Source organism: Erwinia tasmaniensis Et1/99 (assembly GCF_000026185.1).
Classification (GTDB): Bacteria; Pseudomonadota; Gammaproteobacteria; order Enterobacterales; family Enterobacteriaceae; genus Erwinia; species Erwinia tasmaniensis.
The window spans coordinates 575,959-688,591 of sequence record NC_010694.1 but is presented as its reverse complement, the minus strand read 5'-3'; the positions used below and the strand labels follow the sequence as shown (position 1 = coordinate 688,591).

At 54.7% G+C, this 112,633-nt stretch carries 119 protein-coding genes, 4 tRNA genes and 2 pseudogenes (2 of these 125 running past the window's edge); 34 read left to right on the top strand and 91 right to left on the bottom strand.

From position 1 onward, the window contains the following. The 22 genes from tagH to ETA_RS04140 form a co-directional block, all read right to left on the bottom strand. Positions 1-1,610, bottom strand: partial view of a type VI secretion system-associated FHA domain protein TagH gene (gene tagH, locus ETA_RS04235; RefSeq protein ID WP_012440375.1) — the 5' portion only. Its footprint begins 220 nt before the window's first position; the window shows 1,610 of its 1,830 coding nt (coding positions 1-1,610); the start codon lies at positions 1,608-1,610; its stop codon lies off the left edge, out of view. A gap of 147 nt (positions 1,611-1,757) precedes the next feature. Continuing rightward, positions 1,758-2,165, bottom strand: a complete 408-nt coding sequence (locus ETA_RS04230) for a putative T6SS immunity periplasmic lipoprotein (RefSeq protein ID WP_012440374.1) — start codon at positions 2,163-2,165, stop codon at positions 1,758-1,760. After that, complete coding sequence (locus tag ETA_RS04225; RefSeq protein WP_012440373.1) at positions 2,162-2,701, bottom strand: hypothetical protein; 540 nt, start codon at positions 2,699-2,701, stop codon at positions 2,162-2,164. The genes ETA_RS04230 and ETA_RS04225 overlap by 4 nt, the downstream gene beginning before the upstream one ends. Positions 2,702-3,011: 310 nt before the next feature. Next, a complete protein-coding gene (locus tag ETA_RS04220; RefSeq protein ID WP_042959254.1) occupies positions 3,012-3,344 on the bottom strand; it encodes a T6SS amidase immunity protein Tai4 family protein in 333 nt (110 codons plus the stop codon). 67 nt (positions 3,345-3,411) lie between these two features. Then, positions 3,412-3,684, bottom strand: a complete 273-nt coding sequence (locus ETA_RS20305) for a lysozyme inhibitor LprI family protein (RefSeq protein ID WP_331421874.1) — start codon at positions 3,682-3,684, stop codon at positions 3,412-3,414. Then, positions 3,681-3,812 (bottom strand): hypothetical protein, encoded by a 132-nt coding sequence (locus ETA_RS20535; protein ID WP_269446403.1) that lies wholly within the window; start codon positions 3,810-3,812, stop codon positions 3,681-3,683. The genes ETA_RS20305 and ETA_RS20535 overlap by 4 nt, the downstream gene beginning before the upstream one ends. Positions 3,813-3,960: 148 nt before the next feature. Continuing rightward, positions 3,961-4,329, bottom strand: coding sequence for a T6SS amidase immunity protein Tai4 family protein (locus tag ETA_RS04215; protein ID WP_012440371.1), 369 nt, complete (start codon positions 4,327-4,329; stop codon positions 3,961-3,963). Then, complete coding sequence (locus tag ETA_RS04210) at positions 4,314-4,793, bottom strand: type VI secretion system amidase effector protein Tae4 (RefSeq protein WP_012440370.1); 480 nt, start codon at positions 4,791-4,793, stop codon at positions 4,314-4,316. Before ETA_RS04210 ends, ETA_RS04215 begins: the two co-directional genes overlap by 16 nt. A 79-nt stretch (positions 4,794-4,872) precedes the next feature. Then, positions 4,873-5,355, bottom strand: coding sequence for an Hcp family type VI secretion system effector (locus ETA_RS04205; RefSeq protein ID WP_012440369.1), 483 nt, complete (start codon positions 5,353-5,355; stop codon positions 4,873-4,875). Positions 5,356-5,627: 272 nt separating this feature from the next. Further along, complete coding sequence (locus tag ETA_RS04200) at positions 5,628-5,837, bottom strand: hypothetical protein (protein ID WP_231853299.1); 210 nt, start codon at positions 5,835-5,837, stop codon at positions 5,628-5,630. A 62-nt stretch (positions 5,838-5,899) separates the two neighbouring features. Continuing rightward, positions 5,900-7,402: a type VI secretion system contractile sheath large subunit gene (tssC, locus tag ETA_RS04195; RefSeq protein ID WP_012440367.1), complete on the bottom strand. Its 1,503-nt coding sequence runs from the start codon at positions 7,400-7,402 to the stop codon at positions 5,900-5,902. A gap of 3 nt (positions 7,403-7,405) precedes the next feature. Continuing rightward, a complete protein-coding gene (tssB, locus tag ETA_RS04190; protein ID WP_012440366.1) occupies positions 7,406-7,942 on the bottom strand; it encodes a type VI secretion system contractile sheath small subunit in 537 nt (178 codons plus the stop codon). Positions 7,943-8,004: 62 nt separating this feature from the next. Beyond that, a complete protein-coding gene (gene tssA, locus ETA_RS04185) occupies positions 8,005-9,024 on the bottom strand; it encodes a type VI secretion system protein TssA (protein WP_012440365.1) in 1,020 nt (339 codons plus the stop codon). A 17-nt stretch (positions 9,025-9,041) separates the two neighbouring features. Then, the gene (gene tagF / locus ETA_RS04180) at positions 9,042-9,752 is read right to left on the bottom strand and encodes a type VI secretion system-associated protein TagF (RefSeq protein WP_042958634.1); all 711 of its coding nucleotides are present in this window, start codon (positions 9,750-9,752) and stop codon (positions 9,042-9,044) included. Positions 9,753-9,768: 16 nt separating this feature from the next. Beyond that, positions 9,769-13,398 (bottom strand): type VI secretion system membrane subunit TssM, encoded by a 3,630-nt coding sequence (gene tssM / locus ETA_RS04175; RefSeq protein WP_012440363.1) that lies wholly within the window; start codon positions 13,396-13,398, stop codon positions 9,769-9,771. 3 nt (positions 13,399-13,401) lie between these two features. Further along, the gene (locus ETA_RS04170) at positions 13,402-14,643 is read right to left on the bottom strand and encodes a DotU family type VI secretion system protein (protein WP_012440362.1); all 1,242 of its coding nucleotides are present in this window, start codon (positions 14,641-14,643) and stop codon (positions 13,402-13,404) included. 17 nt (positions 14,644-14,660) lie between these two features. Further along, positions 14,661-16,004 carry a type VI secretion system baseplate subunit TssK gene (gene tssK, locus ETA_RS04165; RefSeq protein WP_012440361.1) on the bottom strand — a complete coding sequence of 448 codons (1,344 nt, stop codon included), beginning with the start codon at positions 16,002-16,004 and terminating at the stop codon, positions 14,661-14,663. Positions 16,005-16,023: 19 nt separating this feature from the next. Next, entirely contained in the window at positions 16,024-16,536 is a 513-nt protein-coding gene (gene tssJ / locus ETA_RS04160; protein WP_042958632.1) for a type VI secretion system lipoprotein TssJ, read from the bottom strand. Positions 16,537-16,560: 24 nt separating this feature from the next. Beyond that, complete coding sequence (locus ETA_RS04155; RefSeq protein ID WP_042959253.1) at positions 16,561-17,061, bottom strand: SH3 domain-containing protein; 501 nt, start codon at positions 17,059-17,061, stop codon at positions 16,561-16,563. Between the two features lie 991 nt (positions 17,062-18,052). Continuing rightward, positions 18,053-18,733, bottom strand: coding sequence for a pyrimidine 5'-nucleotidase (gene yjjG / locus ETA_RS04150; RefSeq protein ID WP_012440358.1), 681 nt, complete (start codon positions 18,731-18,733; stop codon positions 18,053-18,055). A gap of 14 nt (positions 18,734-18,747) precedes the next feature. Further along, a complete protein-coding gene (gene rimI, locus ETA_RS04145; protein ID WP_012440357.1) occupies positions 18,748-19,188 on the bottom strand; it encodes a ribosomal protein S18-alanine N-acetyltransferase in 441 nt (146 codons plus the stop codon). Then, on the bottom strand, positions 19,151-19,570 hold the full coding sequence (locus ETA_RS04140) for a DNA polymerase III subunit psi (RefSeq protein ID WP_012440356.1): 420 nt from the start codon (positions 19,568-19,570) through the stop codon (positions 19,151-19,153). Before ETA_RS04140 ends, rimI begins: the two co-directional genes overlap by 38 nt. Positions 19,571-19,745: 175 nt before the next feature. Between ETA_RS04140 and rsmC the strand changes: the two genes are divergently transcribed. The 4 genes from rsmC (at position 19,746) to ETA_RS04120 (ending at position 21,271) form a co-directional block, all read left to right on the top strand. After that, positions 19,746-20,774 carry a 16S rRNA (guanine(1207)-N(2))-methyltransferase RsmC gene (rsmC, locus tag ETA_RS04135; protein ID WP_012440355.1) on the top strand — a complete coding sequence of 343 codons (1,029 nt, stop codon included), beginning with the start codon at positions 19,746-19,748 and terminating at the stop codon, positions 20,772-20,774. 173 nt (positions 20,775-20,947) lie between these two features. Further along, a tRNA-Leu gene (locus tag ETA_RS04130) sits at positions 20,948-21,034 on the top strand. A 33-nt stretch (positions 21,035-21,067) separates the two neighbouring features. Then, positions 21,068-21,154 (top strand) — tRNA-Leu (locus tag ETA_RS04125). Positions 21,155-21,184: 30 nt separating this feature from the next. Further along, positions 21,185-21,271, top strand: a tRNA-Leu gene (locus ETA_RS04120). 93 nt (positions 21,272-21,364) lie between these two features. On the opposite strand, the gene ETA_RS04115 is transcribed toward ETA_RS04120, so the two are convergent. Next, positions 21,365-21,601: a DUF1435 domain-containing protein gene (locus ETA_RS04115; RefSeq protein WP_049778741.1), complete on the bottom strand. Its 237-nt coding sequence runs from the start codon at positions 21,599-21,601 to the stop codon at positions 21,365-21,367. A 245-nt stretch (positions 21,602-21,846) separates the two neighbouring features. Here ETA_RS04115 and ETA_RS04110 point away from each other — a divergent pair, with 245 nt between their 5' ends. After that, positions 21,847-22,944 (top strand): GGDEF domain-containing protein, encoded by a 1,098-nt coding sequence (locus ETA_RS04110; protein WP_012440353.1) that lies wholly within the window; start codon positions 21,847-21,849, stop codon positions 22,942-22,944. 137 nt (positions 22,945-23,081) lie between these two features. On the opposite strand, the gene ETA_RS04105 is transcribed toward ETA_RS04110, so the two are convergent. Further along, on the bottom strand, positions 23,082-24,287 hold the full coding sequence (locus ETA_RS04105; protein ID WP_012440352.1) for an MFS transporter: 1,206 nt from the start codon (positions 24,285-24,287) through the stop codon (positions 23,082-23,084). A 298-nt stretch (positions 24,288-24,585) separates the two neighbouring features. On the opposite strand from ETA_RS04105, the gene ETA_RS04100 reads away from it, so the two are divergent. Beyond that, positions 24,586-25,020, top strand: a complete 435-nt coding sequence (locus ETA_RS04100; protein WP_012440351.1) for a DUF2946 domain-containing protein — start codon at positions 24,586-24,588, stop codon at positions 25,018-25,020. A 62-nt stretch (positions 25,021-25,082) separates the two neighbouring features. Further along, positions 25,083-26,501 (top strand): PepSY-associated TM helix domain-containing protein, encoded by a 1,419-nt coding sequence (locus tag ETA_RS04095; RefSeq protein ID WP_042958626.1) that lies wholly within the window; start codon positions 25,083-25,085, stop codon positions 26,499-26,501. A 50-nt stretch (positions 26,502-26,551) separates the two neighbouring features. Here ETA_RS04095 and ETA_RS04090 read toward each other — a convergent pair whose 3' ends face one another. The 3 genes from ETA_RS04090 to ETA_RS04080 all read right to left on the bottom strand — a co-directional run bounded on the left by ETA_RS04090 (position 26,552) and on the right by ETA_RS04080 (position 30,048). Beyond that, a complete protein-coding gene (locus tag ETA_RS04090) occupies positions 26,552-27,538 on the bottom strand; it encodes a nucleoside hydrolase (RefSeq protein WP_012440349.1) in 987 nt (328 codons plus the stop codon). Positions 27,539-27,558: 20 nt separating this feature from the next. After that, a complete protein-coding gene (locus ETA_RS04085) occupies positions 27,559-28,572 on the bottom strand; it encodes a LacI family DNA-binding transcriptional regulator (RefSeq protein ID WP_012440348.1) in 1,014 nt (337 codons plus the stop codon). Between the two features lie 81 nt (positions 28,573-28,653). Next, positions 28,654-30,048, bottom strand: coding sequence for an MFS transporter (locus ETA_RS04080; protein WP_012440347.1), 1,395 nt, complete (start codon positions 30,046-30,048; stop codon positions 28,654-28,656). Between the two features lie 554 nt (positions 30,049-30,602). On the opposite strand from ETA_RS04080, the gene ETA_RS04075 reads away from it, so the two are divergent. From ETA_RS04075 to ETA_RS04065, 3 genes are all read left to right on the top strand, one after another. Then, on the top strand, positions 30,603-31,199 hold the full coding sequence (locus ETA_RS04075; RefSeq protein WP_012440346.1) for a histidine phosphatase family protein: 597 nt from the start codon (positions 30,603-30,605) through the stop codon (positions 31,197-31,199). 163 nt (positions 31,200-31,362) lie between these two features. Further along, positions 31,363-31,439 (top strand) — tRNA-Ile (locus ETA_RS04070). Between the two features lie 126 nt (positions 31,440-31,565). After that, on the top strand, positions 31,566-31,940 hold the full coding sequence (locus ETA_RS04065; RefSeq protein ID WP_012440345.1) for a hypothetical protein: 375 nt from the start codon (positions 31,566-31,568) through the stop codon (positions 31,938-31,940). A 15-nt stretch (positions 31,941-31,955) separates the two neighbouring features. Here ETA_RS04065 and ETA_RS19095 read toward each other — a convergent pair whose 3' ends face one another. The 26 genes from ETA_RS19095 to ETA_RS03950 form a co-directional block, all read right to left on the bottom strand. Beyond that, positions 31,956-32,174, bottom strand: coding sequence for an ogr/Delta-like zinc finger family protein (locus tag ETA_RS19095; protein WP_012440344.1), 219 nt, complete (start codon positions 32,172-32,174; stop codon positions 31,956-31,958). Between the two features lie 49 nt (positions 32,175-32,223). Further along, the gene (locus ETA_RS04060; protein WP_012440343.1) at positions 32,224-33,324 is read right to left on the bottom strand and encodes a phage late control D family protein; all 1,101 of its coding nucleotides are present in this window, start codon (positions 33,322-33,324) and stop codon (positions 32,224-32,226) included. Beyond that, positions 33,321-33,806: a phage tail protein gene (locus ETA_RS04055; protein ID WP_012440342.1), complete on the bottom strand. Its 486-nt coding sequence runs from the start codon at positions 33,804-33,806 to the stop codon at positions 33,321-33,323. Before ETA_RS04055 ends, ETA_RS04060 begins: the two co-directional genes overlap by 4 nt. Further along, on the bottom strand, positions 33,803-36,580 hold the full coding sequence (locus ETA_RS04050; RefSeq protein WP_012440341.1) for a phage tail tape measure protein: 2,778 nt from the start codon (positions 36,578-36,580) through the stop codon (positions 33,803-33,805). Before ETA_RS04050 ends, ETA_RS04055 begins: the two co-directional genes overlap by 4 nt. Next, complete coding sequence (locus tag ETA_RS19090) at positions 36,573-36,692, bottom strand: GpE family phage tail protein (protein ID WP_012440340.1); 120 nt, start codon at positions 36,690-36,692, stop codon at positions 36,573-36,575. Before ETA_RS19090 ends, ETA_RS04050 begins: the two co-directional genes overlap by 8 nt. A gap of 14 nt (positions 36,693-36,706) precedes the next feature. Beyond that, positions 36,707-37,009, bottom strand: a complete 303-nt coding sequence (locus ETA_RS04045; RefSeq protein ID WP_012440339.1) for a phage tail assembly protein — start codon at positions 37,007-37,009, stop codon at positions 36,707-36,709. Positions 37,010-37,059: 50 nt separating this feature from the next. Next, on the bottom strand, positions 37,060-37,575 hold the full coding sequence (locus ETA_RS04040; protein ID WP_012440338.1) for a phage major tail tube protein: 516 nt from the start codon (positions 37,573-37,575) through the stop codon (positions 37,060-37,062). A gap of 9 nt (positions 37,576-37,584) precedes the next feature. Then, positions 37,585-38,757 carry a phage tail sheath protein gene (locus ETA_RS04035; RefSeq protein ID WP_012440337.1) on the bottom strand — a complete coding sequence of 391 codons (1,173 nt, stop codon included), beginning with the start codon at positions 38,755-38,757 and terminating at the stop codon, positions 37,585-37,587. Between the two features lie 131 nt (positions 38,758-38,888). Then, a complete protein-coding gene (locus ETA_RS04030; RefSeq protein WP_231853298.1) occupies positions 38,889-39,398 on the bottom strand; it encodes a tail fiber assembly protein in 510 nt (169 codons plus the stop codon). An 86-nt stretch (positions 39,399-39,484) separates the two neighbouring features. Then, a complete protein-coding gene (locus tag ETA_RS04025) occupies positions 39,485-40,825 on the bottom strand; it encodes a phage tail protein (protein WP_012440335.1) in 1,341 nt (446 codons plus the stop codon). Beyond that, positions 40,822-41,427, bottom strand: coding sequence for a phage tail protein I (locus tag ETA_RS04020; protein ID WP_012440334.1), 606 nt, complete (start codon positions 41,425-41,427; stop codon positions 40,822-40,824). The genes ETA_RS04025 and ETA_RS04020 overlap by 4 nt, the downstream gene beginning before the upstream one ends. Further along, positions 41,420-42,328: a baseplate assembly protein gene (locus ETA_RS04015; RefSeq protein ID WP_012440333.1), complete on the bottom strand. Its 909-nt coding sequence runs from the start codon at positions 42,326-42,328 to the stop codon at positions 41,420-41,422. The genes ETA_RS04020 and ETA_RS04015 overlap by 8 nt, the downstream gene beginning before the upstream one ends. Further along, a complete protein-coding gene (locus ETA_RS04010; RefSeq protein ID WP_012440332.1) occupies positions 42,315-42,674 on the bottom strand; it encodes a GPW/gp25 family protein in 360 nt (119 codons plus the stop codon). The genes ETA_RS04015 and ETA_RS04010 overlap by 14 nt, the downstream gene beginning before the upstream one ends. Beyond that, entirely contained in the window at positions 42,671-43,249 is a 579-nt protein-coding gene (locus ETA_RS04005) for a phage baseplate assembly protein V (RefSeq protein ID WP_012440331.1), read from the bottom strand. Before ETA_RS04005 ends, ETA_RS04010 begins: the two co-directional genes overlap by 4 nt. Positions 43,250-43,317: 68 nt before the next feature. Beyond that, entirely contained in the window at positions 43,318-43,764 is a 447-nt protein-coding gene (locus ETA_RS04000; RefSeq protein WP_012440330.1) for a phage virion morphogenesis protein, read from the bottom strand. After that, positions 43,757-44,188, bottom strand: a complete 432-nt coding sequence (locus tag ETA_RS03995; RefSeq protein WP_012440329.1) for a phage tail protein — start codon at positions 44,186-44,188, stop codon at positions 43,757-43,759. The genes ETA_RS04000 and ETA_RS03995 overlap by 8 nt, the downstream gene beginning before the upstream one ends. Continuing rightward, positions 44,151-44,396 (bottom strand): Rz1-like lysis system protein LysC, encoded by a 246-nt coding sequence (gene lysC, locus ETA_RS20300; RefSeq protein WP_231853312.1) that lies wholly within the window; start codon positions 44,394-44,396, stop codon positions 44,151-44,153. Before lysC (ETA_RS20300) ends, ETA_RS03995 begins: the two co-directional genes overlap by 38 nt. Further along, positions 44,284-44,712, bottom strand: coding sequence for an Rz-like lysis system protein LysB (lysB, locus tag ETA_RS03990; RefSeq protein WP_012440328.1), 429 nt, complete (start codon positions 44,710-44,712; stop codon positions 44,284-44,286). The genes lysC (ETA_RS20300) and lysB overlap by 113 nt, the downstream gene beginning before the upstream one ends. Next, positions 44,709-45,077 carry a DNZ54_00345 family protein gene (locus ETA_RS03985; protein WP_012440327.1) on the bottom strand — a complete coding sequence of 123 codons (369 nt, stop codon included), beginning with the start codon at positions 45,075-45,077 and terminating at the stop codon, positions 44,709-44,711. Before ETA_RS03985 ends, lysB begins: the two co-directional genes overlap by 4 nt. A 9-nt stretch (positions 45,078-45,086) precedes the next feature. Beyond that, positions 45,087-45,596, bottom strand: coding sequence for a lysozyme (locus ETA_RS03980; protein ID WP_012440326.1), 510 nt, complete (start codon positions 45,594-45,596; stop codon positions 45,087-45,089). After that, entirely contained in the window at positions 45,577-45,792 is a 216-nt protein-coding gene (locus ETA_RS03975; protein WP_000171565.1) for an HP1 family phage holin, read from the bottom strand. Before ETA_RS03975 ends, ETA_RS03980 begins: the two co-directional genes overlap by 20 nt. A gap of 3 nt (positions 45,793-45,795) precedes the next feature. Next, positions 45,796-45,999 carry a tail protein X gene (locus tag ETA_RS03970; RefSeq protein ID WP_012440325.1) on the bottom strand — a complete coding sequence of 68 codons (204 nt, stop codon included), beginning with the start codon at positions 45,997-45,999 and terminating at the stop codon, positions 45,796-45,798. Next, the gene (locus ETA_RS03965) at positions 45,999-46,463 is read right to left on the bottom strand and encodes a head completion/stabilization protein (protein ID WP_042958622.1); all 465 of its coding nucleotides are present in this window, start codon (positions 46,461-46,463) and stop codon (positions 45,999-46,001) included. Before ETA_RS03965 ends, ETA_RS03970 begins: the two co-directional genes overlap by 1 nt. Positions 46,464-46,560: 97 nt before the next feature. Next, entirely contained in the window at positions 46,561-47,202 is a 642-nt protein-coding gene (gpM, locus tag ETA_RS03960; RefSeq protein ID WP_012440323.1) for a phage terminase small subunit, read from the bottom strand. A 3-nt stretch (positions 47,203-47,205) separates the two neighbouring features. Next, a complete protein-coding gene (locus ETA_RS03955; RefSeq protein ID WP_012440322.1) occupies positions 47,206-48,375 on the bottom strand; it encodes a phage major capsid protein, P2 family in 1,170 nt (389 codons plus the stop codon). Between the two features lie 43 nt (positions 48,376-48,418). After that, complete coding sequence (locus tag ETA_RS03950; protein WP_012440321.1) at positions 48,419-49,282, bottom strand: GPO family capsid scaffolding protein; 864 nt, start codon at positions 49,280-49,282, stop codon at positions 48,419-48,421. A gap of 144 nt (positions 49,283-49,426) precedes the next feature. Here ETA_RS03950 and ETA_RS03945 point away from each other — a divergent pair, with 144 nt between their 5' ends. After that, positions 49,427-51,193 (top strand): terminase ATPase subunit family protein, encoded by a 1,767-nt coding sequence (locus ETA_RS03945; RefSeq protein ID WP_012440320.1) that lies wholly within the window; start codon positions 49,427-49,429, stop codon positions 51,191-51,193. Further along, positions 51,193-52,248: a phage portal protein gene (locus ETA_RS03940; RefSeq protein WP_012440319.1), complete on the top strand. Its 1,056-nt coding sequence runs from the start codon at positions 51,193-51,195 to the stop codon at positions 52,246-52,248. Before ETA_RS03945 ends, ETA_RS03940 begins: the two co-directional genes overlap by 1 nt. Before the next feature lie 36 nt (positions 52,249-52,284). Here ETA_RS03940 and ETA_RS03935 read toward each other — a convergent pair whose 3' ends face one another. The 12 genes and pseudogenes from ETA_RS03935 to ETA_RS03885 all read right to left on the bottom strand — a co-directional run bounded on the left by ETA_RS03935 (position 52,285) and on the right by ETA_RS03885 (position 58,593). Further along, the gene (locus ETA_RS03935; protein ID WP_042958620.1) at positions 52,285-52,584 is read right to left on the bottom strand and encodes a DUF1493 family protein; all 300 of its coding nucleotides are present in this window, start codon (positions 52,582-52,584) and stop codon (positions 52,285-52,287) included. Then, a complete protein-coding gene (locus ETA_RS03930) occupies positions 52,578-53,039 on the bottom strand; it encodes an STM2901 family protein (protein ID WP_012440317.1) in 462 nt (153 codons plus the stop codon). The genes ETA_RS03935 and ETA_RS03930 overlap by 7 nt, the downstream gene beginning before the upstream one ends. A 420-nt stretch (positions 53,040-53,459) precedes the next feature. Then, positions 53,460-53,693 (bottom strand): annotated as a pseudogene (locus ETA_RS03925) (DinI-like family protein). A 12-nt stretch (positions 53,694-53,705) separates the two neighbouring features. After that, the gene (locus ETA_RS03920) at positions 53,706-53,894 is read right to left on the bottom strand and encodes a hypothetical protein (protein WP_012440314.1); all 189 of its coding nucleotides are present in this window, start codon (positions 53,892-53,894) and stop codon (positions 53,706-53,708) included. 147 nt (positions 53,895-54,041) lie between these two features. Then, positions 54,042-56,456, bottom strand: a complete 2,415-nt coding sequence (locus ETA_RS03915; protein ID WP_012440313.1) for a replication endonuclease — start codon at positions 56,454-56,456, stop codon at positions 54,042-54,044. Beyond that, entirely contained in the window at positions 56,453-56,689 is a 237-nt protein-coding gene (locus ETA_RS20665; RefSeq protein ID WP_042958617.1) for a hypothetical protein, read from the bottom strand. Before ETA_RS20665 ends, ETA_RS03915 begins: the two co-directional genes overlap by 4 nt. After that, positions 56,686-56,982, bottom strand: coding sequence for a TraR/DksA C4-type zinc finger protein (locus ETA_RS03905; protein ID WP_012440312.1), 297 nt, complete (start codon positions 56,980-56,982; stop codon positions 56,686-56,688). Before ETA_RS03905 ends, ETA_RS20665 begins: the two co-directional genes overlap by 4 nt. Next, a complete protein-coding gene (locus tag ETA_RS03900; RefSeq protein ID WP_012440311.1) occupies positions 56,982-57,209 on the bottom strand; it encodes a DUF2732 domain-containing protein in 228 nt (75 codons plus the stop codon). Before ETA_RS03900 ends, ETA_RS03905 begins: the two co-directional genes overlap by 1 nt. A gap of 67 nt (positions 57,210-57,276) precedes the next feature. Continuing rightward, entirely contained in the window at positions 57,277-57,618 is a 342-nt protein-coding gene (locus ETA_RS03895) for a DUF5347 domain-containing protein (RefSeq protein WP_012440310.1), read from the bottom strand. Further along, on the bottom strand, positions 57,582-57,782 hold the full coding sequence (locus tag ETA_RS19085; protein WP_012440309.1) for a phage filamentation protein Fil family protein: 201 nt from the start codon (positions 57,780-57,782) through the stop codon (positions 57,582-57,584). The genes ETA_RS03895 and ETA_RS19085 overlap by 37 nt, the downstream gene beginning before the upstream one ends. Before the next feature lie 7 nt (positions 57,783-57,789). Further along, positions 57,790-58,299 carry a phage regulatory CII family protein gene (locus ETA_RS03890; RefSeq protein WP_012440308.1) on the bottom strand — a complete coding sequence of 170 codons (510 nt, stop codon included), beginning with the start codon at positions 58,297-58,299 and terminating at the stop codon, positions 57,790-57,792. A gap of 30 nt (positions 58,300-58,329) precedes the next feature. After that, positions 58,330-58,593: a hypothetical protein gene (locus tag ETA_RS03885; protein ID WP_012440307.1), complete on the bottom strand. Its 264-nt coding sequence runs from the start codon at positions 58,591-58,593 to the stop codon at positions 58,330-58,332. Positions 58,594-58,722: 129 nt separating this feature from the next. On the opposite strand from ETA_RS03885, the gene ETA_RS03880 reads away from it, so the two are divergent. The 3 genes from ETA_RS03880 to ETA_RS03870 are packed head-to-tail and all read left to right on the top strand — an operon-like array spanning position 58,723 to position 61,666. Beyond that, positions 58,723-59,301 (top strand): phage repressor protein CI, encoded by a 579-nt coding sequence (locus ETA_RS03880; RefSeq protein WP_012440306.1) that lies wholly within the window; start codon positions 58,723-58,725, stop codon positions 59,299-59,301. Continuing rightward, entirely contained in the window at positions 59,301-60,329 is a 1,029-nt protein-coding gene (locus ETA_RS03875; RefSeq protein WP_012440305.1) for a phage integrase, read from the top strand. Before ETA_RS03880 ends, ETA_RS03875 begins: the two co-directional genes overlap by 1 nt. A 14-nt stretch (positions 60,330-60,343) precedes the next feature. Next, a complete protein-coding gene (locus tag ETA_RS03870; RefSeq protein WP_012440304.1) occupies positions 60,344-61,666 on the top strand; it encodes an ApeA N-terminal domain 1-containing protein in 1,323 nt (440 codons plus the stop codon). 106 nt (positions 61,667-61,772) lie between these two features. On the opposite strand, the gene ETA_RS03865 is transcribed toward ETA_RS03870, so the two are convergent. From ETA_RS03865 to ETA_RS19845, 3 genes and pseudogenes are all read right to left on the bottom strand, one after another. Beyond that, a complete protein-coding gene (locus ETA_RS03865) occupies positions 61,773-61,967 on the bottom strand; it encodes a hypothetical protein (protein ID WP_042958615.1) in 195 nt (64 codons plus the stop codon). Positions 61,968-62,533: 566 nt separating this feature from the next. Next, positions 62,534-63,265 (bottom strand): hypothetical protein, encoded by a 732-nt coding sequence (locus tag ETA_RS03860; RefSeq protein ID WP_012440303.1) that lies wholly within the window; start codon positions 63,263-63,265, stop codon positions 62,534-62,536. Positions 63,266-63,416: 151 nt separating this feature from the next. Next, positions 63,417-64,512, bottom strand: a pseudogene (locus tag ETA_RS19845) (IS3 family transposase). A 668-nt stretch (positions 64,513-65,180) separates the two neighbouring features. On the opposite strand from ETA_RS19845, the gene ETA_RS03845 reads away from it, so the two are divergent. From ETA_RS03845 to ETA_RS03835, 3 genes are all read left to right on the top strand, one after another. Further along, positions 65,181-68,570, top strand: a complete 3,390-nt coding sequence (locus tag ETA_RS03845; protein WP_012440302.1) for an Ig-like domain-containing protein — start codon at positions 65,181-65,183, stop codon at positions 68,568-68,570. 99 nt (positions 68,571-68,669) lie between these two features. Continuing rightward, positions 68,670-73,607, top strand: coding sequence for an RHS repeat-associated core domain-containing protein (locus ETA_RS03840; protein ID WP_157861779.1), 4,938 nt, complete (start codon positions 68,670-68,672; stop codon positions 73,605-73,607). A gap of 343 nt (positions 73,608-73,950) precedes the next feature. Further along, entirely contained in the window at positions 73,951-76,188 is a 2,238-nt protein-coding gene (locus ETA_RS03835) for an Ig-like domain-containing protein (protein WP_012440300.1), read from the top strand. A gap of 252 nt (positions 76,189-76,440) precedes the next feature. Here ETA_RS03835 and lysC (ETA_RS20290) read toward each other — a convergent pair whose 3' ends face one another. From lysC (ETA_RS20290) to ETA_RS03810, 5 genes are all read right to left on the bottom strand, one after another. Continuing rightward, positions 76,441-76,656: an Rz1-like lysis system protein LysC gene (lysC, locus tag ETA_RS20290; RefSeq protein ID WP_231853311.1), complete on the bottom strand. Its 216-nt coding sequence runs from the start codon at positions 76,654-76,656 to the stop codon at positions 76,441-76,443. Then, positions 76,604-76,969, bottom strand: coding sequence for a DUF2570 family protein (locus ETA_RS03825; RefSeq protein WP_012440299.1), 366 nt, complete (start codon positions 76,967-76,969; stop codon positions 76,604-76,606). The genes lysC (ETA_RS20290) and ETA_RS03825 overlap by 53 nt, the downstream gene beginning before the upstream one ends. A 779-nt stretch (positions 76,970-77,748) precedes the next feature. Continuing rightward, on the bottom strand, positions 77,749-78,549 hold the full coding sequence (locus ETA_RS03820; protein ID WP_012440298.1) for a LysR family transcriptional regulator: 801 nt from the start codon (positions 78,547-78,549) through the stop codon (positions 77,749-77,751). A gap of 659 nt (positions 78,550-79,208) precedes the next feature. Beyond that, complete coding sequence (locus tag ETA_RS03815; protein ID WP_012440297.1) at positions 79,209-79,628, bottom strand: type III secretion system chaperone; 420 nt, start codon at positions 79,626-79,628, stop codon at positions 79,209-79,211. Positions 79,629-79,686: 58 nt separating this feature from the next. Next, the gene (locus ETA_RS03810) at positions 79,687-85,122 is read right to left on the bottom strand and encodes an AvrE-family type 3 secretion system effector (RefSeq protein WP_012440296.1); all 5,436 of its coding nucleotides are present in this window, start codon (positions 85,120-85,122) and stop codon (positions 79,687-79,689) included. Positions 85,123-85,320: 198 nt separating this feature from the next. Here ETA_RS03810 and ETA_RS03805 point away from each other — a divergent pair, with 198 nt between their 5' ends. After that, positions 85,321-86,664, top strand: a complete 1,344-nt coding sequence (locus ETA_RS03805; RefSeq protein ID WP_012440295.1) for a pectate lyase — start codon at positions 85,321-85,323, stop codon at positions 86,662-86,664. Further along, positions 86,661-86,987 (top strand): DNA-binding protein, encoded by a 327-nt coding sequence (locus ETA_RS03800; protein ID WP_012440294.1) that lies wholly within the window; start codon positions 86,661-86,663, stop codon positions 86,985-86,987. The genes ETA_RS03805 and ETA_RS03800 overlap by 4 nt, the downstream gene beginning before the upstream one ends. Before the next feature lie 108 nt (positions 86,988-87,095). Here the strand turns inward: ETA_RS03800 and ETA_RS03795 are convergent, their stop codons facing one another. The 17 genes from ETA_RS03795 to ETA_RS03715 all read right to left on the bottom strand — a co-directional run bounded on the left by ETA_RS03795 (position 87,096) and on the right by ETA_RS03715 (position 100,493). Continuing rightward, positions 87,096-88,286 carry a YopJ family acetyltransferase gene (locus ETA_RS03795; RefSeq protein ID WP_012440293.1) on the bottom strand — a complete coding sequence of 397 codons (1,191 nt, stop codon included), beginning with the start codon at positions 88,284-88,286 and terminating at the stop codon, positions 87,096-87,098. Next, positions 88,283-88,750 carry a type III secretion system chaperone gene (locus ETA_RS03790; protein ID WP_012440292.1) on the bottom strand — a complete coding sequence of 156 codons (468 nt, stop codon included), beginning with the start codon at positions 88,748-88,750 and terminating at the stop codon, positions 88,283-88,285. Before ETA_RS03790 ends, ETA_RS03795 begins: the two co-directional genes overlap by 4 nt. Positions 88,751-88,866: 116 nt before the next feature. Then, positions 88,867-90,144: a harpin HrpZ family protein gene (locus ETA_RS03785; RefSeq protein ID WP_012440291.1), complete on the bottom strand. Its 1,278-nt coding sequence runs from the start codon at positions 90,142-90,144 to the stop codon at positions 88,867-88,869. A 162-nt stretch (positions 90,145-90,306) separates the two neighbouring features. Next, on the bottom strand, positions 90,307-90,657 hold the full coding sequence (gene hrpV / locus ETA_RS03780; RefSeq protein WP_012440290.1) for an HrpV family type III secretion system protein: 351 nt from the start codon (positions 90,655-90,657) through the stop codon (positions 90,307-90,309). Continuing rightward, positions 90,650-90,844 (bottom strand): HrpT family type III secretion system protein, encoded by a 195-nt coding sequence (gene hrpT / locus ETA_RS03775; RefSeq protein WP_012440289.1) that lies wholly within the window; start codon positions 90,842-90,844, stop codon positions 90,650-90,652. Before hrpT ends, hrpV begins: the two co-directional genes overlap by 8 nt. A gap of 13 nt (positions 90,845-90,857) precedes the next feature. Beyond that, positions 90,858-92,888, bottom strand: a complete 2,031-nt coding sequence (gene sctC / locus ETA_RS03770; RefSeq protein WP_012440288.1) for a type III secretion system outer membrane ring subunit SctC — start codon at positions 92,886-92,888, stop codon at positions 90,858-90,860. Continuing rightward, positions 92,881-93,312 carry a type III secretion system chaperone HrpG gene (gene hrpG, locus ETA_RS03765; RefSeq protein ID WP_012440287.1) on the bottom strand — a complete coding sequence of 144 codons (432 nt, stop codon included), beginning with the start codon at positions 93,310-93,312 and terminating at the stop codon, positions 92,881-92,883. Before hrpG ends, sctC begins: the two co-directional genes overlap by 8 nt. Beyond that, positions 93,299-93,523, bottom strand: a complete 225-nt coding sequence (locus tag ETA_RS03760; RefSeq protein ID WP_012440286.1) for an HPr kinase — start codon at positions 93,521-93,523, stop codon at positions 93,299-93,301. The genes hrpG and ETA_RS03760 overlap by 14 nt, the downstream gene beginning before the upstream one ends. A gap of 89 nt (positions 93,524-93,612) precedes the next feature. Further along, the gene (gene sctL, locus ETA_RS03755) at positions 93,613-94,203 is read right to left on the bottom strand and encodes a type III secretion system stator protein SctL (protein WP_012440285.1); all 591 of its coding nucleotides are present in this window, start codon (positions 94,201-94,203) and stop codon (positions 93,613-93,615) included. Continuing rightward, the gene (locus tag ETA_RS03750; protein WP_042958611.1) at positions 94,197-94,787 is read right to left on the bottom strand and encodes a hypothetical protein; all 591 of its coding nucleotides are present in this window, start codon (positions 94,785-94,787) and stop codon (positions 94,197-94,199) included. Before ETA_RS03750 ends, sctL begins: the two co-directional genes overlap by 7 nt. Beyond that, entirely contained in the window at positions 94,780-95,553 is a 774-nt protein-coding gene (sctJ, locus tag ETA_RS03745; protein ID WP_012440283.1) for a type III secretion system inner membrane ring lipoprotein SctJ, read from the bottom strand. The genes ETA_RS03750 and sctJ overlap by 8 nt, the downstream gene beginning before the upstream one ends. A gap of 7 nt (positions 95,554-95,560) precedes the next feature. Next, on the bottom strand, positions 95,561-95,923 hold the full coding sequence (locus ETA_RS03740; protein WP_012440282.1) for an EscI/YscI/HrpB family type III secretion system inner rod protein: 363 nt from the start codon (positions 95,921-95,923) through the stop codon (positions 95,561-95,563). Between the two features lie 63 nt (positions 95,924-95,986). Continuing rightward, positions 95,987-96,214 carry a hypothetical protein gene (locus ETA_RS03735; RefSeq protein WP_012440281.1) on the bottom strand — a complete coding sequence of 76 codons (228 nt, stop codon included), beginning with the start codon at positions 96,212-96,214 and terminating at the stop codon, positions 95,987-95,989. Between the two features lie 126 nt (positions 96,215-96,340). After that, the gene (locus tag ETA_RS03730) at positions 96,341-97,315 is read right to left on the bottom strand and encodes a sigma 54-interacting transcriptional regulator (protein WP_012440280.1); all 975 of its coding nucleotides are present in this window, start codon (positions 97,313-97,315) and stop codon (positions 96,341-96,343) included. 358 nt (positions 97,316-97,673) lie between these two features. Next, the gene (locus ETA_RS03725; protein WP_012440279.1) at positions 97,674-98,315 is read right to left on the bottom strand and encodes a response regulator; all 642 of its coding nucleotides are present in this window, start codon (positions 98,313-98,315) and stop codon (positions 97,674-97,676) included. A 3-nt stretch (positions 98,316-98,318) separates the two neighbouring features. Continuing rightward, positions 98,319-99,803 carry a PAS domain-containing sensor histidine kinase gene (locus tag ETA_RS03720; RefSeq protein WP_012440278.1) on the bottom strand — a complete coding sequence of 495 codons (1,485 nt, stop codon included), beginning with the start codon at positions 99,801-99,803 and terminating at the stop codon, positions 98,319-98,321. 141 nt (positions 99,804-99,944) lie between these two features. Continuing rightward, a complete protein-coding gene (locus tag ETA_RS03715) occupies positions 99,945-100,493 on the bottom strand; it encodes an RNA polymerase sigma factor (RefSeq protein WP_012440277.1) in 549 nt (182 codons plus the stop codon). Positions 100,494-100,772: 279 nt separating this feature from the next. Between ETA_RS03715 and sctW the strand changes: the two genes are divergently transcribed. The 14 genes from sctW to ivy all read left to right on the top strand — a co-directional run bounded on the left by sctW (position 100,773) and on the right by ivy (position 112,582). Continuing rightward, positions 100,773-101,939 (top strand): type III secretion system gatekeeper subunit SctW, encoded by a 1,167-nt coding sequence (sctW, locus tag ETA_RS03710; protein ID WP_012440276.1) that lies wholly within the window; start codon positions 100,773-100,775, stop codon positions 101,937-101,939. Then, positions 101,940-104,087 (top strand): type III secretion system export apparatus subunit SctV, encoded by a 2,148-nt coding sequence (sctV, locus tag ETA_RS03705; RefSeq protein ID WP_012440275.1) that lies wholly within the window; start codon positions 101,940-101,942, stop codon positions 104,085-104,087. Further along, positions 104,066-104,998 (top strand): type III secretion system inner membrane ring subunit SctD, encoded by a 933-nt coding sequence (gene sctD, locus ETA_RS03700; RefSeq protein ID WP_012440274.1) that lies wholly within the window; start codon positions 104,066-104,068, stop codon positions 104,996-104,998. Before sctV ends, sctD begins: the two co-directional genes overlap by 22 nt. Continuing rightward, a complete protein-coding gene (gene sctN / locus ETA_RS03695; protein WP_012440273.1) occupies positions 104,992-106,356 on the top strand; it encodes a type III secretion system ATPase SctN in 1,365 nt (454 codons plus the stop codon). The genes sctD and sctN overlap by 7 nt, the downstream gene beginning before the upstream one ends. Then, positions 106,343-106,789, top strand: a complete 447-nt coding sequence (locus ETA_RS03690; RefSeq protein WP_012440272.1) for a hypothetical protein — start codon at positions 106,343-106,345, stop codon at positions 106,787-106,789. The genes sctN and ETA_RS03690 overlap by 14 nt, the downstream gene beginning before the upstream one ends. Continuing rightward, a complete protein-coding gene (locus tag ETA_RS03685) occupies positions 106,789-107,265 on the top strand; it encodes a type III secretion system HrpP C-terminal domain-containing protein (RefSeq protein ID WP_012440271.1) in 477 nt (158 codons plus the stop codon). The genes ETA_RS03690 and ETA_RS03685 overlap by 1 nt, the downstream gene beginning before the upstream one ends. Further along, complete coding sequence (locus tag ETA_RS03680) at positions 107,262-108,278, top strand: FliM/FliN family flagellar motor switch protein (protein WP_012440270.1); 1,017 nt, start codon at positions 107,262-107,264, stop codon at positions 108,276-108,278. The genes ETA_RS03685 and ETA_RS03680 overlap by 4 nt, the downstream gene beginning before the upstream one ends. After that, entirely contained in the window at positions 108,275-108,928 is a 654-nt protein-coding gene (gene sctR / locus ETA_RS03675; protein WP_012440269.1) for a type III secretion system export apparatus subunit SctR, read from the top strand. The genes ETA_RS03680 and sctR overlap by 4 nt, the downstream gene beginning before the upstream one ends. Before the next feature lie 7 nt (positions 108,929-108,935). Continuing rightward, positions 108,936-109,196 (top strand): type III secretion system export apparatus subunit SctS, encoded by a 261-nt coding sequence (gene sctS, locus ETA_RS03670; RefSeq protein ID WP_012440268.1) that lies wholly within the window; start codon positions 108,936-108,938, stop codon positions 109,194-109,196. 1 nt (position 109,197) lies between these two features. After that, complete coding sequence (gene sctT, locus ETA_RS03665) at positions 109,198-109,995, top strand: type III secretion system export apparatus subunit SctT (RefSeq protein WP_012440267.1); 798 nt, start codon at positions 109,198-109,200, stop codon at positions 109,993-109,995. A 1-nt stretch (position 109,996) separates the two neighbouring features. Next, on the top strand, positions 109,997-111,079 hold the full coding sequence (gene sctU / locus ETA_RS03660) for a type III secretion system export apparatus subunit SctU (RefSeq protein WP_012440266.1): 1,083 nt from the start codon (positions 109,997-109,999) through the stop codon (positions 111,077-111,079). 61 nt (positions 111,080-111,140) lie between these two features. Then, entirely contained in the window at positions 111,141-111,563 is a 423-nt protein-coding gene (locus ETA_RS03655) for a GNAT family N-acetyltransferase (protein ID WP_012440265.1), read from the top strand. Positions 111,564-111,618: 55 nt separating this feature from the next. After that, a complete protein-coding gene (locus ETA_RS03650; protein ID WP_012440264.1) occupies positions 111,619-112,002 on the top strand; it encodes an acyl-CoA thioesterase in 384 nt (127 codons plus the stop codon). Between the two features lie 133 nt (positions 112,003-112,135). Next, positions 112,136-112,582, top strand: a complete 447-nt coding sequence (gene ivy, locus ETA_RS03645; protein ID WP_042958609.1) for an Ivy family C-type lysozyme inhibitor — start codon at positions 112,136-112,138, stop codon at positions 112,580-112,582. 43 nt (positions 112,583-112,625) lie between these two features. Here ivy and ampC read toward each other — a convergent pair whose 3' ends face one another. Further along, positions 112,626-112,633: the 3' end of a class C beta-lactamase gene (gene ampC, locus ETA_RS03640; protein ID WP_012440262.1), read on the bottom strand. Its footprint extends 1,168 nt past the window's final position; only the last 8 of its 1,176 coding nucleotides appear in the window; the start codon falls outside the window, past its right edge; the stop codon is at positions 112,626-112,628.

The window sequence follows — 112,633 nt, the reverse complement described above, 5'->3', positions numbered from 1 at the left end:
TGCGGGTTAAACGATTGCAGCATCGAGGCGATCAGCGCCCGGATACCGGCGATCATCCCCAGCTGGTGCGCCTGTAAATCGACCAGCGCATCGCGCACCGACTGCTTGGGCGGCATAAAGCCCGGCATGCGGCTGCCAAACATCTGCATCAGCACCGATTTGCCGGACGGCAGCAGCTTGAACGGGTTGTTGGCCTCGTCGAGGATCACCGTCATTTCCGCTTTGACGCCGCGCTTGAGGATCGATCGTGAAGAGAGCAGCGCTACGGTGCCCTGTGAGAACATGCTGAGCATCTGCCCCAGCTCCTGCATCGCATGCTGATCGAAGCGCGGGGTAGGTTGCAGATCCTGTAGCCCCATCCCGCCGATCAGCGCCGCCATCAGATCGCCGTCCAGCATTTCACCACCGCCGTCGCTGCTGTGCGCGGCGCTGTTCGCCACCGGATCGATACTGAGCCGCCCTTTCGGTGGCGGAGTGCTGCTGCGCGCACGCGCCTGCGGGGTCGGCAGGGTAATACCGCCGTAGTCAGCGCTGGAGGAGGACGCCGTGGGCTGGGCCGCAGCCGCTGGCGGCACGTCAAACAGCGGCGAGCTGGCTTCACCGGACTGCGGCGTTTTGTCGTCGCCAAACAGGCTGAAATCACTGTCCGGCTGCGGCAGATCTTCCTGTTCGGAGGAGGCTTTTTTCCCGCCGGCAGGCGGCACGGGTTCTGGCGCTGGCGTGCTAACCGGCGGCTGCGATCCCGGCTGCGGCTTATCCTCTGGCGGCGTCAACGGCACCGCGCTGCCCATCATCAGGCCAAGCGGATCGTCACGATCGACCTGTGCCGCCGCGCCTGCGCCGAACAGCGCCAGCGGATCCTGCTCATCCCCTCGTGCGTCATGCGTGACGCTGCTTTTGGCTCCCGGCGGCTGGAACAGCGTGCTGGGGGTACTGTCATCAAAAATACTGTCCTGTTTAAACAGCGGATCCTGATTAAACAGGCTGTCGGGAGTTCGATCGCGGCGATCGAGGTTTAACGGATCGCTGTTCTGCTTCAGCTGTGCCAGCGGATCGGCAGGGTTGCGCTCGGCGGCGGCCGGAGCGGTCAGCGGGTTATCCTGGCCTGGCGGTTTGGCTTTGCTGCGGCTGGAGAGGTTATCGGAAATCGAGAACTCCTGCGCCAGGCTGTCCCAGATCTCGCTGGGGATCGCTGCGGGTGCAGCAGCTGCCGCCGGAGCGACCGGCGCGGCGACCGGCTGCGGGCGCGTCACTGCGGGCGCGGACACCGGCTGACTGAGCGGCAGCGCGGCGGCGCTCAGTTCGCTGACCTGTAGGCGATAGTCATCAATACCGATGATATCGCCATCCTGGAGCTCGACCTGGCGACCGCGCTCCAGCGGAATATCATTCAGGTGGACGCGCGTCACGTTGCCACGATTGGTGATGTGGCACTCGCCCGTCGCGCTGATATGTACGATAGCCTGAAGGCGTGAAATGGTGCGGTCGTCATCCGGCAGCACCAGGTTGTTATCGGCTCCACGGCCAATAGTGCCGCCGGGCGGCAGAAAGTCGCAGCTGCTCTGCGGCGGCTGCTGGCCCGGTTTGCTCGTTATAATCGTAAATCGCATAACGTTTTCCTGCGTTTAGGTAGTGACCCGTCTGCATGGGTGATGCAGGGTAATACGGCGGTTAAACTGCGCCGCTCTGGGGGAAAGCGGCGGAGTTTACGCGCTGGATTTGGGGCTGAAATGAGGTGAAGGCGGATGGTCTGAATATTACTGCGAACCGAGAGAAAGTTCTCCTTGTTGATTTCTTAGCAGAGAAAAATCAGCGCGATAGCGGATAATGTCTCCAGAAGCGCGGTCATTGACGCGCATGAAAACGTTGTAGCTGCCGGGATCCCAGTTGATACCAGGCCATTGAGTACATTCTCCGGCGTTGACGGCGCGATCTTCTGCTGTCACCGATGACGGAGAAATTACCTGCCACTGCTGCTGATCAAACCAGGAAACCATCGGGCCATTGCTGGTCAGTGCCGCGTGACGATCGGCCGCATTCTGCGGGATAATAAAGCACGGCTGGTTGTGGTTAACCCTGACCTGCATCCGTTCGAACTGCGGTTTTTCAAGCTGACAAGCCGTGAGAAGTAGCGCCACAATCGGGATAATCACTGGTTTTTTCATAAGAAAGCGCTCCGGCTGCGTGGGTTTGTTAGGAAAACTCGCAGTGTGTTTTGATATTTTAGCTTTAAATCCGGCCCCACAATCCCCCTAAAGCCAGAAAGTCGGTCAAAGTTATTTAATCCGAAACTCTTCACGTAATAATAGTCAGATATTATTGATGCCTGCTGTTCCATACCAAAATCAGATAATAACTTATCGGGAGGGAGTGAATATTCATAGCTGGCCGCCCAACTGAAAGTTCCTCTGAGCCTGACATTCATACCTATTTGATGCTGAAGAACATGAACCATCTCATGAATAAACCAGTGTTTGTCTCCAGCTGGAGCAATAGAGAAGTCATCCTTGTAATAAGGTTCCCTGAAGTAGATTTCCCCATTAGGCGTCATAGCCACCCGGTTTGACTGTAAGTTAAATGGCAAATAACTATCGTTATGAACTTTTACAAAAGCATAATTTATTGCATTGCCAAACACCGAAATTGCCATGCTAATTTCACCTGATGTCAGTCCCCTCACATCACCCACGGTTAATTTCATTTCAATACTCCTTCATCTTCCCTGACCGAAGAATCGTCGATACATTCTCAATTCGGCTATTTAATTGAATATTTGTGTCACTATTCCTGTGGTATAAATACTCTTGTCGAAGAATTTCATTATTCATAAAACACAGATTTATTTTTTGCAATACGCGTTTTATACAACCTTACAATACGGCTGTTGCTCGTTCGGGCATGGGGCTAACTCTCTTCTTCATGCCAGTACCGTCTCCATACTGCATGGCATTCACAGCAGTTCAGCCAATTATGTTGAGTAATCAGTAGCGTCGGGAAAAACGATCACAGTATTAGTCATCCCTTTTATCTTTAAACTCTTTCACCAGCTTATCCAGCTGCTGGCTGTGATAAAAATCAATGTACTTCGCCAGCGTCATCGGTGCGCCTGACTGACTGCCATACTGCTTATCCAGAAACGTCTTACCCAGCTCTCTTGCCGCAGTATGTGCTGCCAGGGAATAATCACCAAATTCCAGATAGCCACGGGCAGCGGCGGCGGCATCCTCTTTTATCTCTTTGTTTTGATAGCCCTGAGACAGACAGGTGCTTAATGCGTAGTTTTTCAGATTCGTTTGTGGGCTATATTTATTGTCTGCCTCTGCGCTGAGGATCAGGAAGAACATCGTTAAAAGAGAGAAAAACACGCTTTTAGCAAATATAGCCAGTCTGCGGCAGAGGTAAATAAATAGATTACCCATAAGGGATCTCTTTCAGTTTTTTTATTCTTTCAAGATTAGCATCGGTGATACACATATTAATAAAGGCGATTCTAACGTTTGTTCCTTCATCTGCTGCGAAACCTGCCAGCTTGCAATCATTTTCACGGTATTTAAGCCAGGTTCTCTGCGCTGCCAGCAGGGTATCAAGATATTGTTTCTTTTCGGCCGGGTCACTATCATAAGTTGACTCAACGCGTTTTTTAGCCGCAATATACTCTTTGTTTAAATCAGCTTCAGCCTCTATTCTGTTTTTTTCTGCGCAGGCATTAACTTCAGCATCAATCCTGTGCCCTTAGAACAATCTTCGATGGCATAAGCTGTGCTCGCCTGTAGTGCAAAGGTCAAAAGAGAAAGTGATAATAGCTTGTTCATATCTATCTCCACTTGGGCTTATTTATGCTGTTATACATGCTTTCTTGAATGACTATTCATATTTATACCCTTGGTGCATTCAATATATATCATCATTCGCCAATAGCGGTGGTGATACATTCCAGATGATGGAGAATAAGACGGCGATTCAATCGTCCTGCTTACCTTTAAACTGCTTCACCAGCTTATCCAACTGCTCGCTATGATAGAAATCAATGCATTTTGCCAGCGTCATCGGCTGACCAGATTGACTGGTATATTCCTTAGCCAGAAACGCCTTACCCAGATTTCTAACCGCCGTGTGTGCTGCGAGGGAATAGTCGCCAAATTCCAGATAGCCTCGAGCGGCAGCAGCGGCATCCTCTTTTACCTCTTTACTCTGATACCCCTGAGAAATACAGGTACTTAGCGCATAGTTTTTTAAATACTGACTTGGGGTATAGGCTGCCTTAGCGCCAGCTTGGATAGAAAATAATAATGCAGCAGCCAGTAAAACCCATCCTATTTTAATAACCATATTGACCCCTCATTCGAAATCGGGAAATAACAGTGATCGGAACAAACCGACCCATTCCACAACGTTGCATGCCCGCTTGCATCACTCCAGCCATTGACTGCAAAAACCAATATCCCTTTCAGATTTTGAAAATCACCGGGCTTTGGATTTTTTACTATCTTGTCAGGTTTACCGTATTTTTTATGCATATACGTCAACAGGTCTTTCACCCGGTATATGTACCAATTTTTATCATCTCCTGAAACCGTTTTCCAGACGCCCCTTTCGACCTTAGCCCCAGAGTAGTTTAACGTGTAACTCATTCTTATCGCGCAGGCATTGGTAAATCCCTGTGCGGGGTCCTGTTCGCCTAGAGTGATATTTGCACCGACATTTCCACCTATCTTTTTTCCAACAGATGAAACATCGATATTTATCTCACTGAAGCGCTGCCATGCCTGTAAAAAAGCGGGTCTTATTACCATAAACTTTCCTTATGCGACTAAAAGCACTGAAGAAATGAGCTTGCCCATTCAGTCATGAATGGGCAATTGGGATGAATAATTAAGCTTCTTTATTCTCTTTAATATTCCAGCCAGCGCTGCTTTCTGCGCCTTTACCGCCGGAGGTGCTCTGCTCCCAGTACTGCTGTTTCACTTTGGCAGCCTGGAATGCGTAGGTTACGCCCAGAGTATCGTCACCGTCGGAACCGACGAACTGCACGTTGGTGACCAGCACGTCTTCCAGAGTAATACGGGTGTACTCAATCTGAGTGCCGCCCGCTTTACATACGGAGACCTCGACTTTGCCTACGTGCTTACCGCTGGCGCAGTTTTTCAGCAGCGCGGTAACCGCCTTATCGATTTTTGCATTGATGTGCAGATCGTTAAAGTTCACTTTACCGGCACCGCCGCCGCCGCCTACGGACATGTTGCCCGGCTGGGTAGCGCCCCAGGAGAAAGAAGTCACATCGATCCAGCCGGTGTGGTTAGAATCTTTAGATTCACCGGTTATACCGTCAACTTTCAAATACATATCAATAGCCATGGTTATCTACTCTCATTAGTTAAGTTATTGCTTTTACCCTGCTTCCTTCAGGAAACCTTTGGGCTTAGATAAAGCACTGATATAGCATACAGATAAATATAAAAATAAATATTCTATATTTACCTCTGCCCTGCTTCCGAATATCGCCAAGCGGGAGATATTCAGAAAGATATAGCGATCAATTATATTTCCACTATTCATCGCTAAACCTGATGACGCTTAGCCTGCTTTATTTACCAGCAGGCCAGGCGCTGGTTATTTTCTGTGGGCCGTTAAGCTGACCTGAGTTTTTCTGCAATACCATAAATGCCAATCAAGGCAGCTATAGCAACGATCATCAGGGCAATATGCAATGCGGTAGCAGTCGCGGAAATATGCCAGTCGAATATCAAAACATAATAGCCAGCACAGGCAATAAAACCGAGGAAAGCCAGATACGTCAGCGCTATACGCGATAACCCGCGCAGCGATTTTCTCAACACCCGCTTTCCTCCCGCTAAAGAGGCGGTATCACCGCCCCTTTCTGTCACCCCACCCCGCTTTATCACGCGTCGTTCGATTTCAGCGACGGCAGTTTAGACACCAGACGCAGCGACACGGTCAGACCTTCCAGCTGGTAGTGCGGGCGCAGGAAGAACTTGGCGGCGTAGTAGCCCGGGTTGTCTTCGATCTCCTGCACCTGCACCTCGGCAGAAGCCAGCGGCTTGCGTGACTTGGTTTCCTGCGAGGAGTTAGCCGGGTCACCGTCAACGTAGTTCATCACCCAGTCGTTCAGCCAGCGCTCCATCTCGTCACGCTCGCGGAAGGAGCCAATCTTGTCGCGCACGATGCACTTCAGGTAGTGAGCAAAACGGCAGCAGGCGAAGAGATACGGCAGGCGCGCCGCCAGTCGGGCGTTGGCGGTGGCGTCGGCGTCGTGGTATTCCGCCGGTTTTTGCAGCGACTGTGCGCCAATAAAGGCGGCAAAGTCGGAGTTCTTGCGGTGTACCAGCGGCATAAAGCCGTTTTTCGCCAGCTCGGCTTCGCGACGATCGCTGATGGCGATTTCGGTCGGACATTTCATATCCACGCCGCCGTCGTCGCTCGGGAAGGTGTGGCACGGCAGGTTTTCCACCGCCCCGCCGGACTCGACGCCACGGATCGAGGTACACCAGCCAAAGTCTTTGAACGAGCGGTTGATATTGGCGGCCATCGCGTAGGCGGCGTTGGTCCAGGTGTAGTTACCGTGGTTAGCGCCGTCGGTCTGCTCTTCAAAGTCGAAGCTGTCCACCGGGTTGGTGCGGATGCCATAAGGCAGGCGCGACAGGAAGCGCGGCATCACCAGGCCGAGGTAGCGCGCATCTTCCGATTCACGCAGGCTGCGCCAGGCGGCGTATTCGGTGTTCTGGAAGATTTTGGTCAGGTCACGCGGATTGGCCAGCTCCTGCCAGGACTCCATCTGCATGACGCCCGGCGCGGTGCCGGTGATAAACGGACAGTGCGCGGCGGAGCCGATACGCGCCATTTCGCTCAGCAGCTCGACGTCCTGCGGGCCGTGATCGAAGTAGTAGTCGCCCACCAGGCAGCCAAAAGGTTCGCCGCCGAACTGGCCGTACTCTTCCTCATAGATCTTCTTAAAGATCGGGCTTTGATCCCAGCTGACGCCTTTGTAGCGCTTCAGGGTACGGCCCAGCTCCTGTTTCGAGATGCTCATAAAGCGGATTTTCAGCATCTCGTCGGTTTCGGTGTTGTTGACCAGGTAGCTCAGACCGCGCCACGCGCCTTCCAGCTGCTGGAAGTCTTCATGGTGGATAATCTGGTTGATTTGCAGCGAGAGCTTCTCGTCGATCTCGGCGATCAGTGCCTGGATAGTGCGGTAGGCATCGTTGGAGACGGTAACGGTATTTTCCAGCGCCTGCTGCGCCAGGGTCTTCACCGCGCTCTCCACCGCCGCGCGCGCCTGGTCGCTTTTCGGGCGAAACTCTTTATTCAGCAGCGCGCTGAACGCGTCCTCGCTGTAACCCTGTTGCTGCTGCAAATCGCCTGACTGTTGGGATTGATTGCTCATCGCTTACTCCTTGTTGCCGTGGTCGTCGGCTGGCGCATCGTCAGCTTTCGGCAGATGGCTGAGTGATTTCAGCAGCGTTGGATCCTGGAGGATTTTGCCAATCAGCTCTTCCGCGCCGTTCTTGCCGTCCATATAGGTCAGCAGGTTAGCCAGCTGGGTGCGGGCATCCAGCAGCTGGTTAAGCGGCTCGACGTTGCGTGCCACCGCATCCGGCGAGAAGTCTTCCATGCTGTTGAAGGTCAGATCGATGTTGAGACGCCCTTCGCCGGTCAGGGTGTTTTCTGCCTGGAACGCCACGCGGGGCTTCAGCGCCTTCATGCGTTCGTCGAAGTTGTCGACGTCGATGTCAAGAAACTTACGTTCATCGACGCCCGGCTGCGCCTCCAGCGGTTTGCCGACCAGGTCGGACATCACGCCCATCACGAAGGGCAGCTGGATTTTGCGTTCCGCACCATAGATTTCCACGTCGTACTCAATCTGCACGCGTGGTGCGCGGTTACGGGCAATGAATTTTTGCCCACTGGATTTACTGACTGCCATGGTTTGCTCCATTGTGTGTGCGCGTTATAAATTGTGACGCGGTTAAGGCCTGGCGATGCAGGCTATGAGTGGTCGCGACGCCCGAAAATCGTTTCCAGCTGGTGTACGCCGTCCGGGGCGAGATCGCGGATAATGTCCATAAAGTCCAGCTCTATCATGCGTTGTACGCGCTCGATCATCAGCGGGGCGGGATGGCTTGGCTCGTGCTGGCTAAAATACTGTTTCACTTTTTCCAGCATCAGCTGCGCATCGCTGCGCGAGCTAAGCTGTACGCTGCGCCAGTCGGCGTGCTGCTGTGCGCCAGGCGCGGCGGCTGGCGCAGACGTGGCGCTGCTGGCGGCAGTTTCAACCGCTGGGATCAGGGTACTGAGGTCGGTGGCCTGACAGGCGGCAGCCACGCTATTTATGGTTTTCAGCAGCTGATCCATTTCCGGCAACGCCCCCGCGCCCAGCCGTTCAGTCAAAGTTTCGCGAATAGTCAGTAACCGCTCACTTATCTTGACGACCGCCTCAATGCCGGGCTGCCCTCCCCGCGCCAGTTCATCCTGTAAGCGGGCGCGGCCGCCGGGATAGCCGGGGCATTCGGTTTTACTGCCGTCGAGCAGCCCACTGGCATCGCGCAGGCTGATTTCATCGGTGGCATAGCGTAGCAACGAAGCCTGGCGCAGCGCGGCGGTCAGCGCCGATTTATCACCCAGCGCCGCCAGCGCGTTGAGGCGGTAAAATGGGTCCTCTATACCGTCCTCTTCCAGTGACGGCCACAGCGGCTGCCAGTAAAGCAGCAGCGCCTGCTGGATCAGATGCAGGCCGTCGGCGTAGCCGCTCAACCCTTTGAGCTGGGTCCAGGCGCGGGTCAGCGCCAGCATCACGCGCAGATCTTTGCTGCGCCCCAGCAGATCCAGCGCCAGCCGCTCGACTTTGTTCCAGTCCGCCGGTTCCGCCGGAATGATGGTATCGCCAAACTGCTGTTCGGCTTTACCGGCGCTGGCCTGGTCCATCGCCATGTAGTCGGCGTCATATTCAAGGTTATCGCCACAGGGGCGGTCAGGCGTGATCGGGGCCAGCAGCGCTTCAAGATCCATCGCGGTTCCTTACTCGGTTACTCAAACATCGGAGGATAAAGCCCGTTGCGGCCGGGCTTCGCGCCCTCCGCCGGGTCGAACAGCATGCTAAACAGCTGGCTGGTAAAGTTGCCGCTGTGCAGATGCGTATAGAGCGGGTAGCCATCGGTGCGGTTGGTCCACCAGAAGCTGGTGTACTGCTGCGGGCTGAAGCAGTCCGCCGCCTGCCGCCAGCCCAGCGTATCCTGCCGATCGTCGTAGCCAATCGCCTCGAGAATGCCGGAGGCGTCACCGTGCTCCGGTTCCGGTGGGGCGGGGATCGCCAGCAGCGCCTCGTCGAGCCGTTCAGCCGAACAGCCGTTGCGTACGCCCTGTAGCAGGGTGCGCCCCAGCTGCTGATACCATTCACCCGCCCGCGCCAGGCGCTGGGGTGACCACTGCGTCAGGTTATAGCTAAGCAGCGCGCAGACCGGATACTGCCGCCCCACGCTGTCGCGCGCCGGCAGCAGACAGCCCATTTGCACCAGACGACTGCCGAGCAGCGGGGGAACAACGAAGTTCCATACCGGGGCGTTGCCGAACTGGCGGCCGCCGTCCGGGCGCTGTTCTTCGCTTTGCTTCCAGTCCAGCAGCCCCAGCTGGAACCAGTGGCTCCATGAGTTAAACAGCGCCTCCGGGAAGCGGCGTTTTAAAAAATCACCGGCACTGGGCAATTTGCCGTACCAGCCGATCGCGGGCGTCTCGCTCATCATCATTTCCTTGCGGCTACGGGCATGCGAACCCGGAAAGCTGAAACGGATTGCGGATGCTGTTTGGAGTGAACTCCAGCGTCACGCGGTGGCCGTCTACGTTAAAGGTGGCCTGGCGGCTCAGGCTGCTGCTGCCCGGCGCCAGCTGCGCCCGGTCAAAGAAGCGATTCAGCGCCCAGACGCCGTTGGTCACCAGCGTCGAGGTGGTGCCGTTCGCCAGTCCAAGCTGCATGCGCACCTGGCTGGTGCCGCCGCTGCCCGGCCAGTTCATCAGCTGTACCGCCTGCGGCCCGTGGCTGTAGCGCAGCAGCTGGCCGTCGACGTCCAGCGTCAGGTTAAGAATATCGTTATCCATGCGCAGCGTGCGTACCGTCACGCGAAACGCCGGGGTGGTGGCACCGTTGGCAAAGAACGCATCACGCACGCTTTGCGCCTGCTGGAACGGGCGCAGAATGTCTTCGCCGCCGATGCCCTTGCCGTCAATGCCCGGCGTAAAGCGCCAGGCCGACTGCGTGGTATCGACTTTGTTGGCAAGATTATCGCGGAAGAAGCTGTCCATCAGGCCGCTGCCGGGGGCAAACATGCGCGCCAGGTCATCCGGGGTCACTTCGCTGCGCGCCGAGCGCACCAGCGGGTAGCGTCCGGCAATCGCCTGACGGCAGAAGCCGCCGACCTCGCTGCTGATGCGTTTGCGCACGTTTTCCAGTTCGCGGCGCTGGGCGTCACTGCTGGCACCGACCGCGAGCGTGGAGAACATGGTTTGCAGCGAACCGGGTAAGCGTCCGGCGCTGGCCTGCAGGTGGCTGATGGCATCACCCGCTGGCGGCGGCATGCCGCTGTTGGCGGCATCCTGCACCGCCGTCAGATAGCGATACAGGTCATCTATCTGGCGAAGAAAGTCATCAAAGGCGATGGTTTTACCGCCCTGCTCCAGCGGCTGCGCCAGTTCGATAACCGGCGCAAAGTGGTTGGCCACCGCCTGTTCAGGTGCCTGCTCTGCCGCCGCCGCCGTGCTGTTCTGCCGTGAGCGGAACAGCGCCTGTAGGGTGCGGGTGGCGCTGTTATCGGCCTCTGCGTCCTTCTCTTTGCCCGGCGGCTTCTCATCCGTGGGCAGCTTTTCCAGCACCAGGTAGCGACTGAGGTTAATCACCAGCCTGCGCAGCGGCGAGTTATTGCTGGAGAGCAGGCGCGCGCTGTTGATGCGCTGGCTGAGATCGGCGCTGTTATTCAGCTGAATGTCCTGTAGCAGGCTGTCCCATTGGCGGATATAGTCGCCGATATACAGCTGGCGTACCGCGGCATCGGTTTGCTGCTGGCTTTCGCCGCTGGACGGTGCGCCCAGCACCCAGCGGTCATCGTCATGCAGGGCTGTGGTGACCGGCGCGATATGTTTATCCAGGCTCTGCCAGTAGCCGTCCGGGGTAAACAGGCCGGGAATGCCATCGGCAATTGAGCGCCCGCTTTTGCGCGAGAATACCAGCTCGCTCTGCGGCCCGCCGAGCGAGGCCAGCGACACCGCTTTCAGGCTTTCATCACGTTCCAGCAGGCGCTTGAGCCGCCCCCAGACGCGCTGTGACAGCGGCATCTGATTAATCAGCGCCTGCTCGCGCTTTACCAGCGCATCATCCCGCGCATAGGGAGAGGACTGGATCTGATTTTCCAGCAGCTGGCTGAGGTGCCACTCCAGCTGTTTTAGCTGCGTCTGCGTGACGTTTTGCGGCAGGTTGCGTTGCAGGTTGAGCATTAGCCAGGCATGCAGGAACTTGCCGTCATAGTGCGGCGGCTGATACAGCATCTGATAGGCTTTCAGCGCTTCATAGCTGTAGTCGGCGTCGCTGCCGTTATCGTTGCGCAGCCAGCCGGTGATCAGCTGCGCCACCTGCGGCAGCAGCAGCTGTTTCAGTGATTTCTGATACAGCGCCTGGGTGGCATCGCTGACCTCGGCCCCGCGATACAGCCCCATACGGCGGCTTATCGGCGGCGAGTTCAGGTCAAACTCACTGCTTTCCGGCAGCTTCAGCAGGCTGTTAAGGAACGGCAGCAGCGCAAACAGATCGCCCTGCTCGCTGCCCTCTAGCGTAGCGCTTTGCCGCGCCACCTCCGGCACCCGCGCCTGCACCTGTTGCAGATAGCTTTTGTTGTTGCCGTAGCTGGTGAACCACAGCAGCGCGCTGATGACCATTACGGCGGCAAGGGCGATATAGCCCGACCACAGCAGCGCCCGGTTGCGCAGCTCCCACCAGCGGTTGCTGCCCGCCAGCCCGGCCTCGGCAAAGATCACTTTTTGCAGCACGTCTTTCAGGAAGAAGCTTTGCCCCTTGTTGCCGGGGATCGGCGCATATTTGCTGGTCTGGTCCCAGCTTCCGCTCTGGCCGCTGGCCGCATCCTGCTGCGGCAGCTGTAAGGCGCGGTTAAGCTCGCCCATCACCCGGTCAAACGGCAGCCCTTCCTGGGTGCCGCTGGCAAAGTAAATGCCGCGCGGTGAGAACTGGGTTTCAAAATCTGAAAGGGCAAACACCGTGTCCAAGTACTCCGCCAGCAGCGGACGCAGCGCGGCGAACTCCTGCGGGAACAGGAAACTTTCGGCGCGCGCCTGGCTATCGCTCTCCTGGAGCAGCGTATCCGGCAGCCCGGCATCCAGCCGCTGTTGCAGCAGGGCGTACTCCTGGGTGAAGGCCGCCTGTAGGTCAAAATCGCTCATCTTTGCCCGTTCCCACGGGAAGGTGAAGCCCCAAATCTGTTCGCGCTGGGCCTTGTCGAATTTGGCAAAGTAGGCGCGGAAGCCTTTCAGCAGATCGGCTTTGGTGACCAGCACATACACCGGGAAACGAATGCCCAGCTGTTCATGCAGCTCGGTCAGACGCTGGCGTAGCGCCACCGCCTGCTGCCGTGCCGCCTCTGCCGACTGGGTCAACAGATCGGAGACGCTGACGGTCACGATCACGCCGTTGATCGGCTGGCGACCCCGGTATTTGCGCAGCAGGTTAATAAAGCCGTGCCATTCTCCGGCATCCTGCTGCTGCTGGCTCTCCTGGGTGGTGTAGCGTCCGGCGGTATCGAGCAGCACCGCTTCATTGGTAAACCACCAGTCACAGTTACGCGTGCCGCCAATGCCGCGCAGCGCGGATTTGCCAAAGCGGTCGGCCAGCGGAAATTGCAGCCCGGAGTTGACCAGCGCGGTGGTTTTCCCGGCTCCCGGCGCGCCGATAATCACATACCACGGCAGCTGGTAAAGGTACTGGCGGCTGAAGCGCTGCGCCCAGAACGGCGAACGGCTACCGGCATGGGAGAAGTGCGCCTTTTTCAGCAGCTCGGAGGCTTCGCTAAAGCGTTCCGCCAGCACCCGATCTTCGCTGGTCAGACGCGGATTATCACCGTCCGGCTGTTCGCCGGGGGTGGTTTTCAGGCTGCCCATCAGCTTACGGTTCAGCCAGGCGTTATACAGGCGCGGCACCAGGTTACCCAGCGCCCACACCAGATAGAGCAGGCCGATACTGATCTGGCGGTTAACTTCCGGCTCCAGCGGCCGCGAGTCTGCAATCGAAAATACCGGGCCGATGACCCAGATAATAAACGACAGCGCGGTGATCCCGACAAAGCCCCACAGCAGGCGATGGGTTAAAACGGCAAACAGCATATTCAACATCGGTTAGTTTCCTTGCGCCATGTCGTTCAGCTCGACCCGGGTATTGCCCGGTGACACCAGCAGCGTGATTTCTACACGGCGGTTGCGGGCGCGGTTCTCAGCGCTATTGTTCGGGGCAAGCGGACTGCTTTCGCCGCGTCCTTCCGCCTTCACCCGCTGCGGCTGGCTCAGATGCTGCCGCAGCTGCCCGGAAACCGACTGCGCCCGCGCCAGGGAAAGCTCGTAGTTGGAGGCAAAGCGCGCGCTGCGGATCGGCACGTTATCGCTGTAGCCGACCACCAGGATGCGGCCGCTGACGTTGTTCATGGCGGCGGCAACGCGGTCCAGCACCTCGGCGTAGCGCCCGCGCACTTCGGTAGAAGCAGAGGTAAACAGGCCGTCACCTTTTAGCGTCACCACGCTACGGTCAGCCTCGTCGCGCACCGCCACCAGCCCCTGTTCGATTTCGGGCTTCAGGAAGGTTTTCAGATTAACCGCGGCAGGCGGCGGCGGAGCCGGATTGTGAATACTCACTTCCGGTAACGAGGTCTGGTAGACCGAGGCCAGCACCGGACTGGTGTAGTCACCTAACCGCCAGTTGAGCAGGATATAGAGCAGGCAGGCGAGGAAGCCCACCACGGCGGTGCAGGCCCACAGCGGTACTACCGGACGCCACAGTTTACGCGTTACCGGATGGTCTTCCGGATGCACCGACAGCGGCGGCGCATAGCCACCGCGTACCGAGCGGATCATCTGTAGCAGGCGCTGTCTGATGGTTTCCAGCTGGGAACGCCCGTTATCCATCACCCGGTAACGTCCCTCAAACCCCAGCTGCAGGCAGAAGTTAATCAGCTCCAGCAGGGCAATTTGTTCGCGCGGCGTCTGCGACAGGCGCGCCAGCAGCTGGAAAAATTTCTCCCCGCCCCAGGTTTCGTTATGAAAGGTGACCAGCAGCCCATTGCCGGGCCAGACGCCGCGCCCGCCCCACGGGGTGAGCGCGGCCGCTTCATCCAGCGCGGTACACAGGCAGTAACGCGCGCCGATAATCACTTCCCACGGCAGCCCGGCGCGCTGGCAGTTCATTTCAAACTGGCGGATCTCATCGACCAGCCGCTGGCGCAGTCCGGCCGGATCGGGATGGGAAACCGAATGGCGGATCTGGGGAATGGCGTTCAGCAGCGGGTTGGCGGCGGCGACCAGTGGATTGTGACCGTTGGCAGCGCCGATACCCGCCTGGGCGGCATCAGAATGTTTTTCCTGTTTCATTGTGCTTGAGTCCCTGCTCAGACTGCGTGACTGCGAATTGCCCAGAACTCCATTTCCAGCCCCGGAAACTCACCGGCCAGGTGCAGCGCGAAGGTGCCGGATTTCTCCATTTCCTGCCACAGTTCGCTGCCCTTATCGAGCTGAAAATAGTTGTAGCCAGCGTGCCACGGGATCTGCGGCGGCGCGGCCGGCATGGCCCGCAGCATAATGCCGGGCAGCTGCAGCTGAACCAGGTCGCGGATTTTGGTCACCGGGGCCACCTTCATCTGCGCCGGGAAGTGGGTTTGTATCGCTTCGGCCGGCACGTTGGCCCGCACCGCCAGCACAAAGCCAAACTCGCGCACCATGGAGGACTCAGGCACCGTAGCCACGTTCAGGCCGTGAGAACGCTCGGTGAGCGGCAGCTGTAGCGCGTTCTCTTCCATCACCTGCGACAGGCCCTGTCGCAGCAGCAGCACCAGCTGGCTGAAGCAGCCCGCCAGGTCATCGTGTTGGTAAGTGGGTAGTGCACCGTCCGGGGTACGCGATGGCATCCAGCTGGTCAGTTCAGCCGCAAACGTCAGCCAGCCGTGGAATAGCGTTTCAGGATGGATCAGCGGTAGGCTTTTCACATGGCTGATATGCCCCAGCTGCTGGTTAATCAGCGTCAGCAGCATAAAATCGACCATATCAGCGGTGTTGAAGCGCCCCGGCTGCTGCAGGCGCTGACCGATCTGCTGGCTGCGCTGCACCAGCAGGCCGTGGATATCGCCAATGTATTCCATCAGCTGTGACTGATTGATGGCATTGAGCATCGGTGGAATATAGCTGCCGTCGAGGCGTAACTGATGGTCATTGCGCTTTTCAGCGATGCGCGCCACGCCGATAGCGGTCCATTCGGCGCTCAGTTCGCTTTCCAGCATCAGCCGCAGACGTAAACGGCCAAACTGGACCGCCGCCGGGCCGACCGCCATCGCGTTAAAATCATCCACTTCGCGTTCGAAGCTGATAAAGCGCGCCAGCGAATCACCAGACTCACTGAAGATCACCTCTTCACGCCCGCCGCGCCGCGCCGGCAGCGCCAGCACCACTTTGGCCTGGGTGAGGTTATCGGGGATCAACAGCGGCGCTGGGGCATCGTCCCCATTGCTGAAGGCAAACGCCGTGCCGTCCGGCAGCAGGCCGCTGGCGGAGAGCAGCGCGACTTTGCCCTGGCGCAGCATCGACTCATCAAATTCAATATCATGCAGGCCCCATAGCCAGGGGCGCTGTGCCTGCCCCCAGTCACGCAGCGTGCTTTGCAGGTAGTTTTCGCTCTGCTGGAAATGATGCGGGCGCAGAAACATTCCTTCGGTCCAGACTACTTTTTCTGCTTTGCTCATGATGACTCCTGTGTCCGCGCTAATCGCGGGGGTTTACCACACGGACACCGTTGATGTCGGCGATGATGTCGGCGCGCAGATTATCCGTATTCCCTTGCCAAAATTGATAAAAACGGCGTTCGGCGGGAAGAGGAACCGGCAGTGAGATCCGCCACGTTTTGCCATCAAGCGCCTGATATTCGGCCATAATGCCGATATAGCGCGCCTCCGGGCTGGTCTGCCCAAGCAGCTTTTTACCCGTTTGTCCCGGCATCAGGAAAAACTGCTCGCTGTTCAACAGATTTTGCCCCAGCACGCCCTGCGGATTATTTTGCAACGAGTAGAAATCGGCGGCCATAAAATCCGCGTCTGACTTCAGCAGCAGCACCCGTACTTTCAGAGGGGCCGAATCGTTGATCTGAGGATGTGCCTGAAAGACCAGGCTGTACTGGGTGGGAACGCTGCGTGAAGTTGAAACACAACCTGCCAGCAGGATAAGGGCTGCCAGTAAAAACGCCTGGTTTACCAGGCGAGAAATCGAAATTTTGTGCATAGTCATGCTGCCATTAACGCGTTATCAGTCAATGATCCAGGTACCGTTGTTGTTGTTCTGGCAGGCTTTGCTGTCGCCGTCTACCGCAACGCAGGTCTTCTTCTTCGCCGGGGCACGCACACGCTTGCGGCGCTGATCCGCTTTTAGCGTTTGGTCATACAGGGCGCTTTTCACACCGGCACGCAGCGGTACATAACCAATCAACTGCTCCTGTCCCGCATCGGCAATGGCGAACCAGTTGTTTTCAACCGATCCCAGCACGGTAAAGGTCTGACCGTTGTCCAGATTGCGTACCAGCTTGCCGCCAAAATTCGGGCGACTCATTACCGAGGCCGCGTACAGCGCTCGATACTCTTCGCCAACCGGCGTAAAGCTTTGCGGCGGCGTGATCGCGTGACGATAGCTCAGCGTGACGCCGTCAACCGTGCTGGAAACCACCGTATCGTCGGTGATTTTCGGTGCAGGGGCTTTACAACCAACGACGCTCAATACAAACAGCAGACTTAATGCGATACGAATTTTCACCATAATCCTCTTACGTTTTCTCAAAAATAACGGAGTAACGGGCGTTGACTCACACCCGAAGTACAACAGCAGAAAAAAGACGGTAATCAGGCCGAAAAGAGAGAAGGATGACGACCCGGTAAATTTGCGCAGTGGCAGCATTTATCGCCATAGCGAACTGACTATTTTGCGGGCTGCGACAGCCGCTTTCGCTCGCCGTGTACGACCACAATTTACTTCAGAACAGATGATGGTTTGCAGGCAGCGTGTCGATTTTATCGGGTGGCGCGAAACGTTATGAATGATTAATTTTCAGCGTAAAATTACTCACAAAACGTGGGTTGTCACATGACACGCAGGTCTCGCCGTACGGTAACGAAAGGTAACCTTTAGATGCACTTTGTAATGGGCCATCTGAACAGCAGCGGCAATGGCTATCGAAACTATCATTTGCCATGCAGTGGCTGAATTGACCAAATGCAACGTACTGCGCGTAATATCAAGGAAGTCGGGAAGAGATGTTAAACATTAATGTTCATAGCTACCGCGCGAGATAGACATTAGCCATCCCGATGACCAAAAGCATTCATCCTGAATTGTAAGTTTTTCGGCAATTTTACAGAGAAAAAACAATAATTCAACGAAGAGCTGGGGCGGGATGTTTGTTAAGACATTCTTATGCAGGCACTGCATGAAAATTACACATAAAGTCTGAGATTAGTTAGGACTCATCCTATGTCAATAAGCTAAACTTCACCTTTAGACGGCCCTGACCTATCAATGAAGCGCGTTTGCACGGCAGGAGTTTTCTAAAAAAACTTTGAATGCCGTAACGTGGAAAAAATCGAGCGAGGTGAGATAAATGGCGGGAAAGCACCTATTGCTAAAATAAGGTGCAATAAAACAAATTTTTAGCATTAATAACATAGAGATCATTTGTTGTTAGCACAAAAAACCAAAAAAAGAGGTTAAGATTCCCTAATGAATGGTTCTACAGCACAAAAAAAGGCGCTTACGCGCCCAGTAACCCCTGCAATTCAGTCAGGGAGGTGACCTCCCAGTCTGGTTTTATCCCCTGCGGCCTGCTGCGGCCATCGCTGTTCAGCCAACATGTTGCCATTCCGGCATTGATGCCGCCGAGAATGTCTGAATCAGGGTTATCTCCTACCATCAGTACCCGATCGCGTGGCGGGTTAGCCATCTGGCCGAGCGCATAATCAAAGATCGCCGGATGCGGTTTGGCATATCCCACCTGCTCGGATATCACCAGCAGGTCGAAGAGCCCGGAGAAACCGGTATGTTCAAGCCGTGCCTGCTGCAGCGCGGTAAAGCCGTTAGTCATAATGCCGATTTTGACCCTACCCTGTAACGCGTTGATCAGCTCCGCTGCCCCAGGCAGAGGCGTGCAAATTTCAGCCATTGCCCTCAGAAAACCGCCGTTAAGATCCTGTGGCGTCACATCAAGCTTCGCGGCCCAGCCCTCAAAGCGCTGGTGCTGTAACTGCAACGCGCTGATGGCACCATTTTGATAGTCAACCCATAGCGGCTTGTTGATCGCCTGATAGTCATCATAGTCGGCACGCGTAAATGAAATATCGTAGCGCTGAAACAGACGCTGTAAGCCCGCAAACGCATCGAAGTGAAACAGCGTCTCGTCCGCGTCAAATAAAATCCAGTCCCAGTTTTTAAGCATCGGTCAGATCCCCGTTAGATGGTAAGCGCCATAATGACCGCATCTTCTTTACCGCTGGTCGTCGGATAATAGTTACGGCGAATAGAGACCTCATTAAAATTCAGCTGCTCATAAAGTGCGATGGCGGCACGATTTGAAGCGCGCACCTCCAGCCATAAGGTCATGACGTTGCGCTGCGTCAGCTCGCAGATCAGGTGTTGTAGCAGCTCACGGCCCAATCCGCGACGCTGAAATGTCGGATCGACCGCCAGATTAAATAGCGTCGCCTCGTCCAGTACCACCTGAGTAATGGCGAAAGCGGCCAGCACGCCGTCAACCGTCAGTCGGAGGTTGAGATAGCGTTCACCCTGATTGCTGGCAAAGGTCTTTTCTGTCCAGGGAAAAGCGTGGCTACGCCGCTCAATGGCAAACGCGGCGTCAAGATCGTGCGGAGTGAGTAAAGAAATCTGATTCATAGTGGCAAATTTGCTGCCAGAGCGCCCGTTTGGCCTCGGCATTATTATAAAGCTCCGCCAGTACGGGGGAAGCAATTTGGGTTCCGGCTAACGTTACCGGGGCATCCAGACCTAAACGCCAGCTGTGACAGCGGGCGTCGTCCGGCAGCATCGCCAGCTGGTCTGGGGTAAGAACCTGCACCTGCGGTTGACGCAGATTCAGTGCGAGCAGGACGTCCGCCACCAGCGGATCATGCAGCATGGGCGGATTGTCCGCCACAATCACCAGCCGGGTTTCAGCGGGTAGCGTGACCGCGATCTCCCCCTGCAGGGCGCGCGGACGCCGCAGCGTATACTGCGTTATGCCCATTTGCTGTAGTAACCAGTCACGTCTGGGAGACATCATTTTTTCCTGTCCGATCGCCCGTTTACGCCGCCTTAAGCCGCAATAGCTGGCGTTGCAGAAGGGCGGCGCGCGCACATGCGGCTATAAGTGTGCCGGACGTATGCTAACAAAGCCGATGATTATGCGCCAACAAACAACTATAATCGCCGCTCTGATTTATAAGGAGCCATCGATGTCCGCATTTACCCCGGCCAGTGAAGTGATACTGCGCCACAGTGATGAATTTACTCAACGCCGCGTGCTGTTTGCTGGCGATCTGCAGGATGACCTGCCCGCCCAGCTGGAAACCGCCCTGAGTCGGGTGCACACCCAACAATATCATCACTGGCAGATCCTCAGTCGTGTACTGGGGGAAAATGCCCATTATGGTCTCTTTGCCAGCGCAGAGACGTTAGCTGACTGTGATACCCTGGTCTATTACTGGCCAAAGAACAAGCCAGAAGCACAGTATCAGCTGCAAAACCTGCTGGCTCTGCTGCCTGTCGGCAGCGATATTTTTGTGGTTGGCGAAAATCGCAGCGGCGTGCGTAGCGCTGAACAGATGGTCGCCGATTGGGCAAAGCTGGAAAAAATCGACAGCGCGCGCCGCTGTGGTCTTTATCATGGCCGTCTCGACAGCCGTCCCACCTTTGATGCCGACACGTTCTGGGATGAGTATCCGCTGGGCGAACTCACCGTCAAAACATTACCAGGGGTGTTCAGTCGTGATGGTCTTGATATCGGTAGCCAGCTGCTGCTGTCCACCCTCAAGCCGCATATGAAAGGCAAAGTGCTGGATGTCGGCTGCGGTGCCGGCGTGCTCTCCGCCATGCTGGCCAGCTTCTCACCGAAAGTACGCCTGACATTGACCGACGTTAACGCGGCGGCGATTGCCTCCAGCAAAGCCACCCTGGCGGCCAACCAGCTGGAAGGCGACGTGTTTGCCAGCAACGTCTATTCCGATATCAGCGGTCGCTTCGATATGATTATTTCTAATCCGCCGTTCCATGACGGTGTGCAAACCAGTCTGGATGCGGCGCAGACGCTGATCCGTGGCGCAGTCAGCCATCTGAATACCGGCGGTGAGCTGCGTATCGTTGCTAACGCCTTCCTGCCTTACCCCCAGGTGCTGGATGAGACCTTCGGCAGCCATGAAGTGCTGCTGCAAAACGGGCGCTTTAAGGTCTATCGTGCCGTCAAGAGCCGCGCGGCCAAAAAGTAACCCTCAGTTTCAGGGCGGATACCGTTTCCGCCCTGCCTGTTTTCAGGTTCCCCCCTGTCCGATGCTTTTTACAGCGTTTGCTTTAACCTCAAGAAATAACTGTTGACGTACCGGGGAAAACCTCTAGAATGCGCCTCCGTGGTTGCGATATAACCTTGTTATGTTGCGGGTATGCGAAGGTGGCGGAATTGGTAGACGCGCTAGCTTCAGGTGTTAGTGTCCTAACGGACGTGAGGGTTCAAGTCCCTCTCTTCGCACCAAAAACCATGATATTCATATTACGCAGCATCTGCGCGAAGGTGGCGGAATTGGTAGACGCGCTAGCTTCAGGTGTTAGTGTTCTTACGGACGTGAGGGTTCAAGTCCCTCTCTTCGCACCAATGCGGTGATATGAATAAGTTCAACAGGACGCGAAGGTGGCGGAATTGGTAGACGCGCTAGCTTCAGGTGTTAGTGTCTTAACGGACGTGAGGGTTCAAGTCCCTCTCTTCGCACCATGTTGAATCCCTCTGATTGCCCGCTTTTGATACCGCAACACCCCTCCGACAGCTAATTTTTCCGTGATTTTCCTCATCCCCGTATCCTTGTGATTATACTCCGTTAAAATTCACTGAAATGGCCGCCAGTCCGCCTGCCAGAGCAATGCAGGACGGTAGCAACAGGTAATGACGCAAACGCTTATGAAACAACATGATCACCGTTGCGAGAAACGCCACCACCATCAGCAGTCGCCATTCGCTGAATGACAGCTCCATTAATGCCAGCAATGGCATCATTGCACAGGGCACCAGTACACCCCAGCCACTATCCAGTCTTTTGCCCAACATCACAGGTTCCCTTACAAATATGAATGATAATGATTACCAATATCATATGATAATCATTATCATTTTGCAGCAACTAATATTGGGTGCGACGCTTGCGGATGACAGCTCTGTATTTAAATGATAGATTGAGCGAGATCACAAATAAGAAAAATCCTAATGTGATGAGCTTAGGCTATTCAGCATAGAGAACGGTGGCTTAACGGTAGTAACACTTTGATATTTCAGGGCAGTCACGAGCAAACATAATGAATGTACAAAGCTACGATGAGTTACTGGGCAGCAAGCACCGGCTATCGTTGATGCTATTTCTTCTTCTTAACACCGCCACGGCTATTTTTTGCGTGCTCCGCGTCATTCATCATGACACACTGACGGTCACCACGCCGACCATTGCCATTATCATCATCAGTATCATCTTACTGACGTGGATGTTGTTAAAGCCCGTAGCCATATTCCCACTCTTAAATATCGCTGCGGCACTGAGCGGGTTACTTTGGGCATGGCATATCACCCTGCGCTATCAGCAGGAGCTGCATCTCGAAAGCGGTTATCTTTTGGTGGCGCTGGTCAGCGTGTTCTTTATCAGCGCGATTGCGCTGGGAGATTATCTGCTGCCCTTCTTGCTGCACACGGCGCCTGGCTCTGTCGTGGTACTGGCGCTGGATCGGGGTCAGAGTACGCTTATCATCCTGTTCATTATTATTCTGCCGCTGATGGGTTTTAGCCTGCATCATCTGATGCTGCGCAAGCGAGATAAATTCACCCGGCGCCTGGTCAGACAGCTTTATGAAGAGAAAGAAACCTACAGCGATCTGAGCATGCTTGACCCTCTGACCGGCCTGTATAACCGGCGTGGGCTACAGAACCGGCTGGAAAATGTCATCGATAACCATACCGGCAATCACTATGTCCTGCTGCTGGATATCGACAACTTCAAATCTTATAACGACAATTACGGCCACGCGATGGGCGACCAGGCGCTGACGCGCGTATCGGTGGCCATTCGCGACGCGGTGCGATCCCGGGATATTGTTACCCGCTATGGCGGAGAAGAATTTCTGGTCATACTGACCAACGTGAATGAAGCCATTGCCTTGAAGCAGGCCGAGCGTGTTCGCCAGTTCGTACTTGATCTTGAAATCCCCCACAGATTTAACGACAAGGTGGCGACTCACGTCACCATCAGCGTTGGCGTTGCGCCGCTAATTGCCAATGATTTTGACAAGGCGTTAGCTCATGCCGATCGGGCTCTCTATCTGGCGAAAAGCCAGGGTCGTAATACCGTTTTTAGTCTCCATGATGCGTCAAAAAGAGCGCCCGGCAAGCCTGCCGATATCGTATAAAAACCGCCTGTGCACGGCGCTTCACGCCAGCTCTTTTAACAAAAAACATTGTGACCTGACCGCTATCGATTTTACTGATTGACACCTAAAATCATGATTTACGGCGAGCTGTCCGGGCGACCCGTTCTGCGTCCTGCTCAAGGTGGGTTCGACATGTTAATACCGCGCGTTTCACGGCCAACGGCAACAATCAGACAGATAAGCACCGCCACCGTTCCGGCAACAATGGCCATCGCCAATCCGTAATTATTACCGTGCGCTTCCGCTATGCCGGATTGCAGGGTGGCATTGACCGAAGCGATCAGGTTTCCCAGCTGGTAGACAAAACCCGGCAGCACCGCACGCGTATTCGCCGGCACCAGCTCGCTCAGATAAGTCGGCACGACGCCCCATGCCCCCTGCACCATAAACTGCATCAGAAATGCGCCGATGCCGATAGCCCAGGAACCACTGGAGAAGGCCCATAGCGGCAATACCGGTAGCGCAAGAATAGCGGCGATCATAATGGCTTTTTTCCGCCCAATCTTCTCCGACAGCACGCCAAAGAAGACCCCGCCCAGCATCGCCGCAATATTGTAGCAGACGGCTATCATGCTGATAATGTGGGGTTCCATCCCATGCTGCACCTTGAGGAAGGTCGGGTAGAGGTCCTGCGTACCGTGGCTGAAGAAGTTAAAGCATGCCATCAACAGCACCAGATAGGCACACAGCTTCCAGTGGCTTTTGATCACCGGCAGCAGCGCCACGCTCTCTTTGCGTTGGCGCGCCGCCAGCCATATTGGTGATTCCGGTACTTTAAACCAGATAAACGGCAGCAGCAGGATCGGTAGTGCGCCAATCAGAAACATCCCACGCCAGCCCACCAGCGAATAGCACAGGCCAAAAATGACTGAAGCCAGCAGATAACCGCAGGGATAGCCCGCCTGAAAGATGCCTGACATCAATCCCCTTGAACGATAGGGAATGGTTTCCATCGCCAGCGATGAAGCCACGCCCCATACGCCGCCCATCGCTACGCCATAAACCACGCGGAAAAACAGGAACCATGTCAGCGTTGGTGACCAGGCTGACAGCAGCTCAAAGACGGTAAAAGTGATGATATTGACCATCAGGATCGGCCTGCGGCCATAATTTTCCGCCAGGCGGCCAAACAGCAGTGCGCCGACAGGTCGCACTGCCAGCGTCAGCATTATCGCCAGTGAGACATCAGAAACGCTGGTGCTAAAGTTAGCGGCTATATCACTAAGCACAAAAACCAGAATAAAGAAGTCAAATGCGTCCAGCGCCCAGCTGGCAAAGCTGGCAAACGCCACATTGCGCTGGGTGGATGTCCAGTTGAACATGAGGCTGCGTCCTGTTTGAGTGCGGAAAGATATGTTAACCATTTGTTTATATCATGTAATCTTTCAATCACTCCCGGTGCTTTTGTCAGCCTTAGCGTCAGAATGTAAATGTAAGCGACATTGTGTTACCGGAGGGATCTGCGTAAATTGCCCAACATCCTGCTGCCGCTGCTGACGGTTGTGGGGCACGCCACGGTACGCCGTTTAGCCAAAATAAAGAGGTATGGCGGTATTACTTTTCACCTCTGGCACTAAATTCCAGTACAATCTTGCAGATTATTCCTGGTGCTGAAAAAGGATGTCTTTAATCCCATACTCTGCCATTCATCGCCGTTTTGCCGCATGCGCGGCCCTGCTGGCCATGCTACTGCTGTTTATTGCTCCGGTGATTTCAACATCACTGGCGCAGCATCATGGCGGCAGCGGCATGATGCTGCATCAGGGTATGGAGATGGATATGGCGATGCCGGCGGATCATCAACCGCCGGTCGGGGCAGACGTTGCCATCAGCAACACGACACACACACCCTCGCCAATCATGGATGATGCCGCCTGTGGATACTGTGTGCTGCTGGTGCATCTGCCCCTTGATCTGTTTCCATCCCCGCTGCTGTGGTCATCATTGCAGGCGGTAGCCGCGCCGGATGTGCCGCCGTGCCAGAGGGTGATTTCCCTTTTGGCCCCCCACTTCTTCCATCCGCGCGCCCCACCCCGCTGCCTGCCGGTACGTTAATTCCTTACATATTGACCTGTGGAAAACCCACAGAACCTTGTTTATGCCTGTTAAACAGGCGGATGGAAGAGCTCATGTCACAGCAACCCGCGCACGTGTCTGCGCACGCCACCTCATCCCGAAGCAGCCTGCTGTCGCTGCTACGTCGTCTGCATTTCTACATCGGGCTGTTTATCGCCCCGTTTATCTTCGTTGCCGCACTCACCGGCACCCTGTATGTCGTGACGCCACAGCTGGAAAACGCGTTTTATCATCATCAGCTCTTTACCACGTCAACCGGCATTGACCAGCCGCTTTCCGCCCAGGTGGCGCGTGCCGGCGAGTTTATCGGTAGCAATATGAAGATTGCCGCCGTGCGCCCCGCCCCTCATCAGGGTGAGACCACCCGCGTGATGTTTTACCGTGACGATCTTGCCCCCTCGGAAACTCGCGCGGTGTTTATCGATCCAAAAACCCTTGAGGTACGCGGAGAGTTAACCGCATACGGCACCAGCGGTATATTACCTCTGCGCACCTGGCTGGATTATCTGCACCGTAATTTGCTGCTGGGCGATGTGGGCCGCCATTACAGTGAGCTGGCGGCCAGCTGGCTGTGGGTTGCCGCACTGGGTGGTGCGGTGCTGTGGGCAAGCCGCCGCAGAGTGCGCCGGATAACGTCCGATAAGCAGCCCACCCGGGCCCAGCGCCTCGGCCGCTTTCGTCATTGGCACAGCACGCTTGGGCTGCTGCTGCTGCTCGGACTGGTGTTTTTCTCTGCAACCGGGTTAACCTGGTCACGCTGGGCCGGGGATAATATCTCGCTGATGCGCAGTCATTTTGGCTGGATGACGCCGGTGGTGAATACCTCATTGCAACCTGCCATGGCGATGGATATGCCGATGGATGAGCATGCAGAGCATCATGGGCATAGCAGGATGATGCACGGCGGTAAGTCGATTGCCGTCAATCCGCTCAATTTTGATACCGTACTGCGCGCGGCGCGTGACGCAGGCATTGATGCGGCGAAACTGGAGATCCGTCCGGCTTACCGTGCGGATAAAGCCTGGACGGTGAGCGAAACGGACCGCAGCTGGCCAACTCAGGTGGATAGCGTAGCGGTGGACCCGCGCAACAATACGGTTATCGATAAGGTGAAGTTTGCGCAGTACGGCCTGCTGGCCAAACTGACACGCTGGGGAGTCGATGCGCATATGGGGGTGCTGTTTGGTGTCGCTAACCAGCTGGTACTGGCGCTGTTTGGTCTGGGACTGTGCCTGATGATCGCGTTCGGCTATCGCATGTGGTGGCTGCGCCGGCCGCAGCAGGGACAAATCTCTCCGCTGGATACGCTGATCGGCTGCTGGCAGCTGTTAGCGCCTGGCTCCCGGCTGCTGCTGCTGGTATTGACGATATTGGTCGCGGTGAGCTTACCGTTAATGGGCATCAGCCTGCTGATCCTACTGGCTATCGATCGCTGGCGCTGGCGGCAGTCTATGAAGTGATACGGTGCGGGCCTCAATCACAGGCCCGCACGACCGGCAACGGGGATAACCTACCTCAACGGCAGGGCCAGACTTTGCTCCAGCATTGCCAGCAGCAGTGAGTTATCCACCGTTTTCAACACCTGCACCGGTCTGCCCTCCGGCTGGCCGATACCGACGTCAAGCCGCAGCGGTTGACGAAAGCGCCATGCTTTACCGCGCGTCATCCCTTCCCGCAGCTCCACATTAACGAAGTAGTCTGCCGCAGTTGCTACCTGCTTATTCAGTAACCAGGCCACCACCAACGCATCATGTATCCAGCAACCCGCCAGACGTCGGGTTTGTATGGAATAATCGATCCACGGACGCAGGGTTTCGGTAACGAAGCGCGCCAGCGGCGTATCTATCTGCTCAATGCGGTTAAGATCCTGATGGGTCATCAGCGTTTGGCTGGTGACATCCATCGGCACCAACGTGATATTCGCACCGCTGGTCAATACCCTGTGCGCCGCCTCCGGGTCAATACCAAAATTGGTGTCTTTGATAAAGTCGTCCAGCGCAAATACACCGCCCATAATGGCAATTTCCTGCACCGCATCGGCCATCTGCGGATAGCGATCCAGCGCCAGGGCAACGTTGGTCAGTGGGCCAATGGCCACCAGCGTGATCTCCCCCGGATGAGCGCAAATAAGCTGCCCTATTGCATCGGCGGCTTCCACTGGCGGGGGTGAATAGCTCTGCGGTTGACGCACTCCCTGCCATAAATGTGCCAGCTGGTGGCTGTGCACCCGCAAATCCAGCGAGGCTCGCCACGGGGCACTCGGTTCACTCAATGCGGCATCCGCACCTTTAATCACCGGCACCGACTGCCCTAAGCGTTCGATCAAATCTTTTGCCACACTGTAGCCGATCTCGCTTTGGGTATTACCCGCTACGGTGGTGATAAGCTCAAGTGACACCTCCGGCGCGGACAGCGCCAGCGCGATAGCCAGCCCGTCGTCAACGTTGGCTCCCGTAATACCATTCCCCGGATCGCAATCAATAATTAAACGTTTCATTTATCTTTATCTTTTTAATATCAGGACGGCCTGCAACCGCAAGACTCGCCAATTTCAAGTTGATGAGAAAACTCACGCAGCGTGGTTTCTCCTTTCCAGTTCACCAACATTTTGATGGCGGCCTTTGCCATCTCACGCACCGGCTGGCGTACGGTAGTCAGTGAAGGCAGGTGGTAGGCAGATTGATCGGTTCCATTGAAGCACACCAACGCTATCTGCTCCGGTACCCGCACACCGTGCTCGTACAACGCGCGAATACAGCCGATTGCCTGCGCCTCGTTGGTGGCAAAAAGTGCCCGCGGAAGGGTGCCGCTCTCTAACATACGTTTTGCCGCAGTGTAACCGCCCTCTCGAGTGTAAGGAGTCGAAAAAACCCATTCCGGACGCTCATGAACGCCATATTCTGCCAGCGCCTCGCGCCACCCGTGCAGCCTGTCCTGTGAATTGAGCCTTTCCAGCGGGCCGCAGATGATACCGACGTCCTGATAGCCGTGACTCAGTAAATGTGAGGTCACCTGACGCGCGGCTTCACGTTCATCCACGCGTAAAACGTTAACCTGCAAAGACGGATCAACCCTGTCGAGCATAACGAATGGCGTACCGCTGGCCTGCAAAACATCAATATAAGGATGACGATCGACGCTGATGTAGATCAGCCCGTTAATTTGCTGACTCAAAAGATTGTTGATCAGCTGCAGCTCGCGTTTGCGATCGTCGCCGGCATCACCCAACAACATGACCATGTCGTTCGCCAGCGCTTCCTGCTGCAGTTCATGGGCAAGGGAAGCAATGAAGGCATTATTGACGTTTGGCACGACCAGCCCGTAAGTTTTGGTCGTTCCTGAAGCCAGGGCACGCGCCACGTTGTTGGGGCGGTAGCCGGTTTTCTTAATCGCAGCCAGCACCCTTTCGCGCGTTGCCAGTGCTACCGGGCGTGGTCCGTTATTCACAACGTAACTGACCACCGCCACCGACGTTCCCGCTTCCTTCGCTACGTCAGCTCGGGTGGCGCGCTGATTAATCTGTTTCGGCACGACGGGTCTCCCTTTAATATCAAAATAATAAAGGCCAGAGAAAGTCTCCGGCCCAAAAGTTTCTGGCGTATTAATGCGTGGTTATATCGCATCTTCCGCGGCGTTAAGATCGCGCCCGCGCGTTTCCGGCGCCACGAATGTGGTCAGGAAACCGATAGCGGCCATCACCGCGAAATAGGTGGCAATCGGCCACCAGTGCCCGGTCCACGAGAGAAGTGCTGCCGCCACCAGCGGTGCCGTTCCACCGGAAAGGATAGAGCCGACCTCTTTCGCCGTGGCCATTTTCGTGTAGCGGTGATGCACACCAAACATTTCTACCCCCCACGCCGCCTGCACGCCAAAGATCCCTAACGATGCCAGCCCCATTCCCGTCACGATGGTGGCGATAATAATGGCAGGCTCACGCGAGTCGAGCAGCATAAAGGCAGGGAAAGCATAAAGGATTAACAGCAGACAGAACCAGCGATAGGTAATACGGCGACCGAAACGATCCGAAAGCCAGCCGGCCAGCGGTACGATCAGGAAGCCAAGCAGGGAGGCAATCATGACCGCACTGGTTGCGACCGACTTGTCCACCGCCAGGATTTTGACCACGTAGCCGATAATAAAACCCTGGGCGATGTAAGACGGGCCATTCTCACCAATACGCAAACCGACCATCGTCAGAAAGGCCCGGCTACGGCGCCAAAAACCACGCGTGTCCTGCACAGGAGGCTGAGTAACCCGTATCCGCGCGCGCTGCGCTTCCATTTCGGCCTTTTTGCGTTCAAATACCGGGGTTTCTTTCAGGTTACGGCGGATCCACAACGCGACCAGCGCGATCAGGGAACTACAGAGGAAAGGAATACGCCATCCCCACTCTAACAGAGACTGCTGATCCATTTGAATCACTGCCAGCCACACCAGGGAAGCCAGCAGCGTACCGCTGTTAGAACCAAGAGCAATGATCGACGAAACCAAGCCACGCCGCTGTTTCGGGGCATATTCGCCCAGCGTTACCGTTCCCCCGGAGAGTTCGGCCCCGGCACCAAAACCTTGGGTAAAACGTAACAGGACTAAACAGGCGGGAGCCCACAGGCCAATTGAGGCATAGCTGGGGATGAGCCCGATAAGCGTCGTGGAGGCACCCATCAGGATAATGGTAGAGACCATCACCACTTTGCGCCCCTTACGGTCACCGAGCCAGCCGAAGAATAAAGCGCCAATCGGCCGGGCCACAAAACCCACGGAGAAGGTAGCAAAGGTGGAAAGCAGCGCCATAGCAGGCGTTGACGCGGGGAAGAAGACATCGCCAAAAATAATACCGGCGGCCAGTCCGTACAGTGCAAAATCGGCATATTCCATCGCGGTGCCAAGCCAGCATGAGAAGGTGGCACGCCAGAAATCTTTACGTCCTTCGCGAGTCGTTAAACGTTCATCGGCCGCAGAATCAGCCTGTATAGCACTATCCTGAGCAACGTTTTGAGGTGTAGACATGAGAAATTCCCTGAGGTGAGGAGCTCTGTTTGGCACCCTCCCTGGTACGCACTCCTCCGCGGAGGAAAACTCACCAGTGATGATGCGCCGTTAAAAAGCTATAACTGAGGATCGCTATAAAGTTCCCTGGTGTTGGAACGCTATATTTGCTTAACGCCGACGGTCTAAAATGACCAGCCGCATAAGTAACGTCAAACAAATTTGATCTTGTAGTAGCTGACAACTATCAAACACCGTGAATTTTCACTACGGTGTCATTGTATCTACGCGTGTAGATAAATCAAGTTAACTTACCAATATAAGAGCGGTTTTTTTGAGGCAAAAACACTAAAACCAATAAAATCATTGAATTAAAACTTTTATAACTAAATATTTTTTTTTATATTCAGGAATAAAGTGGATAAACAAAGAAAATTCTTACATGTTGTGGCTTTGCACATCAAAGATAACGACCCGACATGACAAAACGATGACAGCATTAAGAATCACAGGCTTATTTAGGTGCCTGGCCGCAGCTAAGATAAAAAAGACCCTCAACAGTCAGGCGGATAAATATGACTATCACACTAATGCGCCACGGAAAACCTCATCGATCGCTAACCGGTCGCCGCTCTGCGCTGGCAATGGCGCAATGGTGCGATGCCTACGATCTCGCCGAAATTTGCGATAAACCTACCGACAGCAGTCTGCGTCTTGCAGCACAGGCGGATATCATCGTCACCAGCCCGCTACCTCGGGCACGCTCTTCGCTGGAAAGGCTCGGCAAGACTGCAAGCCGTATTGACAGTCTTTACAGCGAGGTGGCGCTTCCGGTGATACCGCTGGCATTTCCCACCCTGCCACCCTTTGTATGGTTGCTGCTGCTGCGCGTCATATGGCTGCTTGGCTATAGCGGAAAGGTTGAATCTTACGCGCAGGCTAAACAGCGGGCGGTAAAGGCAGCAGGGCGGCTGAGCGAGCTGGCACAGCACGGCAATGTTTTGCTGATGGGGCACGGCATCATGAACAAACTTATTTCCCGCCAGCTAAGAAAACTTGGCTGGCGGGGCGAAAAACATGCCGGCAGCCGTCACTGGAGCAGTGCTGTCTACCGCAAGATCAATTCCAATGACAGGAAGGCAGATAAAACGTTACTTCGCGGTATTGGGTAATGTAGGGCATTGTTCTCTAATGCTACAGGTATGCGTGAATCGTGCTGCAAGATAAAGTTTAATATTCAACTGCTTCCCGGCAGGATAGTTTGTCTAAAAATACATCAAACGGATGTTAAATACTGGATCGTACCGCGTAGTTACATTATAATTCCGCGCCTCAGGCCCCTTAGCTCAGTTGGTTAGAGCACGCGACTCATAATCGCTTGGTCGCTGGTTCAAGTCCAGCAGGGGCCACCAAATTTCACCTGTTAAATCAGTAAATTAAGCCACCTTTCAAGGTGGCTTTTTTGTTATCTCGTTTCCGAGTGGCGGTGAAATGGCGGTGATTTTTCACATGCTTTTACTTTTAAAGGACGATCTCGCATGAAAAAACCTTTATTAGCTCTGTTACTGATCACGTCTCAGAGCGCATTCGCGGACAAAATACCCAACTCCATCGAAAATCTGATAGCTGGTTACGATACCAGAACTCATGTACTGGAAAGTGGTGAGCTGGCCATCAGATACAACAAGCAAGCGCTAATGATAGACGCTGCGAAATCCTTGTTCAGCGCGATATGTGACGACTACTTTATGAACAAGTGGAGTCCAGGGACAATCAAAAAAATTACTCTATGGAGTGTCACGTCCGATCAAGGTTACAAAATAAATGGCGGTGGGATGGAGTGTAAAAAAACTGGTTCCATGGACTTCAAGCAAGCTGAAGAATACAGAACCAGTTTAATCGAAAAAATATAAACCTAATCAGTGGCTTTAAAAGCTCATATGCCCCTGTCCACCCATTGATGAGTGTGGTGGGGCGTGGTCAATTAGGTTGGGGGTAGCAATGTATCTCACAACGGTTTCATGAGTAACAAAAGTAGCACCACAGTTAATATTTTGGCACTGGCAATAACGTTCTTTTGTATGGTCCGATACCCTAAAGCTGCTTCTTGTATGCGCTGCGTGTCCACATTTAGGGCAATTCATCATGATCAGAACCTCATTTGACGTTTTTTAATTCACTTTAGTGAATTTACTACTATTCGAGTTCTAAATCATCAATTTTAACCTCAAGCTCCAGACTGGTAGTGAAACCATTATCCGCACTTACACTATGCGTCAGAGTTGTAATGGTCCATTCAGCATCATCAATAGGCTGTTTAAAGCCCCGCGCTTTTACCGGCATTTCGGTGTAGAGATCTGCCCGGCCCTCAGCGAGTTGCAGGGAGAATGACGCAACCCCTCGTTGCAGGCGCTCCCATTGCATTTTTGCCGCTCGCTCAGCGTTGCTGTGGTTGGCGTAGGTACGATTAAGAACCAGCACGTTTTCATATGTTCCCACCAGATAATCCCCCTGCTTCGCTTCCGGTTCTTTAGGTTTGGTGGTTTTCTTACGGCGGCGCTTAACCCTGGTTGTTTCTTTTTTCTTGGGTTCACGGGTATGCAACCAACTGGCAATCACGCCGGTATAAGCACCACGATCGGCCAGGGTAAAACGATGGCCGTCACCGGCTTTGCGCTCAATAGTGATTACCGGCAGTGGCTTACCGCTCGCCGTTCTTCCCTGCCCCTGCCGGATAAACAGCAGGTTTCCATATTTTACGGAAGCAATCGCCCCATACTGACGCGCCAGCTTCATCAGGAAACTGGCATCGCTTTCATTTGTCTGGTCAATGTGATCAACAGCTTTGTCCGTCAGGTCTTTACCCAGCGCCATCTTTAGGTTGTGCCGTGAGGCGATTTCCTTTACCACATCGCCTACGGTTGTCTGGTGCCATGACTTTTCACGGCGGGTATTGAGGGTTTCACGAAAATCGGCGCTACGTGCGCGAATGGTCAGGCGGTCAGGGGCCCCGCTATGCTCAATCTCATCCACGGTGAATGCCCCTTTTGGGAAAAGCGGCCGGCCTTTCCATCCTAGCGCCAGCTGAATAACGGCACCACGTCGCGGCAGAACGATCTGCCCGTCTGCGTCGTCCAGCTCCAGATCAAGCTGGTCAGCCTCAAAACCCCGGTTGTCGGTGAGCGTCAGACTCATCAGGCGCGCATCCAGCGCGGTAGTCACGTCCTTACCTTCAATTGTGATACTGAAAGCCGGGCTTCTTCTGTTCAGGTCGAAATGATCGGAACTAAAATTCACTGCAGTAACCCTCCAACCGTATTTTTAATATTACCTATCGCAGACGTTGCAGAGTCTTGCAGGTTACTGAGCCGATCGCTGAGGCTGCCGAACATATCAGACAGCGACTCATCAACCCTTTTCAGGGTCATCGTAAATTCAATACGGCGAGGCATTCCGCTTTCAAAAAATTCCGATTTGGTCTGGCTCAGGCTCTCGATCACAAACATGCCGTAAATGGTCCCGCTTCCCTCAATCAAGGGCCATGCTTTGCCCAGCTCTGCCATTTGCTCCAGTGCCAGCAATGACAGCCTGCCGCCGGTGACTTCCGGCAACAGTACGCCAGATAACGTCAGTGAATCGTTATCCGGGCCAAGAAACTGCGTTGATGGTCTGCGGTTCACCCGACTGTTGGCGGCGTGTCGCCAGCTTCGCTGATATTGCAGCTCCTGATACGGCACTGTACGCAGCATGAAGACATATAACCCCAGCACCATCATCATGAATCATATCCCCCTTGATCGCTGAAATTACTGCGCGCTTTAGCCCTTGCTTTGTGCTCACGCTCGTCAAGCTGCCGTGCGACTTCGCGGGCAATATCCTGCGCACTCTGCCCAGGCTGGGCAGTGATATGAATGGGCGCGTTAATCTCATAACGGATCGCAGGCGGTACGCTGGCAGATTTCGCAGGCTGACTTTGTTTGTATGCTATTACCGGTAGGCTGTACGGATGCAGCGGAGCGGCCTCCGCAGGTGCTGCCGCTACGCCCATGACGCCTGTAACAACGGAAGCCAGCGCGGCAGTTCGTCGTCTGCTGGTCACATTTGCGGGACCGTTCACAATTTCGGGCCCGTTCTCCCCAACAATACCGAACTGACCGTGCGGAATAACTCCACCACTGTCATACATCCCGGCAAACGGAACCGCAGCAGCCGCTGCACCACCAACCACCTGCACCTGTGCTTTTCCTTGTGTTTTATTATTTTCGGTCATCCAGTCAGGCAGATAATCGGTGACTGAGGAAAACTTGCTTTTGAGTGTCTCCCATTTGGTATTAATTCCATTGAGGATACTGTCAATAATGGCGCTGCCCATATCCTGAAATTTCGTAGGAAGCGCGGCGGCATCAGCCAGGATCGAATTCCATTTATCGCTAATAGATTGTCTTATATTGGCCCACGCTTCAGAAGCGCCAGATTGTATTGCATCCCAATTTTTGGCAATTAATCCCGGTAAGGTATAATTAAAGAACAGTGACTTAATCCCCTCCCATGTGGCGCTGGCTTTTTCTTTAATCCAATCACATGCCGTAGCTGTGGCATTACATACGGCATCCCACATGGCCTTGAATTTTGGCCCGAGCGTGTCCCAGTTCTGCCAGATATAAATAGCGCCAGCGGCGATCAGCCCAATGACAGCCAATATAGGGTTTGCAAACATCAATCGGCCAAGCCATACAACTGACTTGCCAACAGAACTGATTGCTTTCCCAATAAGACCAAATACAGATGAAAATTTTAGCCCCATAACTCCTGCGCTCATTCGCACTACTGCCATCGGCCCCAGCACTGACGCCAATGCCAGTGAAACACCCCCCGCGGCAGTGGCAACAATGGCAAACCCTGCTGCCAGCGTAAACAATGCTGACGTTAATTGCGGGTGTCGCTTAACAAAACCATCCAGACGTGACGCCAATTCACCCAGCCAGTCAGACAGCTTTTTTAATGCTGGGGCAACTGTTTCACCGATGCTAGCCATAGCATTGGTAAAGGAACCTGTAGCGGCTTCCCATTTATTACCAAGCGTATTTAAAGAGGCATCAACACGCTCTCGCAGCGAAGCCTGATTTTGTAGCTTTGACGCCGTTTCGCTATACCCTGAGATGCCTTTAGTAATCATAATATTCAGCACCTGCAGCGTTTCCGCATCATCACCAAAAATACCTTTTAGCGTAGCTAACCTTTTCTCAGTATTAAGCTTTTGGAGTTGAGCCAACTGCGTATACATTTTTTCCAGGCCACCGAACTCACCTTTGCCATCAGTAAACTCGAACCTAACGCCAGTGCCTTTTAGCTCATCGTTAGCATCCTTCACTTTTTCCGTATTCATGACGGACTGAAATACTTTTCGGTAGGCATTACCAGCAGACTCTCCAGCCATACCAGCCTGATCGGCCATAACTAATAGAGGGGCAAATGTTTTAGCTGCGTCCAATCCCTTTTTATGAATAATGTCCATCGCGCTGCTGATTTTTGAGAACCCCTGCAGCATATTTCCTGAATCTACCCCCGCGTAGAACCCTTTTTGGATCACATCCATCAGGCTCATCATGTCTTTTTCGGAAGTCTGAGTAGCATCTTGTAACTTAGCTGCAAACTCTGCTGCCGCAGTGGGAGCCATCTGTAACTGCACGCCAAGATAGGCGGCTGACTCACCCAAGCCGCCTAGGATGACCTGCGCTGACATCCCCTGACGGCGCAGCATCGTCATCATATTCTGAAAGTCGGCCGTTGTTCCCGGCAGCTTATCGCCCAAAGCAACCGCAAGCCGGTTAATTTTTTCAAATTCAGGCGCTACCTTCCCGCCCGGTCCCATCATTGAACCGGCAAGCTGATTCGCTGCATTTTCTGATTCTGAATAGGCTTTTACTGGAGCCAGCAACGTCATGCCGGTAGTTACCCCAGCCGCCATCGCCCCTGCACCATTACCTGCCAAAGAGTTCCTTAACTCGTGGGTCTTTTCAGCCCTGGCTTTGATAGCGTTGAGCTTTCGCTGACGTTCGCCAACTTCACGTAGCCTGCGCTCCTGTTCAGCTAACTGTCGGTTATATCGCTCAGTTTCTCGCGTAATCCTCGCCGTCTCGCGTGCTCCGCCCCCAGCAGATAACCCCAGCCGATAAAGCTCAGCCCTGGCTACAGCCATCTGACGAGTTTCCTGCTGTTGTTTTTGTTCAAGACGTGAAACCGCACGCCACTGAGCTTCAAGCGCCTGCGTTTGTTTTTTGGTTGGGGATTCCAATAATGACATTTCGCGCGTCATCATTTGAGCGCGTAACCTCGCCTGATCTAGTTCGGTGCCAGTACGGCTAACACTCTGAGTTAGCCGATCGAAAGAGTTAAGCTGACCTCCAGCATCACTCATCTTCTTAATCTGATCGCGGGTTTGCCGAATAGCTGATGCCAGCTCCTTAGAGCCAGCCTGCGCATTTTTAAACGGGCGGGTTAACTTATCCACCGCCCCCAGAACGACCTGCAGTCGCAGGTTATTATCACTCATCGCTGGCCCCGCTTCGCTGAATTGCCTTATGCCGCCACTCCAGCACATCAGTCAGCGGCATAACGTCAGTGACGGACGGCGACCAGTGAAAGATGGTGGCAATGTCTGCCACCAGATCATCAACCGTCAGGTTGTCGGTAAATCGGCAAGCACCGACTTCGGCAACAAAAAAGTAACCATCTCTACAGCCATTGCTGTCAGGTCGGCGGGGTCAAGTTCTGCCATTTCCTGCGCGGTCAGCGTCGGCGTGGAGATACGCGGGATCACAGTCATCATCGCGCCCACATCCATATCCATAATGGCCTGCAGACGGGTGCCACGCAGTGCGCCGGACTGCGGCTTACGTAGCACAATTTCGGTAATTTCAGTTTTGCCGCGCATGATGGGGGTATCCAGCTTTACGGTCTTTTCAGTCAGTTTGTCGCTCATGTTCGTTTCCTGTTAATGAAATACTGGCGCGACTGCACGCGCCGTTAAAGTTAAAGGCCCAGGGCGTTACGGTGTTCTTCCAGCAGGTCCACGCCGCCAACGATTTCAACCATGTTCACCAGATCGACCTCATAGAGCACCTCACCGTTGATGGTCAGCTTCGCGTAGCTGTTGGTGCTGCTGACTTTTGTGGTGCTGCTCTCTCCGGTTTTCCACTCGCCGGAATCCACTTCTTTATGACGCCCGCGCACAACCAGCTCAACGGCCTGCACGTCGCCGGTATCGTCACGCTGAATGGAGCCGGTGAAACGCAGCTGGATACCGTCAACCGTGGCCTTGCCCATCTGCTTGAATAACAGCAGTTCGGTGCCGCCGATTGAAAATTCCGTGTCCAGTGCGCCGTCATCCAGCCCCATATCCACGTCCACCGCGCCCGGCATCCCGCCGCCGCGATACTTCTCAAACTTGCGGGTGAATTTTGGCAGGGTCAGAGACTCAACGATCCCCTGCCAGTTGTTCCCGTCGTTGAACAGGTTCAGGTGTTTTAACTTGCGTGGTAAAGCCATAGTGTCCCCTTACGCGCTGACCTGACTGGAGAAATCCAGCAGATACCGATCGGTGATGCGCTGGCGCAGCATCAGATTTTCAAGCGGCGGCACCGGCGTGTAGTCGTAGTCGATAGTGAGTTTCCCGGCTTTCAGGGAGTCTTTATCGTTCACCGACTCATCCAGCCAGCAGTCTGCGCCGATGATGTAGCCCTGCGTCTTCAGGCTGCGCAGCTTGGCGCGGATACCTTCGATAATGTCACGGGCCAGCGACGGGTTGAGCACGCCATCCACCGCCCACATGTGCGCTTCTGCGATGGTGTCCGCCAGCACCTGCGCCGTGCGGGTGTAGTTCTCAAAGGCAAACAGCGGATCGTCACTGAGGCAGCGGGAACCCCAGAAGCGGAAACCGTCTTTGCGGATAAGCGTGGTGACGTCGTTCTGGTTCAGCAGTCCCGCATCGGTTGCCGGCTCCTGCAGATCCCAGAACACATCAGCAGAAATGCCGGTGACACCATTCACGCCCACGTTGGACAGGGTTTTGTGCCAGCCGGTCTGTTCATCAATTTTGGCGCGCAGGCCGAGCGCACGGGCGGAGGCGTAAGCCGTCGCGTCTGCATTCAGCACGGTGTCAAAGTCGATGAAGTCAGGCCAGATCAACATCCCCTCGCGCTGACTGAAATTGCCACGGTAGGCAATCGCTTCTTCCACCGTTTTGCAGCCATAGGCGGACAGATACGCAAACCCGCGCAGACTCTGCGCCACGCTCAGCAACTCAGTAGCAACCGCCTGCGTGTCATGCCCCGGCACACCGAGAATGCGCGGCTTGACGCCCAGCTGCGACTGCGCCGAAAGCAGTGCTTTCATACCCGTTTTTTTACCGTCAGCAGTCACACCGCCGATAATGTTGGAGGTGGTTTCCGCTTCGGTTTCTCCCTGAGCCACGCGCACAACGACGGTCACGGGTTTAGCCTGATCGGCAATCGCATCCAGCGAACGGGCCAGCGTGCCGGACTCGCCCGCTTTTCCGCTGGCGGTCAGCACATTGGTCAGCAGGACCGGCTTATTGAGGGGAAACATGGACGCATCGGCATCATCGCCGGTGCAGACCATGCCCACGATGGCGGTGCTCATCGTGGTAATGGATCGGGTGCCCTCGTTGACTTCAACAACGCGCACCCCGTGGTGGTAATCCTGAGCCATAAGGCAGTCTCTCCGGTTTACAGGGGTGAGCCTATGTTCTGGTTGATATGCACGCGGCGCACGCGCCGGGCTATGTGTGGGTAATGGCACAATGGGATGAGTAAAAAAAACCCCGCAGGCGGGGGGCAGGATTAATCTTTTGGAGGTTCAGGCCAGTTAATGTCAGGTGCCTGCGATATATCCACGCGCGTCAGCAATACACGGTATTTACGCCAGGCGTCATAGCGGCTCTTTTCCTCATCGGTTGCCATATCCAGCTGAACTGCATCCTGTAGGGGTTCTATTTTCGCAGCGGCGCTTTTGATAAGCACTGCTTTTGCTGCTGCTGCTTCGGCAATGTCTGCCTCTGCTTTCGCCGCCTCATCTGTTACCCAGCGTTCACCGTTCCATTTATCATACGGTGTCGATGGTGAGTAGATAGTGGTATCAGCAGGATAATCTCCCGGCACGGTAATTTGCTGCTCTGCCCCGGTTCTGATATTCCAGACCGTTTCGCCGCGATGATCCGCCAGATATTCCCATCCGGTCAACTGACTGTTCCGGCAGACAACATAATCTTTTTTTGCTGCCAGTGGCTTATCCGTACAGGCATTTGCCGGAATGCTGACACCCACCGGAATAAATTCCGTTGTTTGTGTCAAATAAACCCGTGTAAGGCCGTCATAATTGAATACATCAATTTCCCCCGCGATGACAGCGAAGCCATTTTCTATTACTGCGCTTTGCATTATGCAGCCCTCACGATAAAGTTAAATGCAATATTTCGTGGTCTGTTATCTGTTGATGATGAGTTGCTTTTTATTGCCGTGGTAGACGCAAAATTGCCGCCAGCGCCACAACCAACAACAATCCCTAATCCGCCATCAGCTTCCTCGAGAATCCCGTTCCCCATATTATCTTTCGTTGTGTTGTGTATATTGTTAGATACGCCTAAATGCTTGACGGAACTATTCGTTTCATCCGATGAGGACCACATTCTGGCTAACGTATGAACATGCCCTGCAACTAAAGCATCCTGAGAACTTAAAATTACTCTTCCACCATCAACACCGCGTCCGTCATCCCAGCCACGCAGAAATTCTCCACGCAAATCAGGTAAGCTACCGGAAGGATAAACCATAGCAAGCCTCGGATATTTAGCCTTATCAAAAGTCGCACCATTGCACTTAATCCAGTCATCAGGGGCTGCTGCAAGAGGCCACGGGACAGGCACACCAACGGGAAGTGCTGAGCCAGCGCCCAGACCAAGATTATTCAAAAATGCTGAAATATCAGCGATGTCAGCGCCATTAGCTGATTTATCCATCTTTCCAGCAAGCGCATTGGTCATGGTGGTGGCGAAGTTAGGATCGTTACCTAACGCTTTAGCCAGTTCGTTCAGCGTATCCAGTGCCCCCGGAGAGGAATCAACAAGCGCGGCAATTGCCACCTGCACAAAAGCCGTGTTGGCAAGCTGTGTAGAATTATTGCCTGTCGCCGCCGTCGGCGCTTTTGGCATGCCAGTGAATGTTGGACTGGACTTCGGCGCGTACTGCGTATGGGGATCGTTATCGGCGATATGCTTCGCCATAATGTCATCCACATATACCTTTAGCTCCAGCACCTTGTCATCCACATACTTGCGGGTTGCCAGCACCACTGCCGGGTCAATTTTCAGGGTGATATTGTCGGTGCTGCTGGTAATCATCACCATGCGCACGGTCTGCGTGCGCCCGCTTCCCTCCGCCAGCTGCGGCTTGTAGCTCTCCGGGCAGTTACCCACTGCAATCAGCGCGCCGGTCTCATCGAACAGACCGACTTCACGGATCCACCAACCCCCCTCCGTTTCGGGGATCACCTGTTCAGCAATAATCTGGCTGCTGTTCTGCGGATCGATATACAGCATATTGAGAGCAGCACGACGCTTTTCAGCAACCAGCCTTGTCTGTTGTGCGCTGGGTGCGGGTAGCACGCCGCCACCGTCACCCACCGCCATCTGGGTAATTTTCAGCGGGACACCGAGCGCGGCGGCGCTTGCCAGTTTCGCCGCGCCGATCTCCGTCAGCAGGGTATAAAATTTTGCGCTCATGGATTCACTCTCATTGTGTCAATAACATGGACCGCCCCGCCCTCATAAGCGGTGCCGCCGGAAATAATGGTTTCATTGATATACGGGTAGATCGTGATTTCTTCGCCGATGTAAGTGGCTGCGCCCACAAAATATGGGCCGCTGGTCTGCAGGTTGATGGACATGCCGATCAGATGGCGGCTGCAGGGTTTGGCGTCACCTATCAGGCGCTCCAGTTCCAGATAGGTTTCTTCCGTGATGCCCTGGTCCTGTACGCCAATGTCCAGGCGAAACGTGCCCGGCTGCTCGCCGGTCTGCCACCACTCAATGATGCGGATCAGGAAGCCGAACGGCTCCACCACGCGCCGCACTGCGCTGGCTGTCCCCTTATGCTGGTGAATATAGAAAGCATCCTGCACCACACGGCGCTTGACGCTCTCCACCCAGCTTTCGTCCCAGCGGTCAACGGAAAACGCCCACGCCAGATACGGCAGAAAGTTGACCGGACATGTTGCCGGGTTCCACAAATCGCGCAGCGGCACCTGCAGATCGGATATCCCGCTGCAGGTCTGCGCCAGTCGGCGCTCAAGTGGCGATGAACCGGGCGGCAGCAGGCTATTCATCCGTGCCCCCGTTAGTCACGCTCCATTCCGTACACGACGCTGCCTGCGTCTTATCCAGCACCACATCTGCCAGCGGGGAGGCCAGCTCCACACGCTGGACGCCCTCAACGTGCAGCGCGGCATAAATCGCGCTGCGGCGGATATCGCGCCCCAGCCGCGTCTGGCTGGCGATGTGCTTCTGCAGGCTGGCTTTGGCCGCCGCCATCACCGGCTCTGCTTCCGGCCCCGGATAAAGAAAGATCGTCGCATCCACGCTATACGGGATAATTTCTGCGCTGCGCACCGTCAGGCGGTCTGCCACCGGGCGCACGTTCTCGCTGTTAAGCGCCTGATCAACCACCGCCAGCAGGTCAGCTCCTGCCGTACCGTCACCTTCACGGCTCAGTACAGTAAGCACCACTTGCGCCGGTGCCGGGCTGGTTGCGCTAACATCCGCCACGCGCCCGTCCGCGCTTTTGGCGTGAAACTCATAGGCTGCCGTCGGTCCCGCAACGGACAATCCCTCAAATGCAGCCGGAATACGCGGGCGCAGCGCCTCGTCGCTTTCCATTACTGCCGCGACCGGCGGCATCGCGTTGTTGTCGGCAGGCGTTACCGTCAGACGCTTCACGTTATAGTTGGCTGCCAGCTGTTCGAGATCGCTACCGATGGCATACGCCACCATGACAGCCTGCGCGGCCTCGTTAATACGCTGGCGCAGCAGGGTTTCGCGGTAGGCGCTTTCCTGCAGCAGCTTAGTGACAGGTTCAGATTCCAGCGCCAGCGTGCGCCGTACCGCGTCCTGCTCATCCGCCGGATAAAGGGCCACAAAAGCGGCCTTGCGCTCAGCAAGCAGCGTCTCAAAATCCGGCACGTCCACTATCTGCGGCGCGGGCAGCTGGGAAAGGTCAATCACTGCCATTGTCTGCTCCTGTAGATACCGAAAGGGAAACCGGCGCGCCGTTATTGCGCTGCCCGGTAAGCTCAACCACCATGGAGCCGTCAAAATTGCTGCTGATGGTGATGGAATCCAGCGTAAGCCGTGGCTCCCAGCGACTCAGCGCCACATAGACCGCAGACATGACCTGCAGGCGTAGCGCCGGGTTCTGCGGCTGATCAATCAGGGCGGATAGCAGGGAACCATATTCCCGGCGGGCAATCCGACTGCCCTGCGGAGTCAGCAGAATATCCCGCACTGACTGGCGCAGATGGTCCGTATCAGTAATGACCTTGCCGTTGCCCTGGCTCATGCCGATATACAGCGTCATACCGGACCTCCTGACGTATCGCCGCCGGACTTAACGCCGGTGTGACCGTGTTTATCAACCACGATCCCGTTGGAACTCATCGCGCCGCCGCCCTGGATGACGCCACCGTTGATTACCATTTCGCTGTTAATGCGCGTGGTATCAGCCTCCACCACAAACTCACCTGTTTTGAGGGTGATAGTGTCCGCCGCCTCGATCACCAAGGATTTGATACCCCGGACATGCCACCGTCCGGTGGCGGGTTCATATTCAAACCTGCCCCCGTCCGGGAACTCCGTCACGCAGCCAGCAACGGAATCCGACGGCGGCGCAAACTGACTGGAATAGATGGCGGGCAGCGCAAACGCAGTTTCCAGATTGCCGCCCATGCTCAGGACCACCACCTGCTCATCCGGCGACGGGCACCACCATGTGCGGGCTCCACCGGCACGCAGCGTCAGCCAGTTAATCCAGTTGGTTTCAAGCTCACCCACTTTCACCCGGCACAGCCAGTTATCCCGGTCCACTTCGGTCACGGTGCCGGTGCGGATCAGGTTGGTGATAAGGCGCATGATTTCGGTCAGTTGTGCATTCATAACGAAAGGTTGCCATCAGAGGGAAAAGGGAGTCAGCGCGGGCGCTTGTATCAGCGGTGGCACAAAGATCACCCCGCCAGCCAGCGCAGCAGGGTGTCACGGGTGACGGTTTCCACTTCATCATTCACGCCCAATAGACGGCGCTCCGCATAGCGGACCTCCGGGCCTTTGCGGCTGACGCGAGCGCGCAGGCCATAATGGTGAACACGGGCGATGCGCTGCACTTTGCCATCAAACTGCACGCTGGCAGAGTCCGCACTGGCGGCGGTTTTCAAGTATTTTGTGGTACGCAGCTTTGCAAACATCTTACGTTTGATGCGGCCCTTTTTGCTGCGGGCTGTCACCCGGCGCGGCTCATAGCCGCTGCCGTCAGGATTGCGCTGCATCCTGATGTTCTGCTGCTGCGTCCGGCGTAGCTGTTGCGCCAGTTGCCGCATCATACGGCTGCGTGCGGCAGGCTCCAGATTTGCCAACAGCGCCGTCAGCCAGTCATCCACCCTCTGCAGCTCATCCACGTTTCACCGTCCACATTTCTTCGGGTTTGTTCGGTTCCGGCACCGCTTCAACGCTCGACACAGTACCGTCAGTGCTGACCAGCACGCGCTCTGTCAGTTGCAAACTCATGCTGATATCGCACACATCGTTTCGCAGAATATCCACTTCAAAGGTAAACAGTTTTTCGCGCAGAGCCGGGTTGTTGATGGCATCCGGCTGACTGGCACTGAGCCACAGCAGCACGGGAGCCATCAGCAGATTCTGGTCTCCGCTGAAATCCTCGATCACTACGTTCAGGGTGTAGCGGTATTCCCATGACATGGAGCTGGCCCCGGTTGCCACCAGTGAGCCGTTATCAACGAAAAGGTGCAGCTTGTCCGGGTTATCACGGACATAAGCAACCGCTTTATTCAGGGCGCTGCGTAAGGACTGCGGTTTGTTCACTGTTTCGCTCCTGACATGCAATAATCGTGTCCACTTTGTCAGCACAGACCGCCCAGGCGGCCTCGGTTTCATCCAGCGCCGCATTCAGATCGCCGTTACTGCGCGGTGCTGACCTTTCCAGACGGCACTGCGTCACTCTGGGACAGCCACTCACGGTAAGCTGCACCTCCGGCGAGGGCCGGACGCTCCCGCAGCCGGATAATGTCAGCAGGCAAAGGAGTGTCAGCCCAACGGCGCAAATCCTCATTTTCACGTTTTAACTCCTCTGTCCGGCGCTGACGGCTACGCAGCAGTGCGGCGGTATCCTCCACCGCTGCATAGAGCCGCATCTGCTCCCGGCTGTTGGTTTCGGTCAAAATGGACAGGCCGATCAGCTGGCTGTTTTTCTTCGTCAGTTCCTGCATTTTGCTTTTCAATGCCGCGCCCTGCATCTCGATGGTGTGGCTGGCATTGTTAAGCCGCCATGACTGCCAGCCCAGCGCCGCAAGTGCCAGCGCCAGAACCAACGCAAGTAAACGATTCATTCCCGCATAGCCTTAAGCTCATCTTGAATTACCAGACTCATGGCAACCGTAAAAACAAAAACCATCCCCGTGAGCTTCCATCCGGCAAGCGACATAACAAAGGCAATAACGAGACGCTGATACCAAGTGAGAGGTATTCTGCCCAACAACTCCAACACCCTCCCCAGCAAATGGCGTACCTGCAGCCGGTCACTCCCCGTCAGCGTGCAGGAGTAAAGCCCTACAAAGCAGACCAGTGAAAATGCGGCATACTCAAACCAGATGATCAGCGCCAGCGGAAAAGCCGCATAAGATGCAGGAAAAATCACATCTACCATTACAAGCAGCACCAGAACCGAAACCGGCAGCCAGTAACTTTTAACCATTTCATTTATCTATACTCCTTTTAAGCACCAAGCCATTTCCCGCGCGCGGCGGTTATCCAGCCCCTGATTAAACACACCTTTGACATACACCCAGCGCGGCAGCTGATGGCAGGCGTCAGCCCAGCGCTGCTGATTCAGCAACGTAACTAGCGTAGAGCTGCATGCGTTGCCGGTGCCCACGTTGAAAGCAAGCGACACCGCCGCGTCATAGACTTTTTGCGGCATCGGCTGCACCACACACTTTTCAAGCTGCCGTTCCACGCGCAGCACGTTGGTGATAAGTCCCTGCGCCGCCTGCCGTTCCGTGATGGTTTTTCCCGGCACCACACCGGACGTATTGCCGATCCCGTCAGTCCACGCACCCGCGCTGCACTGATAAGGCTGCAGACGGCATCCCTCGTAATCGGCGATCAGCTTCAGCCCCTCAACAGAGGTATGAAGCGACTGAAAACCGGGCAGCGTGGCGGCAATAGCCAGTACCGCCCCGACAAGGCAGCGCTTAACGATTGAAGGATTCATATTCCCCCCGCGAAATTTTGCCGCCACGTAACAATTTGAAAGACTGGTGTTTGTAGTACCAGTTGATAGCCAGCATCAGCACACCAATCAGTACTCCGCCAACCGTTGACGCATCCTTGAGCGACAGATCGCCCAGCCATGCAAGCAGCACGGCGATGCAGTAAGTGATAAAGGCGCTGATTCGTTCAAGCGTCATAATTCAGTCCCATAGCTGGACGGTCTGCGCCGTGGTTGACGCCGTAATGTCCGGCAGTTCCACCTGCAGCCCGTGCGGTAAAAATGGGCCGTACTCAGCCAGCCCCGGATTTGCCTGCAGAACCTGCTCAGTGACCCCCTGCGTGCGCCCGTAATAACGCCAGCAAAGCGCGTCCACCGTGTCATACTGATGCGCACGCACTTTCATCAGATAAGCTCCACCGTACAGTGCGGTGCATCCTGCAACCTGCTGACGGCCCAACGGGCATCGCGCCACAGATCGCCGCTGGCCTCCGCCAGCTCCTCACCTCGCTTCACGCCAGACGCCGTGGCGTCATAGTCCTGATAACGTTCATTGAGCACGGCGCGTGCCCAGCAAAAAACGGCGGTGTGGTAGTGCCGGATACGCACGCTTTTGCCGTCCAGCATTTCTGCCGGAACCTCAGCCAGTGCCCGATAGCCCAGCGTCTGCTGACGGTTGCGGAAGTCGTACAGCTCAGCGTTTACCTCGGAAATTGCCGTCAGTACGACCTGCTTTAAACGCGGCTGCGTTACCGTGCCATCAGTGCGCATCACGCTACGAAATTCCGACAGGTCCACATCAGGCCAGAACGGCGTATTTTTGATGACTTCCGTCTGTTCCGGTGCCTGTTCGGGCGCAACAAACTTCATGCCGATTCCTCCTGAATAAGTGGGCGGTGGACGGGGTTTTGATGTGGCAGTGCCTTTCGCCACCCCGTGCCGCCCGTGCGCGGGGCACGTTCGGTTATCAGCTGTTGCGGAGTTTCCGCTCCAGCTGCTCAATGTCTTTTTTCACCCCGCACCTTTCGTCCAACTGCAGGGCCTGCTTAAGATGATTCAGTGCGGACACCGGGCTGTTTCCGGTTTGCGCCCAGCCAATGGATTTGTGCAGGCGCGCGCGGGACTGATCCGGCATGTCTTCCCCGTCAACAGATTCCAGCGTCTGCAGTAACAAATCAGCATCAAACGGGGTTTCGGCCAGAATGGCGGCCTTTGCGGCGTCAGCCATTTCCTCGGCGAGCACCGTAGATGTGGTGCGCTTGCCGATCGGCATCACCCAGCCATGCTTAAGGGCATGGCGGCCAATCGTCAGCGCACCGGCATAATCACCGGCATCGATACGCCACAGCATGACGTACATGATCACGTCATCCTGCTGCGCCCCGTCGACGCTCAGCACGCCCTCTACCCAGGCGGCATACTTCGGCAGTACCTCAATCTTTACCTGCGCTTTGTTGACATTGGACTGAATGCCCTTGAGGCGGCGGCGGTCTTCGTTGAGCTGCAACAGCATCAGGTCATAGCCTTTCGCATGTCGGCTATTGCTGCCCCTTTGGGCGGCCTCCTGTGCCTGGATAAAGCGCGTGTGCGCGCGGAAAGGATTGGTCACGGTTTATTCTCCTGCGGTGTCGGTGCCAGCCTGCGCATGGGGCGTGCCGGATTCGCTCATAGCCTTGACGACGCTTGCCGCAACAGAGGCAATGCGCGCGATTTCGGCGTCGCTCATCTGTCCCGCTTCCGGTTCTGGCTCCTGATCAAGCATTTCAATGTTTTCAATCAGGCAGGTGCAGTCGTAGTCTTCAACCACATACGCCTCGTTGACCGACTCAAAGTTTTCAATGCGATCCCGTTTCGGGTTGTCGATGATGGAGCGGCGGCGCGTTTCTTCCTGCCAGTAAATGGACAGGTTATCGAGGCGCGTAATCAGCAACGCATCTGCCGGAAAGAACGACGCACGCACCGCAGGCAGGCCGCCGATACGCTTCTGGCTAATAATCAAGTCAGCGGCCAGCGCTTCGGTGTTGGGCTGGTCTTTGTTGACGATCGGGAAATATTTATCGGCCAGCAGCTGGCGGCCACAGATCACAACTAGCTCAGTGTCATCCTGATACTGCACGGCGATTTTTTCAGACACAGCCCCCATCACTACGGCATCAAGGTTATTAAATACGCCCCCTTTGCCAATGGTGATGTTACCGGCGACAACCTTGCCGCTGTTGTCGATTCGCTGGCTGATTACTTGCGAAGGTTTCTCCTGGCGGATTTTTTCCAGCCAGCCGATATTTACGTCCTGCAGCAGCGGGTTCTGTACCCGGTTTGAGGTTTTCTCACGCTTGAGGCCGTTAAAGCCGATCATGATGCGGTCCAGTGCCTGGCGCTTCACGATGACATCACGGATGCGTACCTGAAAGTCGGAAAACTTCGCCCACATGTCCAGCTTTGAATAAGGCAGCGCCGTGTCAAAGTTGGTCTGTGTGCATTTGTAGCCGTCGCCATCGATGTAGGTCGGGTCGGTTGGCTCACGCTCTTTCTGCGTGGTGTCGGTTGTGCCTGCGATGGTCTGACCGATACCCAGCCCCAGACGCTCGCCGCTTTGCTCATCGACTGGTGTGATGTTGATCGCCTGCAGGAATGCGGATGACTCCTGGATTTTGGTTTCCAGCGTCTGCGCTATGGACGACTCAACAGTAAATTTGCTGTTAAGGGCCGACAGGTTGATTTTGTTGATTTCCGCCAGTACCGACATATAGGCGTTTAACTTAAAACGGGTATTGTTTTTCATTGTTTGTGTTCTCTGTTCGTTAATGGGGTTTGCCGCAACTGCATCAGCAGTCGGTGCGCACGTCCTGGCTGTTGCCGCTGCCATTACCGGGCGTGCGCGGGCGGAAGTCCTGGCGCCCGTCTTCACGGCTCAACCGCTCCTGCAGCTGGCTGAAATCCGCCTGCAGCTGCTCACGGGCTGCGACTTCCGCGCTCAGCCCCTCAGTAAACTGCGCCTGCAGGCTGCTGGCCTGCTCGCTCAGGGCGGTTTCGATGCGCTGACTGAATTCCTGCTGCTCGGTAGCGACCAGTTCGACGGCCTTGTGAACGTCACCGAAACGGGCGTCATCAGATTTCTGCTTGTTGCTGAAAAGCGCGGAAACCCGGCTGAATAGGGACGGCTTATCGTCGGCCACGTCCTCAAACTCGATCACGGTTTCGGTGGCAGCGGTAAACAGGTTGTTAGGGTGCTGCTTGCGGTTTGCCAGCGGGTTAGCACCTGCACTGGCGCTGAACTGCAGTATTTCGGTTCCTAGGCTGGCCGGATCGTCGGTAACGGCCAGGCCGATCAGATACGCCTCGCCGGTGTCGGCGAACTCCGGGCGAATCTCCATCGAGGTAAAAAGCTTCTGCATGTTGCCGGTCATCGTAACCAGCTCATCCGTCGGGTTGATCACCGCGTACAGGCCCAGCTTACCCTTAAGCAGGCCGTCGCTGATTTCTTCAGTGTCCAGCGCATCGACCACACCAAAACGGCGAAACGCGCTGTCAGGCGTGTAACCCTTGATGTGTTCCATGTTGATCACGGCGGTGTAAACGGCCGGATCGTAATTGGCCGCCATCTGTTCCAGCCAGCTGCGCACGATGGTGCGCCCGTCCGTGGTGGCACCTTCCACCCCGATGCGGAAACGCTTTGCTTTCTTTGCCATTGTCCAGGCTCCGGTTAGATAAAAACTCTGTGAGTCCCTATGTTTGCGGCGACAGGGGCACTGAAACAACGCGGCGAGGATGTACCGTAATTCACACAATCACGGGCGGCGGAAAAGGAAACGGGCGGCCCGTATTTTGGGGACATGACAACGACAATCGCCCCCGCAGACCTTGATCCCCGCAGACAGGCTTTGCTGCTCTACTTTCAGGGATACCGCATCGCCCGCATTGCTGAAATGCTGGGAGAGAAACCCGCAACCGTTCACAGCTGGAAAAAGCGCGACAAGTGGGGCTCATATGGCCCGCTTGACCAGATGCAGCTATCCACTGCTGCGCGCTACTGTCAGCTGGTCATGAAAGAGGTGAAGGAAGGAAAGGACTACAAAGAAATCGACCTGCTGGCCAGGCAGTCAGAGCGCCATGCGCGCATCGGGAAATTTAACAACGGCGGCAATGAGGCGGTTTTAAATCCCAATGTCGAAAACCGCAACACAGGCCCACGCAAACCGCCTAAAAAAAACGTATTCAGCGACGCGCAGATCGAAAAACTGCAGGATATCTTTCACAGCACGATGTTCGGCTATCAGCGCCAGTGGTGGGAAGCGGGCAATAAATATGCCGTCCGCAATCTGCTGAAATCGCGTCAGATTGGGGCGACGTTCTTTTTTGCCCGCGAAGCGCTGATCGATGCGCTGACCACCGGACGAAACCAGATTTTCCTGTCGGCCAGTAAAGCGCAGGCGCACGTATTCAAGCAGTACATCGTGGAGTTTGCCCGCGAGGCGGACGTAGACCTGAAAGGCGACCCGATGACGCTGGATAATGGCGCGTGCCTGTACTTCCTCGGCACCAACGCCCGCACGGCGCAGAGTTATCACGGCAACCTGTACCTGGACGAATACTTCTGGATACCGAAATTTCAGGAACTGCAGAAAGTTGCCTCTGGCATGGCGCTGCACAAAAAATGGCGCGAAACCTATTTTTCCACGCCGTCCAGCCTCACACACAGCGCCTATCCGTTCTGGTCTGGCGCGCAGTTCAACAGGGGCCGCGCAAAAGCTGACCGCGTTGATATTGATTTAAGTCACGCATCGCTTGCCGCTGGCCGCCTGTGTGCTGACGGCCAGTTCCGCCAGATTGTCACCGTTGAGGATGCCGTGCGCGGTGGCTGTGACCTGTTCGACCTGGAACAGCTGCGCACGCGCTACAGCCCTGAAGACTATCAAAACCTGCTGATGTGCGTGTTTATGGATGACCTCGCGTCGGTGTTCCAGCTTGCCATGCTGCAGAAATGTATGGTTGACAGTTGGGAAGTGTGGGACGACTTCGAAGCGCTGGCGCTGCGCCCGTTTGGCTGGAAGGAGGTCTGGATTGGTTACGATCCGGCGAAGGGTACGCAGAACGGCGACAGCGCCGGTTGCGTGGTCATTGCCCCGCCTGCAGTGCCGGGCGGCAAGTTTCGCATCCTTGAGCGTCACCAGTGGCGCGGCATGGATTTCCGTGCGCAGGCCGACGCGATTAAAACCCTTACGCAGCAGTACAACGTGACCTATATCGGCATCGACTCAACCGGCGTCGGTCTCGGCGTCTATGAGAACGTGAAAGCCTTTTTCCCACAGGTAAAAGAGTTTGTTTACAACCCGACGGTTAAAAATGCCCTGGTGCTCAAAGCCTACGACACGATGGCAACCGGGCGGCTGGAGTTTGACGCCAGCCATCTCGACATCGCGCAGTCGTTTATGTCTATCCGCAAGGCCACTACGTCCAGCGGCAATCGTCCGACCTATGAAACCAGTCGCAGCGAGGAAGTCAGCCACGGCGATTTAGCCTGGGCGACCATGCACGCGCTGGCAAATGAGCCGCTGCAGGGACAGGCGGCACACACGCAGAATATTGTGGAGATGTATTAATGAGCAAACGCAGAAACCGCACGCGCACACAGTCCGTGCCGCAGCCGGATAACATGACCAGCGGGGCAGCGTCGGAGGCTTTTACCTTTGGCGACCCGATCCCGGTGCTGGACCGCCGCGAATTGCTCGATTACGTGGAGTGCGTTATCAATGATCGCTGGTATGAGCCGCCCGTAAGCGTTGACGGACTGGCGCGCACGTTCCGCGCCGCCGTGCATCACAGCTCACCTATAAGCGTAAAATGCAATATTCTGGCGAGCACATTTATCCCGCACCCACTTTTGAGCCAGCAGGCTTTTACCCGCTTTGCGATGGATTACCTGATTTTCGGCAATGCCTATCTGGAGAAGCGGATCAGCCGCCTCGGCAACACGCTGAAACTGGAACCCTCGCTTGCAAAATATACGCGTCGCGGGCTTGACCTCGACACCTACTGGTATGCGCATTACGGCCTTAACACTGAACCGTATGAGTTTACAAAGGGCAGCGTCTTTCACCTGATGGAGCCGGATATCAATCAGGAAATTTACGGCGTGCCGGGCTACCTGTCGGCCATCCCGTCTGCGCTGCTTAATGAGTCGGCCACGCTGTTCCGCCGCAAGTATTACCTGAACGGCAGCCATGCGGGTTTTATCATGTATATGACTGACCCGGCGCAGAGCCAGCAGGACGTGGACAATATCCGCAGCGCCATGAAAAGCGCAAAGGGCCCTGGCAACTTCCGCAACCTGTTTATGTACAGCCCGAACGGGAAGAAAGACGGCATCCAGATCATCCCGCTGTCAGAGGTGGCGGCCAAAGATGAGTTCCTGAATATCAAAAACGTGAGCCGTGATGACATGCTGGCCGTGCATCGCGTACCGCCGCAGCTAATGGGGATAATCCCAAACAATACCGGCGGGTTTGGTGATATTGAAAAGGCCAGCCGCGTGTTTGTACGAAACGAACTCATTCCGCTGCAGGCACGTATGAAGGAGTTAAATGACTGGCTCGGACTCGGCCAGGAGGTTATCAGGTTTGCGCCTTATAACCTCGATCTGGAAGATGGCAACTAATATACAGTGGAAAACAAAGCGCCTGCGGGCGCTTTTTTATTTATCAATCCAGTGACCGGCGCGGGCTGAATCAATTAACAGTTGGATGGTCAGCGGCTTTTCCGCCTTGCCATTGTCTGCCGGAAAATAACGCCCGAAATTTATTTCTTTCGGGTCGACAGAAAATCTGTCCGCGAATGTTTCCAGCAGCTCGGCGGCGTCCTCCGGTGCCATCCTGAAATCCTTATTCAGATCCGTTGCAGGTGTCAGCCGAAAGCGCTTACGCAACCAAAACCAATGACCGTTATATTCTTCAACAAGTGCGAATACTGCCTTTTCATTATCATCCATCACCATATTTTATCCTCCGCACTGGCTATCGTATTGTAACGGTTAACCGACTTCCAGCCTATGATCGCTACGTCTGACGCCACTATAGCCCAGCCAATGACTGGCACTGTTCTGCCAACAAATGTGCCTAGCTTTTTAGTCATTATAATTTTCATTTTAAACGGATTTCCAACTATGGTCGGCAGCGGGAAAGGCAGTTTATATTTTTGCAACAGCCTGCGTGACTGAATAGATGCCCACGATGTGCCAGGAGTAGCGTTTGCAAGTTTGCCGGACACGGCGACGTTATTACGACCGGCATAAATAGCAGCAGCGGCGATAACGTTGCCTGTTGCCGCTGTCGCGCCCGTAAAATGCTCTGCGGTCACATCAACCATAATCCAGTAAAAAAGCTCACCGGCGTTAAGATTCGAAAGGCCGCCGTAAAAATAGGTTCCGTTAAGCTGTTCGGTTGTATCCATCACCACACCTCGCAATAAAAAGCATGATGAAACTTTAACCGCAACGACTTTGAAACTCCAGCCCCCCCTGTATCACGCATGTATCGCATCCTACAACGCGTACCGCCCTATCCTTCTCAGCGCCACTCGAAAGCCGATCCCACATCAGCGGGCCGGAAATTGGGCCGCATTGTCATGGCCTGAACGTCATGGCGCGCGCTCGTATCCCCGCCACGCCTGCCCGCTTTGTGCAGTGGTTTTCATGCAGGTGCATGACATAAGCAAAAGCCCGCCATATATGACGGGCCGGGGCAAAAACGATCCTCAAACGATCATGCGATTTCATGCGGCATAGTCATGCACAACGGCACTAACGCCTCGCGTGGCTCGTTGTTCAACCTTGCCGACGGTAAAAACCAGTTTTATCGTCCGCAACGTTCGCTAATGTAACCAGCTGTCGTCCTCCCATACCTGCTGCATAATTTCCATCACTCGCTTTTTGTCTTCATCCAGTTTTAATCCGCTCAGCTCAACGCCATTGGCGCTGCCCTTGCGGATACGAATTGCTGTTTTGGGATATAGAGGGCGCTAATTACGGTAAAGCTCGGATTCAAGGGTGTCCAGTGTAGCTTGGCTAAGCTTCTGCTCTTTATCGATCATTATTTCAATGCGCATACAGATTCCCCTTTAACTAATTACGTCCATCGACCGGCAGTATTCATGGCTACGGATTTTCGCCATCAGCTCGTCGGTCAGTTCGGACACCCACTGGATAGCCAGCCGCTTTTCTTCTTCGCTACACTCACTAGCCGCTACAAGCTTGATAAAAAAATCAATGCGCTGGAGCTTCAAAGACTCCAAAAAATAATCCTGCATTTTCCCTCCTATCACTACTACGGATACAAAATAACTGTATATAAATACAGTATATTAGGGTTTGGTGAATGTAAAACATTTTTTATATGTCAATTAGGATCGCTCTGATTCGGATCAATAAGAGCAATAATTGTTAAAGCCGCGGTATCAGTACCACTGACGCCATTTGCCATCCTCCTGTAGACAGTGGTTGCGGTAAAAAATACGTAGCCCCGCACCTGACGGAATACTGCCGCCGCGCAGAAGCAGGTCAATCTCTGACTCGCTACCATCGAACCCTCTGGAACTCAGTTCTGCCTCAAGCTGCAGACGCTGATGATCCGAAATAGTCTGTTTATATGCTTTTTTCCGCTTCGGTTTTACCAGCCTTAACCTGGCTGTCAGCTCCCGCCGTTCCTTCTGGCCCATGTTGTGGAGATATTCCTGCAGCTCCTTCTCATCCATGGTTTTAATATCGGGTAATTCACCCCCTGATTTGTTCAGATTTTCCACAAGGGGACAGTTATTGCCACGAGTCCAAGGGGCGGCAGAACCGCCCTGGTCGGCCGTCGCCTCCTGAACGTCAACGGCCTTGCGCACCTTTTTCCACTTCAGCGCGTGGGTGCAGATACGCCCCGCCACCAGCGGCGACCAGATGCCGTAAATGCGGATGCCGCGATCGCCGTAGGTGCCGGGTTCGTCGTTCAGCGCGTAGGCGGTGCGGATCAGGTGATTTTTGCGCGGAACCAGTACGCCGCCCTGCTTCATGATATAGGTGGCAAAGCAGCCGACGTCCGCCGCCGCCAGTACCGCGTCCAGCCGCGCATTGTCCAGCACCGGCGCGCCCGCTTTCTTATCACCCTGCGCCCTGCCCGCCTGCCCGGCTAACAGGCGCAACTCACGATACGCCTGACGCCCCGGAATACCAAAGAAACGAAACTGCTGCACGCGGTGCAGCGACGCCCAGGCGTTGACGTTTTCCGCGTTATCGCGCAGGGATTTGCCGGTTTCTTTGCTGATTTCCCCGGCCAGCCCGCGCCCGTCAATGTTCTTGCTGATGTATTTGGCGATATAGCCGGTTGGCGAGCCCTTACGCGGGTTAATCAGTTCCGATTTGAAGCGCGGCCCGGTGTTGTTACCCAGCTCCGCCCGGTCTTCCCGGATGGCAAACTTGCGCAGCAGCGCGCTGATGCTGCGGCGCTCCTTTTTGCGCATAAAGCACAGCAGGTGCCAGTGTACCGTGCCGTCGTGATGCGGCTCGGCCACGCGCACCCCGTACCAGCGCAGCCCGCGCCGGTGCATCGCCTTGCGGAAGGCGGCAAAGGTATTGACCAGGTAATCGCTGCTCTCGCGCACCGTGGCGCTGCTCCACGTCGGGTTTGGCCTGCCGTTGCTCAGCGTGGCGTGAAAGCGCGACGGGCAGGTGACGGTATAAAATACCGCGCAGTCGCCGCGCATTTCGCCAATCAGCTCCAGCCCCTTCACGCAGGCCATCATCTCATTGCGCCGGTGTGCCGGGTTGCTGGCGCTGGCGTTCACCACCTCTTCCATGTCCAGCGTGTCGCCGTTTTCACTCACCAGCTCGTGGGCGCGGAAAAACGCCAGCGATTTGCGGCGCTGCTCGCGCTTGTGTACCACCGCCTCATAGCTGACGTAGGGCGATGCTTTTTTGCTGACCAGGCACACGGCGCGCAGCTGCTCCTCGCGCCATTCGCAGCGCGTCTGCCACAGCTTGCGATACCACCAGTCGGCGCACAGCATGCGCGCCAGCGAACCGGGAATAAGTTCATAAGGCACCGGCTTACGGCGGCGCTTTTTGCGCCTCAGCGCTTCAAAGGCGGGCGGGATAACGTCAAGGCGCATCGCTTCAGCCGCCACGCGCTCCCATACCCTGCGGATCTCCTGCGGCTTCACCTCATCGGCGGTAAACAGCGCGCTGCCGGCCTCTTCCAGACAGAGGCTCATATGCGCACCAACAAGGGTCGCGAGGCGCTTGACCTGGTGCTGGTTCATTTCCGCCAGCACCAGCAGCCCGTCCAGGCCATCACGACTGGCCATAAAGCGGAAAGACGCCGACGCCTGGCTGTCACGCACGCGCTCCAGTCGTTGCAGGCAGGGGGTGATGGTGTCGCGCAGATAGCGTGAGCAGGCTTTGGGCCTGTCCAGCTGCTGGAAATACGCAATGCGCTGCATCAGCGGCTTGCTGATAAATGCGGGCTCAGCGCGCACGTTATCGATAATGACCAGGTCGGGGTTGAACCGGTGCTGCTCATGGATCAGTCTGGCGCGGCCCGTCAGCCGCTCCTGTTCCATCTCCTTCAGCACGGGATCGCGTGATTCATTGTAGAAATAGCGGTTCCAGGCCTCATCGCTCAGTGCCGCGCGCCGTTGCTTTGCCCCTTCATTTTCAGCGGCGAAAAGAGCGATCGGGTCTGAAAGCGCGGATGGTTTAACCTCTGGCCTGTCCAGATAGGGGTTGATCGCTTTCTTTGGGGCGTTCCACGGAAAAGCCCAGGCGGCATCGTCTGTGCCGCCTGGTTTTATGTTATCCCCGTGGGCTAAATCAGGCTTGCCTGCGCTCACCGCCGCGCCCCGGCCACCACGTTGCAGCGCGGCGTGCAGGACGGATTATGGCCAGTGCAAACCGTGGATGTTGATACCGCGATAACTTCCGCTACCCGCTTACCTTCACCCGCCGCCACGCCAATACTGCGCCTGGCGTTTATGTGATTGATATCAAAGCGGCGGTACAGGCTTTTAACCCGCTCCGGCATCGTGGCGGATTTGCTGCCCACCCGTTTCAGAATGGTTTTCACAGCCCAGCACCTTTGTAGTGTTTACTTTTACGCTCGGCGATACCCTGACAGGTCACGCACAGAGTCACGCCGTCCAGCGCTTTGCGGCGCGCTTCAGGGATAGGCGCGATGCTCTGACAGGTCACGCACAGAGTCACCCCGTCCAGCGCTTTGCGGCGCGCTTCAGGGATAGCGGCATCACAGCATTCACAGAAAAACGCGCTTGGCATTACCGGGCGGCGGATGATGTTGGCGAGTTCACACGCCAGATTTTCCGCAACGCGCTGCTGCACTAAATCCATTGAGTCTGCCATTAGTGAAGCTCCTGCGATTCGTTCTCAAAGCGGGTGGCTTCACGGCGTAGTAGTTCGGCGGCTTCGGTACCGCTCATCCCCACTTTAGTGATATGGATAGCCAGCGCCTCAAGACGGATGGAAACAGCGAGCGCGCGGTCTTTGCGTTCTTCTTTTTTGGCATCGGTCAGCAATACGGCCAGCGCATTGCTATCAGTGTTAAAACTACGGGTTTCGGTATTACGCATAATTGACTCTCCTGATTTCGGGCAATAAAAAGCCCGGCGGGTTTACGCCATTAAATTTCTGTTTGGATTAATTCGGCATGGTTAGCCGTTTGGGAAATAAGCTCACCACTGCACGAAAATGGTTCATTGCTTTAATCAGCTCCCGCTTTTCGTCAGTCGTCAGATCACTAATATTGACGCCGTGACGTTCTGCTGGAATTTTTGCCATATAAAAAATGGCTGCCAGTGCCCGCTCATTCTGTTTATGATTTACGTCGCGTGGGGCGCGCATATCTTTAATAAACCTTTCTAGCTCCGGCTCAATATCCAGACCAAACACTTTAGCCCTCAACTCTGCAATATGGTTCAGTCCCTCCAGGCGTTCACCGGGGCTTAATGGAATAGTTGCCGTAGGGCCTTCAATAGCCATGATTTCCCCTGTTTGGTTGTGGACAGGCCAGCCAGCAACTCATTCTGAGATGGGCACGGATGCCAGCGCTTGTCATCTTTCCCCATGATCCAGCCGTGACCGTAGTGCATTGCAGGGCTTTGCTTTACGAGAAGTGATGCAAGGGAGGGTTCTTTAGTCAGCATAACCACCTCAGATCAGACCGAACGATGCGCCGAGACCCGTCACGGTATCGACCGCGCTAGCCATCGCCGGGTTAGACTGCAAACGTGCCTGCATGGAAACGGCAGCCAGCGCCATCAGACGAGTAACAGAGTTAATGCTGCTGATAACATCGCGACGGCCTGCGGTGGTTTTCACATCACCAGATACGGCGCCGGCAGCAACACGTCCGATTTCAGCAGTAGCGCTCATGACGTAATGCGGCAGCTTCTCTTTTGCTACTTCGTTCATCGGGACGCATGGCAGGCAGTGAATCTGAGCCAGAAAACCGTCAACCAGCGTGGAGTCCTCTGTTAGATCGGTAAGCAGCCAGATTTCCGACGGCGTAATCTGATGCGGTTGCTCCGGGTTCAGCTTATTGCGCAGCGTCTGAACGTTCATTCCCGCGCGTTCTGCCAGCTTCGCCATATTGTGACGCAGTGCGAAAGTCCGGCATGCTTCGTCAAAATGCGGATGTTTGGAAACACAATAATCAAACATGTTACACCCTTACTTTTGCCATAAAGTGAATTAAGAGCCTATAACAAGTTGAAAACGTGAATGCCCCAGAGCTTTACGCGTTTGTTCTTCTTTCCAACGTGCGTAATAGATACGGATAGGACCACCGGCTTTTTTACAACCCTTACGGATTTTGCGCGGTTCGATTGGCACGCAAGGGTTGTCACCAGTTGTCCAGCGATATGCAGTACGCTCGGAAACACCTTCCAGCTCTGCAAACAGCTGCAGGGTGACAATGGGCGCAGGTACTTTGATGATTGCGATTTCAGATGCCATGGTGCATGATTCCCTATTTGCTTTTTTGAACAATGTTGGCCTCTCATTCCACAATGTTTGCCAACATTCAAACTTCACTTGTGAGCAATGTAATTAACTTTTGAGCATTGGTCAACATGGAAAACACTAATGGGCATACAAAAAAACACTCTTGAGCCTCTAACTATCCTTGACAGGATTATTTCTGTTTATGGTTTCACTCAAAAATTACAGCTCGCAAATCACTTTGAAATGTCCCCAAGCTCCCTGCAGAACCGCTACACACGTGGCACTATCTCCTACGATCTCGCGGCTTTTTGTTCGCTTGAAACAGGTGCAAGTTTGAGATGGATACTCACCGGTGAAGGACCGCAGTTTGAAGGAAGCCCGTCCATTACAGATCCAAAAAACATGGACCTATACACTCTTAATAATGGAATTCTCGATAAAAATTCCATATTGAGCATCGACTCCAATATTTTGAATAAGCAGATTTCAAAAGGGATTGCTGTTCGCGCAGAGGGGAAGCTGCACTTCGTTGATCAAGAAGCCCCACATTCAGATGGTCTTTGGCTGGTCGATATTGAGTCAGCAAACAGCATTCGTGAGTTAACCATCCTGCCCGGTAGAAGACTCCATGTAGCAGGGGGCAAAGTGCCCTTTGAGTGCAATTTTGATGACATCAGATTATTAGGTCGCGTGGTAGGGATATATAGCGAGATTAATTAATGGCGATTCGAAAACATCCATCTGGCGTAGGCTGGTTAAGCGAAATTTATCCGAATGGTGCAAAAGGCAAACGCATCAGGAAAAAATTCGCAACCAAAGGCGAAGCGCTGGCGTTTGAACAATTCACTGTCCAAAATCCGTGGCAGGAAGAAAGAGAAGATCGTCGCACTCTAAAAGAGCTTGTCGATGCGTGGTATAGCGCACATGGCATCACCCTTAAAGATGGCATCAGACGGCAGCAAGCAATGCACCACGCTTTTGGCTGCATGGGCGAACCGCTCGCACGCGATTTCGATGCGCAGATGTTTTCCCGCTACCGGGAAAGACGGTTGAAGGGTGAGTATGCCCGTTCAAATAGGGTGAAGGAGGTTTCGCCCCGCACGCTTAACCTTGAGCTGGCCTACTTTCGCGCGGTGTTCAATGAGCTAAATCGCCTCGGGGAATGGAAAGGCGAAAATCCACTAAAAAATATGCGCCCTTTCCGTACGGCAGAAATGGAAATGGCCTGGCTAACCCACGACCAGATTGCACTACTGCTAGACGAGTGCAAGCGGCATGACCACCCAGATTTAGAAACCGTGGTCAGGATCTGTCTCGCCACCGGAGCTCGATGGTCTGAAGCTGAGAGCCTGAAAAAAAGCCACCTTGCGAAATATAAAATTACCTATACCAACACCAAAGGCAGAAAAAACCGCACCGTTCCCATCAGCAAAGAGCTTTACGAATCTCTGCCTGATGATAAAAAGGGTCGGTTATTTAGTGACTGCTATGGCGCATTCAGGTCTGCGCTGGAAAGAACAGGTATCGAATTACCGGCTGGACAACTAACCCACGTTTTGCGCCATACTTTCGCCAGTCATTTTATGATGAATGGTGGTAATATCCTGGTCTTGCAGCGCGTGCTTGGCCATACCGATATTAAAATGACCATGAGATATGCACACTTTGCCCCCGACCATTTAGAGGATGCTGTTAGATTAAACCCACTTAATCATCAACTGAACAATTATACAACGGCAATCAATTAAATAATGAGGTAGTCATGGCTGGTTATTTCTATGATTTCACAAAAGAGCACTCTTTTCATGGAGAGTTTTGGAGTGCCCCCCATGATAATAAAGACAGATTTTCTGCCAAAATAGAATACACTCCCTACAATGGATTGGTACTTGACTATTGCATTTCAGATAGTGATAGTCCGAGAACATGCCAGCGGTTATACGGAGTATTGAACACTGGCGAGCCATGCACTCTGATTGGTTCATTTGATTTCCTTCAAGGCTCAATGCATTTTGGTAAGTTAAGGGTTTTAACTGGCAAACACTATTTTAAAGCAATAATCTTTAACGGAATTTATACTGAAGAAGATAGTGTGGAATACTGCGATATAGCTCTTCATGGCATGCAGGAATTTATTCACCCCCAAGGATTCATATCTCAACTAAAATACTCTACAAAACCAATCCTATCTATTCACGGCTCCGAATGGAAAATAGACGTCATCAACAATGCTACATTTAGTATGATTGGGGATAGCCTTGTAAACATCATAGACTGCCAGCATGAGGAGGCTTTCAATAAATTCACCAAAGACTTTTGGTCAACAAAAAAAGAATACCCTAAAGCATTTTTCTCCATAAGAAAAAACCTTAAGTTCTTTCTACGATACGCCAACACCATTAATGATAGCATCATAAAACACATTGATGACATATGGAAATTGACTGGTCTATTTTCAATATTATTAGACAAACCAGTCATACCGGATGAGCTAAATATAAAATTCAAAGGAAAACAAAAAAACAACCCTTGTCTTTTTTCTAATGGTATAGAACAGAGAACTATAGATCTCGCACTTTCGACTATCAATCATCACTTTCTACCATTGAATTGGAAACAAATTGATATGGGAGAAGTTATTAGCAAATGGTTAAATATGAGCGATGAGTATAACCCTCTCTCGGTAACATATCAATACGAAACGGGACTTAGGACTCTTCACCAAGCTCACGCGGATATTATATTATATGCCACTCAGTTAGAATCCATTAACTTAACTCTCTCAGCGAAGAATGAAGACAAATATATAGGGCCTATAAATAAATATGCGTCAATCGACTTAAAAAACAAATTAGAAGCAATATTTTCAAAATTCAATAAAAAAACAATTGGAGAAAATATTACTATAGTTAGAGGCGAACTCGCTCATGTCGGCCGACCAAAAAAACTCATGAAAGTAATGTCGATAGATGACTATATCAAAATAGGGTTATATCTCAAGATAACTATTACCGCGCATTTGCTATCACAATTAGGTTTAACAAAAGAGCAGATTGAGCGCTATCAAAGCAAGGTTGCCCCGTAGGATAAGTGGCGATAAAGTGGCGGTAGAAATGGCGGATAACGAGTAATCATTGGCAAACAATGGCAACCTATGTCAATGATTAATAACACAAACCATTGATTTCCGGTTATTCCGTCAGGAACTCATAATCGCTTGGTCTTATGCCGTAAAATGCTTCCGCCTCCTTTTCCTCTACTTCCTTTTCAGCCTCACTGAGTAAATGGGAATATTTATCAGCCAATGTTTGAAATGTCTTTAGGTTTTCCGAACCAACTTCATGCTCCAGGTTGAAAAGATAAAATGTATCGATAAACTCAGTCACACCTCGGACAAGACGGCCAATATGCAATCGATTTTTTTTTGGCGTAAATCTGAATTGATAATGCCCAATACCCTTCTTTAGATTCTTAAGCCAGTCGGTATCATTACAAAAAACAATATCTACAAATTGACACCTGTTTTACTGCATTTTTCGCACTTAGTGAAACTTAGCGCCGGGTCTAATGTAACGGTGTAAGGACGGGCAACACCATCAATGAATTTACCTAAATCAGCACCTTCTTTGGTAAGAGAATTATGCGCATCCAAAAGGTCTATTGCGTCTCACTTAGCTTTATCTCTAATAGGGCTATAGCATTTAGTGAACAGCAGATATTCGTCCACAGAGACGATATATAACTTCAGCACTAACTCAAGAAAACGTGGTAAATGCAAAATTTCAAATTTATATTTCCGCGTCTCTCCTACCTGTCGTAATTTATACTTTGTTAATACTTCATTAAACGATCAATTGCATTTTATTTTAAGTCTACTTGATATTTCGTTGCGCCCCCTTAACCGCATTTAAACGTGAGTGCTAACATTATATTAGCACTCACGAAATTAAACTTAATTGTCGAGTATCGAAAGGACTTCACCCGTTCGCACGTTGACGCGTGCCGCTACGGTCTGTTTGACCACACCACCATAAGCATTAGTGCCGCGAAACGTTGTTTTTACAACGGCATACGGGTCTTTATTCAAAATAAGATGGTAGACCGTTGAAATATGTTTATAAGAGGAATCATCATTCATGCTGGCTTTTATCAGCTTCTCTAACGGGCGATAGGATCCATCCCAACCGCTAAAATTACCCTTAAATGTGTCAAGGTTGATTTTATTATTCAGCGATTGTGGATCTTTCTCGAAGTGGTTGAAACACCACCCCAACACATCACCGAGTTTTAACGCATCATCTTTAGTAAAACTGTACTCACTCATACAAGCATAAAAGGCATCAGTAGAGCTGGCCGGTACACTTTTGAAGTTAACATAGTCTTTAACGATATCGTGCCGGGTTTCTTTTAGCTCATTGCGATATTCTTTGAGGGTTTTATCGGCGTATTCAAACGTTGGCGGAGCCGGTTCCGCTTTTACTGCCGGTACATCAGCTTTTGCTACACGCTGGCTTTTTTCAGTCGGCCATAAGATTGAGCCAATAAAGCTCAGCGCCAGACAGCCACCAAGATAAAGCGCACTGGAGCGCTTACGGTTAGGCATCATAACCAGCGACGGCTTGATTAAACCCACGATAAAAGCAATAAATAGAGCCAGAGATAAAAATGCTATAACGGTATCCATGATTTTCCTTTGTGTAATCCCCATAAAAAAACAACCCCATGCTATCAAACATGAGGTCAAGATTTTTATATTTTATAGGAATTAACGCCATCTCTCATCTTGCCATACTTCCTGAAGAATACTGACCTGTCCCCAGGATTAGATACAACGCTCAGTGAGTAATGTCGGATCTTTCACTCTCAGAATGGCCCTTTCTCCAACCCGCCGCAAATTCAGACGGCGTCCGATCATTCAGCATGGAGTGCGGTCGACACTCGTTATAATCCTGCCGCCAGTCATTGATAATGTTCCTTGCGTGAGCAATATCGCCGAACCCGTACTTGTTCAGACATTCATCGCGAAATCGTCCGTTAAAACTCTCAATAAATCCGTTCTGTGTCGGCTTGCCTGGCTGAATTAGACGAAATTCCACACATTGCTTAAAGACCCATTAATACAACGTCAGGCAGGTAAACTCCGGCCCCTGGCCTGCTCTTGTCGTCGCCGGATAGGCGCGAAACAGCCCAATGCTGTCCAGAATACGCGTGACCTGTGCGCCTGAAATCCTAAATACAACGGTGAACATCAGGCACTCCTTCGTGAAGTCGTCCACGCAGGTCAGGCACTTGATCCTGCGACCGGTGGTCAATGCGTCCATGACGAAATCCATCGACCAGGTCAGATTGGGCGCCGCCGGGCGGAGCAGCGGCAGACGTTCTGTGGCCAGCCCTTTACGACGTCGTCTGCGTTTTACGCCCGGCCCGCTCGCGCTACGCGCGCTTATGATTAACGTGAAGCCCTTCACGGCGCAGTAACTGCCCGATGCGGCGATAGCCAAAACGCCTGCGCTCCAGCGCCAGCCCGGTGATGCGCCCTGATAAATGCGCATCAGCCGCCGGACGCTGAGCGTCATAGCGGCAGGTCGACAGGGACAAACCTGTGAGTCTGCAGGCACGACGTTGCGACAGACCGGTCGCATCACACATCAACACCACGGCTTAGCGCTTCTGGTCTGTCGTCAGTACTTTCGCCCAGGAGCCACCTGAAGCGCCTCCTTATCCAGCATGGCTTCGGCAAGCCGCTTCTTGAGTCTGGCGTTCTCTTCTTCAAGCGACTTCAGGCACCTCCATACCACCATACTTCTTACGCCAGGTGTAAAACGTGGCGTCGGAAATGGCATGTTTGCGGCAGAGTTCACGGGCAGAAACTCCGGCTTCAGCCTCGCGGAGAAGACTGATGATCTGGTGGCCGGAAAAACGCGTCTTTATGGGGATTTCCTCATGTGGCTTATGAAGACATGACTCACATCAGGATGTACTCATCAACGGGGAGCAGGTCAATAGCTCTTGAATATGCATATCGCCCCGTCCCCCTACTGAAAGGCTCTCATCTGTATAGATCCCGCCCTCTCCAGATTGGCAATAGAAAGTATCTCGGCTCATCACGACGTTGAGCGAGCCACCAGCACCAGGATATTGATACCATCGAGCTATAAAACATCTCCCGTTGACAAACGTATGTCCTTAAGGTGCCACCCTGCTCCTCTCCTGCGGTATAACTACCCGCTAGTACCTCACATAAGCAAAGGTATATTTTTCGATGTCGGCTACATGGTTATCGTTTTGAAACATCCCAATAATCAACTTCCATTACTAACAGACTATCCCACCCTATTAAATAATGAGATAAAAACATCAGGAAAGGAAATATAAAATCAACATTACCCATCCCACCCATACTACAACTCACATCGATGTCACTCTCAAGAGATAATAATTAATGCCATGATATATAGATATATACTACAAACTAAAAAAACTCTCAAACCCATTATAAATGATGTTTCCCATATAATTTTAACCAATTAAATTCGTGTTAACTTGATTAGAAGAAAGGGCATTTTTCCAAACACATCTTTTTTAAGAGGACTCATTTAATGAAAACGATAGAAAATATTAACAGTTCGTTAAACCATAAGTCGGCCACTAACGGTTGGGATATTCTGATTGCCTATAATCGTACAAGGATCAACAAACTCCTCACCCAACAGTACCTGAAAAAGGTGGCCGGAGGAGAAAACTATCCACCTTTCAATCATGAAAATCCAAAATTCGGTCTGCACTTTAAGAATATTGCTATGGGGCCGCCGAAGGTCTCCTTTGAAGATTCAAACATTGCCGGTTCTGCGGTACTGGTCAGACTCAAATTCATCTCTGGGGATATTATCCGCACCGATGCAGACGCTGCCAATCCCCAGGTCCTTCAGTGGGATCGTATTACTGCGGCCAGTGATTATGCGGTAAAAATTCGCGTGGAATTGAAATACGGCACCGGATCGGTCAGTGAGAACGGTGATATTTCCATGCACTTTGACCAGGGCAGCCTGCTCAACGTAGAGGGAATGAACGAACTACCGGATGAATTGCTCAATATTTTCCGTAACTATCTGAAAGATAATGCTATGGATTACAACCTGGGCACGCTGAAACGTGATGATGCCAGTAAGAAGCTTTATCCACGCGAGTTTATTGTGCGCACCCAGCGTCATCCCGATGCCAGCACCAGGGCTGCCCCGGATAATACCGATGGGGCCGTACTCCTTTTTATCGCCACCAACTATGAGGGTAAAGGAAGCTATCCGACCAATGAACAGCCCTGGATTATTCCGCACGACAAATCGGCAACGATGTTGATTTCAGACAGATTACTGTTCGGCCCGCTGCTGGCCAAACAATTTGCCGGTCGGGTGAAGGATCTAGCCTGGTCATCGCTCTTTACCCCGGAAGGCCGCCGGATACTGCAGTTCACCCAGGGATATGTACAGACTACCGATGTGATAAAGGGTTCATACAGCGGTGTAGGCTTTCACGGGATGATGTGGAGCTCTGACAGTAGCCAAAATGAAAGACCCGCCCGCCTGTCGATGGCAGACTTTCAGCTAGGAAAAGGCCCGGATAATAAAACGATTATCGGCCGCTTCAGTCAACAGACATTTACCGACATCTTTACCGACTCGTTAGCGGCGGAAGTCAAGCCCATCACGACGGTAGAAAATGTGCCATTTAAGCGAACGGGCACATTTAACGCCAGGCTGTCACTGGATAAAGACAGCAACATTGTGTTCAACGGCAGCGCCAATTTTAATCTGGAATCGGCCTATTCTTCCTGGGCCGGTTTTAGCAACAGCGCGAAAGAGAAATTTATCCGTAAAACGATGGATAACCTGAATAAAGGTAATATTTTCGAGCTGGAGGATATTAAGACTTTTTATATCAGAAACGTGCTTTTCCCTGGGGAGAACATCCTGAGCTTCCAGGATGTGTTTATCCCCGGAGACCTGGCAATGTACGGTGAGGTTGCAGAATCACTGACTGCGCTTACCGTGGAGCCGGATGAGGTGCTGGTGGCTGCCGGGCAAAAACTGCAGTTAACCGCCAGTTTACCGGATGGTTCAGCGCCAAAAGGGCTTATCTGGTCGGCGGACGGTGTAGGAAGTATCGACAATAAAGGGGTCTATACCGCACCGGCATTAGGTGAAATTACCGTGGCTAAAAATATCATCGTCACGGCAGCAATGGCGGACGGCCGCACGGGCTCGGCGGTGATTACCGTTCTCGCTTCTCCGCTGGAGATCACGACATGCTTTATCAACATCACCGAAAGGAATGTTCTTGAACCGTTTCAGTTAAAAACCATCGTCACAGGATCGGGCGAGGCGGTCAGCTGGCGGCTTGAATCAGACCTGGACTATCCCGGTAATATTGATAATAAGGGCTTATATACTCCGCCTGCGGCCGGTCATTATCAAGAGGGCTATAATATCGTTACCGCTGTTGCCAGCCTCCCCTCCGGCACGAAAAAGCAGGCGATTATCTGTCTGTGTGAAAAAGACACAACCACGGCATTCAGGGTAAATCCGCCGATCAAACTCGCCATGCAGCCGAATGACAAGGCACATTTCAGCACCCGGAGCCGGGATTTTGACGCCAACCAATGGGAACTCATCCCGCAGATCGGCAAACTGTCAGAACCCACGAGTGCCCAGGATGGAAAGATGACGGTATGGTCCTGTGACTACCAGGCACCTGCGGATATTGTTCAGCACAGACCACTATTGATAAGGATCGGTCAGAAAAACAGGCCATGGCAAGCTGGCTATAGCTTAGTTGAACTGCTCCCTTCGACCTCTGCGTGGTCACGCGTCTGTAGCCTGTCCCATCTTGAAATTATTTCTGCTGATGGCCCGGCGTCTACCTCCATCTATGGCAATGGCGTTAATCAATGTACGGTATTGATAAAAATCAGCCCACAGGACATAAATGGAGAAAATGTCATATTACCTGCTGAAGATATTTATCCCTTTATAGAGTTGGTTGACTATATTACAGGGGAAGATATCTCCCGGGAGGGTAAATGGGCATATAGCAATAAAAAGAATGAATATAATAACCAGCGCAACATCCACACCAGGGATATCGGCGCTCCCTTATATATCACCTGTAACACAGGAGAAAAAAATAAAAAGATCGCGGTAAAAGTTCGCCTGACAAACCCCGATGCAGAGAGAGCGATTTACTCGACCGATATCAACAGTGAAAGCGGCATGGACAATGGCGTCTCCATTTCCACGCTGCAACCTGTCGATTATACCGATAAAAACAACCTGTCAATTTCCAGTAGCGTCCCGGTAAAAATAAATGAAAATATTGCCTTTTCAATAATTAAAGGTAATGGATCTTATGATGAAAAACACACCGGGGAATGTTATCAACACTTTATTAACATTGCGCCACGTAGTGAAATTAAAAAAAATATTTTCAAGAAAATAGAGGTTAAGTACTCTCCGGTAATCAACAACACGGTCAACCAAAGCCACCAGAGCTGGGGGAATATCAAAGACGAAATGAGCTTCTCTTGCCTGACCTCTGACGGCATGCAGAGCTGTTCCGTGGCTGGATATAAAACGGGTAGCCAGGCGGAACCTCAGTTACTCTCCAGCGCCATGATTTTATTTGATGCCAATAAAATTGAATCATCAGACCATGTTTATTTCGACGGCGTTATCTATTTTAAATATAAAGGAGGTGATACTCGATACCGTCTGGCTATTGACAAACTCACCGTCCATCCTTCCGTAAGTAAAAACGGCGTTGTCAGTTTCGTGGGTTACTCTTTTCATATTCCGGAAACAAAGGCTGAACCAGTCGGCTGGAGCAATTCGCTGAATGAAGTCAGGGTCACGGTGACCGATCAATATGGCAACAGTAGCTTATTAAAACTGCGCTGGGACAGTAACCAGAATTATATTTCCCCCAATATCAGCTAGCAACGACTTCGTCACTCATTGTTCACTTTATCAATAATATTACCTGCTCATTTATCACTTATGAGCAGGCTTTTTTCGCATGAAAAAGAGGAATACATCATGGCACAGTCCTTTACCTCCCAATCTGCCAACTTTCTCAGCGCCTGCTCTGGTGCGGTCGATCCACGCACGGGCATGTATGGTTATAATTTCGCTATCGCTCGCCTGACAGGCAATACCGGACTCGGCCCCGATTTCTCGGCGGCGCTCAGCTACTCCCCCCTGACTAGCGATAACGCCGGGTTCGGCACCGGTATTTCTCTGGCGGTCTCACGCTATGACAAAAGCACCCGCACCCTGCTGCTCTCCACGGGCGAGCGCTATCAGGTCAGTGAGGCAGGCGGTGTGCTTAACATCATTCATGCCAAGCCAATTAACTTCCGCACCGAAATTCGTGACGACGGTTACTACATTTTTTACAAAAACGGCAGCGTGGAGAAGCTCACTGCACCGTCGACGGGCGGCAATATCAAGGTGACCGAGGCCATTTTATCGCCTGCGGGAAGGATGCTGACCTTCAGGTGGGAACTTTTCGGCAACGGCAAGCGACTCCTTGCCATCAGCGATGAGTCTTCAGTGCTGCTCAACCTGCGCTACACGGCGGCGGATGTGACCATTAACGTCTGGCCAGACACCCATGAAGCCCACACCGTGGAGCTGAAAATTCAGAATGACCTTCTGGTGTCCGTCACCAACCGCAGCGTATCTCCGGTTCTTAGCTGGACGCTGGCTTACAGCAATAAAAGACTGACCAGCGTCACCTCACCCACCGGACTGAAAGACCGGGTTACCTACAGCCAGGCGGGGCACCGATTCCCGGCGGGCGGGCCGGGCACGGCCCTACCTTACGTCACTGACTATCGACAAACTGGCAAAGACGGCCAATTAATCAGCAATCTGCGCTATCAATTCTCAGATAAAAATTTTCTCGGCTATGGTGGCAGTCACCAAACATCCTGGAACAGCAACACCGATTTTATGTTCGGCGTGTTGGACGACTATGAATACACCAGTACCGAAACGGCCGTGGACAGGCAGGGAACCGCGCTGAACAAAACCGTCAGAACCTACAGTAACTATCATCTGCAGACAAAAGAACAAAGTGCCATGGTGGGAACGCTCTGCCGCTCAGAGACTGAAACAATCTGGTATGCCCTGAAAGGAAAAAACTTTGATGACCAGCCGGCCCAATATCAGCTTCCCCGCCAGCAGACGGTCACACTGACGGACGGTTCACAGCCGCAAGGCGCTCAGGTACGAACCCATATTACGCTCACAGAATTTGACACACAGGGCAATCCGCTACGTGAGGAAAAACCGGATGGTACCATCACAGAATACCAGTACTATCCAGCGCAGGGCGATGGGGATAACTGCCCGCCGGAACCCCATGGCTTTGTTCGTTTTATAAAGAAACAGACCGTCACTCCGCGCCAAACTCAGTATGAAGACACCTTGCCAGAGGTGACTGAATACACTTATGCCAGATTGAGTGATACGGACTGCGTTGTGCAGCAAAGTATAAAAAAATACGCCGGCCCGCTGCTGCTCTCAGAACGGATAACCGATTACCACGGCGACAGCAGCAGCGCGGAATTTGGCCGTATTCGTGCCATCACCGATACCCTGTATGACGGAAGCGAAACGTTCACATCACGGCAGACGTTTACCACCGTCGTCAGTGACGGCACCCTGGCACAGACCGCCACCCTCATCGGCCATGATGGTGCTGTCACCACCTCAAGCCGCGTGCAGTCAGCCCTGTCAGGCCTGCTGCTCAGTGAAACAGATGCGCGAGGGGTGACGATGAAATATGGCTATGATGTGCTGGGGCGCCCGTTGTCTCAAACGGTGGCTGCCGGGACTGATTATGCGCGCACGTCACGCTGGGAATATGCTATTGAAGATAGCGGCCCTGTTACTATCGAGATCGACGCCAGCGGCAACCGGCTGAAAACGCGGTTTGACAGTGCCGGACGAGAAACCGCCATACAGCAGCTGGACGCCGAGACCACGCAAGAGTTTTACGGTATTGCCTTAAAAACGTATGACATGCTGGGACGACCGCTAACGGCAGAAAGCCGTGACTGGCTTACCACAGGTGAAAACCCCGTTTCATTCGGCATGCAGGCAACAATATCTCATGACGGCTGGGGCGCACCGGAAGTCAATATCCTCAGCGACGACACCCGGACTCACCGGAAGGTCAACCCGATCGCACTGACCCGTACCACCTTTATGCAGGGTGGCGGAAGCAAGAGTGGCCAGATTTCAGGTAGACAAACGACCACACTGGGGTCACGCAGCATGCTGCCGCTCACCGATACCCGCGCCAACCGGGCGGGAGAGATCAAGGGCGAACGGCGCTACGACTGGGACGGGATGGGTCGCCTGCGCCGGGAAACGGATGAGCGGGAAAACATAACGATGCGCACCTACGACGTATATGGTCGTGTGCTGACGCAGACGCTGCCAGACGGCAGCACGCTAAGCAAAACTTATGCTCCGCATTTGACCGGAGAGCAGGTCGCCACCATCAGCGTAACAGGCCCGGATGCCAGCGGCCACACGCGGACCTGGCTGCTGGGCAGCCAGACGTTTGACAGCCTGGGGCGGGTAACAAAACTCATCAGCGGTGGCAGAACGACCATCTATCAGTATGAAGGCGCATCGCTATTACCCTCGACGATCGCTCAACCTTCCGGTAAAACGCAGGCCTATACCTATATTCCTGAATTGAACAATGCCATCAGCAGCATGACGGCTGATGGCGTAACGCAGCTGTTCTCCTATGATGGCAATACCGCAAACCTTCTGACGGCACAGGAAGGTGAAACGAAGAATGACCAGGCATGGGCCCCCTCCGGCAGCCTGAAGAACGAGAGGTTTACCCGGCGCGGCGCGGTACGCAGCGCGGCCTGGACGCACTCGCTGACAGGTCAGGTGATAAGCTATACGGATATTATGGGTAAACAGACCGTATATGACCGGGATGAATATGGTCGGGTCACCACCATTGATGATGACGCCCTTAGCGTTACCCTGGAGTATGACGCACTGGGCCGGTTGCAGCGGCAGGCGGTGAGGGACAAGGCAGCAGGATCGACGCTGACCACCTCTCTGGCGTATGACGATTTTGGCCGCGAGATAACCCGCACGGTTGATGACAGTAACGGAGTTACGCTATCCGTGTCACAAAGCTGGCTGGATAATGATTTACTGGCGAAGCGTACCCTGAGGCGAAACAACGCAACGGAAAGCGAAGAGCAGTACGACTATGACGTTCGTCATCGTCTGGTTGCCTTTAGCATCTCTGGCAGCAGCCTGCCGCCGGACGCGTACGGCCATAAAATGACGGCACAAACGTATCAGTATGATGCGCTGAATAACCTGACCGCCGTCAACACCATGCTGGCTGACGGCAGCAGCGATACGGCAACATACCATTATGAAAATGCGGATGACCCGACACAACTGACGTCGCTGACCCATACGCACGATCATTATCCACAGAGCCTGACGCTAAAGTATGATGCTGATGGCCGTATGATCCGCGATGAGGCAGGCCGCACGCTTTCCTATGACGCCATCGGCAGGCTGATCGGCGTAAGCGGAGAAAATATCAACGGCGGCCAGTATGAATATGATGCTCTGAACCACCTGGTAAGCCAGAACGTCAGTGATACGGACAGCCGCCAGCTGTACTACCGGGGGGCTGAACGGGTGAATGAAGTCCTCTCCCGGCAAAACCGTGAAACCCGACTGATTAAGCGCGGCCATGCCTGTCTCGGAGTCACGCAGGATAATGGCCTGACCCTGACAGCAGGCGATCGTCACGACAGCCTGCTGTGGTCAAAAAACAGCAGTCACGATAAAGGAAAACTGCACGTCTGGTCGCCGTACGGTCAGGGTCAGCCAGAAGATCTGCTGCCGGGATTCAACGGTGAGCGTGCCGATCCGGTAAGCGGAACCTACCATCTGGGGAACGGTTATCGTGCCTATAACCCGGTGCTGATGCGCTTTAACTGCCCGGACAGCCTGAGTCCATTTGGTGCGGGGGGGATCAATCCGTACGCGTACTGTGCAGGTGACCCGGTGAACCATACCGACCCATCGGGGCATATTAGCTGGCAGGGTATCTTGGGTATCATCGCGGGTGTCGCAGGCCTGGGGTTTACTATTTTTACTGCGGGTTCGTCAATCGCCGCAGCGGGCGGCATTGCAGCAGCATTCAATGCAACATCAGGCACCGCGTTGGTGGCGGGTACGGCCGGCCTGGTGGCCGATATAACGGGGATCGCCAGTGGATCGATAGAAAGCAGTAACCCGACGACGTCTGCCACTCTGGGCTGGGTATCGATGGCGAGCGGGCTGGCGGGCATGGCTACGAGCATCGCCGTGGGCTTAACAGGTTCGGCCCGACGTTCTCCAAGAGCCAGTAACGCCAGCGCCAGCCCGAGCTTCAAAAGTTATGGTTCTAACGCATCCTTTTATCGTCATCATTATCATGCGTCGGCACCACACACTGATTATTACAAGTACTGGGCTCGCAGAGGATATAAAGCTAATGATATCCCCTCCCCGTTTATGGAAAGCGAAGAGACATTTGCCAAATTTCGCAATGACCAACGGTTCCATCGTGCAAAGCAACCATCCAGTTCAGGGAGCAGTTCCCGGCGCAGCTCTGGAGCCAGTGATTATTGGGAAGAATTTGGCGAGATACCCGGAAATTTCAATGCCTCGATTGAGGATGCGTTCAGAGAGTTCTTACTACCCCGGTCGTCAGTGAGTGGTTATGCTGACGTGGCGGCTCAACCAGCGGAGGCGGTTATGAACAGATTAATAAAATACCAAGAAAATATTATCAGCGTTTTCCCTGATGGCCTTTCAAGGAGAGAATACCGTAGTCTGTCACGCATGATCCATCCGGATAAATCCAGTGTGGAAGGCAGCGAGCAGGCAACACAAATATTGAACGACTGGTTTAAAAAATTATAGAACCAGTAATAAAGTCAGTTTATTTAAATCTTGATCTGCCGTTTCTAACGGCAGATCAACAGGCACAAAATCCATAAATAAAAACGCAGCAAGCCCCTTATAAAAAATGCAATAAAACATCGCAGACAGCCCTCACCAATAACTCACCGAATATATTTAAAAACCTGCCGACACGCCATCCCGCCATAACAATCAGTTAGATTAAAAAATCAGTTAGATTAAAAAAAATCAGCTAGCAATTAAACACAGTCTCATTCTCATATAAAAAATCGTTTAACGTCATCCTGGTGTTGCGTGAAAAAATCAGCACAAACCCTAATACCCCTCATAGAGAGATTAAATAATGAAAACCATTGAAAGCATTAATGCCGTGCTTAATAAAAAAAATGCCACCAACGGCTGGGATGTTCTGGTTGCCTATGATAGCACCAGAGTTAATAAGATACTTTCTCGACAGTATCAAAAAAAAATGGCAGATGGATATTATTATCCTCCATTCAGCCATACTAATACCGTATATGGCTTGCAGTTTAAAAACATCATCGTAGGTGCCCCAAAGATCTCTTTTGAAAATGCAAACCTTGATGACTCAGCCGCGCTGGTCAGGCTGGAATTTATTTCCGGGGATGTTATTCGTATTGACGCCGATGGTCAGGTCCTTCAGTGGGACCGTATTTCTCCGGGCAACAACTACGCGATGGAGATCCGCGTAGAGCTAAAATATGGCAACGGCTCTGTCAGTGAGGATGATGAAATAGCCATTCACTTCGATCAGGGCACCCTGCTGGATATAAGGGGGCTGAATAAACTGCCGAATGAAATCCTCGCGGTATTCCGTAATTATCTGCGGGAGAATGCCATGAAGTACAGCCTGGGCAGACTGAAACAGGATGAGACGAGTCATCAGCTCTACCCGCGTGAGTTTATTGTGCGTACCCAGCGTCACCCGGATGCCAGCAGCAGAGCTGCACCCTATAACACCGATGGGGCCGTACTCCTTTTTATCTCTACCAACCATGAGGGTAAGGGAAGCTATCCAACCAATGATCAGCCCTGGGTTATTCCGCACGACAAATCGGCAGCGATGTTGATTTCAGATAGAGTACTGTTCGGCCCGTTGCTGGCCTGGCAATTTGTCGGTCAGGTAAAGGATCTGGCCTGGTCAACCCCCTATAGCCCGGAAGGCCGTCGGATGCTGCAGTTCACCCAGGGATATGTACCGACTACCGATGTGATAAAGGGTTCATACAGAGGCCCGGGCTTTCACGGAATGATGTGGAGCTCTGACGCAAGCCAAAACGAAAGGCCCGCCCGCCTGTCGATGGCTGACTTTCAGTTGGGGAAAGGCCCGGATAATAAAACGATTATCGGCCGCTTCAGTCAACAGACATTTACCGACATCTTTACCGACTCGTTAGCGGCGGAAGTCAAGCCCATCACGACGGTAGAAAATGTGCCGTTTAAACGATCGGGTACATATAACGCCAGGCTGTCACTGGATAAAGACAGCAACATTGTGTTCAACGGCAGCGCCAATTTTAATCTGGAATCTACACATTCCACCTGGAGCCTTGTGACCAACAGCGCGAAAGAGAAATTTATCCGCCAGGCAACGGATAACCTGAATAAAGGTGGCATTTTCCAGCTGGGGGATATTAAAACCTTTTATCTCAGAAACGTGCTGTTCCCCGATCGGGACGTCCTAAGCTTCAGCGATGTGGCGCTACCGGGTGACCTGGTGATGTACGGTGAGGTGACAGAATCGATGACGTCGATAAACGTCACGGCGGAAAAAGAGCGAATTGCCGCCGGACAAACGCTGCGCTTCAGCGCAAGCCTGCCGGACGGTTCAGTGCCAGGCGGCCTGGAATGGACAGTAAACGGCGTAGGAAGCATCGACGATAACGGCCTTTACCGTGCCCCGGCGTTGGGTAAAATAGCCCAGGCGCAAAATATCATCGTTACGGTAAAAAACGCAGAGGGTCTCACCGGGTCGGCGCTGATTACCGTCCTCTCCTCTTCACTGGAGCTTCTCACCGCCTTTATCACCCTCCCAGAGACGCATGCTCCGCAACCTTTCCAACTTCATTCGACGGTAACGGGCACGACCGGGGCGATCGCCTGGCGACTTGAGTCAAATCTGGAGTACCCCGGAACGATAGACAGTACCGGCCTGTACACCCCGCCCCCAGAAGGCCGGTATGCCGAGGGATTTAATGTGGTCATGGCCATCGCCACTCTGCCCTCAGGAGAGGAGCAAAAAGCGATCATTTGCCTGAAGGAGAAAAGTACTCAAAGGGCATTCAGGGCGGAACCGGCATTCCACCCGCGCATCCCGGCAAATGGCGTGGCGGGGTTCAGTACCCGCAGTCGGGATTTTAATGCCAACCTGTGGGAATTGTTTCCACAGGTTGGCTCATTATCAGAACCCATGAGCATCAAGGATGGAGATGTGACGGTATGGTCTTCGAACTTCCATGCGCCTGGCGACTGTGCTCAGGCGCGCGTGGTATTGGTAAACATGACTGAAAAGGATAAACCCTGGCACGGCGGGTATGGGCTGGTTGAGCTAATGCCATAACAAAAACGGTAGCTTCCGTTTCTAACCTGAAGCAGGATGACAGGGATGTGAAAAATAGGTCAATGCCGGAACATATCCCGTTCCGGCAATATTTTTCTCCCTTTTATCCCCTTACACAGCATGTACCACGTAATAGTCAACCCGCCTCTACGCCGAATTTTCAGTGCGAACCAGATAACGGCGGCGGGCCAGTATCCAATAGCTACCTTCGCCGTAGATGAGAGGCATCGCAAGAATATTATCCCGCCGGAGTCAGTACCTCTTTATGCGTAATAAGCGAGCGATCGCCGCTTTATCGGTATTGCACTTATCCAGGGCCAGCTGCAAAAGGCTCACGTATTCGGGGTAATCTCCCCATGTTTTAACGGTAAACGTGGGAGCCTGACAAGGCTCCAGAAGATGCGATGGGATCAGTTCATCTGGAACCAGGGGCGCTACCAGCGGTGTTTTGCTGCAACCTGATAACATCATCAGGCACAGGCAAACTGGCACAAGGAGATTGGGATACCGCCTGGCGCAGCTGTCGGCGAGTCTGTTCACTTTGTTTCTCCAGGTGTTGCTGAACCGTTTTCTGTTCGCTCAAGGCGGCAGAAATATGTGTAGCCTGATATTTAAGCTGCAACAGCCGTGCCTCTAGCATTTCACCCTGCTGCATCAATTGTGCGTTTTGATGACGTAACACAGCTAACTCACGCTGCTGATAACGTAGCCAAAGGATATTGCCGACTGCAAGCACAATGAGCATTATTATGCCCATCACCCTGAGAGAAATGTAGCTCATAAATATACCTCCATAATAAATCACTGCTGATATTCTGTTTTCGTGATAGATAAGTCATCTTTGGTACAATATCGATATTGAAATTCACCTGGTGATGAATTCCTCTTTACTCACCATACCCTTTTAATATCCGTATCAATATTTACCCTATTTTATATGTCACATATGCTTCCAAAGCCATCGGGGAAAACTCCCACCCAGGATACTGCTGAAACCGGCAATCACCAGCGTCATAAGCAGGTTGTTTTGCTGCTCATCGCAGTAAAAAACGCCTAAAAACCCTGTAAATCTGACAATCATTGCCTGACCAACGACAGCCATCCTGCCCCCTTTCGCTTACGCGGGACTGATATCCATTAAATAACGCACTAACCCTCCCCAAACGGAGAAAAAATCAACGTTATGACATGACGTAGCCTTAATACGCATACCTGAATTCCCGCTTTATATTTACACATCAGCTGGCAGTAGCCGTTTTCCTTAGATTAAGAATAAAATTAACTTCTCCACCATGAAAAATATCAATGCAACACTCCGAAAATATCCTAAATATTTATTGAGACTGCAAAAAAACACGACAAAAATAAATTTTGGCAGGTAAACTTTCCAGGATGAATCTGCGTCAAAGATCGTAACCTTATCATCATGCAGCTTAATAGCTGCATTTCACTTGAAAGTAATTCAAAAAAATTTATGCTGATTTACTCAATATAGCAACTTATCCCTTTAGATATATCAAACGGACCACGATAATCTTCAGAGAGAAAGTAAAATACCCACTAGGGAAAAAACTCCAAAAGTTTAGCCGTGAAGGCATTGTGTCTTTTATCTTTTTTTAATGTATTAACATAGATAAAAAGCGGGCAATGCGATATAACGGGCAGCGACTGGTAATCTTTCACTGCCGCATTCTTTTGAGGGAGACGAAAAAGCAGCCCCTCACCACATTTAAACGTGGACTGAAGTCGCGATGGGTTATCAATCTGCCTCAGTATTCCGCTTCCCCCTTGCGCATGTATTTCCGCCAGAGAGCGCTGAAAGTATTTTAGTTTTTTAGTTTCACTTTCAGCTAAAATTGGCATATGAAGCCACCTGTCGCCAACGCTTTTAGAACAGCAAAGTTCCAGAACCAGATCCGTTCGTATCGACTCAAAGTGCATCGGGCACTCAATCGGCTGTAGGCTGATAAAGATATCGTCATCGGGATGTATGCACTCCGCGTATTTTATCGATGCGCACTGAGGCAGTGCACTTTCGCTTAAGGTCAGCAGGTCTGATAATATTGAGGTTGATATATAAGGTGACGCGATCAAAAAGTCCTGCTGTTCCGGATGCTTTCTCGTCATATTTTTTAGCGCGGTATAAAGCGGTAAAAGCTGCTGATAGATACAGTCTGCCGTAGGAGTGGGCGTTATATTATTCCGTTCGATAATGAACAGCTGCTCCCCCACCCATCCTTCAGTTAACTTTAACATACGTGACACGGGAGGAACCGTCAGGCAAAGCTTATCAGCCGCCATCTTAAGACTTTTTTCCTGATACAGGGTGATAAAAACCTGCATCGACTTAGATATAAACATATAAAAATCCCTTTACTGTAAAGACAGGTAGTTATACATATCATTAGGAATATTCCCATAACATTTTTTATTATAAATATTAAAAAAAAGGTTTTACCTGCAAAACAGAAAAAAGAGATAAGAAAAGGCTCAAAAAAGAAGGGTTAGGCAGAAAAAAATCAAAGATCCCCGCAATCAGACGAAGATCCCTCCTGCCAGTGCGGATTTTAGCATCAAGATATTAATGACTTATTACATAGCAACGCGAAAAAAATCATTTTTTGATGGTGTTTTATCAGTAAATATATTTGAATCCTATATCTACTGCTTGCTCTATACTCGCTAACCTGCTCAACGTAAGCATAGGATAGTTTTTCATAAAATAATAGCGGCTTAAATCTGCGCGCCGGTATACCCAAAATGGCTATCCGCTCAATGGTGTCACCTACGGTTCACAACGTCATAATACCAGCCATTATGCACAGCATTAATTCAGCAAGCCATCCTGATTTTTTGGCGTTATGAAACGGCCGCTGGAAAAAGAAGTCAGTGACCTGAATAACAAACGAAATAAAATCGGATTTTCAAAATCGCCTTTAACGCGATATTGATTATTATCCCTCATCGCCTGTGAGCGATGCCGCTAAGCGGCGGCCGAATAAGCATTCAGCCGCGATGCTTCAGGCCGCGCTGCGAGTGGTTAGCTGCACAATAAACTCACGAACCTCTGCCGCCTGTTCAATAAAACCGCTCACAACGTGGCTAAACTCCGCCTCGCCAAGCTGCGCCAGCGGCTGCTGAAAACAAAGCCGCACCTTATGCAGTTCGTCCAACGCCAGCCAGCAGCCACGCATTGCCGCCATCTCAAAATTCAGCTGCAACAACATGGGATAGAGTGCTATCGAGGCCTGTGGGTCGGTCTCAACCAGCTGGCAGTGTAGCAACAGGCTGTCGCTATGTTCCGGCACTTCCAACACCGCGACCTCCTCGCCCTGTTCATTATACAGCGCGCATACCCCCTCTTTCAGATTCAGGGGCGTTTTGCATCCGGCAGAAAAGTGCTGCAATAGCTTTTCAACCCGCTGTTGTGAAGATGTCATGATATCGATCCTTATTCCGTGATTATCTTGTTTATCTTACCGGCGGCGTTCCACCCCATCAGCTCTTCATTTCCAGCCCTTCTTTCTTCAGCTCAGAAAGTGCCGATGCAACATCTGGGTTAGCCTTAGCGATTTCTCCCTCAAGCGTGAAGCGCCGGGGCGTGTTTTGATCCTGGCCATATTTGAAGTTGATGGTGCCGATATTGCGCTCCATACTCATGCCGGCACTGTTGGTCGCCCCCAGTAACAAAGTGGGAGTATTAAAGCCTTCACTTTTGCTGATAGCCTGACTCACGCTGACTGATTTAATACGCAAATTGTTGCGATCCTGAAACAGAATGCCGACCTCTTCACGCCCTACCTTACCGTCGAGTATCGCTTTTTCCGTCTGGTCACGCAGATCGTCTTTCAGTTCCATCGCCACGCTGGCACTGCTGAATGGCGTATTTTGCAACTGTTTAACTAAACCTTTCAGCGTCGGATCGCTATCCATTAAGGCACTCAGACGAGCGGCACTGCTCGGTGGCAGAGCCGTATTGATATGCTGATGTAACAGTTCGAAAATGCCGTCATGACTCACTCTGGACAAATTCTTGTAGGTTGTGCTGTGGCTGGCAGAACCTAATTCCATACTGTTAGCGTCAGCGGCCTGTTGGCGTGATACCAATTTTTGCAGGCCGCGTACCGCTTCGTAGCGATCGTCACCCACGATGGGCCTTTCACTGAAATGCGTTTTTAAGATGCTTAATTTTTCATCCGGCTTAACGTCTTCCAGCTCTTTAAAGGCCGCCAGCATCTGCGTGGTGGTGGTGTCCTTAAAGTGCTTTCCTAACGTTGAAGCCAGTTCGCCGATCTCGTCGCTGGTCACCGGCTCAGGGTGTTTCATCTCCAGGCTAATGCTTTGCGAAGTACGGTTATCCATCGCCAGCGCCATTGAGACATTCGCGGAGGTAAACGCCGGGAAGGTTCCGACCGGTTTTCCGTCGTGGGTAGATGAATGGGCTACGCCGGCGGCAAGGGTCGCATTGGCGCCCAGGCCGGCCTGATTGAAAAAGGTCGGGCGGTTATCGCTCGCCGATTCCGTGCTGCTAAACTCCCCTGCCGCCCGGCTGCGCTCGCGCGAGCCGGAAACCAGGTTGGCCGATGCGCTTACTCCGACCGAAGCGCGGGCGGTGACGCTATTGGGCTTACTGCCGTCTTCAGTCAGGTTGATACCGGCACGCAGATCGAAAGCCGCACTGGTGTCGACGCTAAACACCAGCTTACTGCCCTGCTTCATCTGATGTTCCACCCCTTTCTGCAACAGCTCTGCCGGGGTCAGGGTGCCATGCGTTAAGCCATGAATAAAATCAGGCAGCTGGTCTTCCGTCAGTTTAAATTTCAGGCTGTTTTGCAGCGTTCCCTGTACGCTGGCGCTCAAACTGCCACCGATACGAAAATCCGGGCTGATTTTGTGTTTTTTGCTCAGCCAGTCGCTGGCGTTGCCCGCGCTGGTTTTCTTGTCGGTCATATAGGGCATCAAATCGTGCCCGGTCGCAACCGATACGCTGCCGCTCACTCCGCCGTCACGGCCAAAACTGACGCTCAAGCCACCGCTGGTGCGGCTGAAGCTCAGGTTATAGGCACGATCCAGCGTCACGCCAGCGCCGGGAACGATCGGCACCGGAACCTTGTTAAGCGAAGGCACAAAGGCCGTACTGACACCGCCGCCGTATGCCCGGCTAAAGCTCATACTTTCACCACTGTCCAGTGACAGCAGCGTATCTTTCAACTTCTGCGCCAGCTCGGCGTTGCCGCTGGTTTGCAGTACGGTGCGCGCGGTCAAGTTAACGCCGTGGTGCTCTTTTTTAAAGGCGTTGATAAAGGCCTTCACCGCATCGTAATCCGCTTCAAGCGCCTTACTATGGGTAAAGCCCATATCGGTATAATGCTTCACCGGATTATCGCCATACTGCTTTTCACGCAGCGTATCGAACTGCTGGCGCAGCTGTTTTATCTGGTCGGCATCGGGCTGATGGCCGGATACCAGCGCCGCTTTGTCCACCAGCTGATGCAGTTCACCGAGGGTGACCGTATCCAGGATCAGGCGCGACTTGGTCAGCGCCGTTTTATCATTGGGATCGCGCTGGCGGCCGAGAGGGATCTCCCCCTTCTGGTGGCTCATATTTACCCCAGCGCTGACAAAATGATCCAACATCGTTTCGAGCTTACTTTGCGCCGACGGCGGTGCCGCACGCACGGCCTGCTGTAATGACTGGCTCAGATCGCGACCAGACCGGTTGACGTTAAAGCTTTGTACCAGGCCTTTGCTGCGCGATGGCTGATAATCACCGTTCACCTCACCGCTGCTTTTAAGCACTCCCTGGTGCTGACCTAAAACGGTCGCCGAACGGGTGGCGCTCTGCTCCAGATCATCACGGAAGCGTTTGATATCCTTCACTAATGCTGCGCCGTGCTCGCCTAAATCGAGATTTTCCAGTTTGCTATGTAAATCGGGCTGTGTCGCGTTATGGCGCACGTTGTGCGCGTCCAGCTGCTTGATTAGCGCCCCCTGCATCTCATACAGAGGTTTCAGCCCCTGCCGCCCCTGCCAGCCGTGCTGTGTGGCATAGGCGGCATTTTTTATCGGGCGCGGCGTGCTCATGGTCGGATTAAAGACATATGCACGAACCCTGTCGGCAAATTTACTGCTGACTTTACGCCCTTCCATGCCGCTCAGACCGCCCGCCTGCGCCGATAGCTTCACCGTCACCCCGGTTCCAGGGATCACTTTTCCCTTCACCCCCTGGGTTAACCGGTCGAATACCTGCTGTGAACCGCGCGTTTCCGGCATCAACGGTCCGCGTTCAGGTGGCGTGTAGGCATGCCAGCCGCCTGCTTTCAGCAGATGTTGAGAACCGTCCGCCAACGTGGCAACGGGCTGATGCTTCTGATTCATATCAAGACGTTGTAGCGCGCTTTCACTCTGTGGCAACGCCAATTTCTGCCAGCCGCTGCCTTCGGCACCTTTGTGCCAGTCGGCGCGCGACTGATGAAATATCTCGCCGTCATGATTTAGCGCATACAGGTTGTGCTCGTTGTCGACATGGATATCTTTCAGCTCCCCGCTGATCCCTTCTCGGCCCAACGTTTGGGGAGGCCGCTCCAGCTGCCGGGTACCGGGCTTAATCTCAAAGGAGCGGATATCCCCTTTTTCCGACAGCGCCAGATAATGATTCACGCCGATCACCGCCATCGCCTGGGCCTTATCGGCTTTATCCAGCCCCTGGAGGGCGCTCCCCGGCTCCGGCTTATTACGCACGTGCGGCAGGGAAAAAATATTGTCCTCCCCCTGCTTGATGGAGGAGGTGCTCTGACTGATATCCAGCCGTTTCACCTCTCCTTCTTTCAAAATATAGGCCGCTCCGTCGAGACCTTTTTTCAGCTGCTGACAGCCCGACTCCGCCCCGGTCCAGCCTTTAGTCAGTTGATCAAAGTAGTGTAATTTTCCTTCCTGTAACGCCAGGCTGCCCTCACGCCCCATATTTAGCACTTCGTGCGGTTCCGGATTGACCCGGTGCAACCCAAGCTGATTGTCGATAACCAGCGCGTCACTCATGTTCCAGCCGGGGTGGAATTGATGGTCGTCGCCCAACGGACAGGCATGCTGCTGTTTAAAATTATCCTTTACCAGCGCATTGAGCTGGCCACGATCGTCGGTGAAAAAGCCGGATATTTGATGGTCATTGCCCAGATGTTCTGCCAGCGCCTGCTGCGGCATGGCTTTCATCTTAAGCTCATTTTCTCCGGGCGGCGGTAAGGCCGCGCTGAACAGTTTGCCTTCGCTATCGGCAACGATCAGCCGTCCGTGGCTGATGGCAACGGACTGCGCCTCAATCTGCGACTGGCCATGCAGCAGCCCCTGGTGGGCATCGGCAAAGTGCAGGCTGACGGAACTACGGCTCTCCGGCGGAGCATTCAGCGCGGGCATAATGGTCATCTTATGGCGGCTGGCGGTATCCGTCAGGATCGCCACCTGCCCACGCTCACTGACAGAAAACGATTTGATTTTATCGACCAGCTTTTCCGAGGATTGGTTATCGGACAGGTTTTGCAGAGTGCGGCCGTCTTTCAGGGCATAAAGTTTACCGTCACCCTGGCGGGAAAGCTGGCTATGCGTATCGTTGCCCGCCGTCTGCCAGACGCCCAGCTCCGAATGCAGGATATGAATTTTGTCGTCATGCAGGCGGACAGATCCCTCCTGTGACTGCGCTGCGCCAGCGGGATGCTGCCAGATCCCGGTCAACGTGGAACGGTGCGCCTCCCCCGGCTGGCTTAACGCCATGTCATGGTGGCCTTCAGCACCACGCCCCAAGGTCACCTTGCCGCTTTTGCCGTCTACGCTGATGGCGACATCTGCGCCCTGCGCCAGCTTTTCCTTGATTTGTGCGGGCTGGCTGTTATGCATCACGCTGTAGCTGGTGCCATTGCTTTTGATATCAAACAGGCGGCCTTTTTGATCCAGCAGCAGATGCTGACTCCCGTCGCTGCTGGCGTGGTGTGCCAGATAGTGCTGGTCTTTTTTACCCAATGTCTGCTCTAACAGCGTATTCAGCGCGGGGGGGTTGCCGGGTGCCAGCTGTAATTTCCCTTTATCCAGCGTCATGGCCAGCGGCGCCAGATCGGCACCGCTTCCCTTCAGCGCTGACCGGGCCTGAAGCGGCGGCGTTGCGCTCGTACCTTCAAGAACGCTCTCCGCAATCGATGACAGTTTGGGCTGGAACCGGGCGGCTAACGGCGTGGCGACGCCGAGTCTTGGCGGCTGCGGTGGGTTTTCCTGTTCGCGCGCCAGCCGCTGTTGGTGCAGCTGCTGGAATTCACTGTCGTCCTCATCCGGTGTTATTTCTGCCGCACCGCTATGGGCGGTGCCGGATGATGTATGGGCGGTGCCAGATGATGAAGGATGAGCCATTTTATCCAACATCGTCTGGCGCATCTGGCTGAAATTGTTCAGCTGATGCTGCTTTTGCTGCGTTGGCACCTTATCTTCACCGCCGCCGCCTTTAACCATTGGCCGCCCGGCCATATCGTCCAGACTTTGGCGTTTAACGCCGTCAGAGCGGGTTAAACGCGCCGCAGCGGGTGAAGCGGCCTCATGATGGGTTGCGCTCTCTTCGCGGGCCAGCAGATCGCGTAAGGTCGTGCCTTTGCCGTGAGTCGCGGCTGGCTGAGCCTGTGCCTGGGGTTTAGCCGATTTTTTCAACCCCAGCATGGCCTTCAGGCTGAACGGTCGCTTTTGCTGGTGAGCGGGGCTACTGCCATCGGCAGCGGCAGACTGCTGGTGAACTTTCGGCATCCTGCCGCGGTTTTTACCCTCTTCCGCCAGTGACACGGCGGCAGTTTGCGCGCTACTGCTGCTGCTACCCTGTTGCAATGCCGCGCCAGGCCCCGCCGGACCGTGCGTTGCCGTCTGTATCGCCGCCTTATGCTCCGTTCCCTGTAACTTTAACACCATGACTTTTCGCCCCCACCATCCGACATAAAACATTCATGTTGGTTATGTTGCATACGGCCGTTACGGGTTCCCTTCCGGGTTAAAAAAAGTGTGTTGCTTCGCGCTATATGGGAACCCCGCTGACGCCATCACCACTTAATCCGGGCAGCAAAGGCTGCACGCTTTCGGCTGGTTCAACGTCTATAAGGGGAAACATCCATGTCAGTTCTTACGCTTAACATCACTATCCCATCCGTGCAGGGGCTGATGCAGCCCGGCGCGGATAGCGGGTTTTCCACGGGAAACAACGCCAACGCCGGGTTGGGGCAACAGCCCTTCGACAAACAAACCATTGAGCAAATGGCGCAGTTATTGGGAGAGCTGTTAAAGCCGCTGCTATCGCCACAGGCAGGCAATGCGGCAACGGGCGCTAACGGCGAGGGCCAGCTGGCCGGCGTGGGGAACGCCGGCGGTCCGTCAGAGCAGAATGGTGCCCTGGGGGCAACGCCACAGAATAACGGCCAGAACGCGTTAAGTGAGATGGGCAACAACGGGCTGGATCAGGCCCTGACCCCCGATGGCCAGGGTGGAGGGCAAATCAGCGATAATCCGTTGCTGAAAGCCCTGCTGAAACTGATCGCCCGAATGATGGACGGGCAGAGCGACCCGCTCGGCCAGCAGGGCGCTGGCAGTCACAATGCGTCTTCCGGCACGTCCTCAACGGGGAGCTCCCCTTCCAACGATCTATCAGGCAACGGCTTCCCTTCCGGCCCTTCTTCCGGCGGCACAGCGCCAACCCATTCTGACTCACCGCCGTCCACGCCAACCTCCCCCACCTCACCGCTTGATTTCCCGTCTTCCCCCACCGGCGGAGCCGGGGGCAGCACGCCGGTAACCGATCGTCCCGATCCTGTTGGCAGTTCAGGCGTAGGGGCCGGGCAGGCCGTTGATTTCCCTGGCGCCAGCGCCAATCCCACGGTGGTGCATGACACCATTACCGTAAAAGCGGGCCAGGTGTTTGATGGTAAAGGGCAAACCTTTACCGCCGGTTCGGAATTAGGCGATGGTGGCCAGTCGGAAAGCCAGAAACCGCTGTTCAAACTGGAGGACGGGGCCAGCCTGAAAAACGTCACTATCGGCAATAACGGCGCGGATGGCATTCATCTCTATGGCGATGCGAAAATAGATAACCTGCACGTCACTAACGTGGGGGAGGACGCGATCACCGTGAAGCCAAACGGCGCGGGCAAAAAATCTCACGTTGAAATCACCAACAGCACTTTCCAGAACGCCTCTGACAAGATCCTACAGCTGAATGCCGATACCAGCCTGACCGTTGATAACGTGAAGGCCAAAGACTTTGGCACTTTCGTGCGCACCAACGGCGGCCAGCAGGGCAACTGGGATCTGAATCTGAGTCATATCAGCGCGCAGAACGGTAAGTTCTCATTCGTGAAAAGCGACAGCGAGGGATTAAACGTCAATACCCAGGATATCTCCCTGGATAATGTGCAAAACCACTACAAAGTTCCCGCTTCCGCTAACCTGAAGGTGGCCGAATGATGATATCCGATGAGGCACGCCCGGCGGAAAGCTGGGTTGATGTGGTCAACGGCCAGCAGCGCCTGTCACCCGCGCAGTATCAGGCTTTTCAGCAGGCCATTTCGCAGGTAAAGCAGCGGCTGCAACAGGTGCTGGGCAGCCCGCTGCCACAACGCCAGGGTGAGTTTGATCTGGATAGCTTTGTCGACGGCCTGCATGCCGACTTTCTCGACGGTGACGCTAAGGGCCAGGAGGGCGACGTGGGGCAAACCGCCTGGTGGATAACCCGCTATCTGGCGGATCGTCTGCTGGAGTGGCAGCAGTTAGAGCAACGGCGCGGATAATGACCGTCCTGCACGCGGGGCGACAGAGGAGGCCTCGCGGGCATTTTCAGAAAGAAAAAAACGCGCCGGTTAGCATGCCGCCGCGTTTTTTACCGATCCGTTAAGGCGCTAGCTTTTGTGTTTTTTCGCCGCCAGATGCTCGCCGGCACGCTGGATCTCCTGCATGCGGAAGCCCTCAATCGAGGTGCTGTAAGCGCGGTCGAACCTGTCGGCGCGATAGGCCAGGTTTCTGTGCAGCAGGGTTTCGGCATGCAGCCCGCCTTTATCTTTGGTGACAACGGCATCCTGATGCGGTTTACCCTCGACGGATGATTTCGACTGCGCATGTTTGAAGAACTCCGCGGGCACAGGAACCTTTTCCCCCTTGTGCAGGCGGGCCGTATATTCGTCATGATGCTTAAAAGATTTTAAAGCATTACTCAACGAATACATGGTGCAATCCCACTGGGAATTTTGAATCGTATTGCCCACCATATGCACTTTAGCCCCACGTACCCCTTCGGCAATACCCTGTTTGAGATGCTCGACCATATGCCCCAAAGCCGACTCAAAGCCGACAATCGAGGGGCGATGGCCCGGCCGGAGCTGAATATCCAGAGCAATGTGGTGGTCTGGCATGCCCTTGAAAGGAGGATATAGCGCACGCATCGTCTTTGGCTGCCCGGACTGCTGTACGCTTTTATGCTGATCCTTTATCGCCTGATAACACTCTTCACCCTTCTTATAAACATGCAGGTTGAGGCCGGGATGACGCGCATTTTCCGCATCGGCCAATAGCGGCAGGACCTTTTTATCCATGCGCGTCAGTGCGCTGCTGGAGCCCGAACCTTCTTTTGCCAGTTCGGTCGCCATTTTGCCGTATTCGTGTAGGTTGTTATCCAGCTTTTTTAATCGTGGCAGGTTAATGGCGTCTATCTTTTCCTGTAGGCGTTTTGGCACGACCTGCGGCTTTTCCGGCAGAGGATCGGCGCGCGACATTTTTGTCGACTGCTGCATCTGGTGATGAAAACGGGCGAGCGCTGGATCCTCACGATGCGCGTTCTGGCGTGACAAAGACAGGGAGGGTTGCGCATGCGCCGCTGAAGAGCTCGCCCCCGCGCTGTTTCTGGCGGCGACGCGCGCACGCTCCGGCGTAGCGGGCATCTGGCTGGCCTGATAACGAGTGTTGGTGGGCAGCGCGTCCTGGCGCTGTAACCGTCTGCCCGCCGGGGCCGGTGAGGCCTGGGTCGATGAGGAAGCAGCCCGATCCGTTTGCTGCGATGGGCTCCCCTGCCCGGCTCGCAAACCCGATATATTCATGTGATTTTCCCGGCAAGATTTAACGTTAGCCCCTGCTGTATCGGCATGCGCGGCGCGGCGGATGACGGCGCGCGCCCGTGCAGTAACTTGCCCTGCCAGAGTTTAGCCACCTCGATCATTTGTACACAGGCGCTCACGAAGCTCGCCTCGTTCACCGACGGCAGCTGGAAACGTTGAAACAGCAACAGTTCGTTTTTCTCTTTATCCAGGCCAAATGCGGCACCATCGCTGGAACCATAATGAAACAGATTGGCAGACAGAATATCGCTTAATAACGTACTGTTCTCAGTGTCAGAGACGGTGCCCACGCTCAGGTAAACAAACAGCATATTCTGCTGTTCCAACCACTCCAGCGTCATCTCCAGGCCGTTAATCCGCAGACAGCAAAGTTGAGCGGCATCCAGCGACAGCGGCCCCATTTCAAGGCGCCTCGCCAGTGCCCCCACTAAATCTTGTATTATCACCCTGGCCCCCCCACGGGTAACCTTGACGTTATTGCGTGGAAGCCAATGGGAACCTTCCACGCGGCGCTCAGTTATCAATAAGGCGGACAGACTATGCCTGCCCGCCGTGCGGATACTTAAGCCGCGCTGAGTTTGCTCAGTGCCATATTGTTAATGGTGTCACCGGTCATCATGGCATCAATACCCAGCGAAGAGCCGCCGGCGCCGCGTGCCTGCAGGTTGCCGTTGCCGGTATCACCCGCCATCGCACTTTTGATCATGCCTTTGGCTTTATTGAACTGATCCATACTGGCCGGCGTCATGCCATCATCATCCGGCTTGCTCAGCGCCTTCGCCCAGGACTTATCATCGGTCTTCACCTCTTTGCCCGGCCCTTTCTGATACTGCGGCTTGCCAAACACTTCAGGATACTGGTCCATAAACTGGCCCACTTCCTTCGCCATGGCCCGGTCGCCTTTATTGATGAAAGAGCGGGTTGAGCTGTCGCTGTGCGTGCCGATATCATTCAGCGCCTGGATGCCCGCCTTCATGCCGATACCGGTGCCGACCGCGTTACCCAGCTGCTGGTAGTCAACCGGGCCGCTCAGGTTTTGCAGGCCTTTGCCGCCCAGTGACGAGCCGTCCAGACCCGCGCCCGTACTCCCACTCTGACCGCCAGCCAGTCCGCTATTGCCAAGACTCTGGCTCAGACCGTTGCCCATCAGGCCTGACAGCGCATCGCTGACGCCCTGCTTATAGGCGCTTTGCTCGCCTTCGGTCGGCTGTTTACCGGTCTGGGAACCGCTCTGCGTTCCGTCCTGACCCTCGCCAAACAGGCTTTGCATCACTTCGCTAAACAGCTGCATCAGCTGCTGCATGGGGTCGCTTGCCCCGGAGGCTGAATCAGAGCCGGAGGTGGAACCGCTGCCATAGGAAGTTGGATTAAGGCCCAGCGCCTGGTCCAGCGTAGAGCCGACGCCTGAAGCGGCGCTGCCCCCGATGCTCGATCCCAGAGAGTTACCCAGGGTCGCGCCCAGCGGGCCGCCTAACGCACCGCCAATGCCGGCACCCAGACCACCGCCCAACGTGCTGCCCAGATCGCCACCCAGACCGCCTAAGCCGCCGCCTGAACCGCCGCCCTGCAGACCGCCGCCCAATCCACCGCCCAGCCCCCCGCCCAGCAGGCTGGTTAACCCACCGCCACCCATCATACTCATCATCATCATCATGCCGGTGAGCATACCGGCCAGTTGGTTCACCGCATCGCTGTGACCGTTACCGCCGAGGCCCAGCGCGGACTGACCGTCCAGCCCTGCATTCTGGCGGCTGGTACCCAACAAACCATTGCTGCCACCGGCACCGCCGAGGGTAATCTGCAACGTTGACGCGCCCAGCGAACTCGTATTCAGACTCATACCGTCTTCCTCTGTGAATAATTAACATGTGCCCTGCCGACCAGGCACGTTAAACGTGCCGCGCCGAAGCCTCTATTGAGTGCAGGTAATACCGTGCCGGTTCCGGGAAGGTGAGAAAAAATAACCAGAGGCGTAAAAAGGGAGGGAAGCCAGCTGTCGGGATCAGTCGGCCAGAAAAATGCCCGCCAGGCTGAACAGCGGGGCAATATGCAGTTTATCGTTCACGGCTGATTCGGGCAGCTGACGCCAGCAGGATACTACCCGGTCGCGATTAAGGCACAGGTAGCAGCCATCGTAGACATCCAGCCGCTGCGCCCGGCGAGTCAGCAGCTGCTGATAAAACCCCGGTGGCTGGAACGTGGTTTGCAGGTTTAGCATCACCTCGCGCCCGCGCTCGCCACACAGGGCGTGCAGCTCGACGCCCTGTGCGACCTGCCAGCGGCAGCTCTGGCGCAGTTGCAACAGGCTGAGTAATGCCGCCAGCGAGGTGACCTGTGGGCAGGGATTATTCATTGACCGATACCCGGGTGTAATCCGCCGGGCCGTTGCGCAAGCCGGGCTGCCACCAGATAACCAGCTGATGCGCCTGTGACTGCGGACGGCAGTCCACTGAGGTACACGCAAGGCCGTTATCATGGCGTCCGGCGCAGGCGGTCAGCAGCAGCGTGCTCACCAGCAGCAAACATGATGCACTTTTCATAGGTCCCCTTTTATCAATGCGTTAATAAGGATTCGCGCGACGCGTGGAGCACCCGGCGAGGGTCCAGCGCCAGATAGATCTCCGCCGACTGGCCGGGTGCCAGCGCGCTTTGCGGCCATACCGCCACCGCCAGCGTGCGCTTACTGCCGCAGTTGGCCTCATCAAAACGCAGGGGTTTGCTACCGGTATTACGCACCACCCCCACGCTGAGCTGCACGCCGTTATTGCTACTGCTGTACCACTGGCCACGGGTACTTTCGAACAGCAATGAAGGCGTACTGCGGCACACTTCATTAATACGCGTACCGGACGTTTGCGCCTGGAATCCCGCCGGCGACTGCCCTTCAGCCAGATCGCGCAGGGCATTTTCCACCACATCATGCTGGTTCACATTGCTGTGACGCCTTTCCACCCGGCCCATCGCATCGCTTAACTGCTGGCGGTTATCGGCGGTCACATAGCGCGTGGGATCGGTCTGATCGCCAATCAGACGCGGGGTAAGAATAAACAGGCGCTGGCGCTGGGAAATTTCGTGGCGCGTCGAGGTGAACAGTTTGCCGATCCAGGGAATATCACCCAGCAGGGGGATACGGCGATCGCGATCGCCGCTCTCTTCCACATGAAAGCCGCCCAGCACCAGCGCGCGGTTTTCGCCGATCAACGCCTGGGTGCTGACCGTTCCGCGTTTGACGCCGGTAGCCTGCCCGTCGCCGTTGGTCTGAACGTGTCCATCCTCAATATCAATCATTAACTGGATGCTGGAATGGCCTTCGTACCCCACCGCACGCGGCGTCACCTGTAGGCTGGTACCTGCCGTCACCGGCTGGATATCCGCCACGCGCTCGCCGGTGGCGGTGATATAAGCCGTCTGGCTGAAGTCGATCACCGCAGGCTGGTTTTCCAGCGTCAGCACCGAAGGATTGGCGACGATCGAGGCGGTGCCCTCTCCCTCCAGCGCCTGAATATCGGCGAAAAAGCGTTTGAAGTCGCTGACAAACAGCGTGCCGCTGCCGGACATCAGCGAGCTGCCGCCCGTCACGCCGCCCAGCGTTGCCTGCCAGTTTGCCTCTAGCCGGTTCAGCGCCGTGCGGTCGATATCCAGGATCACCGCATCAATCTCCACCAGATTCTGCGGCACATCGATTTTGCCAATCAGCTGGCTGTACTCATCGCGCCGCTTATCGTCATCGCGGATCAACAGCGCATTGTTGCGCACATCGGCAGAGATACGGCCGCTAAGATCGTCAATGCCGCTATCCCTGTCGCCCGCCCGGCCGGGGGTTTTATTGCGGCTGGATAAGCGCGACAGCAATGACTGTGTGTTCTGCATCATGCTGCCGGTATCGGGCGCACCGGCCGTGCCGTCGCTGCCGCTGGCGCTGGCCGGTGCCGGACGTTTACCGTTCATCAGCTCATTGAGCATGGTGGCCACGCCGGGAATAACCACCGTCTGGTCACGGTAACGGATGGTGCGGTCGGCGACCGACGCATAGCGCAGCGGGAAGGTCATCACCTTCCGCCGGTCCTCTTTCTTTTCGCGCTGCTCGCTGAAGCGCTTGATCAGCTCCAGGTATTGCGGCGGCCCGGTCACCAGCACCACGCCGTCGTCCGGCAGCTCCCCCCAGCCAAAACGCGGGTCCAGCAGGCCAATCCCGCTGAGCGCCTGTTTGATATCGGGTGCGGCGTCCGGGGAGATCTCCAGCCGTTCCGAGCTTTGCTCATCCTGGGGACTGACGTACAGGGTATTGTTGTAAACAAACCACTGAAAATGATGCTCCAGGGCCAGACGGTCGAGAAAGGCGCTGGCGTTATCGGCGCGGATTTTTGCGGTGACCTCAACCTCTTCCACGTTGCCAAGCTGGAGGTCGACGCTGTGTCCGTCAGCAAAATCTTGCAGCACCGTGGAGAGCGGAGTGCGATCGGCAGAATAGGCGTAAGACTGCTCTTTCCAGTCGGCGGGAGTCTGCGCCCCTGCCGGGAGGGTGGCGCACAGCATTAATAGCGCGCCCAGCAGACGGCCGCGCAAATCACATTGATTAACCATGTTTTCCCCCAGGTAAAAAGGCGAGGCTGTGCAAGGGCACTGCGCTATGGGCTACCGCTTTTCTTCGCGGCTGTTGCAGCATCGTCTGCCAGACGTCACGCTGATTGAGCAGCGATTCCAGCTGTAGGCAGACGGCGTTCATCTCCGGCTGGCGCACGGTTAATACTAATATCAGGCTGCTGCCCTGCTGTGCCAGCGCGGCGGCATCCCGGCCAAAATAACGCAGCGTGGGGGCAGAAAGCTGTAGCGCCCGCCCCAGCAGCGCCTCGTCCGGCGGGGTATTTTGCGCCAGCTCCGCCAGCGCAAAATACTGCCCCGCCCGCTGCTGCAACCAGACAACGCCGTCATCCACCGTCAGCCGTTGGTCTTCGCCCACGTTGTCCAGCCAGCGCTGCACCCACTGCTGCAATTCAGTTGATCTCATTGATGATGGCTTTGGCCAGGCCGTGCTTAACCGTCAGCTCCTGACTCGCCGCCCAGCTGGCGTTGGACAGCCCCATGCTGGCCTCGAAAAAGGCGAAACTGTCTTCCTGGCTATAGCCTTCGCTGGCATTCTGGGTGGCATCGTCCAGTTGGTTTTGTGCCCGATTAAACTGGCTGTCCAGACGGCGCTGAAGCGCACTGAGTGATGACATAATTAAACTCTCGCATTGAGTGGGTTCCGTCATTAAGTGGGACGGCGCGTGCGGGAGTTCCGTGGTGAGATGAAGTTTTTTGCAGCGCTTTAGCACTCTGCCGCAGTGGGAAGCAGCTGGCGTACGGCCTGCTGCCAGTCGAGGTGCAGTTCGCCGTTTGCGGTGACCAGCTTCAGGCCGTCAACCGCCAGCGATCCGTCCGGCTGTAGCCGCCAGCCCAAATGGGCATGAAGGTGCAGCCAGTCGGCGACCTCATTCTGCTGCGATGGGTGACAATACAGGCTTCCCCGATCGTCAAGGGCGCTTGCCCGCATGATTTGACGCAATAGCGCAGCCAGCCGCTGGGGTTCCGGCACCTCGTCCAGCAGCTGTCCAAGCGCCTGGGTCATAACGCCATCCATCACCTCAAGCACCTGGGCTTCCAGCTGCTGATATTGCTGCTGCCAGTCGTGTAACAACGTATCCGCCTGCTGCCAGAACGCCTGCCCGGCACGCTGTTGCGCAATCAGGCGATCGGCCGCAATCTGCCGTTCGGCGTCGTCCCGCATCGCCTGCGCCTGCTGCCGGGCCTGTTCGAGAATATCCTGCCCCTGCTGCTGGATAAAAAGCTGTGACTGGCTGATAACCGGGGCGAGATCGGCCGCGCCGTTCAGCAGGGTAATGCGTTTACGCGTCAACATAGTGGCTCCTGTGAGGCACACCAGAAAACCGCCTGCCAAAGCGGTAACAGACGAGCGGGAAATGTCTTCACCTGCGGTAGCCGCTCCACCGCCTGCACCGCATCCTGCGGAAAAGAGAGCCGCAGCCTCGGCCAGCACTCTGGCCCGGCGCGCAGCCTCAGTAGCCACAGACCATTGATCCCGCCCTCGTCGCCGGGTAACCCGCCGGGCGCGGACAGCCACAGTCCGGGCCGCATCCCCTGGGCAATACGCCGACACCAGCGCTGTTGCTCCGGCAGCAGGCTGTCCTGAGTACAGCCACGCCAGCACACTTCCGCCGCCAGCGTGAGCGCCAGCTGGCGTTGCGGCGCGGTCAGCCGTAGCCATATCAACAGATCGGGGTCAGGGGCGCAAACCGGCCCAGCCAGCCTCAGCCGCTGGCAAATCATGTCATGATGGGTGCGCGCCAGCGCCGCGAGACGGTCCTGGTCAAGCTGATAAAAATCCGCCTGCCGCCACTGGGGATCGGCCGCTAACCAGCAGTCAATACACCACCAGCGCAGCCAGCTTAGTGCGGCATCGTCAGCAGCGGGCATTTCACTCATCGTTTTTCGTCGACTGCTGCCGTTGACGATAGCGCTGCCAGTGCGGCCAACCCAGCACGCCCGCCACCACCAGCAGGATCAATACGCCAATAAGTCCACTCAGCCAGCTAAGCTGGGCGGAGCGCTGTGGCGTGACCCTAAACGGGCCAAAGGAGACTTCGGTCGGTTTATCCTGATACGTCTCGGCGGGAACAAAAACAATCGCCAGATCCTTGTCCGAGCGGGCGGCCAGGCCGGGCAGGCTGCTGGCGACCATGCGCCGGATGCGCGGCTCAATCACATCGGGGTCAAGATCGGGCCGATACTTGATAAATACCGCCGCGCTGGCGGGCTGCACCGGCTCACCGGGGGCAATGCGCTCCGGCAGCACCACGTGCACCCTGGCAACAATCACCCCGTCAATTTGACTCAGGGTGGATTCCACCTCCTGGGATAAGGCGTAAATATAGCGCGCCCGTTCTTCGAGCGGCGTGGAGATCACCCCGTTTTTCTGGAACACTTCGCCGAGGTTTGTGCGCGCCGGACGCGGTAAACCCGCCGCATCAAGAATATGTACCGCCCGGTTTAACTCTTCGGCATTCACCAGCACGGTAATTCCGTCTTTGTTGTTACGTTTTTCCGCCTGAATATGATAACGCCCCAGTTCCGCCGCCACTTCGTTGGCGTCGTTTTCCGTCAGACCGTGATTGAGTTCAACCCGATCGTCACAGCCGAACAGCAGCAATACCGGCAGCAGGAGCAAGATCCTGAAAGATAATTTAGCCATAGGAGGGTTACTGCAAGTTGGTCAGTTTTTCCAGACTCTGTACGCCTTTGCCAACCAGTTTTGCGTTGAGCAGGCTTTCCAGATAATAAGAAGATAAGGTGCGGTTAGCGTCCATCACGTTTTGCGAATCAAGACTGCGCGAGACCTTCGCCAGCGCCCTGTCCGCCTGGTTCGCGTGGCCGCTGGCGGCTTCAGACAGGCTGGCGACTTTATTTATCCACGATTGATTGTCGTTACCGGCAGACTTCGCGGGTGCTTGCAGCGCGGCGCTGAACCAGGAGGCATCCGCCGTGTGGCCGGGGGCCGAACTGACGTCATGATCTCCCGCGCTGATGGCAAGAGACGGGGCATTTCCAGCAGTGATTTTCATGACTGATCCTCATCGGCAACAAAAAAACCGGGCGCAGAGAGAAGCCTCACGCCCGGCTTTTAATCAGAACTGAATCGCTTTTGCGGCGTTATGGCCAGAGTTCAGCGCTTTAGAAGCCGAATCCATTTTGCCATCGAGGATGGAGTTCTGGGTATCCAGCTTCATTTTAGACGCCTGCGCATTGGCCGATTCGGTCAGTGACTGGCCCATTGCTGATTCCAGCGTTTTGGATGCCGAACTGCTTGCGCTTGAAAGTGAACTACCTGCCAGACCTGCTAAAATTCCGCCCATCTTAATCTCTCCAATTGTTGAGGTTATGTACCCTGGAACATCACACAATGTTCGTTAATTAAGTGGCAGGCGGTTTCGATCGGTTCCCGGATAACCGCAGTTTTTATTTATTTTTTTGCCTGGCGTTCATTGGGCGACCATCCGGCTGGTCGTCACGTTCAATAACTTGATGCGGTGATACAGCGTGCGCAAAGGGATGCCCAGCTCCTGCGCCGCATCATCAATGCTGTGGCCATGACGCAGCAGGCAGTCATGGATCAGGCTCTTTTCAATACGGCGCATCATCTCTTTTAACCGTGGCCGCTCGTCTTCGCAGTGGCAGGAAAACCCCAGCGGCGGCAGTCCCAGCACAAAACGTTCGGCGGCGGCCTTCAGTTCACGAATATTTCCCGGCCAGCCGTAGCTCAACAGGCATTCGTAATGCTCTTGGGTAATTTCACGCTGCGGACATTGCAGCGTGGTCGCCGCCTGCTGAATAAAATAACGAAACAGAGGGATGATAATCTCAATGCGCGCGCGCAAAGGCTGTAGCTGGATACTGACGGTATTCAGGCGAAAATAGAGGTCGCGTCGAAAGCTGCCGCGTTCGACCAGGGTTAACAGGGGGGTCTGCGTTGCGACGATCACGCGCATATTGACCGGGGTAAACCGGGTCCCCCCCAGGCGCTCAACGCCCCTGTTCTCCAGCACGCGTAGCATTTTTGCCTGGAGTGAAAGCGGCATACTGTCGATCTCATCCAAAAACAAAATGCCGTTATGCGCGGCTTCCACATAGCCTGCGCGCGCCTGCCCGGCGCCGGTATAGGCCCCGTTATTGATGCCGAACAGTTCGCTTTCGGCCAGGGTTTCCGGTATGGCCGCACAGTTAACCGCGACCAGCTTTCCAGAGCAGCCGGACAGTTGATGAATTTTTCGTGCCAGCGTGTCTTTTCCGGTGCCAGTCTCCCCCTCCAGGACCAGATCAATTTTCAAAGGCGCCACGGTTTTGATCATCTCAGCCAGCGTGTCGTGAATATCGATGGGTTGTTCTTCGGTCAAAGAGATGTGCTCTCCCTGCTCCGGCCAGTGCCGAAACGAGAACTCACTATTCCTGATGCTCATAAAAGCTACCCCTACCCTATTCATTATTTTTTTTAACATCGCTTACCTGCACAGCTATGTTACAGCCAGCGCATCGTACATAATTAATTACAATTAGCGCTTAAATATTTACTATCTGCTTACGCTGGCATTAAGAAATACCCATACTAACGTTCATAAACCATCGTCATTTGCTGAAGATTTAGTAGGGGATATACCGGGGTCAGAGTAGGGATTTCCCTACTCACGATCGAAAAAGTGGAAACGGGTGCTGCCGACACCCGTCTTATTCTATTGTTATATATGGAAATTAAAAAAAAGTGCCGGTAGGGAAAAAGTGATAAGCCCGGAGCATCCCGGTGGAAATATAAGAGCAATCCTAAGTAATCAGACGATGACTGATGGCGTACTTCACGATATCGGCGTTAGTGGTAAACATCATTTTATCCATTAAGCGTGATTTATGGGTACTGACGGTTTTATTGCTGATTTTTAGCGCTTCGGCAATGTGGTTAACGCCCTCGCCACGCGCCAGCATCAGCATAATTTGCATTTCTCTTGCCGTCAGGCGTGCATGCAGTGCCTCCCCCACCTGGGTGCACTCGGCAAAAACAATCTGCTCGGCCAGGATGTGGTCGATAAAACGCTGTCCTCGCGCCACGCGGTGTATCGCTGCCAGCAAGGTCTCCGGATCGTTGTCCTTGGTGATATAGCCCAGCGCGCCACATTTCAACACGCGCCGCGCGATCTGCGGTTCGCTGTACATGGTCAATATCAGAATCGGCAGCTTCGGATACTGAAGATGAATTCGGGTGACCAGATCCTCACCGCAGACTCCCGGCATACTCATATCCAGCAGCAGTAAATCAACCTGCTCAACGCGCAGCCCTTCCATCACCTGAGTGCCGTTACCGGCCTCGGCCACGACAACCAGGCGATCGTCCAGCGAAAATATTTGTTTCAGCCCTTCACGCATGATCACATGATCATCCGCTACCATCAGGCGAATATTCTTATCCATGGTTTATTCCAAAACCTTCTTATTATCAGCATCCTGAACAATGGGAATAGTGAGCGATATACATGTGCCAATGGACGGTTTACTCTCAATGTCGACACGTCCACCCAACATCCGCCCGCGCTCTCGCATGCTCATCAGGCCGAATGCGTTGTCTTTACCGTTCTGGCAGTCGAACCCTCGCCCGTTGTCACGTACGGTAAGCACCACTGAACCGGCATGACGAACGAGTAAGATAATCACCTCCGAGGCCTGGGCATGGCGCGAAATATTGGTGAGCGATTCCTGCGCCACGCGGAACGCGGCCGTCGCCTGCTCATCACCTAGCCTGACTTCCTTTTCGGGGGTGATCAGGCGGCAGCAACAGCCAATATGACGGCTGATAAACTCATCGCGTAACCATTCCAGTGCCGGGGTCAACCCCATGTCCAGTACGTTGGGCCGCAGCCGGGTCGCCACGTTGCGCACCACCTGAATGGTCTTGTCCGTCAGGCCCATCAGGTGCACAACGCGTTCATGCAGCAGCGGGTTATCTTTGCTGAACTGGATGCGCAGCATGGAAATGCCCATTCTTAGCGAGGTTAAATGCTGCCCCAGCTCATCGTGGATCTCCCGTGCGATGCGCTTACGCTCCTCTTCACGCGAAACTTCACGCTGCCGTGCCAGCAGCCTCAGGCGCATATGCGAGTCTTCCAGCTTTTTTTCCGCGTAATGGATCGCGGTAATATCACGCCCGACGCACATGACGGAGATCAGCACCCCGTTGCGATCGAACTCCGGTACGCAGCGAATATGGTTAACTATCGTTCCTTCGGATGTCTTGTTGTCAGACTCGACCAGCTCACCTTCGGCCTCCAACTGGCTCTGCACCACCTCGCTCACCAGACGTTCGATATGCTGTACGCACGCCAAATCTCCCAGCAGTTCACGGAACCGCCGCCCCCTCAGCTGTTCTGCCGATACGTTCAGATGACGTAATGCCGCGGGGTTGGCATACTGGCAATTCAGATTGGGATCAAAACGCACCACCATATCCGGTGAGTTCTCAACCAGCACCTGGAACTCCTGTTCTCTCGCATAAGACATCTGTTCCAGATGCTTACGTTCTCTCATATCCCTGACCACGCACATACTGTAATTGCCCTCTTCATAGACAAAAGGATTTGAACTGACCTCAACCGGTATCAGCGTGCCCTGTTTGGTTTTATGATGCGTTTCAAAGGTAAAGGCTTTACCGTCGCTGCGCGTACGCACCCGCTTCCACATGGCATAAACATCTTCTTTGCTCCATGCCGGATCGATGTCCGATACGGACATATTCAGCAACTCATCATTGCTGTAGCCCAACATGCGGCTCGACTCGTCGTTGACGTAGAAAAAACGCGTGTGGTTATCAATCAGGTAGACGGCGTCTTTCACCGTGTTCAACGCAAACTCGAGCAATCTGAGCGGCTCACTGCTTGCACTCACCTGTCGCTCGGAAAATTGCATCTCGTCTCCTTTCTGTAAACAGGGTGTACCCAATTTGACCGTCTGCATGCCATCACGTTGCGTTGAGACAGTCGCCGGATGGCAAAGCAGGACACCGTGCAGATCACTTTACGATTTAGCGAATTTTTCGTCTATCCAACTTTAAGAAAATACTGACTGCTTCAGCGAGACGCGCGCGCGCGACAAACGGGAGCGCACCGTACCAATCGGAATATTTAAATGCGCCGCGATGGCCTGATAACTGCCGTCTTTCTCGACCAGCATACTCATCAGACGGCGCGTATCTTCCGGCAACGCGGCGATGGAGTTGAGCGTCGAGGTCAATATGCGCTGATGTTCGGTGATATGGCTGGGATCGTCGCCCTGGACTACCACAATATCGTCTTCCAGTTCATCACAGCGCGGGCGGCCGGACTGGAGGCGAAAATGATTACGTACCAGATTCAGGGCGATACCGAATACCCAGGTTTCTGGCCGTGACGCACCGGCAAACTTATCGCGATTGCGTAACACTTCCAGCCAGGTCATTTGTTCCAGATCCTCTGCATCTTCACGGTGAGAAACACGTTTACGAATAAAGTGATGCACGCGTCGCCCGTGCTCACGAAAAATCCCCTCCCAGTCGATATTGAGCGGCAGCGCATCGCCGATCGATGGTTTTTCTGTCTTCAGCAGGTGAACTTCTGTCATGACATGCTCCATTACTAATTTCATTGACGCCCCAGCGGCATCATGGCTTTAGCAAGGCTTGTGCCAATCAAAAAAATACACACAACTACATGATAGAAAACAATTTATTATTATTGCTTCGCGTAATTTCTGGCAATAAGTTGCCAGAAATTACGCCGGGGTTTGCAATAAATTGCACGGGGCAATCCGGGCTTTTTTTTACTGGCGCATCGCCAGGGAACCGATGCGCTCATCACGCCACACAGTAGCAACTGCTCTCATCATTAAAGGTTCGCCAGGATGAAAATTGCTCCGGTTTTACCCGGCATTCAGCCGTCACATTCCGTCACGCTAAGCGCGCCAGAGGACGCCGCCGTTCCGACCAGCGTTGCGCCATCATCTGCCGCCAGCGCGGCGGCGCGAACGCCCTCCTCACCGCTGGAGGACTCGATGGAAGAAGTCTCCATGACCTTTGCAGAGCATGTGGAGCGGAAAAGCAAGGCGCTAAATCAGCGGCGGGTGGTGGCACAGCCGGGCAGCCGGGCGCAGCAGCATATTGAACGTATTGAAAAGCTGGATGAATTACTCAAGCTGCTGGAACACCCGCAGCATGCGCGTTTAGAAACGCAAAACCAGAAAATGCAAACCCTGCTGCAAAACTTCTCGTCACCGGGAATGGATGCGCTGCTGGACGCGGCGGGCGGCGACCCGGCACGCTGTGACGTGCTGCTGCGCCATACGCTGCTACAGGCGCAGCGCGCGGAAAACGGCGAGCTGGCCAGTAACGCGGCGCAAAGCCTGGAAATGCTGCACAGGGAAAAAGGGGCCGAAGTCAGCGCCGGGCTGAACACCGCCAGCGCAATTGCCAGTTTCAGCACCGACCCTACGCAAAAGCAGGCGATGCGCCAGCTCTATTACCAGACGATCGTTCACCTGCAATCGGGCAATGCGATGCTCGATGCGCTGCTGAACAGCTTCGGTGGTGCGCATTTTAATCAGGGGTTACGCACCTTACAGCGCGCGCTGGCGGATGATATTGCGTCACGCAGCTCTTCCATTCCCAGGCGTGCGCTGCAAAAAATTCTCGGCAGCCTGCAGGATGCCGGCAATATCAGCCAGACGCTGACCGCCAGTAAAACCCTGCTGACGCGGCTGGCAGGCAAACTGCCCGTCAGTCATTTCAGCCCGCTGGAACTGACGCGCCGCCTGTTAAATCTGAGCGGTAACGGGGCGTATCTGCGCGATCTGCAAAACCTCTCGCGTGACGTGGCGGGCCAGCATCCCCAGCATCAGCTGCTGTTTCTGAGTGGCTTAGTGCCGCTGGTTTATCACCTGCCGCTGGGGCTGTGGCGCGATGATAAAAGTAAAAACCGCCAGATGGCGCTGAATCTGCTGCGCACGGTGATTAGCGAATACGCCGGGCAGGAACCGCGCGCCAGCCTGTCACAACCCCGGACGGCGTTATAAATGAGCGCTCTGTTTGTCTGGCTGAATCGCCTCGCCATCAGCGCGATGCAGCGCTCGGAAGTGGTCGGCGCGGCGATCGTGATGTCGATCGTTTTCATGATGATCATTCCGCTGCCCACGGGGCTGATCGACGTGCTGATCGCGCTCAATATCTGCATTTCATCCCTGCTGATCGTGCTGGCGATGTATCTGCCAAAGCCGCTGGCCTTCTCGACCTTTCCATCCGTACTGCTGCTGACCACCATGTTCCGCCTGGCGCTGTCGATCTCCACCACCCGCCAGATCCTGCTACAGCAGGATGCCGGGCATATCGTGGAGGCCTTCGGTAACTTCGTGGTCGGCGGCAATCTGGCGGTCGGCCTGGTGATCTTTCTGATCCTGACCGTCGTCAACTTTTTAGTTATCACCAAAGGTTCAGAACGCGTGGCTGAAGTGGCCGCGCGTTTTACCCTTGACGCGATGCCGGGCAAGCAGATGTCGATAGACAGCGATCTGCGTGCCGGTCTGCTCGAAGCGCATCAGGCGCGCCAGCGCCGGGAAAACCTGGCGAAAGAGAGCCAGCTGTTCGGCGCGATGGATGGGGCAATGAAGTTTGTCAAAGGCGATGCCATTGCCGGGCTGGTAATTGTTTTTATCAATATGATCGGCGGCTTTGCCATCGGCGTGCTGCAAAACGGCATGGAGCCGGGCGCGGCGATGCATATCTATTCGGTACTGACCATCGGTGACGGCCTGATCGCCCAGATCCCCGCCCTGCTGATCTCCCTGACCGCCGGGATGATCATCACCCGCGTTTCCGCCGACGGCCAGCAGGTTGATGCCAATATCGGCCGCGAAATCGCCGAGCAGCTCACCAGCCAGCCGAAGGCCTGGATTATGTCCGCCGCCGGGATGCTGGGCTTCGCGCTGCTGCCCGGTATGCCCACGGCGGTATTTATCATCATCAGCGCCATCGCGCTCGGCAGCGGCCTGTTCCAGCTGTGGCGCACCAGGCAGCAGGATAATCAGCAGCAGGCCGACCAGCTCCAGGCGCAGCAGCTGGCACCGGAAGATAACGGTCATCAGGATCTGCGCCGCTTTAACCCCACGCGGGCCTATCTGTTGCAGTTCAGCCCGGCGCACAGCAACAGCGCAGCGGCCGAATCGCTGATCCAGCATATTCGCCGCCTGCGCAACCGGCTGGTTTATCACTTTGGCTTTACCCTGCCGAGCTTTGATATCGAATTTTCCCCGGCGCTGGACGACGGCGAATTCCGCTTCTGCGTGTATGAAATTCCGCTGGTGACCGCCACCTTCGCCGTTGATCGGCTGGCGGTCAGAAAAAGCAGCATTGAACTCCACGCTGCCGATGGTGACAGTGACGGCCCGATCCAGCCCGGCCAGGCCGAACGCGATGAACATCACTGGTGCTGGCTGCCCCCGCAGCATCCGTGGCTGCAACAGGAGGATCGGCGCTACTGGAACGCCGAACAGCTGATCATGCTGCGGATGGAGCAGGCTATCCACCAAAGCGGCGCGCAGTTTATCGGCTTGCAGGAGAGCAAATCGATCCTCAACTGGCTGGAGAGCGAGCAGCCGGAGCTGGCGCAGGAGCTGCAACGCATTATGCCGCTTTCCCGTTTTGCGGCGGTACTGCAACGTCTGGCCTCGGAGCGCATTCCGCTGCGTTCAGTGCGCACCATTGCCGAAACGCTGATCGAGCACGGCCAGCACGAACGCGACAGCGCCGCCCTGACCGATTTTGTACGCATCGCGCTAAAAGAACATATCTGCCACCAGTATCAGCAGCCAAACGGGCTGGATGCGTGGCTGCTGACGCCGGAAACCGAGGAGTTACTGCGCGACTCGCTGCGCCAGGCGCAGAGCGAAACCTTCTTCTCCCTGGCCCAGGAGTACGGCGTCAACCTGCTGAATCAGCTGCGCAGCGCCTTCCCGCCTTATGACAATCATCAGGCGCTGATCCTCGTCGCCCAGGATTTACGCAGCCCGCTGCGCGCCCTGCTGAAAGATGAGTTTCACGCGGTGCCGGTGCTCTCCTTTGCTGAATTAACCAGTAACGTTGCCATTAACGTACTGGGACGGCTCGATTTACACCAGTCACCGCCCGATTTTCAGGAAAATGATCCATGTATGAATTACGCGTACTGACCGGGCTGCACCGGGGTGCGGCGCTGCCTCTGAGCGGCCAGCAGTGGTGGATTGGTGCCGCGCAGGATGCCGATCTGGCGCTGTTCGATCCCGGCATCAAAGACCGTCACTGCCAGCTGGTCAAAACGGAAAAGGGATGGGAAATCACCGCGCTGGAGGGGCCGCTTAACGACAACGAAGGGCAGCGCCGTGAGCAGCTTACCGACCTGCAACCCGGAACGGCTTTCGCCCTCGGGCATATCTGGCTAAGCATCGTCAGCGCCTCCACGCCCTGGCCGGAAGAGCCGGATGAAAACGAACGGGAAGAGGACGATCTGTTTGTCGCGGCCCCGGCGGCGATGGCTATTACTGCGGCGGAAAGCGACGCTGCGCCAGAGAGGGTGGAAAAGCGCCCGCTGCCGATTTGGGCAAAAGCGCTTTATCTGCTGCTCATCCTGCTGCTGGTGATGATGCTCGGCAGCTGGGTGCTACAGGACAGTCTCGCCTCGCCTTCCGCCCCGCCCGCGCCGGGTAAACCGCTGTTGTCCAGCGTGGAGCGTACGCGCCAGGTGGTCACCAGCATGCTGCTCGATCGCGGCCTGGAAAAAAGCGTGGCGCTGTCATCCGACGGCCACAGCCTGACGCTGTCGGGCAGCATCAGCAGCGAGGACAATCAGCGGCTGGAGCGCATGTTAAGCAATCTCTATCAGCGTTTTGACGTTCAGCTACCGATCCATAACCGGGCGACCGCGGTCAGTACGCGCCTGCCGTTCAACATTGTGCAAATCAGCAGCGGCCCGCACGCCAATATCGTGACCGCCGACGGGCGGCGAATTTTTATCGGCGATGAAATCGACCGACTGCGGCTGGTGGCGATTAACGCCGACAGCATCGAATTTTCCGGGCGTGAAAACATTAAGGTGAAATGGTGATGAGCGCGCTACGCCAGAGCCTGACGCAGTGGGCGCAGCGCCAGCAGCAGCGCCTGGAAGGCTATGCGCCGGTCAGTCGCTACGGGCGCGTGACCGGTATCAGCGGCATCCTGATCGAATGCACCTTGCCGGGCGCGCGCATCGGGGATTTATGCCGCATTCAGCGCAGTGACGGCGGCAGCGTGCTGTCGGAGATCGTCGGCTTCAGCCCGGAGAAAATCCTGCTGTCCGCCCTCGGCGCGCTGGACGGTATCTCCCAGGGGGCCATCATCATCCCGCTGTATCTGCCGCACAGTATTTGCGTCAGCGAGCGGCTGCTGGGCAGCGTGCTGGACGGTTTCGGCCGGGCGCTGGAGCCGGGTGGGCACAGCGCCTTCGCCAAGCCGGGCACTAAAGTGCGCGCCGTACCGGTGCTGAACGATGCGCCGCCCCCCACCGAACGTCCGCGTATCGATACCCCGCTGCCCACCGGGCTGCGGGCGATTGACGGTCTGCTGACCATCGGCAACGGCCAGCGGGTAGGCATTTTTGCCGGGGCGGGCTGTGGCAAAACCACGCTGCTGGCGGAGCTGGCGCGTAATACCCCATGCGATGCCATCGTCTTTGGCCTGATCGGTGAGCGCGGCCGTGAACTGCGCGAATTTCTTGACCACGAGCTGGATGAGGAGTTGCGCAGCCGCACGGTGCTGCTGTGCGCCACCTCAGATCGCAGCAGCATGGAGCGCGCCCGCGCCGCGTTTACCGCCACCGCCATCGCCGAAGCGTTTCGCGCCGAAGGCAAAAGCGTGCTGCTGATCGTCGACTCACTCACCCGTTTTGCCCGCGCCCAGCGCGAAATCGGACTGGCGCTGGGCGAACCACCGGGGCGCGGCGGGCTGCCGCCGTCGGTTTATACCCTGCTGCCACGGCTGGTGGAGCGTGCGGGACAGACCCGGCAGGGGGCGATCACCGCCCTGTATTCGGTGCTGATCGAACAGGACTCGATGAACGATCCGGTGGCCGATGAAGTGCGCTCGCTGATCGACGGCCATATCGTATTGAGCCGCCGTCTGGCCGAGCGCAATCACTATCCCGCCATCGATATTCTCGCCAGCCTGAGCCGCACCATGAGCAACGTTGTCGAACCGACGCATATGCAGCAGGCCGGACGACTGCGCAGCCTGATGGCGGCCTATCAGCAGGTGGAAATGCTGATACGGCTTGGTGAGTACCAGCCGGGGAACGACGGCCTGACCGATGCCGCCGTCAACGCCAATGACATCATCAACCGCTTCCTGCGCCAGTCGATGCGCGCCCCCGATCCTTTTGAACAAACCCAGTATCACCTTGCGGAGGTCAGCGCCCATGCCCCTGATTGATCACGAACTTGATGAGCAGCCGGATATTCAACGGCAAAGTTTGCAGCAGGCGTTAAGCATCCTGATGCCGATCCGCCGTCAGCGCCTGAGCCGCGCCCAGCGCCAGCAGCGCCAGCAGCAGTTGCAGCTGGACCAGGCGCAGGCGCAGCAGCAGACAGAGCAGCAGCAGCTGGTGCGCTACCAGCAGGACTATCAGCACAAGCGCGATGCATTCCAGCAGCGCCAGCCATCGCGGGAAAAACTGACCCGGCGGCTGGCCGGTGAACAGTCGGCCCTCCAGGCGGTGGGGCAGCAGCAACAGCAGTGCCAGCAGGCGCAACAGGCCTGTGAGGAGGCCGAATATCAGCTGGAGCAGGCCGCCCGGCGGGCGCGTGAGCAGCAGAAAGCGGTGGAAAAGCTGGAATACCTGTCTGAACACCTGGAGGAGGCGTGATGAATACCTCGGGATACCCTGACCGGCTGCCGCCCTCTCCGCGCCAGCCCCAGGCGGACGAGCGCTACCGCGATCGCCTGCCACCCGCCAGGCCGCGCCAGCACGATGGCAAAGAGACTTCACCGATCGCGCCAGGTTCCCTATTTTTCGCCTGCGCCAGTGAATACATCCCTGAAAATGAACCCGTGCAGGAGGAAGCGCCGTCTCCCGACTGGCAGATGCTGCATCAGGAACTGCAAAAGCATATTGCAGGAGGTGCAGCGTCAGAATGTGCCTTTACCCTGCTGCTGCCGGAGGCGGGAGAAGTCGATGTCACCCTGGCACCGCGCCAGCCCGTCGGCTGGGATATCTCCCTGCGTTTTCCGCCACAGGTCTGGCGTCACTGGCAGCGCCGGGAAATCCAGTGCCGCCGCCTGTTGAGCCAGTCTCTGAACGGCCCGGTAAAGCTGGCGATTGAGCAGGGAGAAGCGCCGTGAGCGAAGCAGCCCTGCTCAATTTCCCGCGTATCAGCCGCGCCCACGTACGGTCGCAAAACCGCCTCGCCGCCGCTCACCATTACGCTTTTACGCTGGGCGATGAGACCGGCAGGCTCTGTTTACTGCCGGACGGGCAGCAGCAGCCCGCTGAACAGAGCCACTGGCGCTGTGCGCTGGGTGATTTTTCTCTCGGCGATGCCGCGCCGCTGCTCAACCTGCTGTCACGCTCTCCCCTCCCGGCACGGGATGCTCACCCGCCGGAAGACGGCTGGCAGTGGGCGCTGTTCAATCAGTATTTAAGCCCGGAGCTGGCCCTGCTGTTTGGCGAGATCCGGCCAGCCCAGGGGCCTGATAGTGGTGAGGTCAAAGCCAGACTGCACGTCAGGCTGGGCGATCGCCATGCCGAATGCCGGCTGCGGCTGGGCCACGCGCAGCTGGCGCACTGGCTCAGCCAGCCCGGCTGGCAAGGCAGCCCGCCTGCACTACCGGCCGCAATGACCTACAGCCAACCGCTGGTTGCGGGACGAATGACGCTGTCCACGCAGCAGCTGGCGGCGCTCACCGTTGGCGACCTGCTGATCCCCCCCGTCAGCTATTTCACCGCAGATGGCCAGGGCAGCCTGACCGTTGCCGGGCGGCGGTTATACGGTGAGTTGCAGTTGCCCCACCATTTTTTGCTTAACCATTTGGAGAATATCCCCTTGAACAGCGCTGGCGATGATGAATCAACCAACGATCCACAGTCTGAATATCTGAGCGGTGAAGAGAGCAGGCGGTTGGCATCGCTGCCGCTGTCGCTGGAGGTGCGCTGTGGTCGCACCGTTATGACGTTGGGCGAACTGCAACAATTGCAGGCGGGCAGCGTGGTGACGCTGGATAACGTTACGCCGGGCGAAGCCGGCTTGTACCACGGCGACACGCTGATTGCGCGCGGGGAGCTGGTGGATGTGGAAGGCCATCTGGGTTTACAGCTGACCCAGCTGCTGCTGGCATCGCGACAGGTGGCAGAATGAATACCGAGCAATTTGATCCGATGACCTTCGCCCTGTTCCTCGGGGCGCTGTCACTGATCCCGATGCTGATGATCGTCTGTACCTGTTTTTTGAAGATCTCGATGGTACTGTTGATCACGCGTAATGCCATCGGGGTACAGCAGGTGCCGCCCAATATGGCGCTGTACGGCATTGCCCTGGCGGCCACGCTGTTCGTTATGGCCCCGGTGTTTAACCAGATGCAGCAGCAGTTTAGCCAGTCTCCCGCCGATTTATCCAGCATGGATAGCCTGAAGAACAGCGTCACTCACGGCGTGGCCCCGCTACAGAAATTTATGACCCACAATACCGATCCCGACATCCTGATCCATCTCCAGGAAAACAGCGTGCGCATGTGGCCAAAAGAGATGTCGGACAGCGTGAGCAAAGACAACCTGCTGCTGGTGATCCCCGCCTTCGTGCTGTCCGAGCTACAGGCCGGTTTTAAGATTGGCTTTCTCATTTATATCCCGTTTATCGTCATCGATCTGATCGTGTCTAACGTGCTGCTGGCGCTCGGCATGCAGATGGTGGCGCCAATGACGCTGTCACTGCCGCTGAAAATGCTGCTGTTCGTGCTGATCAACGGCTGGACCCGCCTGCTCGACGGCCTGTTTTACAGTTACCTGTGAGGAAAGCATGGACATACTGAATCTGTTCAAACAGGCGATGCTGCTGGTGGTGCTGCTTTCCGCCCCGCCGCTGCTGGTGGCGGTGATCGTCGGGGTGCTGGTTTCACTATTGCAGGCGGTGATGCAGTTACAGGATCAGACCCTGCCGTTCGCCATCAAGCTGGTGGCGGTTGGCGTGGCGCTGGCGCTGAGCGGCCGTTGGATAGGCGTGGAGCTGATCGAGCTGGCGCAGCAGGCTTTTACCATGATCCCGCAGACCAGGGCATAACATGAGCAGCGATGCCATCCACACGGTTTATCAGTTTATCTTTGCGCTGACGCTGGGGGCGGCGCGCATTTACCCCTGCCTGATCCTGATGCCAGTATTTTCTTTCAATATCCTCAAAGGCATGGTGCGCACCGGTGTGGCGCTGGCGCTGGCGCTGATGCCCGCCATCGGACTACAGGCGCAGCTGGCGGTACAGATGCCCGACTGGCCGCAGCTGATTGGCCTGGTGCTGAAAGAAGTGACCATCGGCATCCTGCTGGGGCTGCTGCTGGGAATGCCGTTCTGGCTGTTTCAGTCGGTCGGCGCGCTGTTTGACAACCAGCGCGGTGCGCTGATCGGCGGCCAGCTTAATCCGGCGCTCGGCAGCGACTTCACGCCGCTGGGCCTGCTGCTGCAACAGACGCTGATCCTGCTGCTGATGCTCGGCATCGGTCTGCGCGGCGTGACGCAGATTATCTGGGACAGTTACCGCATCTGGCCGGTGCTGCAATGGCTACCGCTGCCCCATGAGGAGGGATTCCAACAGTATCTGGCGCTGCTGGCGGATACCTTTACCCATATCATTATCTACGCCGGCCCGCTGGTGGCCCTGCTGCTGCTGCTGGATTTCAGCATCGCCATTCTCAGTCTCTACAGCCCGCAGCTACAGGTTTTCGTGCTGTCCGTACCGGCTAAGTGCCTGGTTGGTCTGCTGTTTTTTGTCATTTACATTCCTACGCTGAATGCGCTGGGCGAAGATCGCCTGCTGCAACTGTACGATCTCAGCAAGCTCATGCCGTTAATCCTCGGAGGTCGCTAACGTGGCGGAAAAAACGGAAAAGCCCACGGCGAAAAAACTACAGGATGCGCGCCGTAAAGGTCAGGTTCCGCAAAGTCAGGACGTTCCCAAACTGCTGATTTGCGCCGGGCTGGTGGAGACCGTGCTGGCGCTGGACGATGTCGGGATGCAAAAGCTACAGGCGCTGATGAGGCTGCCGCTGGCGCGCATTGGTCAACCTTTTGAACTGGCGTTAAGTGAAGTGGTGAGCAGCGCCCTGGTTCTGGTCGCCACCTTCTGTGGCCTGACGGTGGCGATAGCGGCGCTGCTGCGCATTATCGGCGGCTGGATCCAATACGGCCCGCTGTTCGCGCCGGAGGCGCTGAAGCCAGACTTCAACCGCCTGAACCCGATCAACCAGTTCAAACAGATGTTTTCCGTCAAAAAACTCAGCGAGATGTTTAACAACATTGTTAAAGCCGCCGCCATCAGCACCATTTTTTATCTGGTGCTGACGCCGGATCTCGAATCGCTGGCCCGGCTGGCCTATGGCGATCTGGACAGCTTCTGGCCCGCCGTGGAAGTGCTGCTCACCCGCGTTTCGCGCCAGACGCTGCTGACGCTGCTGGTACTGACGCTGCTGGACTTTGGCCTGCAGAAATACTTCTTTATCAAACAGCAGCGCATGAGCCATCAGGATATCCGCGATGAACATAAACAGTCTGAAGGCGATCCGCATATGAAAGGCCACCGCCATGCGCTGGCGCATGAGTTGCTCAACCAACCGGCGGCAGCGGTTAAGAGCAAGCCGGTCGAAGAGGCCGACCTGCTGCTGGTTAACCCCACGCACTATGCGGTAGCGCTCTATTATCGCCCTGAACTGACGCCGCTGCCGCGCATTATCTGCAAGGGGGAAGACGGCGAAGCGAAAGCGCTGATTGCCCGTGCGCAGCAGGCCAATATTCCGGTTATCCGCTTTATCTGGCTGGCGCGCACGCTTTATCGTTCGCAGGAAGGGCAGCTGATCCCGCGCCATACGCTCCAGGCGGTGGCCCAGGTTTATCGCGTGCTGCGTCAGCTGGAAGGCCAGATCAACGATGAGGTGATTGAACTGGAGGCAGAATAGCCGGAACTTTTCGCCGCCGTTCACCACACATCTCCTGAAAAATGCACGAGGAACATGGCCGATGAATATGAAGGTGACCGCCACACCGCACCCTGAAGACGTGGATTGTATCCGTCAGAAGCTGATGGCGTTCAATGCACAACATGTTGATATTGGAGAAATAAAAGAGCTGGCCGTTTTCCTTGATGACGATGACGGCAGCAAAATAGCCGGGCTGCTCGCCACCACTTGGGGAAACTGGATGCATCTTCATTTTTTATGGGTCGAAGAAACGCGACGCGGCGGTGGCCACGGTGCCAGGCTGCTACGGGCTGCGGAGCTTGAGGCCATCGCGCGCGGCTGTTGCCGCGTTTGTGTCGATACCTTCAGCTTTCAGGCGCGAGAGTTTTATGAAAAGCAGGGCTACCGGCTGCAAATGACGCTGGAACAGATGCCGCACCACCACCACCGTCAGCATTATCTGATTAAATGGCTGGATGATTAGACCCGAAGACCGACCCTTGTTAACCTGTTTTAAAATAAGCCATAAAGGAATAATCATGTTTTGCAAACACTATGACGTTGACCCGAACCATGTTGATTTTCAGGGCGTGGTCGATGGCCTTTACTATCCGTTTTATTTTGAATGGGCGCGTCATGCTTATATGGCGGAGAGCCTGGGGCTGGAGCTTGAGGAAGAATTTAAGCAGGGCCGCATTCATATGCTGCTGGAATTTACCCTCAAGTTTAAGAAGAGCCTGAAAGCGGATGATAAGGTCGTCGTCACCTGTCAGCCGCAGAAAAATGAAAAGCGTAGCCGGGTGAATTTCTTCCAGCAGATTTTGGTTAACGACGTGGTTTATGCCGAAGCGGTCTTTACCGCCACCTGTTTAATCAATGGCCGACCCAGCGTGCCCGCCGGCCTCGCTGAAGTCATCGCATAAACCCCGTGCTTTGCAGGCGCTGCGTCAGCGCCTGCCTCGCGGTGAGCGACCGGCAGAAAATTTTGCGGCTGTACCCGAAAAACATGCTAGTTTTGACCAGACATGATGACACCCCATGCAAGGAGCTACCGCCGTGAAAAAGTCACTTATTGCCCTCATCCTCTCTCTCACCACGCTCTCCGCTTACGCGCAAAACGACCTTACCGTCAGCGACCTGGCAACCAACAAAGAGACAAAGGACACATTCAAAAAAATGGTGGGAAAACACCCGTTGCCGCGCTGGGTCACGCAGGGTGGAACCAGTTCACGGAACCAGCAGGTGGAAATTGGCGATAAAAAATTTATGGTGCTGAATGCCTGTAAGCCCCATGACTGCGCGGCGCAGAATATTGCCGTGCTTTACTCCCCCGAATCAAAAAAAATGGCCGGGGTCTTTTCTACCGTAGATGAAAAAGCATTCAGCCAGACGCTAATTTGGCTGAATATTGATGACGACCTGTCCATTGATGGCAAAACGGTGCTGTTTGCTGCCCTGACGGGCAGCCTTGATAACCATCCGGACAAATTCAACTTCCAATAATCTTTTAGTGCAGGTGGCAGATTGGGTCCGCCACCTGCATTTTTTATGGCC

Excerpts from the sequence above, each read along its gene's own strand:
- ETA_RS04230 (WP_012440374.1), bottom strand. The coding sequence starts at position 2,165 with ATGAAAAAACCAGTGATTATCCCGATTGTGGCGCTACTTCTCACGGCT.
- ETA_RS04225 (WP_012440373.1), bottom strand. The coding sequence starts at position 2,701 with ATGAAATTAACCGTGGGTGATGTGAGGGGACTGACATCAGGTGAAATT.
- ETA_RS04220 (WP_042959254.1), bottom strand. The coding sequence starts at position 3,344 with ATGTTCTTCCTGATCCTCAGCGCAGAGGCAGACAATAAATATAGCCCA.
- ETA_RS20535 (WP_269446403.1), bottom strand. The coding sequence starts at position 3,812 with ATGAACAAGCTATTATCACTTTCTCTTTTGACCTTTGCACTACAGGCG.
- ETA_RS04215 (WP_012440371.1), bottom strand. The coding sequence starts at position 4,329 with ATGGTTATTAAAATAGGATGGGTTTTACTGGCTGCTGCATTATTATTT.
- ETA_RS04210 (WP_012440370.1), bottom strand. The coding sequence starts at position 4,793 with ATGGTAATAAGACCCGCTTTTTTACAGGCATGGCAGCGCTTCAGTGAG.
- ETA_RS04205 (WP_012440369.1), bottom strand. The coding sequence starts at position 5,355 with ATGGCTATTGATATGTATTTGAAAGTTGACGGTATAACCGGTGAATCT.
- tssC (WP_012440367.1), bottom strand. The coding sequence starts at position 7,402 with ATGAGCAATCAATCCCAACAGTCAGGCGATTTGCAGCAGCAACAGGGT.
- tssB (WP_012440366.1), bottom strand. The coding sequence starts at position 7,942 with ATGGCAGTCAGTAAATCCAGTGGGCAAAAATTCATTGCCCGTAACCGC.
- tssA (WP_012440365.1), bottom strand. The coding sequence starts at position 9,024 with ATGGATCTTGAAGCGCTGCTGGCCCCGATCACGCCTGACCGCCCCTGT.
- tagF (WP_042958634.1), bottom strand. The coding sequence starts at position 9,752 with ATGAGCGAGACGCCCGCGATCGGCTGGTACGGCAAATTGCCCAGTGCC.
- tssM (WP_012440363.1), bottom strand. The coding sequence starts at position 13,398 with ATGTTGAATATGCTGTTTGCCGTTTTAACCCATCGCCTGCTGTGGGGC.
- ETA_RS04170 (WP_012440362.1), bottom strand. The coding sequence starts at position 14,643 with ATGAAACAGGAAAAACATTCTGATGCCGCCCAGGCGGGTATCGGCGCT.
- tssK (WP_012440361.1), bottom strand. The coding sequence starts at position 16,004 with ATGAGCAAAGCAGAAAAAGTAGTCTGGACCGAAGGAATGTTTCTGCGC.
- tssJ (WP_042958632.1), bottom strand. The coding sequence starts at position 16,536 with ATGCACAAAATTTCGATTTCTCGCCTGGTAAACCAGGCGTTTTTACTG.
- yjjG (WP_012440358.1), bottom strand. The coding sequence starts at position 18,733 with ATGCTTAAAAACTGGGACTGGATTTTATTTGACGCGGACGAGACGCTG.
- rimI (WP_012440357.1), bottom strand. The coding sequence starts at position 19,188 with ATGAATCAGATTTCTTTACTCACTCCGCACGATCTTGACGCCGCGTTT.
- ETA_RS04140 (WP_012440356.1), bottom strand. The coding sequence starts at position 19,570 with ATGTCTCCCAGACGTGACTGGTTACTACAGCAAATGGGCATAACGCAG.
- rsmC (WP_012440355.1), top strand. The coding sequence starts at position 19,746 with ATGTCCGCATTTACCCCGGCCAGTGAAGTGATACTGCGCCACAGTGAT.
- ETA_RS04115 (WP_049778741.1), bottom strand. The coding sequence starts at position 21,601 with ATGTTGGGCAAAAGACTGGATAGTGGCTGGGGTGTACTGGTGCCCTGT.
- ETA_RS04110 (WP_012440353.1), top strand. The coding sequence starts at position 21,847 with ATGAATGTACAAAGCTACGATGAGTTACTGGGCAGCAAGCACCGGCTA.
- ETA_RS04105 (WP_012440352.1), bottom strand. The coding sequence starts at position 24,287 with ATGTTCAACTGGACATCCACCCAGCGCAATGTGGCGTTTGCCAGCTTT.
- ETA_RS04100 (WP_012440351.1), top strand. The coding sequence starts at position 24,586 with ATGTCTTTAATCCCATACTCTGCCATTCATCGCCGTTTTGCCGCATGC.
- ETA_RS04095 (WP_042958626.1), top strand. The coding sequence starts at position 25,083 with ATGGAAGAGCTCATGTCACAGCAACCCGCGCACGTGTCTGCGCACGCC.
- ETA_RS04090 (WP_012440349.1), bottom strand. The coding sequence starts at position 27,538 with ATGAAACGTTTAATTATTGATTGCGATCCGGGGAATGGTATTACGGGA.
- ETA_RS04080 (WP_012440347.1), bottom strand. The coding sequence starts at position 30,048 with ATGTCTACACCTCAAAACGTTGCTCAGGATAGTGCTATACAGGCTGAT.
- ETA_RS04075 (WP_012440346.1), top strand. The coding sequence starts at position 30,603 with ATGACTATCACACTAATGCGCCACGGAAAACCTCATCGATCGCTAACC.
- ETA_RS04065 (WP_012440345.1), top strand. The coding sequence starts at position 31,566 with ATGAAAAAACCTTTATTAGCTCTGTTACTGATCACGTCTCAGAGCGCA.
- ETA_RS19095 (WP_012440344.1), bottom strand. The coding sequence starts at position 32,174 with ATGATGAATTGCCCTAAATGTGGACACGCAGCGCATACAAGAAGCAGC.
- ETA_RS04055 (WP_012440342.1), bottom strand. The coding sequence starts at position 33,806 with ATGATGATGGTGCTGGGGTTATATGTCTTCATGCTGCGTACAGTGCCG.
- ETA_RS04050 (WP_012440341.1), bottom strand. The coding sequence starts at position 36,580 with ATGAGTGATAATAACCTGCGACTGCAGGTCGTTCTGGGGGCGGTGGAT.
- ETA_RS04045 (WP_012440339.1), bottom strand. The coding sequence starts at position 37,009 with ATGAGCGACAAACTGACTGAAAAGACCGTAAAGCTGGATACCCCCATC.
- ETA_RS04040 (WP_012440338.1), bottom strand. The coding sequence starts at position 37,575 with ATGGCTTTACCACGCAAGTTAAAACACCTGAACCTGTTCAACGACGGG.
- ETA_RS04035 (WP_012440337.1), bottom strand. The coding sequence starts at position 38,757 with ATGGCTCAGGATTACCACCACGGGGTGCGCGTTGTTGAAGTCAACGAG.
- ETA_RS04025 (WP_012440335.1), bottom strand. The coding sequence starts at position 40,825 with ATGAGCGCAAAATTTTATACCCTGCTGACGGAGATCGGCGCGGCGAAA.
- ETA_RS04020 (WP_012440334.1), bottom strand. The coding sequence starts at position 41,427 with ATGAATAGCCTGCTGCCGCCCGGTTCATCGCCACTTGAGCGCCGACTG.
- ETA_RS04015 (WP_012440333.1), bottom strand. The coding sequence starts at position 42,328 with ATGGCAGTGATTGACCTTTCCCAGCTGCCCGCGCCGCAGATAGTGGAC.
- ETA_RS04010 (WP_012440332.1), bottom strand. The coding sequence starts at position 42,674 with ATGACGCTGTATATCGGCATGAGCCAGGGCAACGGCAAGGTCATTACT.
- ETA_RS04005 (WP_012440331.1), bottom strand. The coding sequence starts at position 43,249 with ATGAATGCACAACTGACCGAAATCATGCGCCTTATCACCAACCTGATC.
- lysB (WP_012440328.1), bottom strand. The coding sequence starts at position 44,712 with ATGAATCGTTTACTTGCGTTGGTTCTGGCGCTGGCACTTGCGGCGCTG.
- ETA_RS03985 (WP_012440327.1), bottom strand. The coding sequence starts at position 45,077 with ATGGTTAAAAGTTACTGGCTGCCGGTTTCGGTTCTGGTGCTGCTTGTA.
- ETA_RS03980 (WP_012440326.1), bottom strand. The coding sequence starts at position 45,596 with ATGAATCCTTCAATCGTTAAGCGCTGCCTTGTCGGGGCGGTACTGGCT.
- ETA_RS03975 (WP_000171565.1), bottom strand. The coding sequence starts at position 45,792 with ATGACGCTTGAACGAATCAGCGCCTTTATCACTTACTGCATCGCCGTG.
- ETA_RS03970 (WP_012440325.1), bottom strand. The coding sequence starts at position 45,999 with ATGAAAGTGCGTGCGCATCAGTATGACACGGTGGACGCGCTTTGCTGG.
- ETA_RS03965 (WP_042958622.1), bottom strand. The coding sequence starts at position 46,463 with ATGAAGTTTGTTGCGCCCGAACAGGCACCGGAACAGACGGAAGTCATC.
- ETA_RS03955 (WP_012440322.1), bottom strand. The coding sequence starts at position 48,375 with ATGAAAAACAATACCCGTTTTAAGTTAAACGCCTATATGTCGGTACTG.
- ETA_RS03950 (WP_012440321.1), bottom strand. The coding sequence starts at position 49,282 with ATGGCAAAGAAAGCAAAGCGTTTCCGCATCGGGGTGGAAGGTGCCACC.
- ETA_RS03945 (WP_012440320.1), top strand. The coding sequence starts at position 49,427 with ATGACAACGACAATCGCCCCCGCAGACCTTGATCCCCGCAGACAGGCT.
- ETA_RS03940 (WP_012440319.1), top strand. The coding sequence starts at position 51,193 with ATGAGCAAACGCAGAAACCGCACGCGCACACAGTCCGTGCCGCAGCCG.
- ETA_RS03935 (WP_042958620.1), bottom strand. The coding sequence starts at position 52,584 with ATGGTGATGGATGATAATGAAAAGGCAGTATTCGCACTTGTTGAAGAA.
- ETA_RS03930 (WP_012440317.1), bottom strand. The coding sequence starts at position 53,039 with ATGGATACAACCGAACAGCTTAACGGAACCTATTTTTACGGCGGCCTT.
- ETA_RS03920 (WP_012440314.1), bottom strand. The coding sequence starts at position 53,894 with ATGCAGGATTATTTTTTGGAGTCTTTGAAGCTCCAGCGCATTGATTTT.
- ETA_RS03905 (WP_012440312.1), bottom strand. The coding sequence starts at position 56,982 with ATGGCAGACTCAATGGATTTAGTGCAGCAGCGCGTTGCGGAAAATCTG.
- ETA_RS03900 (WP_012440311.1), bottom strand. The coding sequence starts at position 57,209 with ATGCGTAATACCGAAACCCGTAGTTTTAACACTGATAGCAATGCGCTG.
- ETA_RS03895 (WP_012440310.1), bottom strand. The coding sequence starts at position 57,618 with ATGGCTATTGAAGGCCCTACGGCAACTATTCCATTAAGCCCCGGTGAA.
- ETA_RS19085 (WP_012440309.1), bottom strand. The coding sequence starts at position 57,782 with ATGCTGACTAAAGAACCCTCCCTTGCATCACTTCTCGTAAAGCAAAGC.
- ETA_RS03890 (WP_012440308.1), bottom strand. The coding sequence starts at position 58,299 with ATGTTTGATTATTGTGTTTCCAAACATCCGCATTTTGACGAAGCATGC.
- ETA_RS03885 (WP_012440307.1), bottom strand. The coding sequence starts at position 58,593 with ATGGCATCTGAAATCGCAATCATCAAAGTACCTGCGCCCATTGTCACC.
- ETA_RS03880 (WP_012440306.1), top strand. The coding sequence starts at position 58,723 with ATGGGCATACAAAAAAACACTCTTGAGCCTCTAACTATCCTTGACAGG.
- ETA_RS03875 (WP_012440305.1), top strand. The coding sequence starts at position 59,301 with ATGGCGATTCGAAAACATCCATCTGGCGTAGGCTGGTTAAGCGAAATT.
- ETA_RS03870 (WP_012440304.1), top strand. The coding sequence starts at position 60,344 with ATGGCTGGTTATTTCTATGATTTCACAAAAGAGCACTCTTTTCATGGA.
- ETA_RS03860 (WP_012440303.1), bottom strand. The coding sequence starts at position 63,265 with ATGGATACCGTTATAGCATTTTTATCTCTGGCTCTATTTATTGCTTTT.
- ETA_RS03845 (WP_012440302.1), top strand. The coding sequence starts at position 65,181 with ATGAAAACGATAGAAAATATTAACAGTTCGTTAAACCATAAGTCGGCC.
- ETA_RS03840 (WP_157861779.1), top strand. The coding sequence starts at position 68,670 with ATGGCACAGTCCTTTACCTCCCAATCTGCCAACTTTCTCAGCGCCTGC.
- ETA_RS03835 (WP_012440300.1), top strand. The coding sequence starts at position 73,951 with ATGAAAACCATTGAAAGCATTAATGCCGTGCTTAATAAAAAAAATGCC.
- lysC (WP_231853311.1), bottom strand. The coding sequence starts at position 76,656 with ATGTTATCAGGTTGCAGCAAAACACCGCTGGTAGCGCCCCTGGTTCCA.
- ETA_RS03825 (WP_012440299.1), bottom strand. The coding sequence starts at position 76,969 with ATGAGCTACATTTCTCTCAGGGTGATGGGCATAATAATGCTCATTGTG.
- ETA_RS03820 (WP_012440298.1), bottom strand. The coding sequence starts at position 78,549 with ATGTTTATATCTAAGTCGATGCAGGTTTTTATCACCCTGTATCAGGAA.
- ETA_RS03815 (WP_012440297.1), bottom strand. The coding sequence starts at position 79,628 with ATGACATCTTCACAACAGCGGGTTGAAAAGCTATTGCAGCACTTTTCT.
- ETA_RS03810 (WP_012440296.1), bottom strand. The coding sequence starts at position 85,122 with ATGGTGTTAAAGTTACAGGGAACGGAGCATAAGGCGGCGATACAGACG.
- ETA_RS03805 (WP_012440295.1), top strand. The coding sequence starts at position 85,321 with ATGTCAGTTCTTACGCTTAACATCACTATCCCATCCGTGCAGGGGCTG.
- ETA_RS03800 (WP_012440294.1), top strand. The coding sequence starts at position 86,661 with ATGATGATATCCGATGAGGCACGCCCGGCGGAAAGCTGGGTTGATGTG.
- ETA_RS03795 (WP_012440293.1), bottom strand. The coding sequence starts at position 88,286 with ATGAATATATCGGGTTTGCGAGCCGGGCAGGGGAGCCCATCGCAGCAA.
- ETA_RS03785 (WP_012440291.1), bottom strand. The coding sequence starts at position 90,144 with ATGAGTCTGAATACGAGTTCGCTGGGCGCGTCAACGTTGCAGATTACC.
- hrpV (WP_012440290.1), bottom strand. The coding sequence starts at position 90,657 with ATGAATAATCCCTGCCCACAGGTCACCTCGCTGGCGGCATTACTCAGC.
- hrpT (WP_012440289.1), bottom strand. The coding sequence starts at position 90,844 with ATGAAAAGTGCATCATGTTTGCTGCTGGTGAGCACGCTGCTGCTGACC.
- sctC (WP_012440288.1), bottom strand. The coding sequence starts at position 92,888 with ATGGTTAATCAATGTGATTTGCGCGGCCGTCTGCTGGGCGCGCTATTA.
- hrpG (WP_012440287.1), bottom strand. The coding sequence starts at position 93,312 with ATGAGATCAACTGAATTGCAGCAGTGGGTGCAGCGCTGGCTGGACAAC.
- ETA_RS03760 (WP_012440286.1), bottom strand. The coding sequence starts at position 93,523 with ATGTCATCACTCAGTGCGCTTCAGCGCCGTCTGGACAGCCAGTTTAAT.
- sctL (WP_012440285.1), bottom strand. The coding sequence starts at position 94,203 with ATGTTGACGCGTAAACGCATTACCCTGCTGAACGGCGCGGCCGATCTC.
- ETA_RS03750 (WP_042958611.1), bottom strand. The coding sequence starts at position 94,787 with ATGAGTGAAATGCCCGCTGCTGACGATGCCGCACTAAGCTGGCTGCGC.
- sctJ (WP_012440283.1), bottom strand. The coding sequence starts at position 95,553 with ATGGCTAAATTATCTTTCAGGATCTTGCTCCTGCTGCCGGTATTGCTG.
- ETA_RS03740 (WP_012440282.1), bottom strand. The coding sequence starts at position 95,923 with ATGAAAATCACTGCTGGAAATGCCCCGTCTCTTGCCATCAGCGCGGGA.
- ETA_RS03735 (WP_012440281.1), bottom strand. The coding sequence starts at position 96,214 with ATGGGCGGAATTTTAGCAGGTCTGGCAGGTAGTTCACTTTCAAGCGCA.
- ETA_RS03730 (WP_012440280.1), bottom strand. The coding sequence starts at position 97,315 with ATGAGCATCAGGAATAGTGAGTTCTCGTTTCGGCACTGGCCGGAGCAG.
- ETA_RS03725 (WP_012440279.1), bottom strand. The coding sequence starts at position 98,315 with ATGGATAAGAATATTCGCCTGATGGTAGCGGATGATCATGTGATCATG.
- ETA_RS03720 (WP_012440278.1), bottom strand. The coding sequence starts at position 99,803 with ATGCAATTTTCCGAGCGACAGGTGAGTGCAAGCAGTGAGCCGCTCAGA.
- ETA_RS03715 (WP_012440277.1), bottom strand. The coding sequence starts at position 100,493 with ATGACAGAAGTTCACCTGCTGAAGACAGAAAAACCATCGATCGGCGAT.
- sctW (WP_012440276.1), top strand. The coding sequence starts at position 100,773 with ATGAAAATTGCTCCGGTTTTACCCGGCATTCAGCCGTCACATTCCGTC.
- sctV (WP_012440275.1), top strand. The coding sequence starts at position 101,940 with ATGAGCGCTCTGTTTGTCTGGCTGAATCGCCTCGCCATCAGCGCGATG.
- sctD (WP_012440274.1), top strand. The coding sequence starts at position 104,066 with ATGTATGAATTACGCGTACTGACCGGGCTGCACCGGGGTGCGGCGCTG.
- sctN (WP_012440273.1), top strand. The coding sequence starts at position 104,992 with ATGGTGATGAGCGCGCTACGCCAGAGCCTGACGCAGTGGGCGCAGCGC.
- ETA_RS03690 (WP_012440272.1), top strand. The coding sequence starts at position 106,343 with ATGCCCCTGATTGATCACGAACTTGATGAGCAGCCGGATATTCAACGG.
- ETA_RS03685 (WP_012440271.1), top strand. The coding sequence starts at position 106,789 with ATGAATACCTCGGGATACCCTGACCGGCTGCCGCCCTCTCCGCGCCAG.
- sctR (WP_012440269.1), top strand. The coding sequence starts at position 108,275 with ATGAATACCGAGCAATTTGATCCGATGACCTTCGCCCTGTTCCTCGGG.
- sctS (WP_012440268.1), top strand. The coding sequence starts at position 108,936 with ATGGACATACTGAATCTGTTCAAACAGGCGATGCTGCTGGTGGTGCTG.
- sctT (WP_012440267.1), top strand. The coding sequence starts at position 109,198 with ATGAGCAGCGATGCCATCCACACGGTTTATCAGTTTATCTTTGCGCTG.
- ETA_RS03655 (WP_012440265.1), top strand. The coding sequence starts at position 111,141 with ATGAATATGAAGGTGACCGCCACACCGCACCCTGAAGACGTGGATTGT.
- ETA_RS03650 (WP_012440264.1), top strand. The coding sequence starts at position 111,619 with ATGTTTTGCAAACACTATGACGTTGACCCGAACCATGTTGATTTTCAG.